The organism is Caballeronia sp. M1242, from assembly GCF_017220215.1.
Lineage (GTDB): Bacteria > Pseudomonadota > Gammaproteobacteria > Burkholderiales > Burkholderiaceae > Caballeronia.
The window spans coordinates 742866-858208 of the sequence record NZ_CP071131.1; the positions used below are offsets into that span (position 1 = coordinate 742866).

Genomic DNA, 115343 nt, shown 5'->3' on the forward strand with positions numbered 1-115343 from the left:
ACGAAGCGTTTCGGCGCGACGGTCGCACTCGACGGTGCGTCGTTCCGCGTGAAGCGCGGCGCGGTGCACGCGCTGCTCGGCGAAAACGGCGCCGGCAAATCCACCACGGTCAAGCTGCTGTCCGGGTTGATGCAGCCGGACGAAGGCAACATCCGCGTGATGGGCGCGGAGGTGGCCATGCGCGGACCGAAGGACGCACATCGGGCGGGCGTGCAGACCGCGTTTCAGGAAATGACGCTGGTGCGCGATCTCACGGTCGCGCAAAATCTTCTGATGTCGTACGAGCCGACGGGACTCTTCGGGCGCATCAAGAAGCGCGAAGCGCAGCGGCAGGCGTCGGAGTGGCTGGAAAAGCTCGAACTCTCCGACGTGCGTCCCGGCGCGTATATCCGCGACCTGTCCTTGCCGGTGCGACAGAAGATCGAGATCGCGAAGGCGATCGTGCGCGGACCGCAAGTGCTGCTGCTCGACGAGCCCACGTCCGCGCTTTCCGGGCGGGACGTCGCGTGGTTGTCGCGCCGCATCGATGAACTGAAGGCGAAGGGCGTGACCTTCGTGTTCATCTCGCATCGCATGCAGGAAGTGCGCGAGTTCTGCGACAGCCTTACCGTGTATCGGAACGGTCGCGACGTCGGCGAGTTCGATGCGGCGGATATTACGGATGACGAAGTAATCAAGCTCGTCATCGGCAGGTCGCTGGAAGCGAAGTATCCGCCGAAGATCGAGCCGCCCGCGCTGCGCGAAGCGGCGCCGAAGCCGCCTGCGATGGAGGCGCGCGGCGTGCGCGTCGACGGCGTGGTGACCGACTTCGATCTCGTGCTCAAGCCTGGCGAGGTGCACGGCATTGCCGCGTTGCAGGGAATGGGGCAGCGCGAGCTGTTCGAAGCGCTGTTCGGCGCGACGTATGTCGACGACGGGCAAATCCTCATCGACGGCAAGCCGGTCACGCTCACCTCCACCGCCGATTCGCTCAAGGCGGGCGTTTCGACGAGCTTTCTGCCGGAGGATCGCAAGACCGAAGGCTTGTTCCTTCGGCTGGCGGGCGGCGACAACGTGTCCCTGCCGGTCATCGGGCGTTATGCGCGCTTCGGCCTCATCGACCGCAAGCGCGAGCAGGCCGCCATCCGCACGTCGCTCGCGCAGATGGAAGTCAATCCGCGCGCGCTCTATAAGCCGTGTCTGTCGTTCTCGGGCGGCAACCAGCAGAAGATCGCGATGGCGAAATGGCTGCTCACGCAAAGCCGCGTGTGGCTGATGTTCGATCCGACGCGCGGCATCGACGTCGGCACCAAGCATCAGATCTTCGTGCTGATGCGCGCTTTCGCGGCGGCGGGCGGTTCCGTGCTGTTCTATTCCACCGATGTCCCTGAGCTCGTCAACGTCTGCGACCGCGTGTCAGTGATGTATCGCGGCCGCAATGTCGGCGAGCTTTCCGGCGACGCGCTCACGGAAGAAAACGTGATGCGCAAGATGCTTTCGACTTGAGAGGTGCTTCCATGAAGGTAGCCATTGCGTCGCCCGACAGCGAGACCGTCAAGCCGGGCACGGGAACGGGATGGGGCGCGCGTCTGGACCATCATCGCGGGCTGATCATTGCGGTCGGCGCTTTGTGCGCCATGCTGGCCGCTTGGGTTGCGCTGTCCGCGACGCCGGTGGGCATGTACGACCTCGGCTCGGTCATTTCCAGCGCGACGACGCTCGCGCTCGCGGCCATCGGACAGACCATCGTCGTGCTGACCGGAGGCTTCGACTTGTCGGCCTCCGCGGTCGTCTCGCTCGCGAATGTGCTTGCAGTGCGATTCGTACAGGGCACGCCGCTCGAACAATGGATGGGCGCGGCGCTCATCATCGCGATCGGCGGCGGCATCGGGCTCGTCAACGGCGCGCTGATCGCCTGGTTCCGCCTGCAATCCATCGTCGTCACGCTCGCGACGATGTTCATGGTGCAGGGCATGACGCTCCTGATTCAAAACAAGCCGGGCGGCAGTGTCGGCGAGCAGTTCGGCGCATTCCTCACGTCCGATCTGATTCCCGAGAAATTGCCGATGTCGGCGGGCGTCCTGATCGTCGCGTTGTTGATCTGGGCATTCGTGAAGCGCACGCGCTTCGGCGTGGGCCTGTACGCGCTCGGCAGCGATCCCGACGGCGCGTTCGCCAACGGCATGCCGGTGACACGCTATCGCATGGCGACGTATGCGCTCGCCGGCATGTTCTACGCGGCGGCGGGGCTGTACGTGTCGGCGCAGACCGGTTCCGCCGATCCGCTCGTGGGCCGTCCGCTGCTGCTGTCGATGTTCACTGCCGTCGTGCTCGGCGGCACCTTGCTCGGCGGCGGGCGCGGCGGCTGCGTCGGCACCGTGTTCGCCGCGATGACGCTGATGATCACCGTGAATATCCTGCTGGTGCTGAACGTATCGGCGTTCTTCACGACGATCGCCGAGGCGGTCATCCTGATTCTCGCGGTGCTCGGTGCGTCGATCGGCAAGGAATCGGCGGCGCGTGAGTCCATGCGTCACGCGGCGCAGTGGCTGAAGGCGGTGCGAACAGGCACGCGCGTCACGAGCGACGGGCGGGCGCGGCGCGTGTCGTTCCAGGTGAACGACTTCCGCCCGATCGAGAACACGGAGCTCAAGGGCCGCGCGATCGGCGACTGGATCGAGCGCAATCGCGAATGGGCGAAGTATGTGCTGCCCGCCTATCTGCTTTTCATCGGCGTCGTCGCGGTCACGGGCGTCGTGTACGGGCCGGGCGTGCTCTTCAGCGCGAACTTCTACAGCAGCCTGCTCACGCTCACGCTGTTCCTCGCGATCCTCGGGCTCGGTCAGGGCGCGGTCATCCTGACCGGCGGCCTCGATCTGTCGATGCCGTGGCTCATCACGCTCTCCGGCGTGCTGCTGACGGGCCTCACGCACGGCGTCAATGGCGCGGCCGCGTGGGCCGTGCCGGTCGTGCTGGGCGTAGGCGTGCTCGTGGGGCTTTTCAACGGCATCGGCGTCGTCATGCTCGGGCTGCCGCCTATCGTGGTCACGCTCGCGGCCAACGGACTGCTGCAAGGCCTGACGCTCATCTACTGCAACGGCTCGCCGCAAGGCTGGGCGCCGTCGGCGGTCAGCGACTTCACCAATGGCCGGCTCGGGCCGCTGTCGCTCGCCGCGTGGAGCGTGCCGGTGTTTCTCGCGTTCGCGCTATTGCTTTTGCATCGCACGCCGTTCGGACGCCGCATCTATGCAGTCGGCAACTCGCAAATCGCGGCGAAGCTCTCGGGCGTGCGCGTGGGCGCGGTCCTGATTGCCGTGTACTGCGTCTCGGCCGTGTGCGCGGCGCTCGTCGGGCTGCTGCTCGCGGGCTTCAGTTCGCAGGCATTCCTCGGCATGGGCGATCCTTACCTACTGCCGTCCATCGCGGTCGTCGTGGTGGGCGGCGCGCTCATCACCGGCGGACGCGGCCATTATCTCGGCGTGTTCGGCGGCGCGCTGCTGCTGACGGCGCTGGGCACGCTGCTCGCCGGCACGACGGTTCCGCCTGCGGTGCGCGACATCATCAACGGAGTGGTCGTGCTGGCTGCCGTCATCACGCTGCGCGACAAACGCGCCTGACATAAGGAGAACGAAACATATGAGCATGAGAGAGATAGCGGTGATCGGTTCGGGGCGGATCGGCCGCGCATGGGCGATCGTGTTCGCCCGCAGCGGCTTTACCGTGAAAATCCACGATGCCTCGCGAGACATGCTGTCGGGCGCGATCCCCGCCATTCGCGAAAGCGTCGAGGATCTCGCTTCCTTCGGCCTGATCGACGAGAGCGTGGACCGTATCGTCGGGCGCATCGAGGCGTGCGATACGCTTGCCGAAGCGGTGGCCAACGCGGATCTGGTGCAGGAGAACATCGCTGAGGTCGTCGATGTGAAGCGCGCCATGTTCGCCGAACTCGACCGCCTCACGAAGCCCGAAGCGCTGCTCGCCAGTTCCACATCGGGGCTGCCCGCGTCGACGTTCACGGAAGGGCTGGAGGGTCGCGCGCGGTGCCTCGTCGCGCATCCTGTCAATCCGCCGTCGCTCGTGCCGCTCGTCGAACTTTGCGGCACGCCGTGGACGTCGCAAGAGACGCTGCAACGCGCGCGCGCGATCTACGAGGAAGCAGGACAGAGCCCCGTCACGGTGAACCGCGAAATCTCGGGCTTCCTGCTGAACCGCATTCAAGGAGCGGTACTGGACGAGGCGTTGAGCCTCTACGAGCAAGGCTACGCGAGCGCTGCCGATCTCGACACGGTTATGCGCGATGGGCTCGCCATGCGGTGGTCGTTCATGGGCCCGTTCGAAACGATCGACCTGAACGCGCCCGGCGGCGTGGCGGATTACGCGTCGCGTTACGGCGGCACCTATCGCAGCATCGCGGATACCCGCGTGCCGTTCTCGTGGTCCGAAGAAGCCATCGCGAGCCTGCACGCGCAGCGCCGCGAACAACTCCCGGCCGACCAGATCGAGGCGCGCAGCCGGTGGCGCGATCGCCGTCTGATGGCGCTGCTCGCGCACCGGCGCGCCGAGAAGAACAAGAACGACTGACAGAACGAACCCATCAAGGAGACGACGATGCCCGAAGTACGCTTGCTGGTCGATGCCAATAATCACCTGGGCGAAGGACCGCTCTGGGACGTGCGCGAAGATCGGCTCTACTGGATCGACAGCACGGCAGCCGAAATCTACAGTTGCCGTGCGGATGGAAGCGAGGTCACGCGTTACTTCGTGCCGCATCATATCGGCTCGATGGCGTTGCGCGAGAAGGGTGGCGCAGTCGTGGCGCTCGCCAACGGTCTGCATTTCTACGACTTCGAGTCGCAGACCGTCGAGTTCATCGCCGATCCCGAATCCGACGATCCCGAGACGCGCTTCAACGACGGCAAGGTGGATCGGCGCGGCCGCTTTATCGCGGGCACGATGGCTTACGACTTCGACCGCTATTTCGCGGATCGCGGCCAGCGTTCGACGCGCAGCGGCGCGTTGTACCGGCTTGACACCGATGGCCGCGTGACGCGGCTCGACAGTGGCATCACCTGTTCGAACGGTCCGTGCTGGAGTCCGGATAATCGCACGTTCTATTTCACGGACACTTACAGCAAGGAGATGTACGCCTACGACTACGACATCGAAACGGGCGGCATTTCGAACAAGCGGCTTTTTGCATCGGCCCGGAACATGGCGGGCACCTTCGATGGCGCGACTGTCGACGAGGAGGGTTATATCTGGTCGGCGCTGGTGTTCGGTGGGCGCATCCTGCGCTTCTCGCCGGATGGAAAGCTCGATCGCGTCGTGCCGTTTCCGGTGCGCAATCTGACGAGCGTGATGTTCGGCGGCGCGAATCTCGACACCCTGTACGTATCGACCATGGGCCGGCCCATGTGGGGCATTCCGCAGAAAGAGCAGGACAAAGGCGGATTGTTCGCGGTGACAGGACTCGGCGTGCGAGGGCTTCCCGAGCCGCGTTTCGCTGGATGAATGCTGCTATGCGGCGGAGCGCAACGCGATGACCCGCGCTCCGCTCCGCCGCTTGCGCCTTACTTCGCCACCTGCTCGCGCCACTTGTAAGCCTGTTGCCAGCCGAGCAAGCGCTTGAGCTTCTCGTTGCTGAGCAGGGTTTCGGATTCCGCCAACTGCTTCTTCACCGGCACGTTCGGATAGAAGCGCTTCAGCAATTCAGCGGTGGGCAGATCGGACGAGACGTCGTCGGCGGCGACGTTCATGACCTGGAATCCCAGACCGTCCTTCTCGATACCGAGGCGCGCGGCCGTCGCGAGGTCGCGTCCGTCGATGTAGCTCCATGCAATGCGCTTTCTCAACGCGGGATTCTCCAGCCACGCCGGGAATTTCTGGTAATCGGCGGGATCGAGCACGTTGCCGATCCGAAAGCAGTAGATATCCGCGCCCGTGCGGGCGTGAAACGCTTTCGCCGTGACTTCGTTAATGACCTTCGACGTGGCATAGCTGTCCATCGGATCCACGGGATACTCTTCGTCCAGCGGGAAGTACACGGGGTCGCGATGCCGGTGCGCGAACACCACGCCGTATGTCGTCTCGCTCGATGCGACGATCACCTTCTTGATGCCGAGTTTCGATGCCGCATCGAGCACGTTGTAGGTGCCCATGACGTTGATGCGAAAGACCTCATTGTCGGTCGTGACCAGAATGCGCGGAATCGCCGCGAAATGCACGATGGCGTCGATCGGCTTCGGCTCGATGTCGTCGTCGAATTCCTTCGGCGTCGTCGTGGATGCGAGCGCGTTGAAGACCTGTCCCGCGTCGGTGATGTCGGTAATGAGCGTGCGAGCGGTGCCCTTCGCCATAGGCACGCGGTCCACGTTCAGCACCTCGTAACCGTGCGCGACCAGATCCTCCACCACCCACTTGCCGGCCAGGCCGCTACCGCCGGTCACAATCACTCGCTTCGTCATGCTGCGCTCCTTTGAATTCGATAAGTGTGTGCGCGCATCGTAGCCGTTATTGGCGTTCCATTTCTGTGACGCGCGTCATAGCGGCGCGCGAGTTGTTCTACGGGTCATCCCCGATGCCCGACTATGACGCGCGTCACAGATTTGCCGTTTCCATCGCGCCTATGATCGGCCTCAGCCTGAACGGAGGAGCGATCGGTGAGCGCACTATCGTCGAACAAAGCATCGGATAAGCCGCAGCCGCAGTCATCACGCGGGGTGGCACTGCTGCGTGCCTGTATGCGCATCCGCGAGCTGAACGTACTCTCCGTGGTGTTGCTGGTCGGACTGCTGATCAGCGCGTTCTCGCCGTACTTTCTCACCACCAATAACCTGATGGGCGTGTTCCGCTCATTCTCGCTCGTGGCGCTCATGTCCATCGGCATGATGCTCGTCATCATCACGGGCGGCATCGATCTCTCGGTCGGCTCGGTCATGGGGCTGTCGTCGCTCGTGACGGCGCTCGCCTTTCAGCACGGCATGACGGCATTCGCCGCGGTTCTGTCGGGGCTCGCGGTCGGCGTGATCGTCGGCGGCTTCAACGGCCTGATGATCACGTGGATACAGTTGCCGCCCTTCATCGCGACGCTCGGCACCTTGTCGATCGGGCGAGGGCTCATGTACATCATCACCAAGGGCGTGCCGGTCACGCCAGACGTGCCGGATGCGTTCACGTTCATCGGGCAGGGGTATATCGGCTTCGTGCCGTTTCCGGTCGTCATCCTGCTCGCGATGACCGGCGTGTTCTCCGTCGTCATGCGTCAGACGCGCTTCGGCCGTCACGTCTACGCGACGGGCGGCAACGAAGTGGCCGCGAGATTGTCCGGCGTGCGCACCGCCCGCGTGAAATTCGCGGTGTACGTGCTGTCCGGACTGATCGCGTCGATGGCGGGCGTCATCGCGTTCTCGCGCTTCGTGTCGGCGGAACCGGCCTCGGGATTCGGCGCGGAACTGGACGTGATCGCGGCGGCGGCCATCGGCGGCGCGAGCCTTTCGGGCGGCGCGGGCAGCGTCGAAGGCGCGATCATCGGCGCGGCGCTCGCCGGCATCATCACGAACGGCGTGGTGCTTCTCAACATCGATACCTATGCGCAGCAGGCCATTACTGGCTGCGTGATCCTGATTGCGGTGAGCATCGACATATGGCGCGTGCGCCGCAAAGGGCCCTGATTCGAGCCTGATCGACAGAAACCATAACGGGAGACGAAGCATGAAGACCACGCCAAGAATCATCGCGGGCTTGACGCTCGCGCTTTGCGCCACGCTCGGCAGCGCTGCGCACGCAAAGGAGGGAAAGGACATATCGGTCGCCGTGATTCCCAAGGTCGCGGTGCCGTTCTTCGACGACTGCAACAAGGGCGCTCAGTCCGCCGCGGACAAGGCCGGCGTCAAATATCAATGGGTCGTGCCGCAGAACACGCAGGGCTCGACGCAAGTGCAGATCATCGAAGACCTCATCTCGCGTCACGTGGATGGCATCGCCATTTCCGTGAACGAGCCCAAATCGGTCGAAGGCGTCATCAAGCGGGCCGCGCAAAGCGGCGTTAAGGTCCTGACCTATGATTCGGATTCGCCGAAGAGCGGCCGCTCGATGTACATCGGCACGAACAACGTGCAGGCAGGCGAGACGATGGCCGACACGATGGGCCGTGCGCTGAACGGCAAGGGCGAGGTCGCGATCGTGACGGGGCAGCTCGGCGCGGTGAATCTCAACGAGCGCATCGCCGGCATCAAGAAGGGCCTCGCGAAGTACCCCGGTATCAAGATCGTCGAGACGCAGGGCACGGACGACGACCTCGCGCGTGGCGTGTCCGTTGTCGAGACGACGCTGCGCGCGCATCCGAACCTGAACGGTATCTTCGGCGTGAGTCAGGTCGGCGGCCCGGCGGTGGCGAAGGTGCTCAATACGAAGGAATTCGGCGCGATGAAAGGCAAGCTCGAAGTGCTCGCCTTCGACGATCTCCCGGATACGCTCAAGGGCCTGAGAGATGGCTATATTCAGGGCATCATGGTGCAGCGTCCGGTGACGATGGGCTCCCTCGCGGTTCAGCATCTGGTCGCGCAGATACAGGGCAAGGAAACGCAGGAGAAGGACATCGACACGGGCGTCACGGTGGTGACGAAGGACAACATCGGCAGCTACACCAAATGACACCCGCCGGCGACCGTACGAAGCCCTTTCTGGAGATGCGCGGCATCTCCAGAACGTTTCCCGGCGTGAAGGCGCTCGACCACGTCGATCTGGCAATCTACAGGGGCGAAGTGCTCGCGCTCGCCGGCGAAAACGGCGCAGGCAAGAGCACGCTCATGAAGGTGCTCACAGGCGTGTATGCGCCCGATCCCGGCGGCGTCATTCTCGTCGAAGGTCGCGAAGTGACGATCGCGGACAGCAATCATGCGCGCGCGCTCGGCGTCAATATCATCTATCAGGAACTGGCGGTCGTCGAGAATCTGACGGTCGGCGAGAACATCTTTCTGGCGAAGGAGCCGCTTACGCGCTTCGGCCTCATCGATCGCGCGCGCATGCATCGCGAAGCGCGCGAGGTGCTGCAGATGATCGACATGGACGTCGATCCGGCGACGCGCGTGAGCGAACTGAGCGTCGGGCAGCGGCAGATGATTGAGATCGCGAAGGCGCTGTCCGCGCAGTCGAAGGTCATCGTCATGGACGAGCCGACGGCGTCGCTCAGTCATCACGAAACAAGCGTGCTGCTGGGACTCGTCAAGCGCTTGCGCGAGCGGGGCATTGCCGTCGTCTACATATCGCATCGGCTCGAAGAGGTTTTCGAACTCGCGGATCGCGTGACCGTGCTGCGCGACGGCCGCACGGTCAGCACCATGCCGATCGACCGCGTGACCCGTGAAACGCTCGTGCGTCAGATGGTCGACCGCGAGTTGAGCGAGCTTTATGGCGAGCCGCAATCGCACGCGACCGGCCATCCTGTGCTCGAAGTGCGCGATCTGTCGCTCAGGCAAAGCAAGTCCGCCGATGCGCGCATACGCGATATCAGTTTCACGCTGCATCGCGGCGAAGTGCTCGGCATCGCGGGGCTCGTCGGCTCGGGACGCACCGAGATCATGGAGATGATCTTCGGCATGCGCCCGTCGACTGGCTCGATCCTGATGGAGGGCGAGCCGGTCGCGATCCGCAACCCTCACGATGCGATCCGCGCGGGCATCGGCTTCGTCACCGAGGACCGCAAGGCGCAAGGCCTCGTGCTTGGCATGAGCGTGCGCGAGAACTTCAGCCTTACGCATCTCTCGCGCTATTCGCCGTTCCAGTTTGTTCAGCACGCGCGCGAGCGGTCCAGTTGCGCGGAATACGTGCGCATGCTCGGCATCAAGACGCCGGGCGTCGAGCAGAAAGTGGTGAACCTGAGCGGCGGCAATCAGCAGAAGATCGTCATTGCGAAGTGGGTCGCGCGCCAGCCCAAGGTGCTGATCGTCGATGAGCCCACGCGCGGCATCGATATTGGCGCGAAGGCGGAAGTGCATGCGCTCATTGCGCGGCTCGCGTCGCAGGGCATCGGCGTGATCGTGATCTCGTCGGACCTGCTGGAGGTACTCGCCGTGAGCGATCGCATTCTGACCGTGCGCGAAGGGCGCATTAGCGGCGAATTGCGCCGCGAGGAAGCCACTCAAGAGAAGGTGATGGCGCTTGCCACTGCCTGACATTCACTCATTCAAACGTTAGAGCGAAGCATGGCAAAGATCGTCGTAGTGCATACCGGACCCGTTACCGTCGAGCCGCTCAAGGCGCAATTCGCAGAGCAGTTGCCGGGCGATCGCGTCATCAATATCGTGGACGACAGCCTGCTTACCGATGTGCGCGCAGCAGGACGCCTGACTCCCGAAGTGACCGCGCGTCTCTATGCGTACATGTCCAGCGCGCAGGGCATGGGCGCGGACATCATTCTGAACGCATGCTCATCGGTCGGCGAAGCGACGGATCTGCTTCGCGGCCTCATTCGCACGCCCATTGTCAAAGTGGACGAGTCGATGGCCGAAGAAGCGAGCGCGCTCGGCGCGCGCGTTGGCGTCGTCGCGACGGTGTCGACCACGCTCGAGCCCACCGTCCGTCTCATTCGCAGCAAGGCAGCCGAGCACGGACGGCAGGTCGACGTGACCGAATGCATCGCGCAAGGCGCATTCGAGGCGCTGCTCGCGGGGGACGCGGGCCGGCACGACGACATCGTGAAACGCGCGATCATCGAACTGGCCGATCGCGTCGACGTGATCGTGCTGGCGCAGGTGTCGATGGCGCGTCTCGTGCCCGCGCTCGGCTCGCTGGCGGTGCCGGTGCTTTCGAGCCCGCAAAGCGGCGTGGCCGCCGTCAAGCGGGCGCTTGCGAATGTCGCTTAAGCCGTCGCGAGCGCGTGCGTTCTGCCGATGAAGCGCGAGACGAACGCGGGCGTCAGCACGATCTTGCGTTCGCGCATGTCGACGAGACCTTCGGCCTTGAGATCGCTGATATGCCGGTTCACCGATTCGCGCGACGTCCCGATGAATTCCGCGAGCTTGTCCTGCGCGATCGGCAAGTCGATGAGAATCGCATCGCCCTGATCGGCGTAGTCGCACGCGATGCCCACTTGTCCCGAGAACATCACGAGGATGTTGGTGAGCCGCTTGCGCACGTCGTGCAGCGAAAGGTTCTCGATCAACTGCTGCGCTTCCTGCCAGCGCAGATAGTGATTGCGCAGCACGAACTGGTTGATGACGTCGTAGCGCGCGAGCAGGTCCTTGAAATCCTGCTTGCGGATGAAGCAGACCATGCTCGGCGCGAGTGTCTGTGCGTGATGCGAATAGTTCGCCTGATTCAGCACGTCGCCGTCGCCGAAGATCATGCCGGCCTTCACGAACGCCAGCGTGATTTCCTGACCGTCTTCGGTCAGCCGGTACAGCCGGACGCTGCCGCTCTTGAGCAGATAGACATGCTCGCTCGACTCATCGGGGCGATACACGATGGTGTTCTTGCGGAGCGTTCGGTGATCGCTGAATGCGGGCATTACCTCGTCGAGGCAATTGCGCTGGATGAGTGAAAGCAGTTCGCTCTTGCCGACAAACCACATTGCCGTCTCCTTGGGGTTGCCTTTCGATCGGCTCTCTTTCCGGGCGCTCGTTCGTAGGCGCATGCGGAGCCGTACTTCAGGACGGCTCATTCTACACACGCAAGCATCGCCGGGTGTCTCATGCCGCGTGCGTTGCACCGCATTTTTTTCCTCGCGAAGCGATGCGCGTTATTGCAATGCGACGAGCGCATGCGCCAGCGCGGGCGGGATTGCGTTACGAAAAATGCTGCAGGCGCGGAATGTCGCTCAGGTAGACGAACGCATGTGGCTAAGGGAAAATCCCGACAAAAACATCAGACGTCTGATGTATATTTGACTTCATGACACCTGCGGGAGCCCCATGCGTTTAAGCGTCGAACGTTCGATGAGCGACAAGATACAGGAGTCGCTTCTCACGATGATCCGCGAGCGCAAGCTCAAGCCCGGCGACCAGATTCCGACGGAAATCGAGCTATGCGAGCTGCTGGGCGTGGGGCGTTCGAGCCTGCGCGAAGCGGTCGCGCAAATGATCTCGCACGGACTGCTCGAACGCGTGCAAGGCAGAGGAACGTTCATCAGACAAATTTCGCTCAAGCTGCAAGGCGGGCTGGATGATCTGATGTCCGTGACCGACATGATCAAGAGTGTCGGCGCGGTACCGTCGACGAGCCGCATCCACATAGACATCATTGGGGCATCGGACAGTCTTGCGGAAAAGCTGGGTATCGAGGCAGGCGACGAATGCGTGCGCATCGAGCGGGTGCGCCGCGCGGACGACGCGATTGCCGCGTACTGCATCGACACCATCCCGAAGACGCTGTTCGATGCCGCGGACGGGGAACTGGGTGAGTCGCTGTTCGGCATGTTCGCGCGTACCGGGCGCCGTTTGTCCCACACGCATACGTCGATACAGCCGACCATCCTCACGCCGCGCGATCTGCCCGAACTGGGCGATGGCTTCGGTCTGTTTCTGCTGCTGGACGAAGTAGATTTCGATCAGAGCGGCGAGCCGCTTTGCTATAGCAACGACTACTACAACACGAGCATCTTCAAGTTCGACCTGGTGCGCAAACGTCGCTGAAGCGTTCCGCTGACCTGCGCGCTCAACACATCGGAGGAGACACCGATGGAGTTCGAAGCATTTACCGCAGCCGCACTTGCCGATTACCTCGGCGGCATCCCCGAAGTGCGCGCGCGGCTGGGCGATCCCGACGATCTCGAGATCGTCGAAGTGGGGGACGGCAATCTCAACTTCGTGTACTTCGTGACCAACGCGAAGGCGCGCGAGCGCAGCGTCGTCGTGAAGCAAGCGCCGCCGTTCCTGCGGCTCGTCGGCAAGAACTGGCCGCTGTCCTGCCAACGCATGGAGCATGAAGTCGCGGCGTTGCGACGCTTCGGCGCGTTGTGCCCGCAGCATGTGCCGCAGGTCTTTCACGCCGACAGCAAGCGCTTCCTGATGGTCATGCAGCATCTCTCGTCGCATCGCATCTTGCGGCACGGGCTCATGGACGGCGTGCGGTATCCGCTGATGGCCGAGCATCTGTCGACGTATCTCGCGCAGACGCTCTTCTTCGGCTCCGATCTCTATCTCGCGCCCGACATCAAGAAGCAGGCCGTGGGCGCCGCCGTGAACGCGGAGTTGTGCAAGATCACTGAAGACCTCGTGTTCACGTTTCCGTTCGAAGACCATCCGTCGAACGTCTACAGCGCGGCCTTGCCGAGGTCCGCGCTCGAACGCCTGCGCACCGACGATGCGTTGCGCCTGGCCGCCGCCGACATGAAATGGGCCTTCATGAATCATGCGGAAACGCTGCTGCACGGCGACCTGCACACCGGCTCGATCATGGTCAACGAGCGCGAGACCTATGTCATCGACCCGGAGTTCGCCTTCTACGGGCCGATGGGCTTCGACATCGGCGCGCTGATCGCCAACCTGCTGCTTGCGTATTTCTCGCGCGATTATCACGGCCGCGTCGATGGCGGCGAACCCGGCGCGTATCAGGAATGGCTGCTCGATCAGACGGCGCGGATCTGGAACGGCTTCAGCGCGAAGTTCCTCGCGCTCTGGCGCGATCACGAAAGCCGAAGCGGCCGGCCCTTTATCGGCGGATCGGCGGATAGCCGCGCGGCCGACGCATACCGCACGCACTTCATGCGGCGGCTTCTGGCGGACACGCTGGGCTTCGCGGGCTGCAAGATGATCCGGCGCATCGTCGGCATGGCGAAGGTCGCGGAGATCACGCGCATTCCCGACGCCCATGTCCGCGCGCAGATCGAAGTGCGCTGCCTGCGCTGCGCCGAAGCGCTGCTCGTGCAGCGCGCCGCTTTGACCGGCATCGAAGATGTCACCCTGCTCGCGCGCGACATGCAGCGCGAGGCCGTCGAACAACGCTGACTGGAGCATGAATGAATTCGCAGCCCTTGTTTCCTGCGCTCGCGCCCACCATCGAGTGGCGTGACGGCAAACTGCTGCTGCTGAACCAGACGCGGCTGCCGCACGAGATCGTGGTGGAGCATGTCGCCGATGCCGCCGCCGTGTGGCGGGCCATCCACGAACTGCGCGTGCGTGGGGCGCCTGCCATCGGCGTCGCGGCGGCATATGGGTTATGCGTCGCAATGCAGGATGCGCGCGCGTTGCCCGTGGCGCGATTTCGAGCGGAACTCGAACGGCGTGCCGCGTGGCTCGACAGCGCGCGTCCCACCGCGGTGAATCTGAGCTGGAGCCTGAGGCGCTTGTTGCGGCGCGCGCGCGAATGCGACGCGCAGGATGGCGCGGCGCTCTACGACGTGCTCGTCGACGAAGCGAAGCGCATCCACGAGGAAGACATCGCGCTATGCGAAGGCATCGGCCAGCATGGCATGTCCCTCATCCGGCCGGGCAGCGGCGTGCTCACGCACTGCAATGCAGGCGCGCTCGCGACCACCGGTCTCGGAACGGCGACGGCGCCGATTTACGCGGCGCATCGCGCGGGCGTCGCATTCAACGTCTTTGCCGATGAAACGCGGCCCCTGCTGCAAGGCGCCCGTCTCACGGCGTTCGAGTTGCAGCAGGCGGGCGTCGACGTGACGCTCATCATGGATGGCGCGGCGGCTTCCATCATGTCGCAGGGTCTCGTGGATCTCGTGATCGTCGGGACGGATCGCGTGGCCGCGAACGGCGACTTCGCGAACAAGATCGGCACGCTGGGGCTCGCGATCGCCGCGCGCCACTACGGCATACCGTTCTATGTCGCGTGTCCCTCTTCGACGCTGGATTTCTCGACGGCGACGGGCGAGCGCATCGAGATCGAGGAGCGCTCGGGAACCGAGGTCACGCATCTCGCCGGGCAACGGATTGCGCCGGAGAACATCAAGGCGCGCAATCCCGCATTCGACGTGACGCCACACGCCCTCGTCACCGGCTTCATCACGGAACGGGGCATCGTCGAGGCGCCGTTCGAGCGTTCGCTCAGAAACCTCTTTGCCGCCGAAGGCAACGCGGCATGAACGCGACGGATGAGGACACGCTGCGCCGGGGCATCGTGGAAACGGCGCTCGAGATGGAACGCCTCGGCATCAACCAGGGCACGTCGGGCAATATCAGCGCGCGTCTGCGCGACGGCTTGCTGATCACGCCGAGCGGCATTCCGGCACGTGAGCTGGACGCCGCGAGCATCGTGTATCTGCCGCTTCACGTGCGCGACGACGATGATGTCTTTCGCGTCGAACGGCCGTCGTCGGAATGGCGTATTCACCGCGACCTGCTGCGCGCGCGCCCGGACATGCATGCAGTCGTGCACACGCACTCGACGGCAGCAACGGCGCTCGCCATTCACGGCCGCGATATCCCGGCCGTGCACTACATGGTGGCGGCTGCGGGCGGCGCGTCGATACGCTGCGCGCCGTATGCGCTCTTCGGCACGCAGGCGCTATCGGATCACGCGCTCGCCGCGCTGGAAGGAAGACGCGCGTGTCTGCTCGCGCATCACGGTGTCGTCGCGCTCGGCGCGGATCTCGCGCGCGCCGTCTGGCTCGCGCATGAAGTGGAAGTGCTCGCGAGGCAATATCTGCTCGCGTTGCAACTCGGCACGCCGCCTGTCCTGAGCGACGAGCAGATGGACGACGTGCTGGAACGATTCAAGACGTACGGCAAGCGCAGCAAGGACGATTGAAACCCCGCGACACGACCTGAAGCTAACGGCAATGAACAACTCATACAAAGGAGACAGTGATGGCCTGGAGTTCTGCACGATTCGATAGTTGGGGAACGTTCGGCAAATCCACCGGGGCGCTGCTGCTTTGCGCCGCCGCGCTCGCGGGATGCAACAAGAGCGAAAACACATCGTCGGGCGGCAGTGCCGCCAAGAGCGCCAGCGAAAGCGCGAGCGCGCCGGCGACCTCACCGGCAAGCGCAGCGGCGAGCGCGCCGGCGGCGGCCGCCGCGAGCGGCGCGAAGCCCAAGATCGGATTCTCGATCGCGACGTTGAACAACGCGTTCTTCGTGGGCCTAAAGGCCGGCGTCGAGCGCGGCGCGAAGGATCAGAACTTCGACCTCGTGCAGACCAACGCGAACGGCGATGCGCAGCAACAAGTGAACGATGCGCTCAATCTGCTGAGTCAGGGCGTGACGGCGCTCGTGCTCAATCCGATCGATTCAAAGGCGATCATCCCGGCCGTCGAGAAAGCGAACCAGATGAACATTCCCGTCTTCACGCTCGATCGCGGATCGGATGGCGGCAAGGTGACGTCGTTCGTTGCGTCGGACAACGTCGCGCTCGGCCAGACGGCGGCGAAGTGGATCGCGGAGCAGCTCAAGAAGCGATACGGCTCGGAGAAGGGCAACGTCGTCGACCTGATCGGTCTCGTCGGCACCACGGCGGCGACCGATCGCGAGAAGGGCTTCAGCGACGAGATCGCGAAGTATCCGGACATCAAGGTCGTGGCTCGCCAGGAAGGCGCATTCGATCAGGAAAAGTCGCTCAACGCGATGACCAATATCTTGCAGAAGTATCCGCAGATCGACGCGGTATTCGGCGCGAACGACGACAACACCGTGGGCGCGGAAAAAGCCATCGACAACGCGGGGCGCTACAAGCCGCTCGACGACAAGGCGCACATCATGGTGATCGGCGCGGACGGAACCGCACAGGCCCTCTCCGCGATTCGCGCGGGCAAGCAGGACGCGACCATCTCGCAGAACCCCATCAAGATGGCGGCGAAGTCGTTGCAGTTCATCGCGGACTTCAACGCGAAGAAGGACGTCCCCGCGAATTATGCGTGGCCGACCATGCTCATCGACAAGTCGAACATCGACTCGGACGCGGTCAAGCAGTACGGTCTGTGGTCCGAAGAAGTGAAGCAGTAAGGCCAACCGGCGGCCGCGCTTGCTTCAGGGCGCGCGGCCGCGAGCGGAATGCGAACATGACAGTCGAAACCGAACCGCGCACGCGCGCGCCTTCCAGCACGAAGGCGCCGCTTCTGCGCATGCAGGGCATCGTCAAGAGCTTTCCCGGCGTGAAGGCGCTGCGCGGCGTGAGTCTGGAATTGCAGGCCGGACATGTGATGGCGATCGTCGGCGAGAACGGCGCGGGCAAGTCGTCGCTCGTGAAGACGCTTTCGGGCGCTTATGAGCCGGACGAAGGCGACATCGAGATCGACGGCAAGCCGCTTGCGCGCGGCACGAACGCCGCCATCGACGCCGGTGTTGCCGTCATCTATCAGGAGCTCTCGCTCATCAACGACATGACGGTCGCGGAGAATCTGTTTCTCGGCCGCATGCCCGCGAGCAAGGGCTTCGTGAGGCAACGCGAGGCGCATGCGATGGCGCGCGAGGCCCTCGCGCGCGTGGGCCTCGACGACGTAGCGCCGTGGATGCGCCTCGGCGATCTGCCGCTCAACAAGCGGCAACTCGTGGAAGTCGCCAAGGCTATCGCACGCGACGCGCGCATCCTCGTGATGGACGAACCGACCGCCGCGCTGCAAAGCCACGACATCGAGAACCTGTATGCGGTCGTGCGACGCCTGCGCGAAGAAGGACTCGGCATCATCTTCATCTCGCACCATCTCGAAGAAGTGTTCGAACTGGCGGATTCCGCAGTCGTGATGCGCGATGGCGCGACCGTGGGCGCGCGTCCCATGTCGCAATGGACCGAAGCCGAACTCGTGCAGGCGATGGTGGCGCGCAATCTCGAATCGTTCTATCCGTGGGAGCCGCGCGATTATGGCGAGGTCGTCCTCGAAGTGCGCAATCTCGCAAGCGCGCCTCTGCTGCGCAACGCGAGCTTCACGGTGCGCGCGGGCGAGATCGTCGGCATCGCGGGCATCGCGGGCGCGGGGCGCACGGAACTGCTGAAGACCATCTTCGGCGCGCTGCCCGCCACGCATGGCGAGATCTTCGTGAAGGGCAGGAAGGTCTCGAATCATTCGCCGACCGAAGGCGTTCGTCACGGGCTCGTCTATACGTCGGAAGATCGCAAGCTCGAAGGGCTCGTGCTGGACGCCAGCATCGAAGAGAACATTGCGCTGTCCAGTCTCAGGGCGCTCGCGAGTGGCGGCTTCGTGCGCGGCGCGAGAAAGCGCAAGCTCGCGCAGGACGCGAGCACGCGCTTCGGCGTGCGCGCCTCCTCGGTGCTGCAAATTACCGGCACGCTCTCGGGCGGCAATCAGCAGAAGGTCATTCTCGGACGCGCCACCGCGACGAATCCGGCGGTCATCATGCTCGACGAACCGACGCGCGGCATCGACGTGGGCGCGAAGACCGAGATCTACGCGCATATGGTGGCGATGGCCCGCGCGGGCGCGGCGGTCGTCATGGTCAGCTCGGAACTGCCGGAACTGCTCGGCATGTCGGATCGCGTGCTGGTGATGTATCGCGGCAGCATCGTGACCGAAATAGCCCGCGACAAGGCGGACTCCGAAACGGTGATTCAATGGGCAACGACAGGAGCAGGGGCATGACATCCACGGCAGCCAACCGGGCGGACACCGAAGCGCTGTCGCGCCGCGTGATCCGTCAACTGAGAAGCGGCATCGGGCCATTGTTCGCGGCGCTCGTCATCATCTGCGTCGCGTTGTCGATTGCATCGCCGGAATTCCTCACGACGAGCACGCTCACCAACATCATGGTGCAGGTGTCCGTCGTGGGCATCGCGGCGGTCGGCGGCACCTTCGTCATCATCACGTCGGGCATCGATCTCTCGGTCGGATCGCTCGTCGCGCTGAGCGGCATGGTCGCCGCGACCTTCATGGCGGGATCGAGCCCGGATGCGGTCGGGCTCGGCATAGGCGGCCTCTTCATCGCGCTGGCGACGGGCGCGGTGGTCGGGGCGATTAACGGCTTCGCCATCTCATGGCTGCGACTCGTGCCGTTCATCGTGACGCTCGCTGCGATGGCAATGGCACGCGGCCTCACGCTTGCCATTTCGGACGGTCGCACGAAGTTCGACTTTCCGAACGCGTTCACCGTGTTCGGCGCGAAGGCTATCGCGGGCCTGCCCATGCCGATGATCGTGATGCTGGTCGTGTTCGTCATCGGCCACGTATTGCTGCGCAAGACCACGTTTGGTCATCAAGTGTTCGCGGTCGGCGGCAATCAGGAGGCCGCGCGGCTCGCGGGCATTCCGGTGCGGCGCGTCGTGTTTCTCACGTACATGCTCGCGGGTGTCACGGCGGCGATCGCGGGCATCGTGCTCGCGGGACGGCTGAATTCCGCGCTGCCGTCGGCGGCGAACGGTCTGGAACTTCAGGTCATCGCGGCCATCGTGATCGGCGGCACGTCGCTCGCGGGAGGGCGCGGCTCGATCGTCGGCACGTTCATCGGCGTCGTGCTGATCGGCGTCATTAACGTCGGCCTGTCGCTGCTGGGCGTGAACCCGTTCTGGACGCAGTTCATTCAGGGCGGGGTGATCTTCGCCGCGGTCCTGCTGGATGCGCTGAGCCAGCGACGCAAGCTGTGAAACACGCGACGTCAACGAATAACGCAGGACATCGACAGGCAAACCAAGGAGACACGCGAAGATGAAGAAGATCATCAACAACCCGGAAACCTTCGTCGACGAGATCATCGACGCCCTCTTGCTTGCGCATCCGAGATGGATCAAGGCGGCGAACGCGGACAAGCGCGCGCTCGTTCGCGCCGATGCGCCCCGCGAAGGCCGCGTAGGCATCGTGACCGGCGGCGGATCGGGCCACATGCCGGGATTTCTCGGCTATGTGGGCGAAGGCTTGTGCGGCGGCGTGGCGGTGGGCAACGTGTTTTCGTCGCCATCGTCGGAACAGATTCTGGAGGCCACCAAAGGCGTGAATGGCGGGGCGGGCGTGCTTTACGTGTACGGCAATTATGGCGGCGACGTGCTCAACTTCGATCTCGCGTCGGACCTCGCGGATGCCGAAGGGATCGAAGTGAAGACCGTCGTGCTGACCGATGACGTCGCATCGGCGCCGAAGGAGCGCGCGTCCGACCGGCGCGGCGTCGCGGGCATGGTGTTCGCGTTCAAGTGCGCGGGCGCGGCGGCCGAACGCGGCGACTCGCTGGAAGAAGTGGCCCGCATCTGCGCGAAGGCCAATGCGAACTGCCGCACCATGGGCGTCGGGCTTTCGCCGACCATTCTGCCCGCGGCTGGCAAGCCCACGTTCACGCTGCCGGATGGCGAGATGGAGATCGGCATCGGCATCCACGGCGAACCGGGAACGCATCGCGGCGCGCTGCAGTCGGCCGATGCCATCGCAGAGAATCTGATGCGCCAGATTCTCGACGATCTCGCGGCGCCGAAGGGCTCGCGGCTCGCGCTGCTCGTCAACGGTCTGGGCGCGACGCCGCTCGAAGAACTGTATCTGCTGTATCGGCGCGCGTCGAAGATCGCCGAGGGCGATGGCCTGTCGATCGCGTGGTCGTACGTTGGCGAATACGTGACGAGTCTGGAAATGGCGGGGGCATCCATCACCGTCATGCTGCTCGACGATGAACTCGAAGCGCTGCTCGCCGCACCGGCGCATTCGCCGTTCTTTCGCGAAGGCACGCGCGCATAATCGGGAAACCTAAATGATTACGACGAGACAAATGCGGGATCTGTTGTCCCACGCATTGAGTGAGCTTCCGTCTCATGCCGACGAGCTACGCGATCTCGATGCCGCACTCGGCGACGGCGATCTCGGCATCACCGTGCGCGCGGGGGCGGAAGCGGTTGTCAAGGCAATCGGCGCGCTGCCCGACGAGGCCACGCTCGGCGACGTGCTGCTCGCCGCAGGGAAGGCGTTTTCGACGGCCAATCCGTCGACATTCGCGGCGTTGGTGGGCGGCGGCCTGCTTGCCGCCGCGAAGACCGTGCAGGGCAAGGACGCATTGGGACGCGACGAGGCGCTCGCCGTCGGACGGGCGGTGGCGTCACGCATTACCGAGCGTGGCAAGAGCAAGATCGGCGACAAGACCGTGCTCGATGCGCTGGCGCCGAGCCTCGACGTGCTGGAGGCATCGCAGGGGAGCGCGGCCGATACACTCGACGCGATGATCGCCACGGCGAGCGAACGCGTCGTGGAAACGGCGAAGATGCAGTCGCAGAAGGGCCGCGCGGCGTGGGTGCAGGAACGAAGCATCGGCCATCCCGATCCCGGCGCGACGGCCTATGTGCGGTTTCTGGAAGCGTTGCGCAGGGCGGTCGATCGAGGCGCGCCGGCGTGAGCGCGGGGCGTGCGTCCCGCGCCCCTGAACGCTATCTGTGAGAGAGCGCGCGCGCCGATTGCAGAAGGTCGTCGAGCATGGCCTGCCGGCGGTCCGGCGTCGTGTCGATCGCGAACGGGCGCGGCCATGCATAGGCGAAACGCGTTCGAGAGTCCCTCGGTGCAGCAGTAGCCCAAGTCGCGCGCAAGCTCTACGTCGCGCATGAATGCCTGGAAGTTGGTACGAACGCCGTTGATACATCTGACAGGTATCTGACTCTTTGCCATGTAGTTGAGTGTTGACCGAGCATTTCGCCGGCAAGCAGCCTAATTCCGGATTACGTTGGTGTTTCTGGTGGGCTCGATCGTTGCGGCCCTGCTTGTCTTTCCATACTCGGTGACAGAGATGAGCGTATCGACATCCGACATCGAAAATTGCGTGCTCCAACTGCTTGGCCAGCGCGCCGCAACGTCCTCGATTTGCCCGTCAGACGTTGCGCGCGCTTTAGCTGCCGATGAAGACGCATGGCGCGCGCTCATGCCTTTGGTGAGGCAAGTCGCCTCAGCGCTCGCGCATGATGGGCGCATTATCGTCACGCAAGGAAGCGGAACGTTGCATCCGGATGCGATCAGTCACGGGCCCATCCGCTTGCGACGCGGACCGACGTTCGAGCAACCAGAGTGACGCGCAGCGCGCGAGCGCAACGTTCCCGAAGCGAGAACCGCGCGACACTGACGGTCACCGGCCTCGTGTCCGCGTCGATGCGACGACGCCCATTCGTCTGTACAGGCTGGGCGTGACAACCATCGGCTACATTGCGTAAAGCAATAGCGCCATTACGGCCATTGCATTGCGAATATGACCGCACAGCCGTATCTTCATCTCCATATCAAGGAGACGCCAATGAAGATCGCTTTCCTCGGGGCGGGCGCACTCGGTTGTGCCATCGGCTCCGCGCTCACCGAAGGGGGCCACGAGACCTGGCTCGTCGATCGTTTCGCGGAACACGTCGAAGCCATGTCGCGCGACGGCCTGCAAGTCGACGACGAGCGCGGCACCCGCCGCGTCAAGGTCCGCGCGACGATCGATCCAGCCGAAGTCGGCGCCGTCGACCTGGTGATCGTGCTGGTCAAGTCGTTTCATACCGATTCGGCGATGCGCGGCGCGCTCGATCTGGTCGGGCCTGGAACGGTCGTGCTATCGCTGCAAAACGGCCTCGGTCACGAAGACGTGCTGAGCGAGATCGTCGGGCGCGAGCGCGTGCTTGCCGGCAAGACTTACGTTGGCGGTGTGCTGCGCGCGCCCGGCCATATCCAGTCCGGCGTCACCGGAAAACTCACGATCATCGGAGAGCTCGACGGACAGATCACGAGCCGCGCGAAGGCGATCGCAGACGCGTTCAATAGCGCGGGTCTTTCGACCACCGTCAGCGATAACATCGTCGGCACCATGTGGGACAAGCTGCTGATCAACGTCGCCACCGGCGCCATCACCGGCATCACCGGACTCACCTACGGACAGCTGTACGACGAGCCTGTTCTCAAGGCCACATCGCTTGCAGCCATCGAAGAAGCGATGGCTACGGCAAAAGCCGCGGGCGTTACGCTTTCCATTGCGACTGCGGAGGACGCGTGGAAGATGGCAGCAGAGGGCCTGTCGCCCACATTCAAGACCTCGATGCTGCAGAGCCTGGAGAAGTCATCGGTCACGGAGATCGACTTTATCAACGGAGCAGTGGTGCGTTGGGGCGAGCGCCTCAGCGTGGCCACGCCCGTCAACTCGACGCTCGTCGCTTGCATCAAAGGCATCGAGCGCGCGATGAAGGACCGCCAAGAGCAAGGAGCCGCAGCATGAGCGCGCCGAAAGCCTACCTCGAACATGTCGCGATCTGGGTGAAAGACATTCACTGGCATATCCGCTTCTTCGAGCAGGTGCTCGGCATGACCATGCGCGAAGTGGACGGCACCGTCGACGAGCCGCGTCAGTACTGGACGCTCGGCGGTCTGCAATTCATCAGCGAGCCTCGCTATGAAGGCCCGGAGGGCCGGCTCGCGCATCTCGGCGTGATGTGCGAAGACCTCGATGCCGCACTGCAAGCGGCGCAAGCGTTCGGTGTCAGCGAGATGCCGCAAGGCCGCAACTGGCTACGCCTGCCGGACGGACTCGCTGTCGAACTCATCCAGGCGAAACCGGTAGCGTGCGTCGCGCAGGCGCTGTCGATCAATCCACGCGCGGAGGCGTGACCATGAGCACCATCACTGAAAAGTACTGGGACGACGCGCGCGAAGGCGACGAATGCGTGAGCCCGACGTACACCGTCACGAAAGAGCGCATTCTGGCTTACGCCGATCTCACGGGCGACCATACGCCCGTGCATGTCGATGAAGACTACGCCAATGCGAGCCACTTCGGTTCGATCGTGGCGCATGGGCTCTTCGGCTTGTCGATAGCGGATGGCCTGAAGACGCAGAGTGACTATCGGTTCCTGCCGGGCATGTCGCTCGGCTGGACGTGGGACTTCCTGTTGCCGATCAAGGTCAACGACGTCTTGCATGTCAAGTTTCGCGTCGGCTCGATGCGCGCAAGCAAGAGCAAGCCGCAATGGGGCATCGTCGTATTGCCATCGGAATTGATCAATCAGGACGGTCACGTCGTCCAGCGCGGGGAGCATCGCCTGATGATTCCGCGCCGTCCGGGAGCGAACTGATGCAAGCACGTCCGTTGGAAGGTATCCGCGTCGTCGATTACAGCCATTTTCTCGCTGGCCCGTATGTTGGCCGATGTCTTGCCGCGCTCGGCGCCGAGGTCATCAAGGTGGAGCGTCCCGGTAGCGGCGACGCAGGACGTCAGCACGCCACAGTTCTGGACGATCAGCAAAGCGCCTATTTCCTGCAGCTCAACATGGGCAAGCGCGGCGTGAGCGTCAACATGAAGGACCCGCGCGGCAAGGCGTTCATGGAGCGTCTTTGCGATTCGGCCGACGTGTTCATCGAGAACTATCGGCCGGGTGCGCTCGACAAGCTCGGTCTCGGCTACGCTGCGCTGTCAGCGCGCAATCCGGGCCTCGTCTATTGCTCGATCTCCGCATATGGGCACACCGGGCCGGACGCGCATCGCGCAGGCTTCGGTCTCATCGCGGAAGCCAAGAGCGGCATCATGCAGATGATCGGCAATCCGGGCGAGCCGCCGCCGCTCATGCGCATCTCGCTCGGCGACATGTACACAGGCATCCACGCGGTCGCCGCGATCAACGCGGCGCTGCTCGGTCGTGTAAAAAGCGGACGCGGTCAGCACATCGACATGGCGCTGTACGACACGCTGTTTTCGATGCACGAGTACGCCGTGCAGTGTTACACCATGCAGGGCGTCGTTCCCGAGCAGACTGGTCACGATATGCCGACCTCGACGTTGTACGGCGTGTTCCGTGCAGCGGATGGCGACCTCGTGATTGCCGCCCAGGTCGATGATTCATGGAAGCGGTTCGCCGCGCTCGTCGAACGTCATGGCGGCCCCGACGGATTCGGCACGGATACGCGCTTTCACAGCCTGAACGGACGCAACGCAAATCGCGAAGCGATCCTTGCTGTCGTGAAGCCCTGGGTCGCATCCCGGCCTGTTGCCGACGTGCTGGCCTTGCTCGACAGCGTCGACGTTCCGTGCGCGAAGGTACAGCGTATCGATGAAGTCGTGGCCGATCCGCAGATCGTCGCGCGCGGCATGGTGGTGGAACAGGAGCACCCGCGTCTTGGCAAACTGCGTCTGCCGAATCTGCCGTTCCGTTTCTCCGATTGCGATACGTCGATCACCGAAGTGGGACCGGACCTCGGGCAACACAACGAGGAAGTGGCGCAATCGCTCGGCTTCAGTGCGGCCGAAATCGACGCCATGCAAACCGACGGCGTGTTGTTCTCAAAGCGGAGCGCGCAATGAGCGACCGATACGCCGTGATCGGCAACCCGATCGGACACACCAAGTCTCCGCTTATCCACGGTCTGTTCGCGCAAGAGACCGGGCAGGATATGACATACGTCGCTATCGAAGGTCCTCTTGAACCCGAGAACGCCTTCGTCGATACGGTGAGGGAGTTCATCGCTGCGGGCGGCAAGGGCATGAACGTGACCGCACCGTTCAAGCTACAGGCGTTCGCCATGTCAGACGAGCGTAGCGAACGGGCCACGCTTGCGGGCGCGATCAACGCAATGAAGTTCGAGGACGGACGCATCATCGCCGAGAACTTCGATGGCGTCGGCTTGGTGAGGGATATCGAAGAGAATCTGCATCAGCCGATGGCGGGCAAACGAGTACTGATTCTCGGAGCCGGCGGCGCAGTGCGCGGCGCATTGCTGCCGTTTATCGCCGCAAGGCCGGGCGAAATCGTCGTTGCCAACAGGGACGTGGAGAAAGCAGAGGGGCTGGTGGATCAGGTCATGGCACGCGACTTACTGCGCGCGTGCGGGTATCACGCGCTCGGATCGATGGGCCAGTTCGATCTGGTCGTCAATGCGACGTCGGCGAGTCTCACCGGGCAACTGCCGCCCGTGCCGTCGAGTGTCTTCAGTCCGACCGGAGGCGCTTATGAACTGGCCTATGGCAAGGGACTCACACCGTTCCTGCGCCTGGCCCGTGATGCCGGCGTTCGAACCGTCGCCGACGGCGTCGGCATGCTGATCGAGCAAGCGGCCGAGGCCTTTGCGTGGTGGCGTGGCGTTCGCCCGCAGACGCGCGCTGTCATCGATCGTTTGACTGTTCCGCTTACGTGATGCTTTTTAGGGGCTTGGCATATATTCGCAAGGATGCGGGCGATACACGCCGGCCCCGAAACCCACGGAGAGTGACATGGAGAAAACACGCATCGCCGTTGCCGGTGCCGGTTACATCGGTCTCGAACACATTCGCGTGATTCGGGAAAGTACTTCGTGCGTGCTGTCGGCGGTCGTCGATCCCTCGGCAGCCGCGGGCGAATTCGCGGCCACTGCGGGCGTTCCGCACTACCGGTCTCTTGACGAGCTTATCTCGAAGGACCGCCCCGATGGTGTCGTGCTAGCCACGCCGAATCAATTGCACGTCCCGCATGCGCTGCTGTGCATGCAAGCCGGCTTGCCGATGCTGCTGGAGAAGCCGATTGCTCCGACCGTCGACGAGGCCGAAGCACTCGTTGCCGCCGCCGACCGATACGACGCGTCGGTGCTCATCGGGCATCACCGCGCGCACAGCCCGATCATGAAGCGGGCCAAGGAGATCATCGAAAAGGGGACGCTCGGTCCGCTCGTTGCAGTGATGGGCAGCGCGTTATTCTTCAAGCCCGATCACTATTTCACGGACGCGCCGTGGCGCAAGGCGCCGGGTGGCGGCCCCATCTTGCTGAATCTGATTCACGAGATCCACAATCTTCGCATGCTCTGCGGCGACATCGTGGCCGTGCAGGCGTTCTCATCGAATGCGACGCGGGGGTTCGAGGTCGAAGATACCGCTGCCATCATCTTGCGTTTCGCGAGCGGCGCACTGGGCACGTTTTTGTTATCGGATACAGCGGCGAGCGCCCGAAGCTGGGAACAGACCTCGCAGGAAAACAAAGCGTATTCGTCGTGCTCGGATGAAGATTGCTATGCGATCGCAGGCACCTTCGGATCGTTGTCGATTCCGACCATGCGGCTCAAGACCTACGCGAAAGCGGAGGATCGCTCGTGGTGGAAGCCGTTCGATGTGAGCGTCGCCGACGTGACGCGCGACGATCCGCTCAAGCATCAGATGGAGCACTTCGGGCGAGTCATACGAGGCGAAGCGAGTCCTCTCGTCACCGCGCGCGACGGCTTGCAGAACCTTCGAATCACCGATGCGATCGTGACGGCCGCCAGGACGGGATGTGTTGTGGAGACGTCCGTCGCGGCTGCTAAAAACTAGGGCAAAACCATGAAGACGTTTCTGATGCTGCATGGCGTGAATCACAACATGTTCGGCAAGCGCGATCCCGTTCAGTACGGAACGGCCACGCTCGCTGACATCGATGCGCAGCTTCACGCGCTGGCCAAAGAACTGGGCGTTACGGTCGAGAGTTATCAGACCAACAACGAAGGTGACATGTGCGAGCGAATCCACAAGGCGTTCACCGATCAGGTCGACGGCGTGCTGATCAATGCGGGTGCATGGACGCACTCCAGCTACGGCATACGAGACGCGCTCGCGATACTGACCGTGCCTGTCGTCGAGATTCACATGTCGAACATCCATGCGCGGGAAGCGTTTCGCCATCACTCGGTGTTCGCCGAAATCGTGAAAGGGCAGATCTGCGGCTTCGGCATCGACAGCTATTCGCTCGGGCTCCGCGCGGTGGTGTCGGCGGCTGCTTGATCTTCGCGGGCATGACGCGCCGCGTTCACGGCGAGGTATCGGCAAGGCGCAATGCAATGGCTACAATGGCGTCATTGCGCTGGACAATACGCCGTGAGCCCATCCGAACTTCCTGATCTCAAACTGCTTCAGCTTTTCGACCTGCTGTATGACGTGCGTAGCGTCACGCGGGCAGCGGAGCAACTCGGCCAAAGCCAGCCGACCATCAGCATCTGGCTGGGGCGTCTGCGTGAGTATCTGCAAGACCCGCTCTTTGTTCGCACGCCGGGCGGCATGACGCCGACGCCTCAAGCCGACGCGCTCATCGGTCCGTGCCGAGAGATACTCGAATCGCTTCGACGCTTTGCCGCATGGGAAATTTCGTTCGACCCAAGCACCGCCAAGCGCCGCTTTCGCATCTGCATGACAGACGCGAGTCATATCACGCTTTTGCCGCGAATCCTGGCACGCGTGCGCGCCGAGGCGCCCGGTATTCGGCTTGAAGCCGCCCGGATTGACGGGAACACCGAGCGGGCGCTGGAGTCCGGTGAAGCCGATCTTGCCATCGGAAATGTTCCCTGGCTCGGCGGCGGCATGTATCAGCAACAGCTGTACATGCAGGATTGGGTGTGCTTGGTCAATCGAACTCACGCGCGGGTGCGCAGCAGGCTGACGCTGAAGCAGTACCGTAGCGAGGGGCATGTGGTCATCGCAGGCGGCACGGGAGCTCAGCAGCTCGAACAAGCCTTATTGCGCGAGAACATCGAACGGGACGTTGTGCTCGAGCTTCCGGGCATGCTCGGGCTGGGATCCATCATCGCATCGACGGATTTGATCGCCACGTTGCCGAGGAACATTGGCGAGACACTCGCCCGAGTCAATGGCATCGCGGTACATTCGTGCCCTCTACCGGTCGACCAGTTCGCCGTGCGACAGCACTGGCATGCGAAGTATCACCACGAGGCAGGCAACCGGTGGCTTCGTTCTATCGTGGCTGATCTCTTTCTCGATAGAAGCTAGTCGCTGGTTCATACCGGCGCACGCGCATTCTATGATTCTTAGCGATTGGTTTGCGATAAGCCATTCGAAGAATGGATCCGTTTGAGAATGGGACGGGCTGCTCAGCGTTTGTCACTGCCACGCGACGGCGATCATCGTACCTATTTCTAGTCGCCCCGCTGAAGCGGGCCGGCGTCTTGCAGCATCGAGCCGGTTCTTGCAAAGCGTTCATGCAGCGCGAAAGCCTTCTCCAGGCAATGCGGTGTGTGGCCGCCGCGTGCTTGTGCGTCGCGGTAATAGTCGCGCAGGAAATCGCGATACAGCGGGTGCGCGCACTTGTCGATCACCGTCAGCGCACGTTCACGAGGCGCAAGGCCGGTCAGGTTCGCGAGTCCGCGCTCGGTGACGATCACGTCCACATCGTGTTCGTTGTGATCGCAATGCGGCACCAGTGGAACGATGCTCGAAATGCAGCCGTCCTTCGCGATCGATTTCGTCGCGAAGACTGCATATGATGCATTGCGCGCGAAGTCGCCCGATCCGCCGATGCCGTTCATCATGTGCGTGCCGCCCACGTGCGTCGAATTCACGTTGCCGTAGATATCGGCTTCGAGCGCCGTGTTGATCGCAATGAGTCCAAGCCGGCGAATGACTTCGGGATGATTGCTTACTTCTTGCGGGCGCAGCACGAGCCGGTCGCGATAACGGTCAAGATTGCGCAGGACCTGTTCCTGGCGTTTGGCCGACAGCGTTATGGACGCGCCGGACGCGAAGGCGAGCTTGCCCGCATCGAAGAGATCGAAGGCCGAGTCTTGCAACACCTCGGAATAGAGCGTGAGTGCTTCGAAGGGCGACGCGGCGAACCCCGACAGCACCGCGTTAGCAATGGTGCCGATGCCCGCCTGCAATGGCGGCAAGGTCTTCGGCAGACGGCCGCGCGACACTTCATGCTGGAAGAACTCGATGAGATGACCGGCGATCATCGCGGTTTCTTCATCGGCGGGCAGCACCGTCGAAGGACTGTCAGGCTGATTCGTGATGACGATGGCCGCAATCTTTTCGATGGGAACGTCGATGCAAGTGCCACCGATACGATCGCTTGGGCTAACGAGCGGCAGCGGCGCGCGCGACGGGCGCGGCGCGGGCGACCAGATATCGTGCAAGCCTTCAAGCGTCAAAGGCTGCGCGAGATTGATCTCCACGATGACCTTCTGCGCAAGCGTCGCGAATGTCGCTGAATTGCCGACGGATGTGCTCGGAACGATGCCACCCGACTCAGTGATCGCAACCGCTTCGATGATCGCGATATCGAGTGCGCCGAGGCGCTGGTCGCGCAATAGCTCGACGGTCTCCGAGAGATGCTGATCGACGAACATGACGTCGCCGCGATTGATGGCGCGACGCAACGTGGCATCGACCTGAAACGGCAAGCGACGCTCCAGCGCGCCCGCTTCCGTGAGAATGCGGTCGATGTCGTTGCCGAGCGACGCGCCGGTCATGAGTGTGATGCGCAGCGGATCGCGTTCCTCGCGCGCGCGGCGCGCTATTTCGAGGGGTACCGCTTTCGCATCGCCAGCGCGGGTAAAGCCGCTTGCGCCCACGCGCATGCCATTGCGCACGAGCTGCGCTGCGTCAGCTGCGGATGTGATCTTTCCGCGTAGCGCGGCACAACGAATGCGGTCTTCGAACATCGGTATCTCCACCAACACTGCCTGATTCACGCGCTCGCATGCGCCTTCATCGTGACCGATCACTGCTGTCGGCGCGAATCTTGTTCGGGTGACCTGCGTATCGGCTGACAGAGACTTGCGAGCGACGCCGGGATTATAGGTATTGCCTGACGCTTTGATTGCCGCGCAACGCCGCACGGCAATGTGAAATGCGCTTCCTTTGCGCTTTGTCTAATTTCAGCGACGCCGCGCTTCAACTGCCGCCGAAGAAGACCGTGCAATAGCTGGCCGGACCAACGCACGATTGCGACTGATTCGACGGTTGGCTCGTCGACTGAATCGACGACTGATTGGCGTTACTGTCAGCAGCAGGCGCGGACGTTTGTGCCATCGCGAGCGATGCGCCCGATACCATGATTGCAGCGACTACGAACTTAAGCGACTTCATCGAACTCTCCTTGTTGATTTACCGCCGGCGTGAATTGCCTCGGCAATGAAGACACTATAGGCAGCCAGCTTCGGGCGATAAATCGTCGCGCACGAAAGGCACATTTCCATGCCGAGGAAAGATCGGTTCAGCGAGAAGCGCCAAAAGGCGCATCCGAATCGATCAGCGCGCCGCGTATGAGATGCAGGCACGCCAGAATGCGGCGCAGGTCGCGCATCCATTCGCCGCCATCCACACTCGACGCTTTCGCGCATTCGACGAGCGCTTCCGCGGCGAAGATTGAGCGCACGACCGAGTTGATCGCGCGCCGAAGCGACGCACTGGAGGGCATGCGAAAGAGCATGGCGACGTCACGAAGCATCAGCGCCACAGATGATGCCCATGTGAGACGAATGGGCGGTGGAATCCCATCGACGTCGAGCGCTGCTTTCAGCGTGCGCAGATCGATCATCGCCTGTCCTACTTCGAGCGTGACGAGCATCCACGCCAGTGCGCGACGATGTCCTCGCGAAGACTGAGCGGAAAGCGCCAACAGTTGAGACATCAGATCATGCGTGCCTGAATGAAAGCGTTCGCTCAGCGAAGCCAGAGGGCCTTCGCAGGCGAGCGCGGCTTGCGCACGCAATGCGGCAAGCGTCTTGCCGACGAGCCACGGCGTATGAGGCGGCACGAGAATGGCGCATGCCGCCGACGTGACGAGCATGGAGACAAGAATGGCAATGCCGTTGTTCAAGAGCGTGGCCGGGTCATAGACGATGACGTTATCGGGCGCGGCAAGCAGGCAGAAGAAGACGCAGAACCCCACGCCGTAGCCCGCTGTCGGCCGACGCATCGCAATGAAAGTGCCCAACGCGAGCGGTGGCGAAAGCATCGCGCAAAGCAGCGGGAAGCCATCAATCGCGGGATAGACGCGGCACAAGAAGATATATCCGATGATCATTGCGCCTGCCGTTCCCACAGCCATCTCCGCCACGAACCGCGCCGGTCGCGCCGATGCCGACGACAGTCCGCAAGCCAGCGTCGCGCCGATCAGCGCGAACCCGCCGCTCGGCCATGCAGTGGCGATCCAGAAGGCCGCGACGGCCGCCATCACCATCGCCGTGCGGGCGAATGTCGTGGCGACCACGAAGCCGTCCGTCTTCGCGACATAGTGCGCGAGCGGCATGTCATCGCGGTGACCTGCGGACAGTGCCGCGCGCAATCGCGCTATGCGGTCCATGTCGCTGATCAATCGTTCGAGGAGTTCCGCGCATGTGACGATGTCTATCGGCGATGCATCCGGCAGGCGGGACGATACCGACGTTCTGAAGTGCATGAGAGCGTGCCGGTCGCAATCGGTCGAATCGAGCAGATCTGCAAACTCACTCAGGCAGGCCGCGAGCGCGGGGCACGCCATATCGGCGCGCAGCCGCTTGAACGACTGGTCGAGCGCATGAAGCCGCGCGCACGCATTCATGAACGCGCTATTCAATTGCGAGAGCAGCATGCGTTGAGGACGCAACGCGGGATTCTCATACGCCGCGAGACGCCGAGTTGCTTCGAAGCCGACGATATCCGCGACCAGTCCGGCGTAATGGCGCTCGCGCGCGCTTCGCTTGAGGCGGCCGCGCAGTATCTCTCCGGTAAGCATCCTGAATGCGGCCTCGCGTTGCGCGAGCGTCGCAGTGAGTTTCGCGCTTGCATGCCGCGGTAGAAGCAACGCACTGACTAAGCCCGAGCACACGATGCCGAGCATGACTTCCGCGCCTCGCGTGAGCGTCGCGAGCAGAAGCTGACCGGGCGCCGTGACGAGCGGCGCGCCGATGAGCGCAGCCGTATAGCCCGCCAGCGCCCAGCCGTACCAGCGATACTGCCGATATCGCACCGCCAGCGCGGTGCAGGTCGCCACCCATATCGTCAAGCCGATGGCATATAACTCCGCTTGCTGCACGCATATGGCGCCAAGCACGAGCGCGGCGACCATGCCGAGCAGCGTGCCCGCGAAGCGATAGACGCTCTTGGCGAGCACCATGCCCGAGAATGGCTGCATCAGGACGAACGTCGTCGTCATCGCAATGCGCGGTTGCGGCAACTCGAGACGCATGGCGAGACCCATTGCGAGGAACGCCGCAATGAGTGTCTTGGACAGATGCAGCCACAGCGCGCCATCCGTTGCCAGCCAGTCGCGCAAGCCGTCGAATAAATCTCGCGCGAAGGGGGCGCGCTCGCCCGGCCGATCCATGAACGACATGCTGTTGCCCGCTGCCTTCTTCGTGAAGGCAGCGATTCTAGACAGCCCGCGTCAGCCGATTAATGAGGGAATCAGGGAACATTCTTTCCAGAAACAATAACAATAGGTCTAACTATTCAGCGGACAATAGTGACCTTCTGGCAATCGTGACGTTTTGATGGACACCCTACAGAACATGCGGGTATTCGCTCGCGTGATCCAGACCGGCAGCTTCACCGCCGCTGCGCAGTCGATGAACTCGACGACCGGCGCCATGTCGCGCGCCGTATCGGAACTCGAAGCGCATTTGCGCACGCGCTTGATGAATCGCTCGACGCGGCGTCTTGCGCTGACATCGGCAGGCGAGCGTTATCTGAAGCGCGTCGTGCAGATTCTCGCGGACATCGACGGGGCGGAAGAAGAAGCGAGCTGCGCGCACGAGCACCCGTCGGGCACGCTACGCATGTTCAGCTTCGCGAGCGTAGGGCAGCACTATATTCTTCCCGCCATCGCGCAATACCGCGCGTTGTATCCGGACGTGAAGGTCGAATTGACGCTGTCCCAGCGCATGCCCGATCTCTTCGAAGGCAGTAGCGACGTCGCGGTCGTCTCCGCAGCCGCGTTATCCGATTCCGAAGTGATTTCACATCGGCTCGGCAGCACGTTCAGCATTCTGTGCGCGTCGCCCGAGTACATTCGCGCGCGCGGCGCGCCGATGCAGCCCGCCGACCTCGCGGACCACGATTGCCTCACCTTGCAGACGCCGGCATTTCCCGCGCGCGAATGGACGCTCGAAGGACCGCAAGGCCGCGAGACCTTGCAGATCAGCGGGCCGGTGCAGGTGAATATCGCGGAGTCGCTTGTGGTGGCGATTCGCGAGGGCATGGGCATCGGCATGCTGCCGCTCTATGCCGCAATCGACGGCTTGCGCAACGGTTCGCTCGTGCGCGTGCTGCCGCAGCATACCCTTCAGTCCACGAATCTCTATGCGCTCTATGCGTCGCGCAAATTCATCGATGCAAAGACACGTACCTGGGTCGACTTCCTGCGTGCGCATCTTCCCGGCGTGATCGCCCGCGATGAAGCCGCGCTTGCCGAGATCATGCAACGCGATGCGTCAGGCGGCGTCGCGCTGCCGATGACTCAAGAGCACGCCGCGCAGGTGAGACACTAGGCGCTTCGGTCTCGCTCGCTTCGCCGCTTTCTCTCGCCAGATGACTTGCGCTCGCGTTCGAGCGAAGGCGAGCGCTCGGTCAGCAACGCCGCATCGTCGTTAAGAGCAGGCGCCGCTGCCGCGAACTGCCGACGATAGTCGGCCGGTGTCGTGTGCCTCGCGGCCTTGAACTGGCGATTGAAATTGGCGACGTTCGCGAAGCCCGAGCGGGCAGCAATGACGGCCACGGGCAGCGAAGTGTCGGCGAGCATGCGGCACGCGTGCCCGATGCGAACACGCGTGATATACCGTCCGACGCTCTCGCCAATATGCTGCACGAAGTACCGCGTGAGCGTGCGCTCCGACAAACTGGCCGCTGCGCAGAGTTCCGACAGCCGCAGCGGTTCCGCGAAACGCGCATCGATCATTGAAAGCACGCGGTTGATGCGCTCCGGTTCATGGCCGGACGGACCTGTCGTCGCCTGATCGAAGGCGCTCGGTGAAGCGAGGGGCTGGCCGGGCGCGTCGGCGAGCGTGCACAGGATATCGAGCGCCGCGCTCAGCCGTTCGCGTGCCACGTTCGAAAGCAACGCGTCCAGACGGCCGCGCATCCATTCACCGGCGGGCGGCTCGAACGCTAGTCCGCACGCGGCCCTGCGCAAGAGCCTGCGCAGCGGCTCGTATTCTCGACAGCAATCCGCCATGCGCCGCGCCCAGTCGCCGTCGAACCAGATAACGATGGCCACTTGCGGCGAAGACGGCTCGATAGAGCGATTGGACGCCCACGTATGCGGCAGATCGGGCGGGACGAGGACGAGATCTTCCGCGCCGTAGTCGTTGACCGCGTCCCCGATGTAGCGCTTGCCATGACTAATCATCGTCAGGGTCAACTCGTACTCGGGATGGTGATGCCACTCGAACGGAATACGCGGAAGCCGCCGATGGTAAACCCGGACCGAACTATCTTCGCCGAACTCGACATGCTCGTATGCAGGTTTCATGGCCGAAAGCGCAAATGAATCGACTGAATAGTATCACCCGGTTGCGGGCACGCGTCATATGCTTGTCTCCACGATGAACCACAAGGAGACAAGCATGGCGCTCATAATCGACGACGTGCCGGCCGCAATCCGGCAGGCCAAAAAGGAGCTTCGCGCGGCGTTGCCGAACTACCGGGAGGTCTTCGCCGAAGTCGAAGAATCGATCGGCGCAGCGGCAAAGCGAATCGCAGCGCAGCGCGATTGCGGAGAAAACGTCATTCCGGAGATTCAGTTCTCCGACATCATCGAACAGCGCGTGACGGCCGAACAGATCGCGCTCGTCAAATCGCGCGGCGCATGCGTGATACGTAGCGTTTTCCCGCGCGCGCAGGTGCAGCAATGGGATGACGATATCGCGCAATACGTCGAGCGGAATGATCTCGACAAGCGCCTCGAAAACCGCGCCGAGGACAAGTACTTCGGTCAACTGGCCTCGAGCAAGCCGCAGATCTACGGCGTGTACTGGTCGAAGCCGCAAGTGCTGGCCCGTCAGTCGGAATCGCTGACCGCGGCGCGCGTCTTCCTAAACAAACTCTGGCGAAACGAAAGCGACGGACGCGTTCACTTCGATCCGGAACATGTGCCCGTCTATGCGGACCGTCTGCGCCGGCGGCCGCCGGGTTCGGCATCGCTGGGCTTGTCGGCGCATTGCGACGGCGGCTCAGTCGAACGCTGGATCGAAAGGAATTTTCGCAAGGTGTATCGCCACGTCTTTTCCGGCAACTGGCGCGAGTACGACGCCTTCGACGCCGCTTTCCGCACGGATGTGCAGGAGATCGCGTCTCCCGCTGTCTGCTCGATGTTCCGCACGTTCCAGGGCTGGACGGCGCTGACGCCGCAAGGCCCGGGCGACGGCACGCTGCAACTCGTGCCCATTGCCAACTCGATGGTGTACATCCTGTTGCGCGCGCTTCAGGACGATGTCGCCGACGATGACCTGTGCGGCGCAATGCCCGGTCGCGCGCTTTCGATCAAGCCGGAGTTTCATGCGCCGCTGTTCGAGGCGTTGTCGTCCATTCCCAAGATGGAAGCGGGCGACACCGTGTTCTGGCACAGCGACGTGATTCATGCCGTCGAAGACGAGCATCGGGGCGCGGGCTATAGCAATGTGATGTATATCGCCTCGGCGCCGTCGTGCGCCAAAAACGACGCGTATCTGAAGCGTCAGTTGCCGAGCTTCCTGAAAGGCGAAAGCCCGCCTGACTTTCCGACAGATCATTTCGAAGTCGACTTTATCGGCCGGGCGACGGCCGACGATTTGACTGCACTCGGCAAGGCCCAACTCGGTTTCAATCTGTAGCTGTAGTACCGGCATGCATGCGCGGTCTCTCTAATCGCGCATGCGTCGCTCGATCCATAACGATAAATTCGGAGACTGCAATGAAACAACAACTGACGTCGGTTGCGACGGCTGTCGCGCTGCTTGTCTCGGGCACTCATGCTGCTCTCGCTGCAGAACAGGTTTCGGTGCTTCACTGGTGGACCTCGGGCGGTGAATCGAAAGCCATTCGGGTGCTCAAGGATGACATGAGCAAACAGGGCTACGAGTGGAAAGACTTCGCGATTGCGGGAGGGGCGGGCGCGGCGGCCATGACGGCGCTGAAGACGCAGGTGATCTCGGGCAATGCGCCTTCGGCCGCGCAGATTAAGGGGCCACTGATTCAGGACTGGGCCGAGCAAGGGATGCTCGTCACGGTGGATGCGCCTGCGGCGGACTGGAAAGCGCACACGCCCGCGCTAATCGATAGCGATATCAAGGCGGGCGGTCACTACGTGGCCGCGCCTTTCTCTGTCCACAGGATCAACTGGCTGTGGATCAACAAGGCGGACCTCGACAAGGTCGGCGGCACGCCGCCGAATACATGGCCGGAGTTCTTCGCGCTCGCCGACAAGTTCCGCGCCGCGGGTATCACGCCGGTCGCGCATGGCGGCCAGCCGTGGCAAGACATGACGATATGGGAGACGGTCGTGCTGTCACAGGGCGCAGACTTCTATCGAAAAGCCCTCGTCGATCTCGATCAGAAGACACTGACATCGCCGCAGATGATTCAGGTGTTCGAGACCGTCCAGAAGATCCGCTCTTACTTCGACAAGGGCTACCAGGGCCGCGACTGGAACCTCGCCACCGCGATGGTCATTTCCGGCTCGGGCGGCATGCAGTTCATGGGCGACTGGGCGAAGGGCGAATTCGCCAATGCCAACAAGAAGGCGGATGTCGATTATGTGTGCGCGGCTGCGCCTGGAACGTCGAACGCCTATACGTACACGGCGGATGCCTTCGTGTTCTTTCAGCAGAACGGCAAGAAGGACGCGACACCGGGACAGGTCGCGCTCGCGAAGACGATCATGTCGGTCGATTTTCAGCAGCAATTCAGCCTCTATAAAGGCTCCATTCCTGTCAGGCTGGACGTGCCGATGGACAAGTTCGACAGCTGCGCCAAGAAGTCTCGCGCGGACGAGCAGGCGACGATCAAGACCGGCGGGTTCTTACCGTCGCTCGCTTTCGGTGAACTGCAGTCGCCGGTCACGGCTGGCGCAATCACCGATGTGGTGACGAACTTCATGAACTCAAACGAGGATCCGAAAGAGGGCGTGCGCAAGCTCGCCGCAGCCGCGAAGGTCAAGTAAGCGACGCGCAATCTCACTCACAACAGGAGACAGACTTGGATCCAGTCGCCAAAAGAAAATGGCCGCGCTCAGGGCTCGAAACAACGGTGATGGGCTTCGGCGCCGCGCCGATCGGCAACATCTTCAGGCCGATCAGCGAAGAGGATTCGGCGGCTTTAATTAAGGCCGCATGGGACGCGGGCGTACGCTACTTCGACACTGCGCCGATGTACGGACACGGCTTGAGCGAAGCGCGCTGCGGACAGGCGCTGCGCTGGTATCCGCGTGACCAGTTCGTGCTGTCGACGAAGGTCGGCCGCCTGCTCAAGCCGGGCAAGCGCGCAAACATTCAATTCGCGCCGTGGGTCGACGGCCTGCCGTTCGAGATCACTTTCGACTACAGCTACGACGGCACGATGCGTTCTATCGAAGACAGTCTGCAACGTCTCGCGCTGGAGCACATCGATATTGCGTTGATTCACGACATCGATGTCTTCACGCACGGAGAGCGCCAGCCGGAGATGTTTGAAGCGGCGATGGCGGGCGCATCGAAAGCACTGCTCAAGCTACGCGACCAAGGCGTCGTGAAGGCGGTCGGGCTGGGCGTCAACGAATGGCAGGTCGCTCACGAAGCGATTCGCCGGCAGGACTTCGACTGCCTGCTGCTGGCTGGGCGTTACACACTGCTAGAGCAGGACGCGCTGGACGGCTTTCTGCCGCTGTGCGAAGCAAGACAGGTGTCGGTGGTTCTCGGTGGAGGGTTCAACAGCGGTATTCTCGCCACCGGCGCGATACCCGGCGCCAAATACAACTATGCGCCCGCGCCCGAAGCCATTCTGGAGCGCGTACGCCAGATGGAGCAGGTATGCCGGGATTTTTCGGTGCCGCTCAAAGCCGCTGCACTGCAATTCGTTCTTGGCCATCCTGCTATACCGACCAGCATCCCGGGCGTGCGTACTGTCGCGCAACTCGAAGACAATCTGCGGACCTTCCGCACACAGATACCCGCGGAATTCTGGGCCGAGCTTAAACGTCGCGAGTTGATTCGACACGACGCGCCGACGCCTGGATAGCAGTTGAGGTCAGAGCGCGCTCACGCTATAGCGGATTAGCCGGCAGGCTTCGATGAATAGCCATCGAAGCCATTGCAGCTTCGCCCACTGCGACGCAGATCTGATTGAGTGAATTCACTGCATCGCCCGCAGCGTAGAGTCCATCCAAACTCGTTCGCTGATGCTTGTCGGTCACGATCATTCCGTCGCTGTCTCGCTCCACATCCAGGCCACTCAACAGGTCGTTTTGAGTGAGGCAGCCGAGCACCGGATAGATGGCATCGAATGCATGTCGGTGACCATTCTCGCAGGCGACGTTCAGCGGCGCCTCGGTGCTGTTCGGTAGATCGAGCGCCACGGTCGCGATCAGATCGATGGCATGCTGTGACGCGAGGGCACGCTCGTCTTGTGTCAGCGCATCGAGGTCGGAGGCGATGACTGCTACCTGTTGACAGAACGTGCGAAAGAACACGGCATGCGATAGCGCGCGTGACGCCGGACCTAGCATTCCGATTCGCTTGCCTTGCGCTTCGAATCCGTCGCATATCGCGCAGAAACGGAGCAATCCACGTTGCGTCAGCCGCACGGCCTCGTCGACCGGCGGAAGTTTGTCGCGGATTCCACACGCGAGTAGTGCGCGTTGCGCGATCAGGGTGCGGGACGATGAATCGCCATTGCTGCCGTATTCGACGAGGAACCTGCCGTCTGCCTCTTTGATCGCCGTCACGCGTCCTTCGATGACTGGCACGTCGTAACACTCGATCTGACGACGCATCTTGGCGAGCAACTCGTTTCCGTTGATGCCGTTCTCGAAGCCAGCAAGGTTGCGCACGATGGGAATGAGAGACGCTCTGCTGTGACCCTCGTCGATCACGATCGTCGAGCGCCTGAATCGCGCGAGATACAGGGCAGCGGTGAGGCCAGCGGGCCCGCCACCGACAATAATGCAATCGATCGGATCGTTCATCGATGTCTTCGTTTTCGGTCGATAGACCTGCGTTTTGCGTATGGGAGTGCGCACGCCGTTCCCGGACATGCCGCTTGCGTTTCGAATGCGTGAGCAATAGCGATTCCCAGCATGAAGAACGGCGGGTCCACCCGAGGCTAGCGCCGGGTGGCGATGTCTCTATACGCGAGAAATAAAACGATCGGTGACTTCTCCAGGCGGGAAACCAGTAGGCGGAGATCCGGAAAGAATGACCGGCGAACGGCAAGTCGCTGATGTTTGTTCTTATCTACTCGTGCGCCGTATTCGAAGCAAGCCAAAACGACAATGCCCACTCAAGAGTGGGCATTGCGTTTTTTTCAAGGAACGCGGCTTTAGCGTTCTGCTCGCTCGACGTTGAGCATGTTCTTGGGAATCGCCAGAATCAGAACGCAACTGACGAGTAGGCAAGCCCCGAGTGCATACGTCCCGTTATTGATGTTCCCGGTCAAATCCTTGGCGACGCTCGTGATCATCGAGCCTGTAAAGCCCGACAGGTTGCCGACAGAGTTGATGAGCGCAATGCCTGCCGCTGCTGCCGTGCCGGACAGAATCTGTCCGGGAAAAGTCCAGTAGATCGGCATCAGGCCGAGGATCGCGCAAGTCGCAACGGTCAACAGAAAGATAGACAGCGGCACATTGTTCGCGAAGTGAGCGCTGAGAATAAGGCCCAATCCACCGATGCACGCCGGAATGGCTGCGTGCAGACGCCGCTCGCCTGTCTTGCGTGAATGTGCCCCGTTCCAGATCATCGCGACGACGGCGCACATGTACGGAATGGCCGTCAGTAATCCGATGTTGAACGTGCTTTTCACTCCCGAGGCTTTAATGATCGACGGAAGCCAGAATGCCAGACCATAAAAGCCCGTGTTGAACGTCAGGAGGATGAACGTCAGCAGCCAGACGCGCGGACTCTTGAGCGCCGCAGCGACGCTATGCGTCTTCTTCGCGCTTTCCTGTTGAAGGTTCTTGTGCAGCAGTGCCTTTTCCGCGTCCGTCAGCCAATTGGCGGACTGAATGCCGTCGCCCATGCGGAACAGCACAACGAATGCGACCAGTATCGACGGAATGCCTTCCAGCAACAGCATCCATTGCCAGCCACCCATGCCGAACAGCCCGTGCGTGTGCTCCATCAGCCAGCCTGACACCACGCCGCCGAGGGTAAGGCTTACCGGAATCGCGATCAGAAACCCGGACATGGCGACGCTTTGACGCCGGGCGGGGAACCAGTAGTTCATGTACAGGATGATGCCCGGGAAGAACCCCGCTTCGCACACGCCAAGCAGGAAACGAAGGATGTAGAACATCGTCCCGGTTCCGACATGGAAGAAACTGGCCAGCGGCGAAATGAAGGCAAGCGCCGAAGACACGATGCCCCACGTCACCATGATCCGGGCAATCCAGAAGCGCGCGCCGTACTTGTGGAGCAGCAGGTTGCTCGGCATCTCGAAGAGGAAATAGCCCCAGAAGAAGATGCTTGCGCCGACTGCGTAGACGCTGTCGCTGAGTCCGAGTGCATCCAGCATCTGCAGCTTCGCGAAGCCGACGTTGACTCGGTCCAGATAGGCGACCACGTAGCAAAGCAGCAGCAAGGGCAAAATGCGCTTCAGGACTTTCCGGTACAACTGGTCTTCGGCCTCGTCCCCGACGGCTGCCCTGGAGGCGGCAGCCTGAGTGATGGTTGGCATCGTATTTGTCTCCGTACTATGTGTAGTCAGCTAAGTCGTGGCTTGCGCCTGAAGGGGCGCATCCCTTGCATCTTCGAAACGGGCACCGATAGTTACCGGTAACATCAAAGCTGGCGGGGCTGGATCGGATGATATGTTATCGGTAACAAAGGTAACACGATCGCATCTTGTGCCGCAAGCTGCGGGAAGTGCCGAGTTGCGACAGGCGAAGTCCGCTCAACACGGCTATGCGATCGGCGCCCCTTAGGCTATGTCTTCCGCAGAACCGAGTCGGATCGCAAGCTGTCTTCGATGAACTGGATCAGCGCGCGCAACGCGCGGCCGTTATTCGCTGCCTCGCCATAGACGGCGATTTCGCATGCGGGTAGCGGCGGCAAGTGCGGGCTCAGGTCCCGCAAACCGGGGTTCCGTGCGAGCGATGACTGCCCCAGTATGGCAAGGCCCGACCCTGCGGCGATGGCCGCCTCGACTCCGAGCAGACTGGTGCACGCGTACACGACGTCGGCGGGACGTCCGACGGACGCGAGCGCATCGACGGCCATGCGCCGATAGGCACACTGCGGAGGCAGCGCCACCAGCGGCAGCGGCCCGCTGTCGCCGAGTTCGAAGTCATCGGCTGCGACCCATCTCAGTGGCTCGGTCCACACCACGCGTCCCCCGCGTTCATCTCCCTCGCGGTTAGCGACGACGACTTCCAGCGCTCCCGATCGCATGTGCTCCAGCAGATCGGCCGACAGTCCCACTTGCACCTCGAGTCGCACCTTGGGATGCGCTTGCCTGAAGCGCGTCAGCACGCGCGGCAGATGATCCGGCACGAACAGTTCGCCGATGCCGAGCCGTATCGTCCCCGTCGCCTCAGAGGCCCGCAAGTGCGCGAGCGCGGCGTCGCTGTCGCGAACGAGGCGCCGAGCGTAGCCCAGCAGCAGTTCGCCAGCGGGCGTGAGTGTCGTGCGGTGGGCGTTGCGCTCGAAGAGTTGCTTGTCTAGCGCTTCTTCGAGCTTCCGAATCTTGAGGCTGATGGCCGATTGCGTTCGTCCGACGCTGGCGGCCGCCGCCGTGAAACTCCCGCCGTCCGCGATCGCCAGAAAGGTTCGGAGGCTGTCGAGATCGAGCCGAGGCGTCGTCATTGCGATGTGCGCGGAAAAGAAAGGCCGGATCTTAGCATTAGCCTCGCTCATGCACGGGATTGGAATTAGTCGTTTTGCAAATGCTGCCGCGCGCGCTATCGTCCATCTTCCGGTCAAGAAGGTGCATCTATGAAAGCTTTTGTGTTGAACGAATTCGGCGTCGAAGGGCACGTGCTCGATACTTTCCCGATCCCCGAACCCCAAGCAGGCGAACTGCTCGTCGCCGTGCACGCCTCGGGTGTCAACCCGGCGGATCTCAAGATCAAGGCCGGCGAACTCGGCCCGGCCGCGCCCGCGCTCCCGGCGATCCTGGGCATGGACTTCGCCGGCATGGTCGCGAAGGTCGGGGCAGGCGTCGAAGGTTTCGACGTGGGCGACGCGGTGTACGGCTGTGCCGGCGGCGTCAAAGGCAGAGCCGGATCGCTCGCCGAATACATGGTGGTCGACGCGCGCCTCGTCGCGCCGAAACCGGCCCGCCTCTCGATGCGCGAAGCCGCTGCGCTCCCGCTCGTTGCGATCACGGCCTGGGAAGGTCTCGTGGATCGCGCGAAGGTCAGCCTCGATGAGAAGGTACTGGTCCACGCGGCGGCAGGCGGTGTCGGCCATATCGCCATTCAGCTTGCGAAGATCTTCGGCGCGCAGGTGTTCGCGACCGCATCGACGCCCGAAAAGCTCGCGCTGGCAGAACGCCTCGGCGCCGTCGCGATTCCCTATCGCGATATGCCGACCGAGGACTATGTCGCCCGATACACGGATGGCCGGGGCTTCGACATCGTGTATGACACGGTGGGCGGACCGACGCTCGAACAGTCCGCCGTGGCGACTCGCCTGTACGGGAGGCTCGTTACTTGCGCCGCGTGGGGGCAGCATAATCTCGCGCCGGTGCTCGGGCGCAGTCTGGACCTCATCGGCATATTCATGTTGTTGCCGATGCTGACGAGCCAGCGGCTCGAGGACCACGGCGTCATCTTGCGCAAGATTGCAGCGCTGGTGGATGAAGGCAAGCTGTCACCGGTGGTCGATCCCATCCGCTTCCAGCTTGCGGACACCGCAGCCGCTCACGCACGCCTGGACAAGGGCGAAGCGGTGGGCAAAGTCGTTATCGATATCGTCAATTGAAGAGGAGCAGGTCTCATGTCCGAAGAAGTCACTGTCGTTGCAACGGTTCAGGCGCGAGCCGGGATGGAAGCAGAAGTAGAAGGCATCATCAGAACGTGCGTTTCGGCCACGCGTCACGAATCCGGCTGCCGGCTTTACACCGCGCATACGGACCCGCAGCATGCCGGGCGGTTCGTGTTCATCGAAAGATGGGAGAGCCGCGAAGCGCTCGCCAAACACGAGCAGGAACCGCATTTTCTCGCCATGGCCGAAGCGTTCAAGACGCGCATTGAAGGGCCGATCGAAGTGCAACTGCTTCGCGAGCTGGTGTGATTCGCTAGATAGCGATGTGGCGCGTTGAATCGCTGGCGGCCCTTCGTATGCGGATCTCGATCACGTCGAGATCCAGCAAAGGCCAGTCGATCCTATCCGACGCAAATGCCCGGCACGGCGACCTTCTGAAAGAGATGCGGTGAAGTCATCGCGGACGAAGGGTAAGCGGCGAGGCTCGCGCTGAAATCCGGATGACCGAATGCCGCTCGAAAGTGCGCGTTCGACTCCCACACGGCATAGTTCAAGTACGTGGGACTGTCTCCGACGGCCCGGTGCAGTTGCGTCGAAATGAAACCCGGCTGCCGCTTCATGAATGCCGCGTCGTCCTGCCAGACTTTCAGGAAGGCCTGCTCGTCGGCCGGGTCCAGCATGAAGACATTCACCAGAACGACAGGGGCAGCGTCGATGCCAAGTTGACGCTCGATCGGGAAAGAAGGGTCAAGCGGTTTCAATTGCAGCATGGTCGGCTCCGTTGGTCGAAAGGACAATCACAGCGATGATCGAGTCGATGGCCGCGTGGTCGCTAGTGCAATCGCCACCCACGTCCGAAGGGCGCGACGTCGCCGCTCCGACATCGGACTGATCCCGCCGTGCCAAATCAGGCGTCGCTGAGCGCTGTGCTTGGCAAAGGACTTGCTTCAAAGGCCGCCACTCCCGTTCGCCGATGATCCTGTCATGCCGAGACCGTCGTTTTCCACGCAGCTTCTCACGCTCTGGGCTCTGATCGCGGTGCTGTGCGGTCTGCTGAGCGTCGCGGTATGGCTCATGTTGTCGTCGGCGCTCGGCGAGCGCGTCGTGGCCGCGAGGCAGCAAGCGGAGGCTGCGTGCACGGCGGTGGCGTCGCGCTACGACCTGTCGATGCAGCGTTCCGGCGAAACGAACGTCGACCTGATGCACGCGGTGCTCGATCTCGTGCTCGTGCAGACCGACGGCATCGAAGGCGGCTTCTGGACCAGCCAGCCGCCGTCGTACGCGTCCAACGGCTTCATCGCATACGCATTTCCTACCTATGGCGGCAGCGGCGTCAAGCGCGACATTCCCGAAGCCGAGACGCCGCTCATTCTTCGTACGCTCAAGAGCGCATCGAGCGCCGGAGCGCTGCACGCGGAAACCGTGTCGAGCGGAACGGACGCCGTGCTCGCGGTGGCCTGTCCCGTGCCGCGTCACGCGGCGCTGTTCGCATGGACGCTCACGCGCGCGCGCCCGCCGCTCGGACCGTACGGCGAACGCGCCACCGCCATTCTGGCGGGCGTGCTTGCCGTCATCGTCGTGCTCGCGTTGTTTCTCGCCTTGACGCTGAAGCGCTGGCGACAGAACCTCGCGCTGCTGGAACAGTCGCTCGCGCCCGGCGGCGAATTCGAACGCGGCAAAAGGCTGGAGCGCATCGGCGAGCGCGATCTCGATCAGATCGTCGACGCGCTCAATCGTTACGCCGACCGCGCCGAGCGGCTCAAGCGCGACGCCGACGCGCTGAACCGCAAGCTCGCGCAGGCCGAACGGTTCAGCATGCTGGGAAAGATGGCCGCGCAGATCGCGCATGAGATCCGCAACCCGGCGGGCGCGATGCGTCTCAAAGCGGAGAACGCGCTGGCCGGTGACGGCGCGCGCCGCGAAGCCGCGTTGAAGACGATCATCCAGCAAGTGGGACGCATCGAGTCGCAGGTGACGAGCCTGCTCGCGCTGACGCAATCGGTGACGGTGCACGCGCGCGAAGTCGATCTGCGAGCCTGGCTCGACGATATCGTTCATACGCATGAATCGCGCGCCGAAAGCAGGAACGTCGCGCTGAGTCTGGAGGTCGCAGCTAGCAAGACGCCGCCGGTCTTTGACCCGGCGCAACTCGCGCGCGCGCTCGACAATCTCCTCGTGAATGCGCTCAGGCACGCGCCGTCGGGCGGCAACGTGACGGTTCGCGCATACGGCGTCGAAGCGCAAGAGGGCGAAAGGCTCAGGCTGGAAGTCATCGATAATGGAGCCGGCGTGGCCCTGGCCGAGCGGGAGCGGATCTTCGAGCCGTTCGTGACCGGCCGGCCCGAAGGCTCGGGTCTCGGTCTCGCTGTCGTGCGTGAGATTGCATCGGCGCATGGCGGCCGCGCTTACCTTGCCGACGATTCCAACGTGACGCGCTTTATGATCGACTTGCCATGGCGACCATCCTGATCATCGACGACGACGACGCGTTTCGCGAAGGCCTCGCGGAAACCGTGCAGGACCTCGGCCACTCGACGGCCGAGGCGCGTTCCGGCGAAGAAGCGCTGGAGCTCTTGCGCGGGCGCGCGGCGCCTGCATGCATCTTTCTCGACTTCCGCTTGCCGGGCGCGGACGGAGTGGCCGTGCTGGAGACGCTGCGCGCGACGCCAGGCTTGCAGACCGTGCCGGTGGTGATGCTCACCGCGCACGCGACGAGCGACAACACGATCAGCGCCATGCGTCTCGGCGCGTTCGAGCATCTCGCCAAGCCGGTCGGACGCGACGAGATCGCCGCGCTGCTCGATCGCGTGCTGTCCGCGCAGATGGACGCGCCGGCCACGCGCGCGTTCGCGGACGAAGTCACGTCCGACGAGCCGCAATTGCTCGGCGTGAGCGAGGCCATGCGCGAGGTGCAGAAGCGCCTCGGCCGCGCCGCCGGCACGAACTCGACCGTGCTGATTACCGGCGAAACGGGAACCGGAAAGGAGATCGCCGCTCGCGTGCTGCATCGCGCGTCGGCTCGCGCAAGCGGTCCGTTCGTCGCCGTGAACTGCGCGGCCATTCCCGAAGATCTGCTCGAAAGCGAATTGTTCGGACACGGGAAGGGCGCTTTCACCGGCGCGCAGCGCGACAGGCGCGGGCGAGTCGAGGAGGCGCATGGCGGCACGCTCTTTCTCGACGAAGTCGGCGACATGCCGCTCTCCATGCAGGCCAAGCTGCTGCGCGTGCTGCAGGAAAGACAGGTCACGCCGCTCGGCACGAACCGCGTCGTCACGGTCGATGTACGCGTGGTCGCCGCCACGCATCGCGACCTCGCTTCGATGGTCGAGGCAGGCACGTTCCGGCAGGACTTGCTGTTTCGTCTGAACGTGATCCCGCTGCACATGCCGCCGCTGCGCGAGCGCGTGGCCGATATCCTGCCGCTCGCCGAACACTTCCTCGCGGCGGCATCGACCGATGTCGCGCGCAAGCATCTGTCAGCCGATGCTCAACGCCTGCTCGCCACGTTCGCCTGGCCGGGCAATGTGCGCGAGCTTGCCAATGCAATCGAGCGGGCGAGCGCGCTCGGCGCCGGACAGGTGCTGACGCGCGACGACTTCGCGTTTCTCACCGCGACCGCGACCGCGCGAAACAACGCGGACGACGCGATTCCGCAGGCTCTGCTGGAGCTTCCGCTGCCGCAAGCGGTCGCGCAACTGGAGCGGGCGCTGATCGTCCACGCGCTGTCGGCGTCGGGCGGCAATCGCGCCGAGGCGGCGAGGCGGCTCGGCATCAGCCGGCAGTCGCTCTATACGCGCATGTCGGCGCTCGGCATGTCCGAGGCTTCGGCTGGCGCCTGAAGTCGTCAAGGAACTGGACATGCGCTGTCGGGTTCCTTGACACATCGAGCCGCTTATTGGCCGCAGAGCATTGAGTTATCGGCGTTTCTCGATTGGCATAGGCCTTGCAGATCACTCTTCGTCAAGCGAAGGAGTGAATCATGCAATCGACTCGATACCCCAGCCCGGGAAGCGCCGTGCTCGCGGTCCTGCTCGCGGCGAGCGCCGGCTGCGCAGCCCAGGTTCCGCCGCCGTCCGCGGCAGCGCCGGCGTCGCGGCCGGCAGCGTCCGACGCTCCGCCGCCTGCCGTCGCCGGCGCGCCGATGCCTCCGCCTCCGCCTGCGCCGCCACGTCCGGGCGCAGCGCCGGTTCCGCTTGCCGACGCCGCTTCGATGGCGACCACGCAAGGCACCGTCGCGCGCTTCCTGACCAATCCTGACGGCGATGTCGACGGCTTCATGACCGACGACGGGACACTGGTGCGCTTTCCTCCGCATATGAGCACGCAACTGACTTCGGCCGTTCGCCGAGGCGATGCCGTACAGGTGACCGGCCGGCGCGACGAAGACGGCAGCTTCGCGGCGCAACGCATCGTCGCTACACAGAGCGGCCAGCAAGTGATCGACGAGCCGCCGATGCGCGGCACGCCGGCGTGGCCCCGCGACGCGCGCGCGGAAGGACTCTCGCGCCTGAGCGCGCAAGGACAAGTCGCGCGCGTCACGAGCGCGCCTCGCGGCGAACCGGATGGCGTGATCCTCTCCGACGGCACGGTCATCAAACTCACGCCACCCCTGGCTCAACGGTTCCCGGCGCTGGTCCGCGCCGGCGCGACGGTATCGGCACAAGGCTACGGCACGCGCAATCAATACGGCACCGCGCTTCAGGCGACGGCATTCGGCACGCCGGGCAATCTGACGCCGCTCTACGACCGCGCGTCGCCCATGCCTTAACGCGGGCTATCGCCAGCGCCTATCACTCATACACTTAAGGACAACGAACATGCATTGGATCGACCCTGCAAGCCTTCCCGAAACACGCGGTGAAGTCACGCACTTCCTCTTGAATGCTCACGGTGAAATCGACGGCCTCGTCATCGGCTCACGTCAGGTTCACTTTCCTCCGCACTTGTCGAAGCAACTCGCGCGGCATGTCGCGCTGGGCGATGAAGTGCGCGTGCGCGGCGTCAAGCCTCGCGATGCAGACATGATCGCCGCCGTTTCGCTGACGACGCGCCGCGGCGTGGTGATCCTCGACGACGGTCCGCATGCGGGCGGCGAGAAGCATCAGAAGCCGCACGTCGAACGCAAACCGATGGAAGCCTTCGGCGAAGTGGTGCTTTCCCTGTTCGGTCCGAAAGGCGAATTACGCGGGGCCTTGCTGGACGATGGCACGTCGCTGCGCATGCCGCCTCATGCCGCGGCCGAACTGGCGGCTTACCTGAGTCCGGGCGCGCACGTTCACGCCTGGGGACACGGCGTGAAGAACCGGCGCGGCCGCACGATCGAAGTCGATGAAATAGCCGAACTCATCGACGCGCCCGAAGCGGCCTGACGGACTGTCCATTCGTTCAAGGAGCACGTGTCATGTTGAGCTGGGTGCACTTCGGGGACCTTCATGCCTCGGGCGACGACCAGTACGAAAGTCTCGATCATCTGAAGTCGATGATCCGCCTCGTCAATCGCCACTTGTCCGACCGGGTGGACTTCGCGTTTCTTCCGGGCGACAACGCGAACAACGGCACGCCCGAGCAGTACGGCAAGATAGCCGATGAAGTGGCCCGCCTGACGCTGCCGCTTCATGCGATACCCGGCGATCACGATTACGAGCCCGGCCACCTCGACGCCTTCAACGCCTTTGCTAACGCCGCGTTGCCGATGTCGCGCATCGTGAAGGGCCACCGGTGCATCTTTCTGGACGTCGTATCCGCGGGACGGGGCGGGCCGGACTTCAGGCTGTCGGGTCCTGATTTTCAGTGGCTCGAGCAAGAGCTCGCGCTATCCGCTCGCGACCCGGAGCTGCCCGTCGTCTTCATGCACGCCTATCCCGGCGATATCGCCGATGGACACGCGCTCGCTTCGGCGTTCGCGCGCGCGAACGTCGCGATGGTCGACACCGGGCACACGCACTACAACGAGTTGCTCAACGACGGCTGGGTCGTCTACGCGGCGACCCGTTCGACCGGACAGATCGAAGAAGACGATGGTCGCCCGGGATTCTCAGTCGCGGCGGTGGATAGCGGTGTCGTGAGCTGGAAGTTCCACCCGCTCGATGCCTCGTGGCCCTTCGTCATGATCACGCGTCCGTCCGACAGGAGGCTGCATCGCAGCCGCTCGGCGCCGAGAAACGTGGACGCGACGCGCGTGCGCGTGCTGGTTTCCAATGACGATGTCGTGTCCGTCACCGGCCATCTCGACGGCATGCCGATCCCGTTCTCCCGCAGCGCCGACGAGACCGGCATCTGGCAAGCGGTTCTTCCGGCTGCCGCAACAGGTTATCGGGCGCGCTTGACGGTGACTGCCCGCACCGCTGACGGGCGAAGCGGCGAGGACTCGATCACGCTGCAACCGGCAGGGAATGCGGACAAGCACCTCAGGCACCACGCCGCGCTCGGCACGGATGCGCACGCCGTGGAACCCTGGCCCGAGCACGGCATCCTCGGCTCGCAGCTCGGCCCCAACAAGAACGGTCGTCATTGGTGAACCATGAATCCCCAGTACGCGCTCGAAGGACTGAACTTCTTCATGGCGGATGTGCAGGCGGGCATCGGGCCGTTTCTCGGCGTCTTTCTTCAGGCGCAGGGCTGGCACCCCGAGGCCATCGGCACGGTCATGACGCTCGGCGGCATCGCGGGGATGCTCGCGACCTCGCCAGCCGGCGCGCTCGTCGATGCCACGCATCACAAGCGCGGCATCATCGTGATCGCCGGGGTGATGACCACGCTCGCGTCGCTCGTGCTGTGGCTGTCGCATGGTTACTGGATCGTGGCGGCCTCGCAGATTTGCACGGCCGTGACGGGGGCCGCGCTCGGTCCGGCCGTGGCCGGCGTGACCTTGGGCATCGTGCGCGAGAAGGGCTTCGACCGGCAGTTCGGCCGCAATCAGGTGGCCAATCATGCGGGCAACGTGGTGGGCGCCGCGCTCTCGGGCTGGCTCGGATGGCGATACGGCTTCGGCGCGGTGTTCGTGCTTGCCGGCGTGTTCGGCATCCTGACGATCATCGCGACGCTGCTGATCCGGCGCGACGCGATCGATCACGACAGCGCGCGTGGTCTCGGCGGCGGGGCATCGAACGAGCATGCGCATCAGCATGAACATGCAAGCGGCTTTCGCGTCTTGTTGACCTGCCGGCCCTTGCTGCTGCTCGCGGCGGCGCTCGCCATGTTCCATCTGGGCAATGCGGCGATGCTGCCGCTCTACGGCCTCGCTGTCGTCGCAGCGCATCAGGGCGATCCGAGCGCGTTCACCGCCCAGACCATCGTCGTCGCTCAACTCGTGATGGTCGCCGCCGCGTATTTCGCGAACCGCCTGATCCAGCGGATCGGCTACTGGGGCGTGATGCTCGTCACGTTTCTCGCGCTGCCCGTGCGCGGCGTGGTCGCCGCGATGTTCATCACCGCGTGGGGCGTCTGGCCGGTGCAGGCGCTCGACGGCATCGGCGCGGGGCTGCAAAGCGTTGCGGTGCCCGCGCTGGTCGTGCGGCTCTTGCAAGGCACGGGACGGGTGAATGTCGGGCAGGGCGTCGTGATGACGCTGCAGGGTCTCGGCGCGGCGCTGAGTCCCGCGCTCGGCGGCGTGCTCGCGCAACACTTCGGCTACGCGAGCGCTTTTCTGGTGCTGGGCGCCGTATCGACGGGATCGCTCGCGCTGTGGCTTCTCTTCGGCAAAACGCTCAAGAAAGCGTGCGGCGTTCGCCGCGACGTCACTCACGAATCTCGTCTCGCCATATGAATCCGACCTTTCTCTCCTGGGGCATTGCGTTCGCCGCCACTGCCGGCGTCATCTTGCGGCCGTTTCGCTGGCCCGAGGCGATCTGGGCCGTGGCGGGCGCCGTCATGCTCGTCGCGCTCGGGCTGCTTCCTGCGCAGCTCGCGTGGCAAGCGGTCGGCAAGGGCACGGACGTTTATCTGTTTCTCATCGGCATGATGCTGCTGTCGGAACTCGGCCGTCGCGAAGGCCTTTTCGACTGGGTCGCGGTGCATGCCGTGAACTATGCCCACGGATCGCCTCGCAAGCTCTTCCTGCTCGTCTATCTCGTCGGTGTCGTGGTGACGACGTTCCTCTCGAACGACGCGGCCGCCGTCGTGCTCACGCCCGCCGTGTTCGCCGCCGCGAAGAAAGCACGAACGAAGCCGCTTCCGATGCTCTATGTCTGCGCGTTCATCGCCAATGCGGCGAGCTTCGTCTTGCCGATCTCGAATCCGGCCAATCTCGTGCTCTATGCGAACCACACGCCCGCGCTTGGTCTCTGGGTGGCGCGCTTCGCGTTGCCCTCGGTGATGTCGATCGTCGCCACGTTCGTCATGTTGCGCTGGACGCAGCGTAAGGCCCTCAACGGAGAATGCGCGCGCGACCTGCCTGTCGAAAGACTCAGCGCGAACGGCAAGGTCACGCTGGCGAGCATCGGCGTGACGGCGGTCGCGCTGCTCGTCGTCTCGGCGTTCGACCTGCAACTCGGTTTGCCGACGGCGATTCTCGGCATCCTGACGGCGCTCGTCGTGTTGATCAAAGAGCGCGAGTCACCGGTCAAGCTCGTCAGCGACATATCGTGGAGCGTGTTGCCGCTCGTCGCGGGCCTTTTCGTGCTGGTTGAAGTGCTCGATCACACGGGCGTCATACGCGAGATTTCGGGGCTGCTGAGACAGTCGACGCAAAACGATCAGTCGATGACAGCGGCGGTATCGGGACTCGTCATCGCCTTCGGCAGCAACGCGATCAACAACCTGCCCGCCGGGCTCATCGCAAGCGCGACGGCCTTGCAGGCGCACAGTCCGGAGCGCGTCATCGATGCCCTGCTGATCGGCGTGGACCTCGGCCCGAATCTCTCGATCACCGGCTCGCTGGCGACGATTCTCTGGCTATCGTCGATCCGGCGCGAAGGCGAAGAAGTGAGCTTCATGCAGTTCCTGAAGGTCGGCATCGTCGTCATGCCTCCCGCGCTCGTGCTGGCGCTGGGCTGCCGGCTGCTGACCGGGCATTGATCGTAACCGACGGAGGAAGAGAATGAGCAGCGCGTGGATTTATCCCTTCATCATCGTGGGCGGCGTTCTTCAGGCTGCGGGCGCGCCGATCAATGGCGAGCTCAAAGCCGCGCTCGTCAATCCGTGGCTTGCGTCGAGCGTGTCGTTCCTGCTCGTCACGTTCCTCGCCATCGCGTTGTTCTGCATACAACCGACGCCGTTGCCGACGCTCGACGCTTTGCGCGGCATGAAGTGGTGGGCGCCGCTCGGGGGCATCGTAGGCGCCGTCGCGGTGTTTGCCGGTCTGACGCTCGTGCAGAAAGTGGGCGTCGGCACGCTCAATGGCCTGACCATCTGCGCGAATCTGGTCGCATCGGTCGCGATCGACCACTTCGGATGGATCGGCGTGGCCGAGCATCCGCTGAGCGGGCTGCGTGCGCTCGGCACCGTGTTGATGATCGCGGGCGTCGCGCTCGTCATGCGATTCTGAGGCTTCTCGACTGGCCGCTTCCTGGATGGTGCCAGCGCGCGCGCTCGTACTGCGCATTCGCTTCATGAAGCGTTCGAAAGGCGACCGCCTGCGGCTCGCTCAGCGGGACCCGGCGGCGCGCACCTCCTCTCGTCTCACTAGGTTGCCAGAACGGCGCTCTCGATTGCGCGGTTGAGTTGCCCCACATCCACTGGTTTCGTGAAGTGGAAGTCGAATCCGGCGTCCGCGGTGCTTGCGCGGTCTTGCGGCTGACCCCATCCGGTGATGGCAATCAGCGTTACGTCCTTCGTAGAAGGCATGGCGCGGATGTGGCGAGCGACGTCGATTCCGCTGATGCCGGGCAATCCCAAGTCGAGCAGAATCACCTTCGGACTGTAGTGGCCGAGAAGCGCGACGGCCTCCTCGCCGGAATAGGCGGTCCGTACTTCGTGCCCCTCCATTTGCAGGAATGCCGTCATTGCGTCTGCTGCGTCGACATTGTCATCGACGACCAGAATGCGATGCGTCGCAACCGACGAACGATCGAGAGCCGGGACGCGCGGCGGAGCCGGCGGTGACAGTACGCGCGACGCGGCTGGCAGATGAATGGAGAAGCGGCTCCCCCGATCCTTGCCACCGCTGGACGCGGTCAGTCGGCCTCCATGCAGCTCGATCAGCGATTTTGACAGCGCCAGCCCGATGCCAAGACCACCCTGGCGGTGCTGATCGCGATTCACCTGCGAAAACATGGCGAAGATCGCGGACAACTTGTCCGGCTCGATGCCGATGCCGTTATCCTCGACCGACAGGACGATTTCCGCGTCATTTGCCGTCGCCGTGAGTTCGACGCGCCCGCCCGGCGGCGTGTATTTCGCGGCGTTCGTCAGCAGGTTGGCGAGCACCTGCGCGAGTCGAAGGCGATCCGCCTTGATATGCAATGGCCGGGCGGGAGGCTTGATAACGAGCTCGTGCCCTTTGCCTGCGAGGATCGGCCGCGCGACCTCGAGCGCTTCGTCGACCACCTCCCGCAGCGCAACCGTTTCTGGGCGCAACTCCAGCGCCCCGCGCGTGATGCGCGACACGTCCAGCAGGTCGTCGAGTAAAAGCGCCATGGCGGCCGACTGGCGGCGCAGCACGTCGATGCACCAGCTTCTTCGTTCTTCGCTCAAGCTCGGCTGTTCGAGTATCTCGGCAACCTGCCTGATCGGCGCCAATGGATTGCGCAACTCATGCGCGAGCGTCGCAAGAAACTCGTCCTTGCGGCGGTCGGCCTCCGAAAGTGCCCGTTCGGCGCGCACGCGCGGCGTCACGTCGACAAACCAGGCGACGACGGAGCCTTCCAGCGACGCCGCGACCACATGAAACCACTGCTCGCCGTTCTCACCCTCAACGCGGACGTCGAAGGCCTCGCGTCCCGGACGCTCGGCAAGCGGGGCGAGTCGCTCGAGCAGAACGTCTGCGTCCCAGCCAGCCGGACGCACAAACGAAGTCGAACTGCCGATCACCACCGCAGTGTTCTGATTGAATAGCGCTGCGGCCGCCTCGTTGAGGTAGTCCCATCGAAGCTCGGCGATACGGCGTTCGCGCACGACGGGCGTGAGGATGCAAAACGGCACGCCGGCGCTGTCCAGCGCCACGTCGAACCGGTGCCGGGCGTCGCGCTCGACTTGCAAGAGGCGATCGGCGGCATCGCGGGTCGCTGCTTCTGCTCTTCCTGCGCGCCGGGCCACCTTGGCCAATTGCTGTCCGGCCGTGACCAGAAATGCGCCGACCACCGAGTACGCGAGCAGCACGATCTGATCGTCCTGCTGCGGGACCGCGAAACTGCCGATAGGTTGCATCCAGAGCGCGCCGAACGCGATGCCGCTTACGAGAAGCAGCAGCCCCGACAACGCCCCGAACAGCACCGTGACGAGCGGAAGGGTGGCGCTGATGAAGAGGAAGGTCAGCCGTCCGTGCGCCACGAGCGTCAGCGCCTGCTGAGCCAGTAACACGACGGCAGTGGATGCCGCGCCGAACAACAAGCGCTGCTTCAGGGGATGCTGTGCGATGCGAACGATCATCGCTTCGACTCCGGTTGTTTCAAGGTCTTTCGTTTCATGCTGGATGTCGTCGTCATACCTGTCGGTATCGTGCTCAGCGATGCTGATCGCTACGTTCGGACTCCGTGGAGTTAGACCGATTGGTCATCCTCGCGGCAGACAAAAAAAAGCGCCGACTCCGTTTCGGGAGCAGCGCGGAAAGTTCGTCAAAAATCCGAGGGCCGTTGACGAACCTGAGAGAAATGCAATTGTAAGGACAACCCGGATTGCGGTCTAATACGGTGTGCTGATGCGGGCGATCACTGATTCTTATAGGCGGTTTTTTTTACTCCCCGCGTTCGATCCCGGTCTGTTGCCTATTCGCTCTGCGCATCCGACAAGACGATTCCGGCTTACCATGACGGGCATAAGTGAGCCAAGGCGGGACGGTCGGAAAGCAAGGATCACTCATCATGCAGACACGAAACGCGGGTCGAGGCCGGCGCAATTTTCTTCGCAAGTCTGCGGCGCTGCCGTCGACGTTCCTGCTGCTGGCGCTCGGCGATGCGTATGGACGGCCCGGCGAAGTCTCGGCGACGCCCGCCTGCGCGGGCGAAGACGAGCCGACGCGGCAGCAGACGGCAGGTCCGTTTTTCCTGCCGCACTCGCCGCAACGGGCATCGCTGCTCGAACCGGGCATCGATGGAACGAGGATCGTCCTGACTGGCCGGGTGGTTTCGACGCAGTGCAGGGCAGTTTCCGGGGCTTTGCTCGATTTCTGGCATGCCGACGACGCCGGCGAGTACGACGTCAAAGGGTTTCGGCTCCGCGGCCATCAATTCGCGGACAGCGAAGGGCGTTACCGGCTGGAGACGATTCTTCCCGGGCTATACCCCGGACGAACGAGACATATCCATGTGACGGTGCAGCCGCCGAACGGGGCGATTCTGACCACGCAACTGTATTTTCCCGGCGAGCAACGCAACGCTCAGGATTCACTGTTCGATCGACGGCTATTGGTTGCGATCGACAAGGCCGGCGAGCGAAAGGCGGCCCGCTTCGATTTCGTCCTCGCTTAAGTAACGCGTGGGATTTGCAAACGCGCGGCGGTCCGCGCATGCGCGTGTCACTGCGAGGTTTGGGAACGCTCGATGCGCCACAGTTGCGTCTGGAGGCGCGGGCCGTTTTCGGGCTTGAACCAGCTCATGTCCTGTATGTGGGAGCTCGTGATATAGACCGTGCCGTCGGGGCCTTCGGAAAACGTGTCGGGCCAGCGTAGCCGCTTGTCCTGAACGACGGTTGCGATGCGATCCCCGTCACGAACCTTGACCGCGTCCTGCTCGATAGCGCTCAAGTAGAGCCGCCCGTGCGCATCCATCCAGAGACCGTCCGTCGGCTCCGTCTGCGCGACAGCCTGCACGCGAGCTTCCAGGTCCTTCTCCGCGAGACGCGGGTTCTGCAATGCGTTCGTCGCGATCCGATAAAGCGTGCGGCCGGTCAATGCTTTCCAGTAGAGCGTGCCGCCATCGGGCGAAAGCGCAAGGCTGTCGGCGGCGAATTCGACGCCACGTCCGTCGGGCCGGCGCAGCTCGTGTCCATCGGTGCGTACCACGACGTCCTTCTCCGGCTGCGTGCTCGGGTGGCCGTCCAGAACGCGTCGAGCCTTGCCGCTTTGCAAGTCCACGACGACGAGCGCTCCCTTGGCCCCGGCATCGGTCAGATAGGCATACCGTCCGTCCGGCGAGAAACGCACATCGTTCAGATAGCTTCCCTGAGGCGCGACGGTCTCGTCGAAGCGAATCACCTGCGCGACCTTGTTCGCCTTCAGATCGACTTTCACCAGTTTGGGGCCGCCCTTCACGAGCGGTGCCGTCGCTGGCGCGGCCGGGTCGACGACCCAAAGATTCCCGCGCGCATCCGCCACGACGCTCTGAACGCACACGAAGTGATCTCCGGCAGACACCTGGTTCTTCTTGGCGTTGCGCCACGAATTCCATTCATCGTCCGGGTAAGGCTTGGTCTGGCCGTCGGGCGTCAGTTCGGCAACCGAGATCGGCGCATCTTCTGTCCAGCGCGGGAAATTGACGAAGATGCGCCCATCCTTTGAGACGGTCACGCCTGTGACCTGATGCTCGAAGCTGGCGACCTGTTGCAGTCGGCCCGTGTCTGGCGAAGCGCCAGATTGCTCCTGAGCGAAGGATGCGTTTGCAACAAGTGTTATCGCCAGAATGGCGGATGCGGCTGGGAATCGGGTCATGTTGTCTCTCCTCGGGCGGCACTAGCGACATGCGTCGAACTCACGGCGCGAACACGGCACGGACGCAGCCGTCGGTCTTGTGCTTGAACATGTCGTAGCCGCGTGGCGCCTCTTCCAGCGAGAAGCGGTGCGTGGCGAGATAAGCGGGATTCAATTCGCCCTTCTGTGCGTGCGAGAGCAGGCGATCCATATAGGCCTGCCCGTGCTGCTGGGCGCTGCGCACCGTCATGCCCTTGTTCATGATGGCGCCCATCGGGAACTTGTCGATCAATCCGTAGACGCCGAGCACCGACAGCGTGCCGCCTTTGCGGCAAGCCATCACGGCCTCGCGCAACGCCTGGCCACGGTCCGTTTCCAGACGCAGCGCCTGCTTGACGCGGTCATACGCGTATTGCGGCCCGGTGCCGTGCGCTTCCATCCCTACTGCGTCGATGCAGGCGTCGGGTCCGCGCCCGCCCGTCATTTCCATGAGCGTGTCGAGAACGCTGTCGACTTGCGTATAGTCGATCGTTTCCGAGCCGGCATGCTCGCGCGCCATCTGCAAGCGCTCGGGGAAGCGGTCGATTCCGATGACCCGCTCGGCGCCCATCAGACGCGCGCTTTGCTGCGCCATCAATCCGACGCCGCCGCAGCCCCACACGGCGACGGTGTCGCCCGGCTGGATGTTGCAGAAGTCGGCGCCCATGTAGCCGGTCGGGGCGGCATCCGAAAGAAACAGCGCGGTCTCGTCCGCGACGCCGTCGGGGATCTTGAAGCAGTCGTTGTCGGCAAACGGCACCCGCACGTATTGCGCGTGCGCGCCCGCATAGCCGCCGAAGGCGTGGGTGTAGCCGTAGATGCCGGCCGTCGTATGTCCGCCCAAAAGCGGTGCCTGCAGTTCGGGCTTCGGGTGTGTGTTGTCGCACAACGAGTAGAGCGAATGCTGGCAATACCAGCACTGTCCGCACACGATGAATGAAGGCACCACGACGCGGTCGCCCTTCGCGAGGCGCTTCACCTCGGGACCGATGTCCTCGATGACGCCCATGAACTCGTGGCCGATGACATCGCCGGACTTCATCGTCGGGATATAGCCATCGATGAAGTGGAGATCCGAGCCGCAGGTGGTCGACAAGCTGACGCGCAGGATCGCGTCATGAGGGTTGATGATCTCCGGGTCCTTGACAGTCCCGACGCGCAAGTCATTGACCCCGTTCCAGTACAGTGCTCGCATGCTCGTTCTCCTTAGCGCTTCGTTGCGCGAGCAGCGGGCTGCCGCTCAGTGGTGGGAATCTCGCCGGTTTCGACGAGGCTCTTGAAGCGCCGCAGCGCGTTGTCGGCGATCATGTTCAGCGGCGTGTCGCCCAACAGTTGGACCAGGCCTTGGCCGAGCGCGCCGCCGGGCGGATCGAATCGAAAGTGCAGTGTCGCCACCGTGCCGCGGTCGTTCGGGGCGGCGTCGAAGCGGATGGAGCCCTCGTTCGCAATGGCGGCGCCGGGCAGCGAGCGCCAGCCGACGCTCCCGCCGGGTTCATCGACGATCTCCGATTCCCATTCGTAGAGGCGACCGAGGGGCGTCTTCATCTCCCAGCGCATGCGGTTTTCGCCGATCGGGCGTAACGTCGCGAAGCCTGCCATGAGTTGCGGGAGCGTGCGGGGGTCGACCCAGCGTTGACGGAGCGCGTCCGCCGGCTTGCCGATGGTGATGGCACGCTTGGCCTCTGGCTCGGCGCGCGCGCGTCCACTGTGCGCCTTGTCATTTGCTCTGCCGCGTTGGAGCGGGGCACCGCGCCCCGCGCTCCACACGGCCGTGCCCGCGCAAGCCGTGAGCGCGAGAGCCACGGCACTGTTCTTCCGGCCTGCGAGTCCTGAAACGATGAGCGCCGCGCTTAGCGCCACCGGAATCCAACCCATGCGTTGCATGAGCTCACCGGGCGAGACGCCCGACGGAATGTGGCCGCGCCCCAACGATCCGTGCGATCGGATAGCAACGATGTTGCTTGCCATGACTAATGCTCCTGGGAGTTCACTGCCTCGCTACGCGGAAGGGCTCCGTGCAGCGAGATCGCTGACATGTAGCGCGACGTGCGTGCTCACGCCACGCGTGGCCATGAATCGCGGAACTGCGCCGTGGGCTGCTTCGCCCAAAGTGTGGCTGGCCGGTTCGCGGTTCCATGGACCTCGACAAGTGCTTTTTACTCCGTCGCCGCTACCATCGCGGCGGCGCTTGGCTAGCCTCCGGGATGCAGGACAACCTTGGTCCAGCCATGCTCGCGCACGTCGAAGTGTTGATAGGCGTCGGGCGCCTGGTCGAGCTTCAACTCATGAGAAACGATGAACGACGGCTTCGCGCGTCCCACCGAAATGAGATCGCGCAACTGCCGGTTGTACGCCTTGACGTTGCACTGACCCGTGGCAATGTGCTGGCCTTTGAACCAGCACTTGCCCCAGTCGAACGCAATCTTTCCCTGCTTCGCCAGTTCGTCCTGCGCGCCCGGATCCTGCGGAACGAACACGCCGACCACGCCGATCCCGCCAGTGAACTTGACCGACGACACCAGATTGTTGATCGTCAGATTGGGATGCTCATGGCGTTGCGGAGCCGGATCGTGACACTGGTAACCGACGCATTCGCAGCCCACGTCCGCGCCTATTCCGTGTGTCAGGTCCATCACTCGCTGCACCGGGTCGTCCTTGGAATAATCGATCGCAATGGCGCCGATCGACTCGGCCAGCTTCAGCCGGTCGGGATGGCAGTCCACCACCATGACGCTGCGTGCGCCCTTGATCATGGCCGAGTGCGCGGCCATGAGACCCACTGGTCCCGAGCCATAGATCACGACCGAATCACCGGGCCGCATGCCGGCTAGTTCTGTGGCGTGCCAACCGGTGGGGAAGATGTCGGCGCACATCACGTAGTCGGTCTGTTTCTCCTCGGCGCCCGGCGGCAGCTTCAGAGACATGAAATCCGCCCAGGGCACTCTGAGATACTCGGCCTGGCCGCCCGGCCACGGTCCCATGTCCGCAAAGCCGAACGCACCGCCCGCGATACCCGGCCCGTTCGCGTGCAGGCAGAACGCGGTGAGGCCGCGCTCGCAGTTCACGCAGTGGCCGCAACTCACATTGAATGGCAGGCACACCCAGTCGCCGGGCTTGATGCGCTCCACGGCCGGTCCTACTTCTTCGACGACGCCCAGATTCTCGTGACCGAAGATGCGCCCTTGCTCGAAGTCGGTTCGGCCTTCGTACATGTGCAGGTCGGACCCGCAGATGTTGGTACTGGTGATTCTGACGATGGCATCAGTCGGGCGCTCGATCTTCGGGTCAGGCACGTCTTCTACGGCGACCTGGCGAGGACCGCGATATACGACTGCTTTCATAGTTATCTCCTGAAAAGGCGACTGCAAAGAGCCTGAGCCGCACAGAACTTGTGCGGCTACCGGCGTCGAACACCCGCAGGCGTACCTGTCGGACGGTGGGTATCCTGATCTATCGGCACGTTGCTTTCGGCGCTAACGTCCCCGTGGGCGGGCATATGAAGAAGTCTTCTAGACAGTACGGCAGCTCCATTTAAACTGTTCAATAGGAGTACTAAGTGCATAACGAAGCGCTATCTGATCGATGTCGCCCGTGCGAATAGGGCAGCGATCCGCGTGCCCGCCGGCTATCCGTGCCTTATTGACTCACTAGTTCGGTACCGTTGACTTCGGCAACTTACATCGAAGTTAGGCCTTGCCGCAGAATTACTGCGTGGGCCAATTGACGTCGTCGCGCGTGGTTAGAGTTTCCGTTACGGACCCGCCATGCACGGCTTGCCTTTAAGCGCGTGACGAAGCGTCGTGCCGCGTGGAGAATTGATTTGCCGGTCGCTTTGCAGGTTTTGCAAGACGGCTTGAAGGAAGTGGTTCCCGGACACGCCGTGCTTGCGTGGTGCGCGACCATTCACGGCAATGGGGGGCAGATCGTCTCTAAGTACTACCGAAAAACGGAAGCGTGGGATGTCGACGGCGGCCCGGCTTGCTTGCCCCGCGGGCTGCCGCTGATGGCGCCAGTAGCGGTTCGGCGCATGACCGTCGCTGCGCTATGGGCGCTTGCAAGCGACTCGTGAACGAGGGTTCTAATCAATCGCCAACCGGTCGCGCTTCGCCAGCGTCGCAGTGCATGACGCAGCGCCGGTCGTCAGTGAACCCGAAATCTCGATCGAAAAATGTATTGGCTGTGCAGTGCTTCCCTCGATCGCTTCAATGCGATGAGGCTGGATTGATAAATGGACAGCAGTTTCTGGGAGTGTGTCGGGTCGTTGCCGGCCTCTATCTGTTTCAACAAGCGGTCCGCTTGCAATCGAACTTGTTCTTCGCAGTGTGCGATCGCCTTCTCGATTGCGCTGAGGCCAGGGGTTTCGCTATGTTGCAAGTCCGGCGCGTGCGCTTCGTTCTGTTCGTCGTTCGCTTCGCGGGCCGTTGGCGTGGCGCCGAGTTCGTTGATGGTTGGCTTTGCATCGAGTTCGGACGTCGCTTCGCCGTGAAAGTCGATCATGGCAATCTCTCAGGTATGCACGGACCAGCGCTCATGGGCGCCAGCCTTATTGGTAGTCGTCACGCCTCCGCCACGCGAAAAGCGAATGGCGAGAGAGGGCGCCGATCAGTTCTTCGTCTGATATCGAGCCGCCGCTTACATTTGAATGATGTTAGCCGCCGAACTTTTGTCTGCGCAGACATTTAACATCTTTTACAAATCTTCAGGAGGTGCTTAAGCGCGGACGGCCTGGTTAAGGTTGCGTGCACCATCGCATGCATTCGACGAGTGGCGAGCACTCGCACTGTCGCGTGCCGGTGGTTGATCGAAACGGTCGGCCTCGTTCACGGCATGCTGTCTGTCTATGCACGCCCGCGCCGCAAACCGCGAACGCAATGGCCACGGAATGCAACTAGTGTTCGCCACGTTCGCCACCTCTCCCGAAGGGCGAACGATCATGCGGCGTCGACAGGACGTGCAGCCGACGCATGACGTTTGCGCGCGAGCGTCCGTTCCGATGCCGGGTCGTCGGCTTCGCAGATCGATACGCGCACCGACGCGCGGCTGACCTGCGCTTGCAGCTTTCAATAGCGGCCAACATCGGATTGCTGGCGAACGCCGTCAACGTCCCTTCCACGGCACGAGCCGCCGTTCCAGCGCACGCATGCCGTAGTCGAAGATCCACGCGATGGCCCCGATCAGCATGATGCCCATGACGACCACGTCCGTGCGCAGAAAGCTCGACGCATTGAGCACCATCTGGCCGAGGCCGGCCGTGGCGGCGACCATCTCGGCCGCGACGAGCGTCGTCCAGCCGAAGCCCACGGCGATGCGCAAGCCCGTCAGTATCTCAGGCAGCGCCGCGGGCAATACGACGTGCCACACCACCTGCCGGAAGTTGGCGCCGAGCGACCACGCCGCGTTCACCTGCTCGGCGCTCGCGCTGCGCACGCCGGCACGCGCGGCCATCGCGATGGGCGCGAAGCACGCGAGCCAGATGACGACGATCTTCGCGGTCTCGTCGATGCCGAACCAGATGACGACGAGCGGCAGATACGCGAGCGGCGGCAGCGGCCGATAAAACTCCAGCGGCGGGTCCAGCAGCCCGCGCGCAATGCGGCTCACGCCCATCGCGATGCCGACGGGCACGGCCGTGACGACCGCTAGCGCGAACGCGCCGAACACGCGGATCGCGCTCCACAGCAGATGGTCGGAGAGCGGCAGGCCGCCCTGAAGACGCCCATGCCAGGCGTCGACGAATGCGCGCCATACCGCTTCCGGGGAAGGCAAAAAGAGCGGCGGCAACCACCCGAAATGCGTGGCGAACCACCAGAGCAGCGCGAGAGCCGCGACGCACAGCGCGCTCGGCACCGCTGTCGGTCCCGCGCCGGGCATGCCGCGATAGCGCGCGCGGCGTCTTGCGCGGGCGGCGCGCCGCGCCGGGTGCGACGCGGCCGTTGCGCCGGAGAACGACGCATCCGAAGCGGGCCGGTTCACGCCGCCTCCTTTTCCGTTCGATGCAAACGGCGCGTCAGCCGCTCCCGCCATTCGATGAACGCGGGCGACGACTTCACCGCGCGCGCATCGCGACTGCGAACGTACTCGCGCGCGAAAGGCAGCTCGTGCACCTCTTCGATGCGTCCCGGGCCGGGCGTCATCAGCACGAGCCGCGTCGCAAGAAAGAGCGCCTCTTCCACGCTATGCGTGATGAAGAACACGGTCTTGCTGGTGCGCGCCCACACGTCGAGTATCAGCTCCTGCACGCTTTCGCGCGTGAGCGCGTCGAGCGCGCCCATCGGTTCATCCATCAGCAGCACTTCAGGGTCGCTTGCCAGCGCGCGCGCAATGCCGACGCGTTGCTGCATGCCGCCCGACAGCGCATACACCTTCGCGTGTTCATGCTGCGCGAGGCCGACGAGCGCGAGCGTGCGCCGCGCGATCTCGTGGCGCTCGGCGCGCTTCATGCCGCGAAAACGCAGGCCGAGCGCCACGTTGTCGAGCACGTCGAGCCACGGCATCAACGCATGTTTCTGGAACACCACGCCACGGTCCGCGCCCGGTCCGGTGATCGGCTCGCCATTGAGCGATGCCTCGCCCTCGGTCGGATCGAGAAAGCCGGCCAGGCAGTTGAGCAGCGTGGTCTTGCCGCAGCCTGATGCGCCGAGCGCCACGACGAACTCGCCGCTGCCGATGTGCAGATCGACGCCCATGAGCGCCGGCGTGCTCGCGCCTTCGTAAGTGACGCCGAGATTGCGGATGGCGAGCGCCGTCATTTCGCGGCCTGCTGCGCGTAGCGTGGATCGACGCCGGCAGAGTAGTCGGCCAGTACGTTCTGGATGGTGCCCTGCTGCTTGAGGAACTGCGCGGTCGCGGCGAGCGACTTCGCCGCGCCGGACTGTTGCCCGCCGCCGAGCCAGGTCGGCGACGCCTGCTCGCTCGCGGTCGGGAACGCGTAGAGCGCGAGACTCGCGGGCACGTCCGCCGCGTTCGCGCCGGACTCCTCGGCCACGGCCTTCACCTGTGCGGAGCCCGCGCTCCAGTCCGCTTTGTGATCGCGATACTGCGCGTCGGTATCGGCGAGCACCTTGACGAGGCCGGTCATGAACGCGGCGTTGTCCTGCGCGAACTTGCGCGACGCGACGAAGCCGTCGAAGGTCGCCTTGCCGGTTTCCTTCGCCACTTCGCCCGACGTGACGAGCACCGTGCCGTTCTGCTTGACGCGCGCGAGCACCGGATCCCAGATGTAGGTTGCGTCGATGTTGCCGCGCTCCCACGCGGCCGCCACTTCGGGCGGACGCAGGTTGACGATCTTCACCGCCGACGGATCGACGCCCGCCTGCTGCAATGCGACGAGCGCATGGAAATGCGAGGTCGACACGTACGGCACGCCGAGCGTCTTGCCCTTGAGATCGGCAAGCTTGCTCACGCCCGAGCCGTTGCGCGCGACGAGGGCTTCGGCGTCGTTGATGTTGTCGAGAATCCAGAAGAGCGACAGGTCGACGCCTTGCGACAGCCCGGCCGCGATGGGACTCGATCCCGCCTCGCCGAGCTGTATGGAACCCGAAGCCAGCGCGCGGATGACGTCCGCGCCGCTGCCGAGCTTGCGATAGGCCACTTTGTAGCCCGTCGCCTTTTCGACGGCGCCGCTTGCCTGCGCATAGCGCCACGGCACGACCATATCCTGATAGCCGATCACGACTTCGCGTGTCTCGGCTCGCGTCGAAAGGGGCGAGAGCGCGGCAGCGGCGAGCAGGAAGGAAACGGCGGTCGCGATCAATCGGCGGCGATGGAACGTGTGTGTCATGGAGCGGACGAAGTGAAGTGATGTGATGGAGCCATCGACTATAGGCACTTCGCGTTCCAAGGCTACGAATCTTTCCTGCATAGCATGCGAGCGCCAACGGCATAAGCGTTGCGCCGTTTTCCTGCTAGCCATATTCGTTGCGGTGTGAAGAGGAAAGTGTCGGGCGATTCGAGCACGTCTTCGCGAGTTGCAATACCGTCGCGCGACTCCACTTCCGCCTCATCATGCGATCGAGCGGTAGAGGACGACTCGTCAAGAGGCGTTTGAGCGGACGAGGCGTAGCAAAAGGGCGTCGAGCGCGATGAGGCCGCACAAGAGTGAAGGAAACGGCGGTGTTCGGGGCAGCGGTCGTCGGGCCGCTGTCCGATCAGGCGACATTCCGATGCCGTCGATTCAAACCACAGGGCCCTGGCTCGTCTACCTGAGGGAGCACACGAACGAACAAACGAACATCATCCGGAGGAGAAGACGTCATGGGCTTTTTCGATCTGAGCGTGCGGGAGGAGGGTTCGTTTCTTCCCGCTATCCGACACACCGTTCTGGAAGGGCCGCTCACACTGGTGCGCTTCTCGGACTCGAGCCGCCACGAGCAAGGCGCATACGGCAAGTACTGGATGTACGGCTCGGAGATACTCGAGGCCCTGGCGCAGCGGACGATCGATCGCTTGATCCGCGACGTCCGTCGGCGCTGGGCCATCTCGAACGACTGGGGCGACTTGCGCAACTGCTGGGTGCTGCGCCTGCCCGAAGGCGCGTCGCTCAATGCTTATTGGGGCTTCACGAAGCCGCAGCCGCGCGTTTCCAAGGAGGCGGCGGCGAACCTCGTTCAGCCGACCACGAAGTTCTATGCCGGCGGCTCGATTCAATTGATCCTGTCCATCGGACCGCGCGAGCGCGGATACATCAGCGGACCTTTCGTCACGCTCAGCCTGACGCCGTCGATGATCGAAGGCCGCTAATGCGCTTGCGTCACTCGCGAGCAGACGGCGCACACTGCCCCGACTCCAGCGCGAGCAGATTCAGCACGAGCAGAATGGCGGGCTGATTCTCCGCGCTGATTTCGATACCGAGCGTGCCGCCGATCCATCGACCGATCTTGGTCGCCGCGAAGTCCTCGCTTTGCGCGCGCTTTTTGAGGGTGACGCCGAGCTTCAGCGCCCGGTAGTGATACGACGGAATGTGATGCCGTGACGCGATTCCGCAGAGGCCGCCCTTGTCGCGCGAACGCCAGCCGAACGTACCCGCGAGCACCAGTTGCTCGTACTGGTCCAGGCCGTCGATGAACTCGCGCGCCAGATCACGCACACGTGCTTCATCGAGTCCATGCTGAATCAGGACGGAGCGGACCGGATCGTCCAGCGCGTGAGCGTGTTCGTCTACCTGCTCTTCGATGCCTTCCACTTCCATCGACACGTCCCGCTGGTGACTCGCGCTGCGCAAGTGGTCAACAAGAAATCGCCTGAAATACGCACACACGGCGTAGCCGCTCGAAGGCGCGCTGTGCTCACCCGCGTGCGAGCGGCCGTGGCCGGGTTCCAGGCGCAAGACCTTGGCGTAGATGAACTGGGCGATCAGCTCTTCCTTGTCCTCGCCTAGCGCGTGCAGTTCGGGCGGATGATACGCGCGCAACGCGCCTTGCACGAGCTGGTAAATTGAGATCATTTCGTCATGCGAAAGGTTCGTCCGGCGCCGCCACAGATCGGTGAGCATCGGAAGCGCGCCTGCCTGCGCGACGTCCATGGTCAGGGTGTCCATCTCGTCATCCCCCCATTCAGGTGGCCACGAATCGAGTATGGTTTTCTAGAGGCAGGCGACCAATATACCGTTGGTAATAGCCGTCGTCTAAACGCCTGGATACACCGGCAAGGGGCTGACAGAATGCATGACGACCGACGAAAGCGCGAGGTCGATGCCGACATCGATCACGATGTGGCAAGCGTGCTCTATGCGGCGGATCCGGCCTCCTTTCCCGCGCATGCCTGTGCGATCGCGCTGCTCGCCGTCGTTTATGTCGCGTACGAGGGCGATGGGCCGCTGCCGCTTTTCTGTGTGCTGCTTCACGGCGTGGCAATCTGCCTGGCGATCGGCTTGTGGTCGTGGCGGTGGCGTCGGCCGTCGCGGTTCGGCGCGCGGCGCTGGATCGGGCTGCATGCGCTGCGCAATGTCGCGCTTTACGGCGCACCGGGCTTGTCGGCGTGGTTCGCGTTTCAACATGCATCCGCGGCGCTCGCGGCAGCGCATATCGTGCTGCTCGTCGCGCTCACCACGCTTGCTTATGCCGCGAACGCGCTGAACGCGCTCAACCTGCGCAGCGCGATGGTGCCGCTGCTTTTGCCCGCCGCTACGCTGCACGTTCTGCAGGCTGACAACGGGCGGCTCGCACTGGGCGTCGCGCTTCTCATCATCATCGTCGCGGTCGATCTGCTGGCATCGCAGTATCGCGACGTTCATCGCGACCTCGCCGTGGCGCGCGCCGAACAGCAGCGACTCGCGCAAATCATCGCGCGGCAAAAGGGCGTGATCAAGGAAGCGAGCATCGCGAGGACGCGTTTCTTCGCCGCGGCGAGTCACGATCTGCGTCAGCCGCTGCATGCCATCGGTCTGCTCGCGCATTCGCTCGCCGATCGCCGCGCGAGCGAGGCGGAGCGCGAGGCCACCGCGCAGCACATCGTCGACAATGTCGAAGCGTTGAATCATCTGTTCAACCAAGTGCTCGACCTGGCGCGCCTGGAAAGCGGCGTGACGCAGGCGATGCCGCAGCACTTCCATCTGTCCGACGTGCTCGCGCGCATCGAACAGCAGTTTCGTCCTGCGGCCGCCGCCAAGGGGCTGGCGCTGCGCATCGCGCCGACGTCGTGTGTCGCGTTCACTGATCCGGTGCTGCTCGAACGCGTGGTGGCGAACTTGGTGTCGAACGCGGTGCGCTACACCGAGCGCGGCGCAGTGTGGATCGGCGTGCGCCGGTCCGCGAGCCCGGAACGCTGCTTCGTCGAAGTGAGGGACTCCGGCATCGGCATTGCGCCGCAGGAGCACGAACTCGTCTTCGAAGAGTTCTATCAAGCGCCGCTCGCCGGCCGCGACCGGCGCGAAGGCCATGGTCTCGGCCTCTCGACGGTGCGGCGTCTCACGCGTCTGCTGGGCGGCGAGCCGATGCTGCGCTCGGCGCCCGGCCGCGGCACGACGATGCGCGTGCCGGTCCGAACCGGCGATCCGAGTCTCGTGACCGCGAGCCTCGTCGCGGCGCCGGTGATGAGCGCGTTCATCGACGGCCGCCGCGTGTTGTGCGTCGACGAAGACCCGGCGAACCTGGAAGCGCTCGGCGCGCTGCTCACGCGCTGGGGCTGCGTCGTGCGAGGCTGCCCCGACGAGCTCGCAGCCGTGCGCGCGATCTCCGAAGGCTTCGTGCCGGACGTGCTGCTTTGCGACTATCGGATCGACAGTCATCAGACGGGCATCGAAGCGATGCAGGCGGTGCGCGAGGCGCTGCGCCGACGCGGCCACCACGGTCTTGCGCGCGTGTTGATCACGGGCGACATGGCGTCGCCCGAACTCGCGGCGCTCGTGGCCGAAGGCGTGCCGGTGCTGCACAAGCCGGTCACGCCAACGCGCCTGCGCCGCACGCTCGACGTCCTGCTCCAGCCGCGCAGCGAGGGGCACGAGGCGGCCTGATGCGCCGGGCTCGAACTGGATGCGTCAGGCGACGTTGCCGCGCATGCGCAACGCGCGCAGATACTGTCCCGCCACTTCCGATGCGCCGTAGTGCACGACGGTCTCGTCGACGAGCGCCCAGACTTGCGCGCCGCCGAGTTGCACGCGCCGGCAGAACGACAGATCTTCGGACAGGTAATGGCTCTGTTGCTCGATGGTGTCGAAAAAGCCGTAGAACCGGCCGTCCGGCAGCGCGTCGCGATACTGCTCGGGCGGCGCATAGCACTGCGTGAACGGAAGCGTGACTTCGAACGCATCGCGGCGCGCGAGAAAGATGCCGGTGCCGACGTGCTCCGCTTCGACGAAGCCGTCTATGACGCGCGCGCGGCCATCGCCGGAAGTCTTGAGCCGCACCGTGTAGTCCGTGTGCTTTTCGAGCCACTCGCGCAGCGTCAGCCCCTGATCGGAATCACCGATGCGCCGTTCCAGATTCATGCGCCGGTATGGATACGCGACGCCGGCCACGCACTTGTCGGCGGCGAGCAGCTTCATCACCGCTTGCGGCGCGAAGCGCATGTCCGTGTCGAGAAAGAGCAGATGCGAGAACTCGCGATGCGCGACGAAGTAGCTCGCGAAGAAATTGCGGGCGCGAATGACGTGCGACGAGCCGACATGCATCGTCTGGAAACCGCAGCCCGCGTCGGCGAGGGCGCGCGCCGTCTCCATCAGAGAGAACGCGAATTGGATGTGCACGTCGTCGTGATGCGTCGGCAGACAGACGAGCACGTTCGGCGCGCTCATAGTTCGCGTCCCGTGCGCAGCCAGTCGTTGATCACGGCGATCGCCGCCGAGCGGCTGTGCACGCCGAGCGCGCCGAAGATCACCGACAGGTGAACCTTCACCGTGCCTTCCGCGATCCGCAGCTCGCGCGCGATCATCTTGTTCGTGCAGCCACGATGAACGAGCCGCATGATCTCGCGCTGACGCGGCGACAAGTTTTCCATCAGATGCCGGTGATGCGACGGGAGCGGCGCGGCGCGCGCGTTTCCGAGCGGTTGCGTCGCGTCGGTGAGGCGTAGCGCCTCGACCGGCACGTAGGCGCCGCCTGAAAGCACCAGTTCAAAAGCCTTCTGCATCACGTTGGCGGGCTCTCGCTTGGGCACGAAGCCGAGCGCGCCGGCGGCGAGCACGGCGCGCATTTCGTCGACCGATTCTTCCGCCGACAGCACGACGAGCGGCAACGCGGGATTGGCCTTCAGCAGCGCCGCCAGCGACGACGCGCTCTCCATGCCCGACATGTGCAGGTCGACGATGGCGAGGTCGTGATTCGCGCCGGGGTGCGCGGCGGCGGCGAGCGTGTCCCAGCTGTCCGCTTCGTCGAACTGCGCGTCGTGATCGAGGCCGCGCAACAGCGTTTTGACGGCCTGGCGGATCAGTTCATGGTCGTCGGCGACGAGAAATTTCATGTTCGATCCATTCACGGCGCGGTCGATGGCATATCGTCGACGCACAGGTCGGGGTCGCTCACGACGCAATCGGCGCCCGGCATCGCGGGGCCGCCGCGCACGCGCACTGCGGATTCCCTGGCCGAGATGCGCAGGCCCTTGGGCAGCAGCACCCACATCTGCGCCGGCTGCTTCATGCGGCTCGCCTTCTGCTGCGCCTGCTCGCCGGTGCCGAAGAAATAGTCGGCACGCAGCGCGCCCCGAATAGCGCCGCCGGCGTCCTGCGCCATCAAGAGCCGAGCGACCTGAGAGCCGTTTCCCGCTTCGCTCGCGTTGACGAACACGGGCGCGCCGAGCGGCGTCGTGCGCGGATCGACCGCCGCCGAGCGTTCCGCCGACAGCGCCACGCCGAGCGCGCCGATCGGCCCGGCGGCGGAATCGGGGATGGTCCGAAAGAAGACATAGCTCGGGTCCGAGGAAGCGAACGCATAGCCGAGCGGCGGCGTCGGCGCGCCGGACGAACCGGTGGCTTCAGCGGTGGCGGACGCCACGGGCCGAGGTGCCGGGTAAGCCGCCGCCGATGTGCTCACGCGCGCCGGCCGCACGGCGGGCGTCGCGCCTTTCGCGAGCGTGAAGCCGCGCAAGAGCGGGGATTCGGGCGGGCCATCGGGTTGCGCTGACGTGTCGGCGGGCGGATCGGCGTTCTGCGCGCCGCGCAATAGCGCGGACTTCGGCGTGTCGTCGGAGGTGGAAGCGTCCGCTTGCGTGCTGACATCGCCTTCGTCGAGATCGATCTCGACGCCGCGCACCAGCACCTTGCGGCCCTTGCTCGACGCCGTTGCGACCGGCGGATTGAAGGCGAGCCCGTTCTGCTCGGCGTACGCGAGGCGGATCACGCCCGCGCCATCCGGCAGCACGATCTTGCCCGCGCCCTGCAGCTGCATCGCGTAGAGCATCGCGGGGTCGGCTACCCAGGCGAGCACCGGCGCGTCGATGCGTCCACGCTCGATCTGCGCGCGCGAGTAGTACGGCACGATGCGATTGCCCTCACGTCGCAGCCGCACCTTCTTGTCGCGGATATCGGGCGCGCTGTTGCCGAGTTCGAGCGCGTAGACGCCCTTGGCGTTGCCGGTCGCGATCGCCGCGAGCGGAATCACCGTGCGTCCTTCGACGCGCGCCATGACCGGTTCGTTGCGCGCGTTCGGCGGCAGGCGGCGCGCATCGAGGAAAAGCATGTCGCGCGGCACGCCGTAGACCGGATAGACGTAGGGCGCGCCGTAGGTTCGGCTGCCGCGCAGGACGGGTTCGTAGTAGCCGGTCAGTACGCCGCGCGAAGTCTTGTCGACGTTGCGGATCTGGTAGACCGTGAAGTTCTCCTCGAAGAAGCGTCGCACCGCGGCGTTGTCGTTCGCGGCGATGCGGCGCGCCGCCGCGCACGGCGCCGCCCAAGCCGCTTTACCGGCGAGCACGGAGCAGCCGCGCCGGAACGCGTCCCACGACTGCGCAACGTCGTCGCCGGACCAGCCTGGCACACTGGAAAACGGCACGGGCGTGTAGAGCGCGTTCTTCGTGGCGAAGGGCGTCGCGGTGGCGGAAAGCGCGGCCGCGGGGCTGGCGGGAAGCGGATTGAGAATCCCGGGCTCGCGCCCCGACGCCGCCGCGCTGACGATCGGCGCCTCTGCGGCGAGTTCGTCGGCGGTGGCGCCCGTGGAAGCCGTTTCGCGCGCCTGTGCGACTTGCGGCGCGGGCGGCGTCGGCGAGTTCGCGCATGCGGCGAGCGCGCCCGCGAGCATCGTGCAAAGCAACTTCAGCGTGACCTTCCCGCATGCGAACGGTGCTGCGCGAAAAGTGCCGGCGGCCTGGCCGCGCATACGTGGTGCCATGATGTCCTCGTCCAGCTTCAGGGGCTTTCTGTGTCACGCGCCGAAGGCCATGACGCGCGCTTCGCTATCTGGACGAATGGACGACGTCGATTTTGAAAGCGGCCGCACCGAATGCGACCGGGCACGAGGGCGCCGCGCTGCCGCACGACGGTACGCCCGCGAACGGCGACGCCGTGAGCGTGCGCCGCGCCGCAGCCGCGTGCTGGCCCTCGGGCGAGAGACTCGCGAAGACGGAATCGTGCGTCATGTCGAGCGTGGCGAAGTCGCGCGGCGCGCTGGACACGATCGCGATGAAATTGTTCGCGCCAGCGGGCTCGCCGGCTTGCATCGGCCAGGCCGGGCGCGGCAGCACGAGACGTTTGTTCGCGCCGATGCGGTTGTCCTCGTCGAGCTCGTTCGGGAACAGTTGCAGGTACTGATTCGCCGGATCGACGACGAACACGTAGACATACCCATCGCGATTGCTCGTGATCGAGAAGCGCAGCCGGTCATGCCCGATGACCGCGCGCGGCTGCGGCACCTCCGCCTTCACGACGATGGACGGGTCCGCGAGCGACACGATGCGCGCGAATTCATCGGCGGGCGTAAATGGCGCGAGCGCGGGCGCAGCCTGCGCCTCGGAGGCCGCCGCAATGACCGCGGACGATGCCGAAGCAGGCGCGGCGACAGCAGGAACCGGCGCGCTCGCAATCTTCGCGGCGCGATCGACAGCGGCGGAAGGCGCGTGCGACAGCAACTTCGGCACGAAAAAGCCGAGCGCCGCGGCCGCCGTGAGTCCGCATGCCGCGCCGGATATCCAGCCGATGCCCCGTCGCGGCGCCGCCGTCGCGCCATGCTTGCCGGCGCTTGCTGCATCCTCGTCTAGTGCAATGCCGAGTTCGGCGGCGAACTGCCGGTCGGTCTGCGGCCGGTTCGCGGGCTGCACGGCGAGCGCGTGATCGATCGCCTTCAGGAAGCGGTCCGAGTAACGCCCGGCGGCGAGCTTGGCGAGCGGCTGATAGCTGTCCTTCACCATTCGCCCGACGGACGGCGGCGGCGTTCTCCCGACGATCGCGAAGTAGACGAGCGCGGCGAGCGCGTAGTGATCGGTCCACGGTCCTTGTCTAAGCGACGGCACTTCGGCGTACTGTTCGATCGGCGCATACCCCGGCTTGAGGATCACGGTGAGCGCCTGCGTCATGTCGCCGATCACGCGCCGCGCCGCGCCGAAATCCAGCAGCACCGGCCGGTGACTCTCTTCCAGGAGGATGATGTTGTCCGGCGCGACATCGCGATGAAAGCAGTTGGCCGCATGCAGGACGGCGAGCGCGTCGACGAGCGGCGTGAGCAGCGCGCGCAGCCAGGCTTCGTCGGGCGGCTTCTGCATGCTCTTGAGCGCGTCCCGGAGCGTCACGCCCTTGTAGTACGGCATCACCATGTAGGCGGTGCCGTTGGCTTCCCAGAAGCGATACACCTTCACGAGCGACTGATGATCGAAGCGCGCGAGCAGCCTCGCTTCGTCGTTGATGAAGCTCTTGAGCCCGGCGCGGAACGTGCTCTCGTAGCGCGCCGAACGGACCTGCACCTGCGTCGTGCCGACGCGCGCGGCAAGCGCCGACGGCATGTATTCCTTGAGCGCGACATGGCGGTCGAGCGAGGTATCGAAAGCCAGATAGACGATTCCGAAGCCGCCTTCGCCGATCAGCCCGACGATCTCGAACTCGCCGAGCCGCGTGCCCGGCGGCAGAACGTTGTGCGCGGCGGCTCGTTCGGGCGCAACCGGCGCGCCCTGCGTCCCGAAACCGCTGACGATCACCGTCCGGTCGGCTTCGCCGTGGTCTTGGGTCGGGCCATCTTCGCGGTCGTCGTCGCTCGCGTTCATGATCCGCAATCCCGCAACAAGGTGGTGAAGAGCGCCGTGTCCGGCAGACCGTACACGGGCCACAGGATGAACGGGCGCGGCGCGCGCTCCAGCCCATCGGCGGCGCTCGCGGCCTGCGCCGAGGTCCATATGCTCATGCCGTAGACCTCGCTTTGCCACGCCGGCGCAAAGCTGCGCGCGATGGTTTCGGGCAGCGCCTCGGGCGATGGCACGACCCACGGCGCGTCGAGCACGGCGGCGCGCGTCGCGGCGCACGGCGACGACGGCGCCGGCACGGGCAGCGCGGCGAGTTGCTCGTCGAGGCGCTCGATGCTGTGGTCGCAATCCAGCGCGACGAGCGCGACGCTCTCGATCGCGGAGAGCCATCGCCACAAAGCGGCGATCTCGTTTCCCGTGGCTGGCGCGCACGGCAACGCCGCCGCGATAGTCAGCGGAAAATGCCGTCCGACGCGGTCCACCGACGCCATCACGACGCCCGTCCAGCACGAGGCGAGCGTCGGCGCGATCGCACCGGGCATCGCGAAGAAGCGCCAGACGGGGCACGTGAGATAGAGCGAAAGCCAGTCCGCGCCGAGCGCGTGCTGCGTTTCGGCGACGCGCTGCGCGAGCCATGCGTCCCACGGCGCGACGAAGGCGTCGGAGAGCCGCCGCGCGGCGAAGTCGCCGAGGGAGGGCAACTTGCCGTACCAGCCGGCGATAGCTGCGCCCCCGTCGCCCGGCGTGACGCCGTGATCGTCGCTCATAGGCGTTCCGGACAGGAGAACTTGCGCAGATCCGCGAGCCGGAACGGATTCTCGACGCTGCTTGCTGTCACTTCGAAGCGCGCCTTGCGGCCCTCCACGTCGAAGGTCACGATGAAGCGCTCGGGCTGACTGGTCGGCTCTACGTCGAGCCGGTCGAACATGCGAAAGAGCGCCCACGGGCCTTCGAACACCACGTTGCTCGCGCTGCTCGAGGGCGGCGGCGTCAGTTGCAGGCTCACGCGTTGGGAGCCGCGCGCGCCGGGCCACTGGATCGTCGTCGCGATCTGCGGGCCGTGCGCGTAGGTGAGCACCTGCCCGTCGACATCGAGCGTGAAGGAGAGAATCGTCGGGTCCATGTCGAGCGGCTTGAACTTCAGCGTGAGCGCGGGCGTCTTGCCCCCCGCGGCGAAGAACACGCCGCGGATGGTCGCGGCGCGCTCGAACTGCGCAAGCCCGGCAGGGCTGATCTGCGTCGCCGACGAATCCGATTTCTTGAACGCCCAAGGCTTCGCGGAGACATCGACTTCCGGCGCCAGGTTCTTCTGGAAGAAGTCGTCGAACTTGCCGCCCGGCGCGAACAGCGTGCCGAAATCTTCAGGCAGCACGTCGCGCGCAGAAGCGGGGTTGAACGGATAACGCCCGCCCACCGCCCGCACGCAGTACGCCGAGATCGACTCCTTGAGGTCGTCCGTCATGTTGGCGCGCCGCACCCGCTGCGTTTGCGCGGCGCCCTGGCTGCCGAGGTCGAGCAGCGCGGTGCGGATCGGCTCGGGCATGCGCGCCGCCTGCGTGCGCAGCTTCGCCGGCGCGTCCGAGGGCGGCGGCGCGGTTTTTTGCTGCAGGGCTTCGTCGGTCGCGCTCAGGTACGTGTACATGTCGTTGATCGACGCGAGCATCTGCGCGACGGGCGCGGGCTGACCCGCGCCGGGGCTCGTCACCAACGCGCGCAGTCCGCTGAAACGATCGTCGACGATGCTCTCCAGACGCGTGCCCGGCGCGACCGGCGCGATGCGCGTCGGGTCCGGCCCGCCGATGACCTTCAGCAGTTGCTCGCGCGCCGCGCTGATCTTGTCGGTGGCTCGGTCGACGACCGTCGTTTCGCTGTCCGGTTTAGCAGCGAGCGTGGTCTCGCGCGACGCGGCCTTGACGAGCATCGCGAGCGGCGAATCCGGTGCGGACAGGATACGTGCGATCTGCACCGACTGAGTCAGGTTGTCCGCACGCACGATCCGCACGTCGTTCAGGAAGTCGGTCCACGCGCGCGCATAGTCCTGCAGATAGAGCAGCCGCACGTCTTCCGTCAGACGCTGCATCGCCGCGGGATCGCCACGCGGCAGGCCCGTCTGGTCGCGAATGCCGAGCACCCACGGCTCTTCGGCGGCGAGTTGCGCCGACACCTGATCGACGGCCTTGAGAAACGCCTTGTGATAGCCGTCGAACGAATACAGGCCGGGCACTCCGCTCGTCAACGGCTTGCCGCTCGCGCGCACGAACACGAGGGACGCGTTCGGGCCGCCCGCGCGCGCCACGGTGAATTCCGGGAAGTCCGCGCCGACGCCTTGCTGTTTCACGCGCCCGTACACGCGCTGCGCGAGCGTGCTGGTGGCGAGCATCGCCCGGACGTGGGCGACGAGGCGGTCGTCGAATGGCAAGTTCGGATGCACCACGCCGCGCGCGAACAGCGTGTCCAGATGCGCGGCGAGCGCGACGCGCTCCTCATTGCTGACTTCGCGCGGCAAGCCGCTGTCCCAGTCGGTGACGATCCATGTCTTGAGCGCGTCGGCATCCTGATGATCGGGCTGGTTCATCATCAGATACGCCTTGAGCGATTCGTACGCGTAACCCGCATTCGACGCATTCGCCCCGCGCGCCTGTTCCTCGATGCGCGCCGCGAGCTTCGGCAGGAACAGATCGTCGAGCAGGCGCCGATAGGCGTCGTTCGCGGCGGCGTCGAGCTTGGCGCCTTGCCACAGGCCGAGGCGCATCGCGAGCGGCGGATGAGCGGCATCGACCTGCGGAGTCGACGCGAGATTGCGCACGGCCGAGAGCAGCGGCAGCAGGGCGACGACACTCGCGTTCGCCGCGGTCGTGCCCGCCGCCGCCTGTTTCGCGAGCTGCGCGGTCTGCTCCACGCCCGCCACGTAGGAACGGTTGCGCAGATAGCTCGTGCCCCACAGCACGAGCATGCACGCGCTCACCGCCGCGATCGACGCGTAGGCTGAAAGCCTCCGCAGATGCCGCCGCCGCGCCCATTGCAGGTTCGACCCGGCGAGGCCCTGCTCCGCGAACACGACCTGCGTCAGCAGCCGTTCGAGAAAGAAGCTGCGCCCGCTCGCGGTTCGCGCCGGCGGCACGCTGCGGTCAATGCCGAACGCGCGCGAGAGCGATCCCATCACGCGGTCGATGGGCGTGCCTTCTTGTGTGCCGCTCGTGAAATAGACCCCGCGCACGAGCGGAATGTCGTCGTGCTTCGACTGCACGAAGGTCGCGCGCAATGCCTCCGCGAGCAGCGGCTTCAACGCGGCGAACTGCTGCGGAAATCCGATGATGGCGGCGCGCTGCGCAAGGCCGGTCTCGGCGTTCATGCGCTCGGGCAGGCGCGCGACGAGCCGTGCTTCGAGCGCGTCGAGCTCGGCGTCCACGCGCGCGGCGAATTCGGCTTCGCTTAGCGGGCGCTTCGGATCGTACGGAAAGGTGAAGCCGAAGACCTGCGCGCGCTCCTCTTTCGACATGTCCGCGAAAAATTCGCTGAAGCCCGCGAGCAGGTCCGTCTTGGTGACGAGCACGTAGACCGGAAAGCGCGTGCGGAACGCCTGCATCAGCTCGCGCATGCGCGCGCGCAGCGTCGCCGCCGCTTCTTCGATGCCCGCCGGCGACGCGCCAAGCAGGTCGGGCACGGCGAGCGTCAGCAGCACGCCGTTGATCGGCTGGCGCGGACGCGTCTTGCGCAAGAGCGCGAGGAAGCCTTGCCACGCGGCCTGATCCGTTTCGCGGTCGCCTTCGTGCGTGGTGTAGCGGCCGGCGGTGTCGATCAATACGGCGTCGTCGGTGAACCACCAGTCGCAATTTCGCGTGCCGCCGACGCCGCGAATCTTGTCGGTGCCGAAGCGTTCGGCGAGCGGAAAGCGCAGGCCCGAATGCACGAGCGCCGTGGTCTTGCCCGCGCCCGGCGCGCCGATGAACATGTACCACGGCAACTGGTACAGATACTGTTTGCCCGAGAGCGTGATCAGGTCGCGCCAGCCCGGTTTTCTCCCCGACGCGGCGATGCGGGCGTCGCGCAGCGCGGCGATCGCTTCGTCGAAGCGTTTTGCGAGTGTCGCGACTTCCGCTTCGCCGGGCGTGGGCGCGGCGGCGGCTCGCGCCATGTTAGGAGGCGCGGCCAGTCCGGCGCACAAGGCAGCCTGCGTGCGCCGCGCGCGCCACGCGACCCACGCATGCCGCAAGACGAGCAGCAGGACGACGCAGCCCATCGCGATGAAGCGCGCCTCGCGGGCTTCGAGCGGATATTTGCCGGCAATCGACACGAGCGGCCCGGCGATCCATATCACGCTCGAAACGAACAACAATCCGACGACGAGCAGCAGGAGCGGATGAAAGATGATCTTGAGCAGCGTTTTCATGTTCAGGACCCGGGCTTCGCGAACAGGGTGATTTCCACGCGCCGGTTGCGCGCGCGGCCGGCGGGCGAGTCGTTCGGCGCGACGGGATCGGCTTCGCCCTTGCCCTCGGCCTTCAGGCGCGCGGCGGGCACCGTGGCCGCGATCAGGTCGCGCACGTTCGCGGCGCGCTCCTGCGACAGTTCCCAGTTCGATGGATAACGCGCCGAGCGAATCGGCCGGTCGTCGGTGTGGCCGGTGACGAGCACGTTGCCCGGCACTGCCGCGAGCGCCGCCGCGATCCGCGCGATGAGCGGACGCACTTGTTCCGACACTTCTGCGCTGCCGGCCCTGAAGACGTTGTCGCCGTGCAGCGTGATGACCGAGCGGTCGACGCGGTCATCGACGGCGAGCTGGCCGTCGCGAATTTCCTGCGCGAGAAATTCGGCGAGACGCGGCCGCGCCGCCGGCGCGACGACGAGCGGCCGTTGCGCGCCCGCGCGGATCGACGCGAGCGTGTCGAACACGGGATCGGACAATTGCCCGAGGCGGAAGCTCATTGTCAGAAAGGCGAGCGTGAGCACCAGCAGCGCCAACGCGCCGACGACCCACACCGGCAGCACGTCGGTGGTGCGCCGCCGAGTCATCGCCACGCCTTGCCAGTGCGGCGAGAGCGCGCGCTCCGGCTCGCCGCGCTCCTTGCGGATCAGTTGATGAAGCCGTGCGCGGATCGCATCGAGCGCCTGCCGGCCTTGCGCCGCGACGCGGTAGCGGCCCTCGAAGCCGAGCGCGAGCACCATGCTCGCCAGTTCGAGCAGATGCAGATGCTGCCGGGGATTTTGTGCGATCCGCGCGAGCAACTGGAACACCTTCTCGCCGCCCCACGCCTCGTTGTGGAACGTGACCAGCAGGCTTTGACGCGCCCACACGCCCGCGCCCCACGGCGTGCACGACGCGGCTTCGTCGAGCATGGTACAGACGATGTAGCGCGCCGCCGTGACCTGTTCCTGCGCGATGCCGTTCACGCGCGCCTGCGCTTCGAAGCGGCGCACGCACGCCGCGAGCGAATCTCGCAGGGCGGCGGGATCGGCGCAGGCGCTCATCGCGCGAATGCGCGGCGCGAGCTGCAAGAGCGGCGCGCACGCGGCGACCAGCGGATTGACCGCGCCACCCTGCGCAAAGGCGGTATCCAAGGCAAGCGCGTTAGCATCGGGCGACGCCGCGCCGGACGTGAACGGTCCCTGCGTGCTCCCGGTGCGGCGGCGCGCGCCGGGATTGGGCTTGATCATCGTCTGCTCGGATTCGAATCCGGCGAAGGGATTGTCGTTCGTCATGTCGTCGAGATGCCTGAATGATCAGTGGCGGATGGCCCAGCACTCCAGTTCGAGCGCCGGAAACTCGCCCGCGATGTACATCGCGAGGTTGCCGGTTTGCTCCAGCTCCTTCCACAGCTCGCCGCCGCGATCCAGTTCGAAGTACGAATAACCCGCGTGAAATGGAATCTGGCGCGGCGCGACGGGCATCGCACGCAATTCGATGCCCGGCAGCGCGAGATTCACGAGATCGCGCAGCTTTTCGGCGGGCGCCACCTTGACCTGGGTCGGGAACCGCGTGCGCAGCGCTTCGCCCGGCATCTGCGCGCTCGCGGCGAGTACGAATGCGGCGCTGCGCACCAGTTCGAGATCATTGATGACGGCGACGCGCACGCCCGGCTTCCTGCTCTGCAAGTCGATTGCGATGGCGTTCGGCTCCGGCACTTGCGCGAGCAGTTGCCGCACGTCGCGCATGAGCGGTTCGAAGGAACTGGCGAGATCATCGTGCCGATACGGCGGATAGGCGAGCACGCGGCGGCGTTCGTCGAACGCGGCGAGATCGCCTGCGAGCGCGAGCGTGATCTCATACAGGCGCTCGGGATGCAGGAGCGGCACCTGCAGCAGATGCGCGAACTGCGGCTCGAAGCGGTTCAGCGTCTGCAGCAAGAGGAAGTCTGCGATTTCAGAGACGCCGCCGCGCCCCGGGTTCGCAATATGCCGCGCGAGCCGGTCCGCATGCTGATGCAAAAGGCCCGCGATTTCCTGCGCGTGGCTCAGCAGGCGCGCGTCGGCGAGCGCGTGGAGCATCGGCGGGACATAGTTCGCGTCGAGCATCACGCGGTTGTCCGCGCGACGCTCCAGCACGCGCGCGATGCCGATGGTCGCGAAGGCGTCCGTCGCGTCGCGCGCGAGCATGAGCCGCAGGTTCGGCGCGCCGACGCGCATCTCGGCGACGCGGTCGGTGCTCGTCGTGACATCGGCGACGGCGGTGTCGGTCGTGCGGTAGCGAAGCGCGCCGGCGTAACCGTCGGTCGCGGGCGCTGCGCCGTCCGGGTCGAACGCCTTCGCGCCGGCGCGCTCCAGCGGCAGCGCGAGCAGCACGGTTTCGTCGCGCGTGCCGGCGGGGATGTCGAGCGGCGGCGGCGCGGGGAAGTCGTCGGGAAAGGAGAACGCCGTGCCGTCGGGGAGGACGCCGAACCCCTGCGCGAGCGCGATCTTGCCGAGCCCGAGCGCGATGTCGTCGAGCATGAGCGACGCCCAGCCCCACGACCATGCTTCGGTCGCGCGCGCGTGCGAGCGCACGAGGTGCTCGATGAAGCGGTCGTGCTGCTGGAAATGCTGCGGTTCGAGAAACAGCCCCTCGGACCAGATCGTGCGTTGGTGCCAGGTCATGGTGGCCTTGTGCGCTCTGCTTGTTTGCCTGACGCTCGCGCATTGCCGACGACGATGCGAGCGCTCCGCTCATAGAACGATCTGGCGCCCGGATTTTTGGAAAGCGCCGCGCCGACGCATTCACTTCGCCTTCTTCTTCGATGCCGGCGGCGCGGGAGCGGGCTGCGCCGTGATCGACACGTCGGCGGTGTCGATGCGCACGCTCATGATCGTCGTCTGGTTCGGTGGCACCGGCGCGGTGGCCCGCCAGCGCGCGCGTTCGATATCGCGATAGGCGGCCACCACCGCGATGAACTTCGTGCCCGGCTGCGCGAGCTGCTCGACGCTCTGCTTCTCGCCGGGCTTTAGCAGGAACTCGTTCTTGGCATTGAGATCCGCGCCGAGGGTCGCCTGATCCTTGCCGTAGAGCGTGAAGAAGTCGGCGCTGTCGAAGGAGGAGGTCGCTTTCAGTTCGTACACCCGAACGAGAACGGGCGACGGACGCCCGCTGTGATCCGGATTGACCTTGTCGATGGCGTTTACGTCGATGTGCACGATCGTCGGCGGCGGGGGCGCGGGCGGCGGCGACTTGCAGGCCGCGACGGCAAGCGTTCCCGTCACGACCACGAGCGCGGCAGCGAAGCGCATGAAGGAAGATTTCGGCTCGATGTTTTGCATGATGCGCCCGTATGCCCGCCAACACAGCAGCAGACGAACCACGTCCGTGCATTTTTCAAACCGGCCGAGGTGGTTCGTCTACTCGTGACACCGCCGCGAACGTCTGATCGCGGCGAATTTCGCCGGGGTCCATCGAGGAGCGCATCTGTGAAACCGATCGAGCGGATCGCGTCGGCCCGTGTCGTGGCCGATGCACGCGCGCCCATGAGCGGCGCGATCAAGCGCGCCGAAGTGCTGCTGGCGCTGATGGCCATGCTGGCGCTCGTTCCGCGCGCCCTCCATGCGCAGGCCGCGGCGCATTCGGCTTGCGCGCCGCAAGAGGCGAGCATGCAACTCGCGCAGATCGATGTGCGTTCTTCTGAGCGAGGCGCCCGCAACGCACCGGAAGCGCAGGAAACGCACGAAACGCACGAAACGCAGGAAGCGCAGGAAACGCACGCGCCGTCTTCATCGCCAGACGCGCCGCTCACGAGCGCCGCACGCGATGCAGAAGCCCGCGTGCGCGACGCCGAAACCATCGCGGCGCTCTCGAAGGAGGGACAACTGCTGCTCGCACGCGATCAGGTCAAGCTCGACGGTTATGCGTACTGCAGCATGTCGGTGGCGGCGGCGGAGCGCGGCGATTTCCGCGAAAGCATCGAGGCGGCGGCGCGTGCGCTGGTCGTCGCCACGAAGACGGACAACGCCGGTCTCGCCGCGTTGTCGCGCCGCGATCTTGCAATCGCCTACAGCTACGCCGGCGATCTCGACGACGCCGGGCGCTACGCGAAGGAAGCCATCGCCGCGGGCCAGAACAATCCGCAACAGGTGCTCGCGCCCGCGCACAAGGTGCTCGGCGACATCGCGGCGCGGCGCAGCGACCCGGCGGCGGCGCTTGCCGAATATCGCGCGGCGCTCGACTCGGCGTCGCCGCGTTATCGGCCGCTGGTGCTCCTGTCGATCGTGAACGCGCAGATCGCGAGCGGCGATGCGGCCGGCGCGCGCGCGACCTTCGCACAGACGAAAGACGTCGACGGCACCCTGCTCGCGCCGCTCGGCAAGCGCATAGAAGGCAATCTGCTGCTCGCGGAGCACAAACCCGAGCAGGCGCTCGCCGCGTTCTCCGCGAGCGCCGCGAAGGGTGGGACCGACGCGAGTTACGACGATCTGTGGGCGCACGAGGGTATGGGCCGCGCTTATCTCGCGCTCGGAGATCGAAAGCAGGCCCGCGCCGCCTGGCTTGCCGCGCTCGACGATTCCGAATCCATCCGCGCGCGCTTTCGCAGCGACGAGTTCAAGACTGGCCTCTTCTCCGACGTTCAGACGGTCTTCGAGGAAACCATCGCGCTCGTCGTCGAGGATGGCGACTATCGGCTCGCGTGGACGCTGTCCGAACGCAGCCGCAGCCGCGCGCTGCTCGACGTGGTGCGCAACCGGCTCGACAAGAACGTCGACGAAACGCAGCTCAACGGCCGCACGCTTGCGCTCGACGACGTGCGCGGCGCGCTCGCGCCCGGCGAGGCGATCGTCCAATATCACGGCCTGCCCGATCGCATGATCGCGTGGGTGCTGCGCGCCGACGGCATCGCGGGCTTTACGCTGCCGATCGCGCGCCACGACATGACCCTCGCCGTGAGCGACTTCCGCAACGCGATCATTCGCGGCAAGCCGCAGGCGATCACTTACGGCACCCGGCTCGATGCGTTGCTGATCGAGCCGCTCGGCCTGCGTGACGGTGAGCGGCTCATCGTCGTGCCGAACGGCGCGCTGCACTATATGCCGTTCCAGGCGCTCAAGAACGCCCGAGGCTTCCTGATCCAGCGTCATGCGATCTCCCTCGCGCCTTCGGCGAGCGTCGCGGTGCAGCTCGTGCGCCGCCAGCAGCATATCGCGAGCGATCTCGTCGCGTTCGGCAATCCGCGTATCGGTCCGGATTACGAACTGCCGTCGGCGGAGTCGGAAGTGCGCGCCATCGGTCCGCTGTTCGCGCGCAACGCAACCTTCGTGCGCGGCGACGTGACGCGCAAGGCGTTCGACGACAACGCGCCGGCCGGCCGGATCGTGCATGTGGCGACACACGCGCAGGCGGACACCATCGACCCGCTGCATTCGCGCGTGCTGCTCGCGCCTTCCAGCCAGCCCGCCGATGGGCCCGACCCGCTGCTTGCCGCCGACATCTACAACCTGAAGCTCGACGCCGTCGCGCTCGTCACGCTGTCCGCCTGCGAGACGGCGCTCGGGCGCGTCGGGCGCGGCGACGAAATCATGGGCTTCACGCGCGCCTTCTTCTATGCGGGCGCATCGGCGCTGCTGGTGTCGATGTGGCCGGTCGCCGACGAATCGACCGAACTCACGATGCGCACCTTCTACGGCTCGCTTACCAAAGGCGAGCAGGCGATCGACGCGATGCGCGATGCCCAACTCGCCGTGCTCGCCAACAGCCGCTTCGCCCACCCGTTCTACTGGGCGCCCTTCGATCTGATGGGCAACTGGCGGCTTTCTGTCGCCCGCTGAGTTTCGTCCGATGCCGCCGCGCGGTCCCGATTGAGGATGTCGCCGTGAACCATGCCATGAAAACCGAACATACCGCCCGGCGCTTGCCCGTGCGTTTGCGTCCGCGCCGCCTCCCGCGCACGGCGGCAGTGGGCCTCGCCTGCGCGAGCGCGATCACGGCGTGGGCGCAGCAGGTGCCGTTGCCCGGCACGGCGCAAGTGCCGAGCGCGGGCACGCTGCTCAACGAGCAGCCGCGCCCGCCCGTCACCGCGCCGCCGCCCGGCGTCGGGGCGAACGCGCTGCCCGCGCCGATCGCGCCGCCCGCGCCCGTGCCCGAGGGCCGAAAATTCGTGCTGAAGGGCATCCGGCTCGCGGGCAACGAAACCTTGTCTGCCGATACGCTGCTCGCGCCCGTCGCCGACAGGATCGGACAGGAAGTGTCGATCAACGACCTGAACGCGATGGCCGCGCGCATTGCGCAGGTGTACCGCGATCGAGGCTATCCGCTCGCGCAGGTCGTAGTCCCGCCGCAGGACGTGACCGAAGGCGACGTCACGCTCACCGTGCTCGAAGGCAAGATCGGGCGCGTGCGGCTGACGATCGCGCCGGGGGCGCCCATCAAGGAGTCGCTCGTGCGCGGGCGGCTCGCCGCGATCGAGCCGGGCAAGCCGCTCCGGCAGGGCGAGCTCGAACGCACGATGTTGCTGCTATCGGACGTGCCCGGCATCAAGGTGAGCTCCGCGCTCGAGTCGGGCAGCGCGCCCGGCACCGTCGATCTGAACGTGACCGTCGAGGCAGCGCGCCGCTACGACTTCGCGCTCGCCGGCGACAACTACGGTTCCGCGCCTGCCGGACGCTGGCGCCTCGGCGCGGTCGGCCGGCTGGCGTCGCCGTTCGGCATCGGCGACAACCTGGACGTGAACCTGCTCGGCGCCGAGCGCGCCGATACGCTCTATGGCCGGGTGGGCTACGACGCGCCGATCGACGCCAACGGCACGCGCATGGGGATCGCCTACTCGCATCTCTATTACTACCTCGGGCAGAACTTCTCGTCGCTGCAGGCGCACGGCGACGCTGACGTTGTCACGGCGTCGGTCACGCATCCGCTGATTCGCTCGCGCAGCCAGAACCTGGTTGTTCGCGGCGCGCTGGAGTATCGCTCGCTCACGGACAAGATCGACGCCGTCGGCGTCGACAATCCGCAGAAGCTCTACGTGGCGAGCGTCGGGCTTTCGTACGAGAGTCGCGACAGCTTTCTCGGCGGCGGCTTCAACAGCGCGGATCTGCAGCTGGCCTTCGCGCACCTGAACATCGATTCGGCGGCCGCGCAGCAGATCGACCAGGGGCCGAACGGACGCGACACGGCGGGCAACAGCGTGCGTCTGATCATGCAGGCCAACCGCCTCAACGCGATCACGCCGAAGACGAGCTTCTTCGTGGGCGTGTCGGGGCAATGGGCGAACCGGAACCTCGACAACTCGTCGCGCTTCGCCCTCGGCGGCCCTAAGGCGGTGCGTGCGTACTCGCCGTCGGAGGCAATCGTCGACGAAGGGCTCGTTGCGACCGCCTCGCTGCGTTACGCCGTGATTCCGACGCTGACGCTCTCCGCGTTCTTCGATATCGGCGTTGGCCGCTACAACGCGCGCTCGATTCCGGCACAGGGCGCCAACACCGTGACGCGCAGCGGGGCGGGGCTCGGCCTCTTCTGGAACGCGCCGTACGGCATCACGGTGGACGCGAGCATGGCGTGGCGCACCACCCGCGCCGACAGCACCGGCGACGACAAGGTGCCGCGCGTGTACGTGCAGGTTTCCAAATCGTTTTAGCCGATCGACGGCCCATCGGAGCGGTCACACAGGAGTTCGACATGAGCGACGACATCAGCCTTCGGACCCGCCGGCATCGCCGGGAGTGGGAGCGTGCAATCCGGCGACTCGCCCGGCGCGCCGCACGGCACGCGGGCATCGACCTCAAACCGGCCTCATTGTTGCCGCTCCTCGCGCTCGTGATCGCGCCGGGCGCGTTCGCGTTGCCGGCGGGCGGGCAGGTCGTGAGCGGCGGCGTGAACATCAGCACGCCCAACCCGAAGACCATGGCGATCACGCAGGGCTCGCAGAAGGGCATCGTCAACTGGAACTCGTTTTCGATCGGCGGGGGCGAGACCGTGAACATCTCGCAGCCCTCGCCGCAGGCGGTGCTGCTTAATCGCGTGACGGGCGGCGAGGCGAGCCAGATCGCCGGGCATCTCAACGCCAATGGACGCGTGTTTCTCGTCAACCCGGCGGGCGTGCTGTTCGCGCCCGGGGCGTCGGTGAACGTCGGCTCGATCGTCGCCTCGACGCTCGGCATTTCGGACAGCGATTTCCTCGCGGGCAAGTATCGCTTCACGAGTGGGCGCAACGCAGGCGGCCTCGTGCGCAATGAAGGCACGATCACGACGGCCGAGCGCGGCACGGTCGCGCTGCTCGGCGCTCAGGTGGACAACCGCGGCACGGTGAGCGCGAAGCTCGGCACCATCGCGATGGGCGCGGGCAGCGACATGACGCTCGATTTCGCGGGCGACGGCCTCACCATGCTCAAGATCGACGGCCCGGCGGCGCAGGCGCTCGCGAGCAACTCGGGCGTCCTTCAGGCCGACGGCGGTCAGGTGCTCATGTCGGTGCAGACCGCCGACGCGCTCGCGTCGACCGTGCTGAACCAGACGGGCACGGTGCGCGCGCAGAGCGTGGCCGAGCGCAACGGGCGTATCGTGCTCGACGGCGGCAATGCAGGACTGACGGAAGTGGCGGGCAGCGTCGACGCGACCGGCGGCGCCGGTTTCACGGGCGGCGCGATCGACGTGACGGGCCAGCACGTCGCGGTGAACGACGGCGCGAATATCGACGCGAGCGGCGGCCCGGGCGGCGGGCGCGTGCGCGTGGGCGGCGGCGCGGCGGGCAAAGAGACCGATATGCGCAACGCCGATGCCGTCTGGATGGGGCCGGGCGCGCAGATCCACGCGGATGCCCTCGGCCGCGGCGACGGCGGCAACGTCGTGATCGACGGCACGAACGCGGCCCGCGTGTACGGCACGCTCACGGCGCGCGGCGGGAACGTGGCGGGCAACGGCGGTCTGATCGAGACGTCGGCACGTTTCCTGGACGTGGCGGGCGCGAACATCGATGCATCGGCGCTGCACGGCATCGGCGGGACGTGGCTGCTCGATCCCTACGACGTGACGATCACGTCCTCGAGCAGCGTCGACAGCACGGGCGGGCCGAATTTCTCCGCTTCGTCGGATGCCTCGACGATCTCGGTCGGGACCATCAACAGCCGGCTGAACGCGGGCACGTCGGTGACCGTCGATACCGGCACGGGCGGTCCGGCAACTGGCGGCAACATCACGCTGGACGGTCTGATCGAGAAGCGCGCGGGCAACGCGGCGACGCTCACGCTGCTCGCCGCGCGTTCGATTCTGATGGATCGGACGAGCGATGGAAGCGGCAACGCGGGGATCGTGGCGTCGCAGTCGAGCATCAGCGACACGGCGAGCCCGCTGTCGGTCGTGCTGACCGCGAACACCGCCGGGTACAAGGACGGCTCGGCCGAGATCCTGCTGCGTGGATCGGCGAGGACCGAGGCGTTTCAGCTATTCACCAATGGCGGCGATGTCGTCATCGGCGGGCCGCAGGGTGGCGTCTCGCCGCGCGTCACGCTCGACCACGTCGACGTGGACACGCGCACGCGCACGAGCGTGTTCGGAGCCGAACTGCCGGACTACCGGATCGGCACGGATGCGCCGAGCGGGCGGATCGCGATTGACGGTTACGGGCCGGTGGACGCGATCGGCGACGCGCGCGCACTCGGCTATGGCGTGAACGTCGAAGGCGGATCCACGCTGCGAACGACGACGGGCGCGATCTCGGTGACGGGCACAGGTGGTACCGGCGGCCTCACGCTTTCCGCGACGGAGCTGCGCTCTGCGACCGGCAACGTGACCATCGACGGCACGTCGGCGGATGGCGTCGGCGTCGCGCTCGATCAAGCGACGCTCGCCTCGGGCGGCGGCGCGTTCTCGCTGACGGGACACGGCGGCGCGGGCGGCGTGCGCGCGAACTACGGCAGCATCGAGGCCGGCTCCGGCAACGTCACTATCGACGGCACCGCGCTTACCTCCGGGTCGGTCGCACGCGCGGACGGCGTCTCGCTCCTCGCCATGCCGATTACCACGACGGGCGGCATCACCATCCGCGGCCATGCCGCGCTCGATGGTCCGCTCGGCGGCGGCGTGACCCTAGCCGCAGCGGGCGAGGGCGGCACGGTCACGCTAAGCGCGGGGTTGCCCGGCATTCGCGTCTATGGCAGCGGCAACGGCTACGAAGGCGTCTACGTGAGCGCGGGCCCGTCCCGCACTCCGATCTATGACTACGGCTACGGAGGCCTCTACCTCGTGGGGAACGGCGCGGACAGTGGACGAGCCGTCTCGTTCGTCGCATCGGACGGCAAGGGCACCGGCGGCCCGATCGACATTCGCGGCGTGACCAACGGCGCGATCGTCACCGCGTCGGGCGCCGATAGCGCCTATCACTCCGGCGCGAAGCTCGTCAACGCGAGCCTCGACGGTTCGGACATCACGCTCGCCGGCTCCGTCGCGAGCGGCGGCACGGTGGAGCAGGCAGGACTGCAGATCATCGATTCCAGCGTGGGCTCGACGGCGACGAAGACGCTGACGCTGCGCGCTTCGAATAACGCCGCGAGTACGTCGTCGATCGCGTTCGATGCCGGCTCGACGTCACTCGATGCGCGCACGACGCTCGCCGCGCCTCACGGCACGCTGGTGCTCGCCCCGGGCAGCGTGTCCGCGACCACGTTCGACATCGCCGTCGACGATGCCGCGCGCGTCAGCATCGGCGTGGCGGGAGCGACCGGACCTGGCTTCACCATCGACAGTTCGCTGGGTACGCGCTTCCTGACGAGCGTGGACAACGTCTATATCGGCTCGGCGTCGCACATCGGGCACATCGCGGTCGGGGCGACCTGCGCCGCGCCGCCGTGCGCGGGCCTGCCGACCTTCGGTAATCTGTCGGTCGCCAACGAAGGCGCGGGGAGCGAGGGCATTGCCTTGCTCTCCCGCGTTTCGCTGGGCGGCCAACTCATTCTCGATTCCGCCGGACCCGTGTCGCAGAGCGCGTCGATCGGCGCTGGCGGGCTGCTGCTCGGCGGGCCGGGCACGTTCACGCTGACGAACCCCGACAACGATTTCGGCGGGGTCGCGCTCGTCGGCGTGGGCAATACGACGCTCGCGGGCACGAAGCTTTACGTCTCGAGCGGAAGCGGCACCGTGTTCGACGCGGGTACCAACGCCTTCCGGACGATCGACGGCAGCACGCGCTCGACGCTCGCAGGCGACCTGACGCTGACATCGACGCGCGAGGGGGTCGACATCGGTATGCCGCTCGAGATCGTGTCGGGTCACGACGTTACCGTCGATCTGCGCAGCGCCGATTTCCTCCGTATCGCTGCGGACATCACGTCGACGGCGGGCGCGCTCGATCTCGTCGCCACCGCGGCGAACGAAGTGTTCGTCGGCGGCTTTCCCAACGATGACGGAGCGGCTTCGCGCGTTTCCATCAAGAGCAACGGCGGCAACGTGACGCTGACGGGCAAGGGCGCCACCGTGAACACGTCAGACGAGCCCTCGTACAGCACCGGCGCGGGTGTCGTGCTGCGTCTCGCCGACATCGACACGCGCGCGGGCGCGGCGAGCGGCACGCCGTCGTCGACGGGCGGCGCGGTGACGATCCGCGGCACCATGCCCGCGCCGAGCGGCAACGACGGCTCGTTTCAGGACACGCGCGCGGGCGTCGAAGTCAACGACGCGACCATCACCACCGGCAGCGGCGATGTCACGCTCATCGGGCAAAGCCTGAATCCGGGCGTCGATCCGGGCGGCGGCGTGGTTCTGGGCAGCGCCGCGCAGTTCCGCAGCGGCGTGAGCGGCCCCGCGGACATCATGACGGGCACCGGAGCGATACGCATCTACGGCGCCGGTAGCGGCCCGGGCTTTGCCGGCGTGACGGTGGGGAACGGTTCGTCGATCACGAGCGCGGGCGGCGCCATCGACATACGCGGCAGCACCGCGAGCGCCTACGACATCACCGGCTCGGGCAGGTCTTCGCCCACATACGGCGTGCTGCTGCTGAACGGCTCCATCGCCGCGAACGCGCCGTCCGGCGCGGTATCCATCGCCGGTTCGACGTCCACCGCCGATGCGGGCATCGCCTACGGCGCCGTGCCGCTTGCCAGCTTCCCGCCGCTGAGCGCCGGACCGTTCTCGATCACCACGGGTCAGGGCGGCGTGATCTCGCTGCGCGCGTCGAACAACGGCACGGCCACGAGCCTCCTCGGCCGCGGCGGCGCGGGCTCGATCGATCCGCAACGCGGCCTGCTCGCGGTTTCGGCTGCATCGGTCGACCCGTCGAGCTTCAAAGTCAGCGCGCGCGACGGCGTGCCGATCACGCTGTTCGGCACCAGCGCGGCGCCGGGGCTGACCATCGACAATGCGACCTACCAGACCTTCTCGACCCAGCTGCAAACCCTCGTGCTCGGCTCGCCCACGCAGACGGGGCGCATCACCGTGGCGGGTCCGTGCGCGGGCGGCGCGGGTTGCGCGACGCGTCCGGTGGTGGCGACGAGTCTCACGCTCGAAAGCACCGGCGAGGGCAGTCAGGGCATCGACCTGCCTTCGGGCATCGCGCTGCCGGCGAACGCCACGCTCGCGCTCGACACGGCCGGCACGGTCAACGATCCTGGCGGCATTCAGGCGAGCACGCTGCTGCTCGCGGGCGGCGGCGTCTTCAATCTGCTCGATCCGAACGATGTGGATACGCTCGTCGTCGCGGGCGCGGGGACGGTGAACTTCAGGAACGCCGGCAGCTTCACGATCGGCGCCGGCAACGCGAACGGCGTCGATGAGAACGGCCGCGTCGTGCAGATCGGCGGTCAGCAAGGCACGCTCACGGGCGATCTCCTCGCAATCTCAGACAACGGAAAGATCACGCTCGGCGCCCAGAACGCGCCGCTCAACCTGCGGGCGGGCGGCAGCATCGACCTCGTGATGGACCACGCAGTGTTCGACAACCCGTTCGGCAGCACGCTGGGCGCAGCCAACGCATGGCGCGTGTGGGCGACGAACTGGCAAGGGGAAAACCGCAACGGCATCGATCCGGGCGGAGCGCTGCCGAACTTCTATGGCTGCGTGTACGGCGGGCTGTGCTGGAACGGCCGGCAGTCGATGGATGTCGTGTCGCGCAACGGCAACCACTTCGTGTACACAGAGCGGCCGAAGGTCACCGTCGAGATCGGCAGTCAGGAACGTTACGCCGGAGAAGACAATCAGCCCTTCGCATACTCGCTCGGGCAGCGCTTGCCCAACGGCGACAAGCAGACCAGCGTGTTGACCGGATCCATGAGCTCACTGGCGGACCGCAATTCGCCGCCTGGACGCTATGCGATCGACGGCACGTTTTCGTCGGCTGTCGGCTACGACGTGACCGTCGTTCCAGGCACGTTGACGGTGAAGCCCATCGATCCGGTCAAGCCGGTCCGGCCGGTCAAGCCCATGAGGCAGACGCCCGCGATCACGCAGACGGACCCCCTCGTGCCAATACAAGGCGCGGTCTTCGATCGCACTGGCCTGCAGCCACTCTTCACCGCGCAGGAACAGAGCTTCGTCTACGAGAGCAACCTCGGCGGGGTCAACGTCTGCGTGGGCACGAGCGAGCCGATCCTCGCGCTGCAGCAGTCAGAAGGACCGACGGATTCGCTCGCCTCCGAATGGAAGCGCGTTCGCTCGCGGCCGAATCTGAACAACTGTCTCGTCGTGAACGGCCAGCACGGCTGCGGCGAATTCTGAACACGGAGCCGTGATGATCGACATAGAACCGCTGCTCGCGCCCGCCGCGACGATGCCGCCGGCCGGCGTCGATCTCGAATACGATCCGGCGTTCCTCGCTCTCGAAGCGCTCGCGCGCGGCAATCCCGAGCGCCAGTTCGAAGCGCTCGCCGAGCCGACCGCGTGGCCCGAGGTGCTCGAAGAGTCGCAGGCACTGTTGGCGAGGTCGAAGGATCTACGCATCGCCGTGGTCTACACGCGGGCAGCGGCGCGCGTGCATGGCCTCGTGGGTTTTCATGCGGGCCTGCGACTCTTGACCGGCCTGTTCCAGCGCTACTGGGACAGCCTCTATCCGCCGCTCGACGCTGAAGACAACGACGATCCCGTGCTGCGGATCAACGCCCTCGCGCCGCTTGCCGACGCCTATACGCCCTTCGCGGAAGCCGAAACGCTGCTGCACGACCTGCGCGAAACGGAAGTATGTCGCGCGCGCGGCGAGCGGTTGACGGTGCGCGACATGCTGCTCGCACAGGGCAGGCTCGCGGCAGGCGCAGGCGCGAGCGCGGCGACGCCCGCGCGGGTCGAAGGCATGCTCGCCGATGCGTTCGCGCAAAATCGCGAGGTGTTCGACGCGGGCATCGACCTGCCGCGCGCGGTTCAGGCGCTCGGCGCCGTCATGACGGAGCGGCTCGGCGCGGAACGCGCGCCGCTGCTCGACAAGATGATGGACACGGCGCGCTTCGTGGCCACGCAGTTTCGCGCGGTCGCGCAAAAGGAAACGCAGATGCCCGACGACACGACACAAGCCAGCCCGACGATCGTCGCGACGATGAGAACACGTCCCGGCGAAATCGCGACGCGAGAAGACGCCATCGCGCTGCTCGACGCGGTCTGCGCGTTTCTCGAACGCACCGAGCCGGCGCATCCCGCGCCGCTATTGATTCGCCGCGCGCGCGGCTGGCTCGGCAAAGACTTTCTCTCCGTGATGCAGGATCTCGCGCCCGACAGCCTCTCGCACATTCGCCTGATCGCGGGCACCAAGCCGCAGTGACGCTTTCAAACGAGCCGCGCGCGAATCGTCTTTCAGGCGTGGCTCATGCTCACGCAAAGGAGGCCTCATGGCTACCAGCAGTCAGAAATTCATCGCCCGCAATCGCGCGCCGCGCGTGCAGATCGAGTACGACGTCGAGACCTACGGAAGCGAGAAGAAAGTCCAGCTTCCGTTCGTGATGGGCGTCATGGCCGACCTCTCCGGCAAGCCCGCCCAACCGCTTCCGCCCGTCGATCAGCGCAAGTTCCAGGAGATCGACATCGACAATTTCGACAGCCGCATGAAGGCGATGCATCCGCGCGTCGCGTTTCAGGTGCCCAACAAGCTGACGGGCGAAGGCAATCTGAGCGTCGACATCACCTTCGATACGCTCGACGATTTTTCTCCCGCCGCCGTCGCGCGCAAGGTCGACTCGCTCGCGAAGCTGCTGGAGGCGCGCACGCAACTTGCCAATCTCGTCATCTTCATGGACGGCAAGAACGGCGCCGAGGAACTGATCGCGCGCGTGCTCGACGACCCCGCGCTGCTCAAGACGCTCGCCACGGTCACGCCGGACGCCGCCGCTGCCGCCGCCGAATCTTCGACCCCCGCCGCCGAGTGAGAAACCACCATGTCCGACATACCTCAAACGCTGGAAGCCAAACACGAGCTGCAGGGCGCGATGCTGGAAGGCGACGACCTTGCCGCGCTGCTGAACCGCGAGTTCCGCCCCAAGAGCGACGAAGCGAAGACCGCGGTGCAGGCGGCGGTGCAGACGCTCGCGCAGCAGGCGCTCTCGCAGACGAAGATCATCTCCGGCGACGCCATCCGCTCGATTCAGGCGATGATCGCCGAGATCGACAAGAAACTCACCGACCAGGTCAACGAAGTGATGCATCATCCCGACTTCCAGAAGCTGGAAGGCTCGTGGCGCGGCCTTTACTACCTCGTCAACAACACCGAAACCGACGAGATGCTGAAGATTCGCGTGATGAACATCTCGAAGAAGGACCTTGGCAAGACGCTCAAGCGGTTCAAGGGCGTCGCGTGGGACCAGAGCCCGCTGTTCAAGCAGATCTACGAGCATGAATACGGGCAGCTCGGCGGCGAGCCGTTCGGCGCGTTCATCGGCGATTACTACTTTAATCAGACGCCGCCGGACGTCGAGCTGCTCGGCGAGATGTCGAAGATCGCGGCTGCGGCGCATTCGCCTTTCATCGCCGCAGCCGACCCGAGTCTGCTTCAGATGGATTCGTGGCAGGAGCTTGCCAACCCGCGCGACCTCACGAAGATATTCGGCACACCGGAATATGCGAGCTGGCGTTCACTGCGCGCGTCCGAAGACTCGCGCTATATCGGGCTTGCAATGCCTCGGTTTCTGGCTCGCGTGCCGTATGGCGCGAAGACGCAGCCCGTCGACGAATTCGACTTCGAGGAAGAAACCGGCTCCGCCGATCATTCCAAGTACACGTGGGCCAATTCCGCCTACGCGATGGGCGTGAACATCACGCGCTCGTTCAAGCTCTATAGCTGGTGCTCGCGCATTCGCGGCGTGGAGTCGGGCGGCGCGGTCGAAGGCTTGCCCGTGCACAGTTTCCCGACCGACGACGGCGGCGTCGACATGAAGTGCCCGACGGAGATCGCCATCTCGGACCGCCGTGAGGCCGAACTGGCGAAGAACGGCTTCATGCCGCTGATTCATCGCAAAAACTCGGATTTCGCGGCGTTCATCGGCGCCCAGTCGCTGCAAAAGCCCTTCGAATACGAAGACCCCGACGCCACGGCCAACGCCGCGCTCGCCGCGCGCCTGCCGTATCTGTTCGCGTGCAACCGCTTCGCGCATTATCTGAAGTGCATCGTGCGCGACAAGGTAGGCAGCTTCAAGGAACGCTCCGACATGGAGACGTGGCTCAACAAGTGGATCACGCAGTATGTGGACGGCGATCCGGCCAATTCATCCGAGCACACGAAAGCGCAGAAGCCGCTCGCCGCCGCCGAGGTGAAAGTGCAGGAAGTGCCGGGCGCGCCGGGCTACTACACGTCGCAGTTCTATCTGCGTCCGCATTATCAGCTCGAAGGGCTGACGGTGTCGCTGCGGCTCGTGTCGCGTTTGCCGTCGCAGAAGGAAGCGGCCTGACTTTGGGCTGTGCCGGTCGATGCCCGCCTCACACGGCGGGCATCTGCAATACCGTGGTTGCCGACGCATCGCCCACCCACACCGCGCTTGCGGTGAAATTGTCGTGTCCGGGCCGCGCGCTTTCGCGCAGATGCTCGACCATCAGATCGAGCCACGCGGCGGGAGTCGGCACCCGTCCGATCGAGTCGATCATCACGGATTCGTCGAGATACTCCCAAAAGCCGTCGGTGCAGAGCAGGAACGCGTCGCCATCGGCGATCGGAAAGGGCTCGGTCGACACCGCGATGTCGAGATCATCCGCCGTGCCGAGCGCCGAGAACAGCACGTTGCGGCGCGGGTAGCTGCGCACGTCGCGCGCTTCGAGGAGATTCGCGTCGATCATGCTTTGCACGAGGCTGTGATCCTGCGTCTGCACGACGGTCGCGCCGCGCCGGAAACAATAGAGCCGTGTGTCGCCGCAATGCGCCCACGACGCATGCCCCGCCGCCTCGTCGATGCCGAGCAGCGCCGCCGTGGAACGCATCTGCGCGAGTTTGCCGTCGTGTTCCTGAGCGTCGATGATGGCGTCGTTCGCGCGCAGCAGCACGCGCAACAGGTTTGGCCCGGTGAGCGCGACGCCCGCCTGCGCGATCCGCGCGAGTTCGGCGAGCACGGTCTCGACCGCGATGCGCGAGGCGGTGTCGCCGCCGCCATGACCGCCCGCGCCGTCCGCGACCACGCACGCGAACAGCGCCGCGTGCCGCCATTGTCCGTGAGCGTCTTCGTTGCGCGAGCGACCGCCGGCATCGCTCACGCTCGCGGTTTGCAGTTGCATGTCGGTTCTCCGGCGCGCGTTATCGGCGCGCGCGGCGTTTCAGTTCGCCGATTTGCGCTTCGTAAGCGGCGACGAATGCGCGGCCGAACAGCATGTGGAAATCCTCGGTCGCCTCGCTCGAGAGCTGGCCGTACAGTTCCGTGAAGAGAACCCAGCAGCGCGCGCGGCGCTTGTTGCCGGACATGAGATCGTCGAACCGCGAGCGAGCGGGCAGGCGCGCCTCGATGCGCTGCGGCTCGAAGCGCTCGAACACGCCGTCGAGTGCCGCGCGCATGCCCGCGACCATGCCGACCTGATGCGCGCGCAGGTCGGCGCAGGCATCGGCGAGGGCGGCGGCGGGCGGCATGAAGCCGCGCACCGGCGGACTCAGCAGATGCGTAAGCGCCGCGTCCACGTTCGGCGAGAACTTCAGCGGATTGTTGTCCGCCGCCGCGATGATCGTCGCGTCCGTGCGCATCTCGCGTTTGAACGCGGCGCGCGCGCAAAGCAGATCGAGCGTCCCCTGGATCGATTCTCGCAGTAACACGCCGATGAGCTGCATCAGCGCGGGCGTGAGCGCTTCGATGCGCAAGCCGGGGGCGGCGAGGCCTTGCAGCAGTGCATCCAAGAGCGCGCGCTGATCGTCCTGCACGACTGGCGCTGGCGAAGGGGAAGGCGAAGGCGCGGCGCGCGCGCCCGGCGGCGTGAATGCGCTGTGCAGCTCAGCGCCGGCGTCGGACTGCGTGGCGGGCGGCGCGACCGGCCGCGCCGCGCCGGTCAGACTCGCGAAAGGGTCGTCGTCATGGGCGGTGTTCGGCTGCGTGATCGGTTCGATGAGGGGACTCACCGCCGAGGACCCACACGGAGCAAGCGAGAACAGTTCGTCGATGGAGCGCCTGGATGCGGGATCGTCGAACTCGAAGTCGAAACGGTCCTCGGGCGATGCCAGCGGTTCAGCCGCGGCGGGCACATCGAACAGGCCCGCGAACGGATCGTCCGGCGCCGCGGCGCTCGCGTGCGATGCCTCGAACGCCGTCTCCGTGCACTCTTCGGCGGAAACTTCGGCGCGCAGCTGATAGCCGCCGATCTGCACCTCGTCTCCATGCGCGAGCGGCACTTCCTGGCCGGGGTCGAGCGGCACGCCGTTGACGAGCGCGGGATTGCTGCCGCGATCCGTGAGCCGGTAGGCGCCGTCGCGCCACGCAATTTGCGCGTGCATGCGCGACACGGTGCGCTCGGCGTCGTCGAGCACGAGGCGGTTCGTCAGCGCGCGCCCGATCGTGCCGCCCTCGGCATCGAAACTTGCCGCGAGCGGTGTGCGCGGCGGCTGCCCATTGTGACGAGTGACCGTGAGTGTCAGCATGGTTCAGTCGAACGCGTAAATAAAGTCGCCCGCGCTCGCCGACAGACGAATACGCCCGAGCGCGCCGCCTTCGGTGAGCCGCGTCAGATACTCCGTGGAAATGCGCGGCAGCACGGTGTTGGTGAGCAGCGCATCGATCACGCGCCCGCCCGACTCCGCCTCCGTGCAGCGCGACACGATCAGCCGCACGGCGTCGTCGTCGTATTCGAACGGAATGCCGTGATTGTCCGCCACGCGCCTCTGAATGCGCTTCAGTTGCAGCCGCACGATGTCGGCCATCATCGCGTCGGAGAGCGGGTAGTACGGCACCGTGACGAGCCGTCCGAGCAGCGCGGCGGGAAAGACGTCGAGCAACGGTCCGCGCAGCGCGGCCGTGAGCGCTTCGGGCGACGGCGCGGCCGCAGAGTCGCGGCACATCGACATGATGACATCCGAGCCGACGTTCGAAGTCAGCAGAATGATCGTGTTCTTGAAGTCGATGTAGCGTCCCTCGCCGTCCTCCATCCAGCCCTTGTCGAAGACCTGGAAGAAGATCTCGTGCACGTCGGGATGCGCCTTTTCCACTTCATCGAGCAGCACCACGCTGTACGGCCGGCGGCGCACCGCCTCCGTGAGGATGCCGCCCTCGCCGTAGCCCACATAGCCGGGCGGCGCGCCCTTGAGCGTGGAAACGGTATGCGCTTCCTGGAACTCGCTCATGTTGATGGTGATGACGTTCTGCTCGCCGCCATACAGCGTTTCCGCGAGCGCGAGCGCGGTTTCCGTCTTGCCGACGCCCGAGGTGCCCGCGAGCAGGAACACGCCAATCGGCTTGTCGGGATTGTCGAGGCGCGCGCGCGACGTCTGGATGCGCTTGGCGATCATGTCGAGCGCATGGCGCTGGCCGATCACGCGGCGCTCCAGCGAGTCGGCGAGCCCGAGCACGGCGGCCAGTTCGTTTCTCATCATCTTGCCGACGGGAATGCCGGTCCAGTCCGCGACCACGCCCGCGACCACGCCCGCATCGACGCTCGGCAGAATGAGCGGCGCGTCGCCTTGCAGTTCGGCGAGACGCGCGTTGAGTTGCGAAAGACGCGTGAGGCGATCGCTGCGTGTCGACGGCGGCGTATCGACGGCTTCGCCTTCTTCGCGCAACGACGCCCGCAGCGCGAGTACTTCATCGACGACGCGCTTCTCTTCGTTCCAGCGCGCCTCCAGTCCGCCGAGCGCATCGCGTTCGCGGGCGAGCGCCGCCTCGACATCCGCCGCGCGCGTGCCGACGTCCACGCCGACAGTCGCCTCGCGCGCGATGATCTGCGCCTCCACGTCCAGCGCTTCGATGCGGCGGCGGCAATCGTCCACTTGCGGCGGCGTCGCGTGCTGGCTGACCGCGACGCGCGCGCACGCGGTGTCGAGCAGCGACACGGCCTTGTCGGGCAACTGGCGCGCCGGAATATAGCGATGCGACAGCCGCACGGCCGCCTCGATGGCCTCGTCGAGCAACTGCACGCGATGATGCCCTTCGAGCACGGCCGCCACGCCGCGCAGCATGCGCACGGCTTTGTGCTCGTCGGGTTCGAGCACCTGCACGACCTGAAAGCGCCGCGTGAGCGCCGGATCTTTCTCGATGTGCTTCTTGTACTCCGCCCACGTCGTCGCGCCGATGGTGCGCAAGTCGCCGCGCGCGAGCGCCGGTTTGAGCAGGTTGGCCGCGTCGCCGGTGCCGGCCGCGCCGCCCGCGCCGACGATCGTATGCACTTCGTCGATGAAGAGAATCACCGGCTTTGGACTCGCCTGCACGTCCTCGACGACCTGGCGCAGCCGCTGCTCGAACTCGCCCCTCATGCTCGCGCCCGCCTGCAAGAGACCGAGATCGAGCGACCAGAGCGCGACCTCGCGCAAGGGCGGCGGCACGTCGCCGCGCGCGAGGCGTTGCGCGAAGCCTTCCACCACGGCGGTCTTGCCCACGCCGGCCTCGCCGGTGAGAAGCGGATTGTTCTGCCGCCGTCGCATCAGGATATCGACGAGCTGGCGGATTTCCTCGTCGCGGCCGGTGACCGGATCGAGCTCGCCCTGACGCGCCTTCGCGGTGAGATCGGTGGCGTACTTGTGCAAGGCTTCCTGGCGGCCCCTGCTCGCGGGCGCGGTCTCGTCGCCGGCTGCGGGCGCCTGCGCATGCGGCTCGTCTTCCGCTTCCTCGACCGAATCCGCGACGATGCGCGCGAAGTTGTCCGACAGATCTTCCGGCTTGATGCGCTCGAACTGCCGCGAGATGCCGATGAGCACATTGCGCAACCGCTGTGTCTTCAGCATGCCGACGAGCAGATGGCCCGTGCGCACTTTCGTCGCGCCGTAGAGCAGCGTGCCGTACACCCAGCCGCGCTCGATCGCGTCGGTGATGTGCTCGGAGAGATCGGAGATCGCGGTGGCGCCGCGCGGCAGTCGATCCAGCGACGCGGTGAGATCGCGCGCGAGCGTGGCCGCGTCCACGCCGTAATGCGCGACGATGCGCTCCATGTCCGAGCGCGGCGTTTCCAGTATCTGCATGAGCCAGTGCGAAAGCTCGACATACGGGTTGCCACGCATCTTGCAGTAGACCGTCGCGCTTTCCACGGTCTTGTAGCCGAGCCTGTCCAGCTTGCCGAACAGCGCCACACGACTGATTTCCGCCATCGTCCGACTCCTTTGAACGCCCGCGAGCCGACCGGAGGCGCGGCTTTCCGATAAGACGGCGCTCATGCCGCGTTTTTGCAAAGCGCATCGGCGTCGAGCGCGAGATCGGCGCGATCGCTCGTGCGCTCGGCGGTGCCGAGCCACGCCGAGTAGCCGAGGCGTCCGTGGCGGCCCGGCCGCGCGGTAGGCACTTCCTTCGCGGCAAGCACGAGCTGCGCATCCCACGCAAGTTCCCCGTTCAGATGGCGTCTGACCAGCGCCACGAGCGTCGGCAGCGCGCCGCCGCCCGGCAGAAACGCCTCGTATTGCGCGAGCGTGAGGGGCCCGAGCACGAGCCGGAACGCATGCTGGCGGTCCCACACATGAGCGCCGAGGACCGCGCCCTGGCCGAGCGACGCAGATCGTCCCGCGCGCGAACGCAGCGCGGTGCGCTCGTCGCGCGGCAGCGTCATCCAGTGCCCGCGGTACGGCTCGACTTGCACCGGCACGCGCAGCAGCGCGGAGGCCATGCCTTCGAGCACGTCGGCCGGCCGCGTCTGCATGTTCAGCAGGCCCGCGAAGTGCAGCTTCGCGTGGTCGGAGATGGCGTCGCGCCCCTGCGTCGCCGGATCGGCGTGGCCGATCAGCGCGCCCGCATAGAACGCGAAGCGATCCTGCGCCGGACGATCGAGCCCGTTGACCGGACGGCCTTGCGCCCACGCGCGATAGAACAGCAGCAGGAAGCGATGCAGCAGCATATCGAGCAGCCGCGCGAAGGCCGTGTCGCCATGATGCAGCGCGCGCTCGCGGGCGAAATCGGTCAGATGCAGCGGCAGCGGCCCGTTGGGGCCGAGCAAGCCGAAGAAGCGCTGCGCGAGGCGCGGCGCATGTCCGTCGCCATCGCGTGACAGCCCGGCGAGCGGCGCGGGCGCGAACGCGAGCGAGACGTCCTGCGCGAGCCGCAACGGTTCGTCCGCGGGACGCGCGCCTGTGCCGAGGCGCGGCAGGTCCGGAGTGAGCGCCTCGACGTGCCGCATTAGCCGGTAGAAGTCGTGTCGATGCGGCTCGGCGGCGACGGCGTCGAACAGTTCCAGAAGCGCGCGCGTGTGCGCGGGCGCTTCGGAGGGCGTGGGCCGCACCGCGGCTAGAGGATCGCTCGCGTGCCGCATCGCGCGGGCAGGCTCAGGATTTCGCCGCGCGCGCCCGTGCGCAACGTCGTCTGAACGAACGAATTGATCGACACGTAACGCGCGAAAAAGCGGTCCAGCACGCAGCCGAAGAGCCACGCGCTGCCGCCCTGAAACGCGAGGTCGTCGACGAGAACGTCGATCGCGAGGCCGCGCCCGAAAGCGATCGGGCCGGGCATCGGCAGGCGGCGCACCACAGGCTTCGCATCGACCGCGACGACGCCCGCCACCTGATTTCGGCCGGTGTGGTCGGCGGGCGCGACGTGCAGCATCAGCAGCGCGCGCAGCGCCGCCGCCGCTTCGCGCGGACCGTTGCAGAGCGACAGATAGTGCAGCGACAACTGGTCGATCAGACGCCACGTCCGCCCGGCATCGAGCGGCGCCGGCGCGGGCCGCGACGGGCCGCTCACGCAGGTCACGGCTGCGACCGGCGCGGCGATGTCGAGCGAGAAGTCGCTGCCTGGACCGCTTCGCGACATCATCAGCGGCAGATCGCGGTTGGTGCAAAGCGTGGCGAACGACAGTTGCCGCAGCGAGCCGCCATACGGCGCAGCGCGCGGATCGACGATCGACACATATGTTTCGCTGCCGACATAGTCCGTGCGCGCGCCGCTTTTTTGCCGCGCGGCCGGCACGAGGCGCGGCTCGCGCTCGGTGGTGAAGTACGCGGCGTCCGCGGGGCGGTCGGCGAGATAGTCCGCGTAGAGCGGATGGAAGGTCTGCTCGCTGTCGTCGTGCGCGCCGTAGCCGGACACGCCCGTGACCGAATGCACCTCGAAATCGAGCGGATGCGTGCGGTCGGGCACCACGTGAAACCGCGCGCTGGAATCGGTGACGAGCGCGCGATCCGCGTGTCGCGCGAAGAGATTGATGGCGGGCACGCAATCGAGCAGCACGTTTTCCTTCGTGACGATGCGTTCGAGCGTGGCATCGCCCGCGCCGAACAGCAACGTGAGTTCGATCTCGCGCGCGGTGAAGCGGGGCAGCACGGTCGCGAGGCCTTCGATGCGCGCGAAGCGCAGGCGCTGCGGCAGCGCGAAGTATTCGTGCAGCAGTCGGTAACCCTGAAACGCATTCGGCGTGACCGGCAAGAGCGCTTCGTCGTCGGCGAATCCGGCGGGCGCGACCGCCTCGCCCGGCAGCACCGCGAGCGTGCGCGTCGGCCGTTCCGGCGTCGACACGACGATTGCCAACGTGTGCCCCAGCACGAGCTCGTGGAGCCGGAATGCGATGTCGTCGCCGCCTGCGAAGTAGAGGCAAAGCGTATCGAGACGCAGCGCGTCGAACGACAAGCCTTCCGGCGTCGCGAGCCGGATGCGCAGCGCGCCCTTCACCTGCGTCGCGAGCGTGCGCGTCGCGGGCACGGTGGCGAGCGGCAGATCGGGCGTCTGGGCGAGATAGCGGGCGTCGGTCACCTCGACCGGCCAGAGCGTGAGCGCGGCGCCGGTGCGGAACTCGCATGGCGTCGTCTGCGCGGGCCCGCGCAACGAAAAGAGCGCAGTGTGACGCGGCACCGTGAAGCCATCGCCGAGATTGGGATTCGCGAGATCGGGCGAGAGACGCGCGATCAGCATCGAGGGCGTGGGGCACGCGGCCTGCGGCAGCACGACATGCGTGAGCTGCTGAGTGAAGCGCGGAAACTCTTCTTCGAGCTTCAGCTGAACGCGCGCGGCAAGAAACGCCGTGCCTTCGAGCAGCCGCTCGACATACGGATCGGCCACGTCGATGCCGTTCATGCCAAGACGCGCCGCGATCTTCGGGAACTGCTCGGCGAACTCCGCGCCCATCTCGCGCAGATGCGCGAGCTCGGTGTTGTAGTGACGCAAGAGGCGCGGGTCCATTTTTTTTCCGTATGCGATGTCAGTGCGGCAGTTCCATCACCGTGATGCCGCCTTCCTCCAGATCGATCTGCGTGCGCAGCGCGAATTCGAGCGGCACCGGCTGCGCCCACAACAGGCCGCGGATCACGAGCGCGATCTGGTTGTGCATGTCGAGCACGGAGCGGTCGAGGACCGGCTCGATTTCCAGCGTCGACGGATCGATGCGCGGCTCAAAACGCTCGATCGCCGTGCGGATCGCCTGTTCGAGCACGACGGTATCGACCGTCGATGCGAAGCGTCCCGATAGGCACGGCAGGCCGTAGTTGAGCACCGACGCGAACGCATGCGCGAACTGGTCCTCGTCGATTTCTCCGCCGAGATTCGTCGTGTTGAAGAGCCAGGAGACGTCGCGCAGCACCGCCGCGCGCAGGCCGCGATGGGAGAGAAAGCGCTCGCCGGCGGGGTCGGTGCGCGACGCGGGATCGTCGTCGATCAGGCGATCGAGCAGCGTGGGCTGGAGGCGCTCGGTGTTCATCGACATGAGCGTTCAGCCAATGCGACGCGTGGACACGTCGAGCGCGAAGGTCACTTCCGCGCCGCGCGCGCCGCTTTCGGTTTGCGGCGCGCAGGTCATGGTGAGTTGCTGCGCCGACAGTTCGAAGATCTCGCACGGACGGCAAAAACGCGGACTCGTGAAAATCTGATAGTTGCGCAGATACGCCTGTTCGAGCTTCATCGACAGAAATTCGATCTGCACGCCGTGATCGGTGCCCGCCGACTTGAAGCAGCGGATATGCGCGAGCGCGAGCAGTTCCGCCTGCGCGCACAGCTTCGCGATGACGGGCGACGCCGAATCCACCGTGCGGATCACGCCGAGCGCGGCGACGCGCATGTCGCTCGCATTGAGCGCGGCGCTGTGCTGGACCGCGTCGTAGCCCTGCGCCCAGCGCCAGCCGTGAATCTGCATCGGCGTGTCCCAGTCGCCGCGCTTGCTCGCTTCGCCCTTCACGGGCGTGTTGCTGCGCCTGGGCACGATCTGCAGCAGCATGTCGTTGGGCTCCGGCAGGGCGAGCAGATCGAACTGTCGCACCATGTCGGGCGAAAGGCAGTCGTGCGGGCGCGGCTCGCGCGGATCGGATGGCATCGCTTGGGTCCGGAGAATCGTTCGTCGAACATAAGACGGCGGCCGCCGCGCGATTTTGAAAATCGGCGGACTACGTTCGTTCTGACTGCAAGCGCGAACTCGCGCGGACGCGAAGCCGGACCACCACGGAGGACCACATGGCTACCATCGACTGCTATCTCAAGATTGACGGAATCGAAGGGGAATCGAAGCACAAAGGCGCGGAGAACCAGATCGAGGTGCAGTCCTTCGACTGGGACGTGACCAACGCGGGCAGTCCGGCGGTCGGCGGCGGCAGCGGACAGGGCAAGGCGAAGCCAGGCATGTTCACGTTCTCGCATTTCTACGACAAGGCCTCGCCCACGCTCGCGAAAAGCTGCGTCAGCGGCAAGCACCTCGCGAACGCGAAGCTCACCGTCAGCAAGTCGGGAGATGGCCAAAAGGAATTCCTGACCGTCACGATGAAGCAGGTGACCGTGACGCACGTCGGCTTAGGCGGCGGCATGGGCGGCGAATTGCACGAGAACGTCAGCCTGCTTTATGCGGACATCGAGTTCGAGTACAAGCCGCAGGACGACAAGGGCGCGCTAGGCGGCGCCGTCAAGTTCGGGTACGACGCCTGTACCACCGAAGTGCGCTGACCTTTGAGAGGCGGGTGTGCCGATGTCCACTACCGATGTCGCAACAGCGCCGCCGCTCGCAAGCGTGGAGACGCCGCTCGCAGACGAACTGCGTTTTCTGTCGCTGCGGGCGAGCGCGGAGCTCGGGCGCATGCCGCGCTGCGAACTCACGCTCGTGTCAAAGCGCGCGGATATCGACTTCAGCAGGATTCTCGGCAAACACGTGAAGGTCTCGCTGCGCGTGGATGGCGCCAAGCCGCGCGTGTTCGGCGGCTACGTGGTGAGCTTCCGGCAGACCGGCATGCGCGGACGCCTGTACGCGTATGAAGCGGCGGTGCGTCCGTGGCTGTGGCTGCTCACGCGGCGCAGCAACTGCCGCATCTTCCAGAACAAGACGGTCGAAGAGATCGTGAAGGCGATCTTCGCCGATCCGGTCTACAAGCAGCTCGAACTGGGCGAGATCAAGTGGAAGGCCAACTCGCGCGCGCATCGGCCGCGCGAGTATTGCGTGCAGTATCGCGAGTCGGATTTCAACTTCGTGAGCCGCCTGCTGGAAGACGAAGGCATCTACTACTGGTTTCAGGACAAGGACGGCCGCGAGTCGCTCGTTCTTACGGACACGCTCGCCGCGCATGAGAGCGTGGAAGGTTGCGAAGCGCTGCCGTACGGCGCGGTAATGAGCGCCGCGCCCGGCACCGAATACGTGAGCGAGTGGCGCGTGAATCACATGATAGAGACGCGGAACTGGATACTCACCGATTACGATTTCAAGCATCCGTCGCGGCCCTTGCAGAAACAGGCCGTCAAGCAGATGCCAGGCTTCGACGCGTTCGCCGGGCTCGAACACTTCGATTATCCCGGCGGTTATGTCGAGGCCGATCACGGCGAGAGCCGGGCGAAGTCGCGCGCGGACGAGGGATTCGTCGAGGCGAGCGTAACCGACGATCCCGCCATCAACTGGCATCAGGTCGATGCGCGCAGCAACTCGAAGAGCGTGCGCGCCGGCACGCTGCTGAAGCTCACGCGGCACCCGCGCGCGGATCAGAACGCGCAGTATCTCGTCACGCGCACGCTGTACGAGATCGATCTTGCCGATCACGAAGCCTTCGACGGCGCGCAGTCCAACCGCTGCGAGTGCTGGTTTTCCGCGATCGACGCGAAGCAGCCATTCACTCCCGCGCGCGTGACGCGCCGGCCCTTCGTGCAGGGGCCGCAGACGGCGGTCGTGGTCGGACCCGGCGGCGATGAGATCCATACGGACCAGTACGGGCGCGTAAAGGTGCAGTTCTTCTGGGACCGGCAAGGCAAGCGCGACGAGAACAGCTCGTGCTGGATTCGCGTGTCGCAGCCGTGGGCGGGAAAGGGCTTCGGCGCGGTCGCGATACCGCGCATGGGGCAGGAGGTGATCGTCGATTTTCTGGAAGGCGATCCGGACCGGCCCATCATTACCGGGCGTGTCTACAACGCCGAACAGATGCCGCCGTACGACCTGCCCGGCAACATGACGCAGTCGGGCATCAAGAGCCGCTCGAGCAAGGGCGGGAGCGCCGCCAACTGCAACGAGCTGCGCTTCGAGGACAAAAAGGGCGCGGAGCAGGTGCTGCTACATGCGGAGCGCAATCAGGATATCGAAGTCGAGAAGGACGAGACGCATTGGGTCGGTCATGATCGCAAGAAGAACATCGACCATGACGAGACGACCGTCGTAAAGCACGATCGCACGGAGACGGTGGGAAACAACGAGAAGATCGACGTGACGATGAACCGCACGGAGACGGTGGGCGTGAACGAGAGCATCACGATCGGGGCCAACCGGACCAAGACCGTGAAGGCGAGCGAGACCGCGACGGTGTATCTCCAGCGCACGCATAGCGTGGGTATCAACGAAACGATCACGGTGGGCGCCGCGCAGGAAGTGACGATCGGCGCGTTTCAGGCGGTGACCGTCGGGGCTTATCGGGCGGTGACGGTGGGGGCTTATCACACGGAGACCGTCGGGGCGAGTCAGACGGTGAGTGTCGGGTCGAAACAGAGCGTGAGCGTGGGTTCGGATCAGACCGTGAATGTCGGCGGGAAGCAGTCGACGACGGTCGGCGGGGACCGGGCGGTGAGTGTGAGCGGCGGGCAGACGTTGTCGGTCGCCAAGGACGCAAGCGAGTCGATCGACGGTGCACAGGCGAACAAGGTGGGGAAGGGGCGCACCACGAAAGTGGGCCAGGACGATGTGCTCAAGGTGGGTAAGAATCTCGTCATCGAGGCGGAGGAGTCGGTGGTCATCAAGACCGGAGACGCGAGCTTCAGCATGAAGAAGGACGGGACGATCCAGATCAAGGGGAAGGATATCTCGGTCATCGGGAGCGGAAAGGTCAACTGCACGGCGGACGGCGATGTCGTCATCAAGGGCAGCAAGATTCTGCAGAACTGATCATCGCGTTCAAAGAGGCGCGCGTTGTCTCGTCTTATCGAGAGAGAAGCAAGGGCGAAAGCGGAGGACACGATGGGCAGTCGGGATGAACTTGCAGTAGCGCTTGTCGGCGGTGACATCGATGAGTCCACTCACTCTCTGCGAGCATCGAGCCCGACGCTGGCGTTTGCCGCTACCGGTCCGGCGGCGGGCATGGTCATCGTCGGCGAGCTCATCGGAATCATCGCGGACGGCGCGGTGCCGCTCATCCGCGCTGCCGCTCTCGGCGATGCCGTTCTGCCCGCACGCACCATCGTGGATCTTCACGCCGCGCATGTCGGTCGCGAGGTGGTGCTGGCATTCGAAGCGGCGGACACGAGTCGTCCCATCGTCATGGGCGTGTTGCGCGGCAAATGCGGATGGCCGTTCGACCAGCGAGCCGGACACCTGGACGTGCACGGAGAGGGCGAACGCCTGATTGTCGGTGCCAGCGAGCAGCTCGTCCTGCAATGCGGCAAGTCGAGCCTCGTCATGAGCAAGGACGGCCACATCGAGTTGACCGGCGAAACCATCGTAAGCGAGGCGGCGGGTCCCAACCGCGTTCGCGGCGGGTCGGTTCACCTCAACTGACATGAACGCGCATCCGCATCCGCGGTCGTCGCGGGTCATCATTGGCTTCGCGCCCGGCGAGATCTCGTCGCTGGTCAACCGAAGCGTCGTGGAAGAACACGCGACAGAAGCAGCGTTTCTATGGCGACTGCGCGAAAAGGCAGTGCGGGCGCCTCAGTACAGGCTCAGGCATCTGGCCAAGCTCGACATGCGGCTTCTCGCCCATCTGCGCGGGCTGCAGGTAGCCGGGCGACATGGTTGGCGCGCGGCGCAGACGCTGCTCGGCGACGTCAGCCCGGGCGCCATGTTCGTCGCGACGTTCGTCGCATATTCGCGGTCCGATGGTGAGGAAATGCACAAGCTGCTATTGCTCGCGCTCGCTGAACCAGCTCTCGAACCAGCCCTGCGTGCGGGGCTCGCATGGCTGGATGAGGCAGTGCTGACGCCTGTACTCATCAGGCTGACGCGCGCGGCGCAAGCATCGCATCGACGCATCGCGCTGGCGGTGGCGTCCGCTCGGCGAAACATGGTTGCCGTGCAAATCGCGCAAGCGGCGGGCGACGCCGATCCGGCGCTGCGCGCGCGCGCCATGCGCAGCGTCGGCGAGATGGGCGATCGGAGTGGACTGACCCTTGTGCGAGCGGGCCTGCGGGATGCCGATCCCGCGTGCCGATTCTGGGCCGCCTGGTCGATGGCGCTCCTCGGTGATCCGGCGGGCGCGCCCGCCCTGATCGACGTGATCATGACGGACATCGACCGCCGCGCCGCCGCGCTGGAAACAGCAGTGCGGTGCAGCGAACAGGGCTGCGCGCGTGACGTGATCCGTGAACTGGCGGCGTCGCGAGACGGACTTCGCGACGCGATCAGGGCCGCCGGCGCACTGGGCGATCCGGCAGTCGTGCCGTGGCTGCTCGATCATCTCGACGATGCGCTCCATGCGCGCGCAGCGGGCGAGGCTTTTTCGACGCTGACCGGCGCGGACCTCGAATACCTGGACCTCGACCGCGACCCGCCACCGAACGCCGAAACCTCTGAGCCCGAAGAAGATTCGCTCCGCTGGCCCGATCCGGCGGCGACGCGAGCGTGGTGGATGCAGCAGCGCGAGCGCTTCGTTGCGGGCCGGCGCTACCTGTGCGGCGAGCTCATTTCGGCCGATGCCACACGAACAGTCCTGCGCGACGGCTTCCAGCGCCAGCGCGCGGCCGCATCGATCGAACTGGTCCGGGCCGCGGGCGCCTCGCCCATGTTCCCTGTGCACGAGCGCGCGGACTGGCAGCGCAGGAGGCTCGCGGCATGAGATTCACCAACGAGACCGGCTTGCCCGCGAGCTGGACCCTAGGCTTCGAGCGCAGCGGGCGCGAGCGGCTGATCGTGATCGTCAAGGCGACTTATGTACTGCCGACGGCGGGCGAGCAAGCCGTATTGGCCGACATCCAACTGCCTCTCATCAAGGCCGATTGTTTCAGCGGCGCGCCCGGCCTGACCGCGCCGACCTACGAGACGGACTACGCGCATTGCAAGCCGGCCTGCGACGTGCTCTTGCTCGGAAGCGCGTATGCGCCGCGTGGACGCCCGGTGAAGCGACTCGCCGTCGGCATGCAGGTGGGCGGCATGGTCAAGCAGTTTACTGTTGTCGGTCCGCGTTGCTGGCAGAAGCGCTTCGGCGTGGCCAGTCCTTCGGAGCCACAGTACTTCGATCGTTTGCCGATCAGCTACGACACCGCCTACGGCGGCGTCGACTCCACGGAAGCAGCGCAAGGGCGCGCCCATACGTACGAGCGCAATCCAGTCGGGAAGGGGTATTGGCGCAACAGCCGCGACCTGGAGGGACAGCCGTTGCCGTTCACCGAGCAATCCGGCCGAGCGATCACCGATCCGTCCGGCGACTATCTGCCGATGGCGTTTTCTCCCGTCGGCCGCAATTGGCTGCCGCGCCGCCTCTACGCGGGCACCTACGATGAGCAGTGGATGCAAACCACCGCTCCGCTGTGGCCCGCCGATTTCGACGAACGATACTTCCAGGCTGCGCCGCCGGACCAGATCATGCCGTTTCCGTCTAGCGATCTAACTATGCGGCTCTTGAATCTCACACCCGATGGCGATCGACGTTTTCGGTTGCCGGTGCGACGCATTCCGGTGACGTTTGTCCCGTATCAGGGGCGCGATGCGCAGCGCGATGCATCCCTCGACACGATCCTGCTCGAACCCGACGAAGGGCGCTTCACGCTGACTTGGCGTGTCGTTCTGCCGCTCGGAAAAAGTGTGTTCGATGTCAAGGAAACCGTCGTGGGTGAGATGCCGCGGGCGTGGCACATGGCTCGCCGGTTCCCCGGCAAGACGTGGTACAGAAATCTCGACGAAGCGGTGCGGGCGCGCAAAGGCCGGCCCCGGACATCATGAAGCGCGAGCTCGCCATTCTGGCAAGCGGCATGGTCACGGCGGTCGGTTTCAACGCGCCCGCCACGCTGGCCGCCCTGCGCGCCGGCATCAGCGGCGTGCGCAGAACGCCGTGGGTCGACTTCGCCTCCGGTGGATTCCTATGTGGCGCGAAAGTCCCGCTGCCGCAATGGTGGGAAGGTCTCGGCAAACTTGCCGACCTGATCGCTCCCGCCATCGACGAATGTCTGAAAGCGGCATCGCCTGTCTGTTCGTCAGATATTCCGCTGCTGATCGGCGTGGCGTCGCCCGAACGTGCCGCGCGAACGCCGCGACTCGATGAAGACCTGCTCTTGGAGATCGAGGCTCGGCTCGGCTGTGCACTGCATCCACGCTCGCAACTGTTTCCGCTCGATCAGGCCGGATGCGCGCAGGCTCTGCTGGTCGCCCAGGCGATGCTCGGCGAGCGAGGTGTGCCGCGGGTCATCGTCGCCGGTGTCGACAGCTTTCTACATAAGCCGATGCTCAACAGTTATATCGAACGTCGCCGCCTCATGACGCCGGATAACTCCAACGGCTTCTTTCCCGGCGAGGCGGGCTGTGCCGTGCTTGTCGGCGCAGCCGATACGTGCGACGGCGAAGCGCTCGTCATTCGCGGCTTCGGCATGTCAAGCGAGAGCGGCTGCATCGACGGCACGGAACCTTCGCGCGCACAGGGTCTGACGACGGCGGTCAGGCAGGCGCTCGATGGCGCGGGTATCAGGCTTAAGGACGTGGCTTACCGCCTGACGGATATTTCAGGTGAGCACTACAAGTTCAAGGAGGCGGCTTTCGCGGCAGGGCGCCTCAATGGTGGCGAGCGCGAAGACGGGCTCAAGCTCTGGCATCCGATCGAATACCTCGGTGAGATCGGCGCGGCGATTCTGCCGTGTCTGCTTGCGCAGGCGATGCACGCCGCCGTGGAAGGATACGCCCCCGGACGATGGGCGCTGTGCCACGTCGGCAGCGACGCGGGACTGCGCGCGGCGATGGTCGTCGAGATGAGAGGACGGAACCGATGAGCAAGAACGTCTTCGCCAACGGGCGGGAAGTATCGGCGGGTAAGGATGCGAACGAGTCGCTGAGCGCGATGCCGGACGTGTGTCTGTCGCCGCCGAGCCCGCCGGCGGGCCCGATCCCGATTCCGTATCCGAACTTCTCGGAAGCATCCGATACCAGCGAGGGTACGCGTTCGGTTCAGATCGGCGGAGGCCAGGTGGGCATCAAAGACAGTTCGAACTACAAGAAAAGCAAGGGAAACGAAGCCGCGACCAAATCGCTCGGCATGGGAGTCATGAGCCATCAGATCACCAACACGGCTTATTTCGCCGCGTGGTCATTCAACGTCAAGTTCGAAGGTGAGAACGCCGTGCGCCACCTCGACCTCACGACGGCGAACAACATGCAATGACGGAGGCGGAATGACGACGACGGGAAATACGGTGGCGGTCGCGCTCAGCAAGGCCAGTCAGGAGCCCGATTCCAGGGAGTCGCAGTGCAAGGAGATGGCCAAGCGGAACGAAGAGAACCGGAAAAATGCGCCCGGAAAGCTCGAAGCAACGAAGCAGAACGAGCACCGGAAAAGCTACGTGGACAAAATCGACGAATCGCTAGACAAACTCGACGGCGGCGGTATGACCTTCGCCTCCGCGTTCGTCGACGTGGGAATTGGTGGCGGCGAGCGGCTCAGGGGCATGATGAGTGCGTGCAGCGACGCGAAAACGCAGGAATGCCTGCAAGACGCGCTCGTCCCGGGCGGAACCGACGAGATGAGGGCCGGTACGCAAACCATTTTGTGCGAGGACGCCGCTTACGCACATCCTGGCGGTGGATTCGGTTCCCACGCCGAGGCCAAGATACTGAACGAAGTGACGTCGATGGCGAAGGGCCGCAATCTCGCGGGGGGCTCCATCATGTTCAGAACCGACTGGCACTATGACAGCCCGAAAGGGGGCACCTACTCATCAGGCATGCCGTGCGCGGTCTGCTACCGTGCGATGTGCGCGGCAACCGATTGCGGGATCGACATCTACCTTTGCAACGCAAAATCGGAGCCGGTTCGCTTCAACCCCGACGGAGACTGCAAGAAGGAAAAGAAGAAAAGCGATCCTCGCGACGACTCCTGGGACAGGCTGGACAGGGCCATGGGCGAGGACCCTTTGACGGGAAGGGGCGTGGTGCTTTGAACCGAATTGACTGCCGGAGCTAACGATGAACATTCTCCAACCGATTCGCGATGCGGCCATTGCCGGCGCGCCCATGACTTACGAATGGGATCTCTTCGTTTCGCGCTCGATCCACCATCCGCTGTTCGAGGAGCATCCGCGCCTCATGAAGGCGTTCATGAAGCTCAGCGTGCGCGCTGCATTTGCCCTCACACTGGCGCAAGCCGAGTGGGTGGCATGGCGCTTTGAAGGCATCGTCGATATCAGCGATATCCTCCATCGCATCGAGGCAGGCTATGCCGCGCTCGTCGATCCACGGTACGCCGTTTTGCCGACGCCGGACGAGCCTTTCCCCGACGATCTGCAGAACGCGCACGGTCCCGTGATGCTTGCTCGGATGTTGCTCACGAGCGGATTCGAGTACTACCGACAGTGCGACGCGATGGACCGCGCCCAGGGCATTTCGATGGCGCTTCTGGCACGTCACGTCTGTCCGGACAACGCGAAGTTCGATAAATGGCTGTCGGAGGCATGCAAGCGCTGCCATGCGCAGTCGCCTGCGATGGACGTGCCCCTCGTTCAGCAGCCTGCGGTTCCGCGCGAACTGTTCGAACTGGCCGACGACTGGGATCCCGCGACTGCTTCGGCGTTGCAGGACGCCTTCGTCAAAGGACTCGATCCCGATACCAATCCGTATCTCGTGAGCGTCGCGCGCCTTCGCCAGCTCGGCGTCATGAGCACACCCTATTCACGGCCATGATTGAAGGAACCTGCCCGAGCTACGTCAAGCTAGAGCCGCATCTGCTCGTGCCGCTTCGGTACGTCTGGGACGACACGCGTGCTTCCAGGGACTTTCGCACTCGAGCCGACTGGGTGCCGCAAGCCGCCGCGCGAATGTCGACTCGCGCGCAGATGGTTCTGTGCATGGGACTGTACGAATGGGTGCTATGGCGCTTTGCGCCGCTGCACGACGATCCGGTGCCCGGGCAGGTGGCGCAGGCCGCATGGTGCGGGACGATCGATCCGCGCATGTTGAGATTCTTCGAACTCACCCGGCCCGACTGGACAGGCCCTGTCCGCGGTCCGTTGTGGTGCGCGATGACCTGGCTGCGTCCGGCGATCGCCGCCGGGGACGACTATCCGCTCGAGATCGACGACGCCTTGCAGTACCTGACGCGGCTTGCCATGCATGTGCTGCCGGAACCGGCGCGTTTCGAACGATGGCTGCGCGCGGTGTTACTGCGGCTTGCCGCTTTGTTTCCGGCGGTGCCCAACGATCCATTCGATGATCTGTTCGGAGAAGAGGTCCGCCGTCGGCGCGGCCCGCCGATCGCACGCGATGCGCTGGATCCGGATGTCACCTACGACCTCGGGTCGGGCGCGCCATGGTCGGCCGCGTTGCTCGCGCAAGCCGATCCGTCGGCGAACCCATACCTGGCGTCGCGTCCTTGAACGCTGGCGTCAATGAGTCCTACATCACCCGCCTCTCCGACGCCAGGCTCACGCTCGATCCCCTCGTCTTCTCGCTGCCCGTCGGCTACCGGTTCTGACACCGCACGGAATTCCGGTTTTCAAACCGGCTCAGTGCGCTTCGTTTTCTCGCCATGACCGGTCCGAAATAGCACGGACGGATGGCGTAGCATTCCTAACGTCTGTCGGGAGGACGTGCTGCGCCTATCACATATTCAATCGGTGCAAACGCCGTAAAACGCGTGCCTGCCCAATCGACGGGAGCTCGGCGATGACCAATATCGTGGTTCTTTCTGACGGTACCGGCAACAGTTCTGCCAAGGCGCAGCGCACTAACGTGTGGCGCATGTTCCAGGCGCTCGACCAGTCGGCCAGCGATCAGATCGCGTTCTACGACGACGGCGTCGGCACGTCGAGCAACAAGTATCTCGCGCTCGTCGGCGGTGCATTCGGCTACGGCCTCAAGCGCAACGTCATCGATCTCTATAAGTTCGTCTGCCGCAACTATCGGCCCGGCGACGACATCAGCGGGTTCGGCTTCAGCCGCGGCGCCTTCACGATCCGCGTGCTGGTCGGGCTGATCGATTCTGAAGGGTTGCTCGAGGCGACGTCCGAGGAGGACCTCGATCGCGACGCCCGCCGGGCTTATCGGCACTACCGGTCGGCTCGCTTCCCGTCGAAAAGTCCGATCGTCCGGGGCTTGCGGGCGCTGCGCGACGGCGTGCTGTGGGCGTCTGACCGCGTACAGCGGCGGCCGCACTATGCGCAGGTCGAGAAGCGCAGAAACATTCCGATCCGCTTCCTCGGCCTGTGGGACACCGTCTCCGCGTACGGCGTGCCGATCCTGCCGCTCAAACGCGCGATCGACGCGACCATCTGGCCGATGATGTTCGGGGATCTCAAGCTGTCGCCGCATGTGAAGCGCGCGTGCCACGCACTGTCGCTCGACGACGAACGCTCGACATTCCATCCGCTGCTGTGGGATGAAACCGACGAGCCGCAGATCGGCGCCGCCCACGGCCGAATCGAGCCGGGACGCATTACGCAGGCATGGTTCCCCGGCGTGCACTGCAACGTCGGCGGCGGCTATCCCGAGGATCAGCTTTCGCTCGTTTCCCTGCACTGGATTCTCACCGAGGCCATCGCGGTGGGCATTCGCGTGCTGCCGTCGGCGCTGGCCGATGTCGTCGCGAATCAGTCGCCGTTCGCGCGTATCTACGATTCGCGCAAGGGGCTCGCGGGCGGCTATCCGTACCTGCCGCGGCTGGCGTTGCCCTGCGTGGCAAAGGGCGGCAAGCCGGTCTGGCCGATCGTGCACTGGAGCGTGCCGGTGCGCGTCGCGTTCGGCACCGACCGTTACGCACCCGTCGCGCTGCCCGAGAGTTTTCAGGTGCTGAGGCCCGACGGCACGCTCGAACCGGTCCCGGCGAATCCGGGCGTCGCCGCGCCGCCACTGCTGCGCCCGGCGCAGGCCGCCGCGAAGCCAGCGAGCGAAGCGGCGCCGCGTCTCGAGGAGAATCAGGCGGCGCTTCGCCAGGCGCTCGACGTGCTCGAGGAGCGCGA

95 protein-coding genes and 1 pseudogene (2 of these 96 cut by a window edge) are annotated in these 115343 nt (G+C 65.1%); 60 read left to right on the plus strand and 36 right to left on the minus strand.

Annotated features, from left to right (window positions below):
* The 4 genes in view from JYK05_RS22895 to JYK05_RS22910 are tightly spaced (at most 27 nt apart) and all read left to right on the plus strand, a layout consistent with a single transcriptional unit that may run on beyond the window.
* Nucleotides 1-1485 carry the 3' portion of a sugar ABC transporter ATP-binding protein gene (locus JYK05_RS22895; RefSeq protein ID WP_206469989.1) on the plus strand. Its footprint begins 39 nt before the window's first position, so the window shows 1485 of its 1524 coding nt (coding positions 40-1524); the start codon falls outside the window, past its left edge; its stop codon occupies nt 1483-1485.
* Nucleotides 1486-1496: 11 nt separating this feature from the next.
* A complete protein-coding gene (locus tag JYK05_RS22900) occupies nt 1497-3596 on the plus strand; it encodes an ABC transporter permease (protein ID WP_206469991.1) in 2100 nt (699 codons plus the stop codon).
* 19 nt (nt 3597-3615) lie between these two features.
* A complete protein-coding gene (locus tag JYK05_RS22905) occupies nt 3616-4560 on the plus strand; it encodes a 3-hydroxyacyl-CoA dehydrogenase (RefSeq protein WP_206469993.1) in 945 nt (314 codons plus the stop codon).
* 27 nt (nt 4561-4587) lie between these two features.
* A complete protein-coding gene (locus JYK05_RS22910; RefSeq protein ID WP_175942659.1) occupies nt 4588-5490 on the plus strand; it encodes an SMP-30/gluconolactonase/LRE family protein in 903 nt (300 codons plus the stop codon).
* A gap of 59 nt (nt 5491-5549) precedes the next feature.
* Here the strand turns inward: JYK05_RS22910 and JYK05_RS22915 are convergent, their stop codons facing one another.
* Nucleotides 5550-6443 carry an NAD(P)-dependent oxidoreductase gene (locus JYK05_RS22915; protein ID WP_206469995.1) on the minus strand — a complete coding sequence of 298 codons (894 nt, stop codon included), beginning with the start codon at nt 6441-6443 and terminating at the stop codon, nt 5550-5552.
* A 276-nt stretch (nt 6444-6719) separates the two neighbouring features.
* Here JYK05_RS22915 and JYK05_RS22920 point away from each other — a divergent pair, with 276 nt between their 5' ends.
* Genes JYK05_RS22920 through JYK05_RS22935 form a run of 4 tightly spaced genes read left to right on the plus strand, consistent with a single transcriptional unit; the run spans nt 6720 to nt 10841 of the window.
* Nucleotides 6720-7649: an ABC transporter permease gene (locus JYK05_RS22920; RefSeq protein ID WP_241270089.1), complete on the plus strand. Its 930-nt coding sequence runs from the start codon at nt 6720-6722 to the stop codon at nt 7647-7649.
* 40 nt (nt 7650-7689) lie between these two features.
* A complete protein-coding gene (locus JYK05_RS22925) occupies nt 7690-8631 on the plus strand; it encodes a sugar-binding protein (RefSeq protein WP_175942662.1) in 942 nt (313 codons plus the stop codon).
* Nucleotides 8628-10151 carry a sugar ABC transporter ATP-binding protein gene (locus JYK05_RS22930; RefSeq protein ID WP_206469997.1) on the plus strand — a complete coding sequence of 508 codons (1524 nt, stop codon included), beginning with the start codon at nt 8628-8630 and terminating at the stop codon, nt 10149-10151. The genes JYK05_RS22925 and JYK05_RS22930 overlap by 4 nt, the downstream gene beginning before the upstream one ends.
* Before the next feature lie 30 nt (nt 10152-10181).
* Nucleotides 10182-10841, plus strand: a complete 660-nt coding sequence (locus JYK05_RS22935) for an aspartate/glutamate racemase family protein (RefSeq protein WP_206469999.1) — start codon at nt 10182-10184, stop codon at nt 10839-10841.
* Here the strand turns inward: JYK05_RS22935 and JYK05_RS22940 are convergent.
* Nucleotides 10838-11548 (minus strand): Crp/Fnr family transcriptional regulator, encoded by a 711-nt coding sequence (locus JYK05_RS22940; protein WP_206470001.1) that lies wholly within the window; start codon nt 11546-11548, stop codon nt 10838-10840. The genes JYK05_RS22935 and JYK05_RS22940 overlap by 4 nt on opposite strands.
* A 364-nt stretch (nt 11549-11912) precedes the next feature.
* Between JYK05_RS22940 and JYK05_RS22945 the strand changes: the two genes are divergently transcribed.
* The 9 genes from JYK05_RS22945 (at nt 11913) to JYK05_RS22985 (ending at nt 21182) form a co-directional block, all read left to right on the plus strand.
* A complete protein-coding gene (locus JYK05_RS22945) occupies nt 11913-12608 on the plus strand; it encodes a GntR family transcriptional regulator (protein ID WP_241270047.1) in 696 nt (231 codons plus the stop codon).
* A 45-nt stretch (nt 12609-12653) separates the two neighbouring features.
* Nucleotides 12654-13922, plus strand: coding sequence for an S-methyl-5-thioribose kinase (gene mtnK, locus JYK05_RS22950; protein ID WP_206470004.1), 1269 nt, complete (start codon nt 12654-12656; stop codon nt 13920-13922).
* Nucleotides 13923-13933: 11 nt separating this feature from the next.
* Entirely contained in the window at nt 13934-15013 is a 1080-nt protein-coding gene (gene mtnA / locus JYK05_RS22955) for an S-methyl-5-thioribose-1-phosphate isomerase (RefSeq protein WP_206470005.1), read from the plus strand.
* Nucleotides 15010-15678, plus strand: coding sequence for a class II aldolase/adducin family protein (locus JYK05_RS22960; protein ID WP_206470006.1), 669 nt, complete (start codon nt 15010-15012; stop codon nt 15676-15678). Before mtnA ends, JYK05_RS22960 begins: the two co-directional genes overlap by 4 nt.
* Nucleotides 15679-15737: 59 nt before the next feature.
* Nucleotides 15738-16871: a sugar ABC transporter substrate-binding protein gene (locus JYK05_RS22965; RefSeq protein WP_206470007.1), complete on the plus strand. Its 1134-nt coding sequence runs from the start codon at nt 15738-15740 to the stop codon at nt 16869-16871.
* A 56-nt stretch (nt 16872-16927) separates the two neighbouring features.
* Entirely contained in the window at nt 16928-18463 is a 1536-nt protein-coding gene (locus JYK05_RS22970) for a sugar ABC transporter ATP-binding protein (RefSeq protein WP_206470008.1), read from the plus strand.
* A complete protein-coding gene (locus JYK05_RS22975; protein ID WP_206470009.1) occupies nt 18460-19461 on the plus strand; it encodes an ABC transporter permease in 1002 nt (333 codons plus the stop codon). The genes JYK05_RS22970 and JYK05_RS22975 overlap by 4 nt, the downstream gene beginning before the upstream one ends.
* Before the next feature lie 61 nt (nt 19462-19522).
* Nucleotides 19523-20533 (plus strand): dihydroxyacetone kinase subunit DhaK, encoded by a 1011-nt coding sequence (locus JYK05_RS22980; RefSeq protein ID WP_206470010.1) that lies wholly within the window; start codon nt 19523-19525, stop codon nt 20531-20533.
* Between the two features lie 13 nt (nt 20534-20546).
* Nucleotides 20547-21182, plus strand: a complete 636-nt coding sequence (locus JYK05_RS22985) for a DAK2 domain-containing protein (RefSeq protein ID WP_206470013.1) — start codon at nt 20547-20549, stop codon at nt 21180-21182.
* A 31-nt stretch (nt 21183-21213) separates the two neighbouring features.
* Here JYK05_RS22985 and JYK05_RS26475 read toward each other — a convergent pair.
* Nucleotides 21214-21415 (minus strand): annotated as a pseudogene (locus JYK05_RS26475) (IclR family transcriptional regulator); the annotation flags it as partial.
* Between the two features lie 151 nt (nt 21416-21566).
* On the opposite strand from JYK05_RS26475, the gene JYK05_RS22990 reads away from it, so the two are divergent.
* From JYK05_RS22990 to JYK05_RS23030, 9 genes are all read left to right on the plus strand, one after another.
* Complete coding sequence (locus JYK05_RS22990) at nt 21567-21845, plus strand: DUF3253 domain-containing protein (protein ID WP_206470533.1); 279 nt, start codon at nt 21567-21569, stop codon at nt 21843-21845.
* 219 nt (nt 21846-22064) lie between these two features.
* Nucleotides 22065-23015, plus strand: a complete 951-nt coding sequence (locus JYK05_RS22995) for a ketopantoate reductase family protein (protein ID WP_206470014.1) — start codon at nt 22065-22067, stop codon at nt 23013-23015.
* Nucleotides 23012-23404, plus strand: a complete 393-nt coding sequence (locus tag JYK05_RS23000) for a VOC family protein (protein ID WP_206470016.1) — start codon at nt 23012-23014, stop codon at nt 23402-23404. Before JYK05_RS22995 ends, JYK05_RS23000 begins: the two co-directional genes overlap by 4 nt.
* Nucleotides 23405-23406: 2 nt before the next feature.
* Nucleotides 23407-23868 (plus strand): MaoC family dehydratase, encoded by a 462-nt coding sequence (locus tag JYK05_RS23005; RefSeq protein WP_206470018.1) that lies wholly within the window; start codon nt 23407-23409, stop codon nt 23866-23868.
* Nucleotides 23868-25091: a CaiB/BaiF CoA-transferase family protein gene (locus JYK05_RS23010; protein ID WP_206470020.1), complete on the plus strand. Its 1224-nt coding sequence runs from the start codon at nt 23868-23870 to the stop codon at nt 25089-25091. The genes JYK05_RS23005 and JYK05_RS23010 overlap by 1 nt, the downstream gene beginning before the upstream one ends.
* Nucleotides 25088-25921 carry a shikimate dehydrogenase gene (gene aroE, locus JYK05_RS23015; protein WP_206470022.1) on the plus strand — a complete coding sequence of 278 codons (834 nt, stop codon included), beginning with the start codon at nt 25088-25090 and terminating at the stop codon, nt 25919-25921. The genes JYK05_RS23010 and aroE overlap by 4 nt, the downstream gene beginning before the upstream one ends.
* 76 nt (nt 25922-25997) lie before the next feature.
* Complete coding sequence (locus tag JYK05_RS23020; protein WP_206470024.1) at nt 25998-27062, plus strand: Gfo/Idh/MocA family protein; 1065 nt, start codon at nt 25998-26000, stop codon at nt 27060-27062.
* A gap of 9 nt (nt 27063-27071) precedes the next feature.
* Nucleotides 27072-27509: a type II 3-dehydroquinate dehydratase gene (gene aroQ / locus JYK05_RS23025; RefSeq protein ID WP_206470025.1), complete on the plus strand. Its 438-nt coding sequence runs from the start codon at nt 27072-27074 to the stop codon at nt 27507-27509.
* A 93-nt stretch (nt 27510-27602) separates the two neighbouring features.
* Nucleotides 27603-28508 (plus strand): LysR family transcriptional regulator, encoded by a 906-nt coding sequence (locus JYK05_RS23030; RefSeq protein WP_206470026.1) that lies wholly within the window; start codon nt 27603-27605, stop codon nt 28506-28508.
* Between the two features lie 146 nt (nt 28509-28654).
* Here JYK05_RS23030 and JYK05_RS23035 read toward each other — a convergent pair whose 3' ends face one another.
* Together JYK05_RS23035 and JYK05_RS23040 are read right to left on the minus strand one after the other, a co-directional pair.
* Nucleotides 28655-30178 (minus strand): acetyl-CoA hydrolase/transferase family protein, encoded by a 1524-nt coding sequence (locus tag JYK05_RS23035; protein ID WP_206470027.1) that lies wholly within the window; start codon nt 30176-30178, stop codon nt 28655-28657.
* Between the two features lie 554 nt (nt 30179-30732).
* Entirely contained in the window at nt 30733-32835 is a 2103-nt protein-coding gene (locus JYK05_RS23040) for an FUSC family protein (protein WP_241270048.1), read from the minus strand.
* Nucleotides 32836-32992: 157 nt separating this feature from the next.
* Here JYK05_RS23040 and JYK05_RS23045 point away from each other — a divergent pair, with 157 nt between their 5' ends.
* Nucleotides 32993-33988: a LysR family transcriptional regulator gene (locus tag JYK05_RS23045; protein WP_175942703.1), complete on the plus strand. Its 996-nt coding sequence runs from the start codon at nt 32993-32995 to the stop codon at nt 33986-33988.
* On the opposite strand, the gene JYK05_RS23050 is transcribed toward JYK05_RS23045, so the two are convergent.
* The gene (locus JYK05_RS23050; protein WP_206470028.1) at nt 33985-34968 is read right to left on the minus strand and encodes a helix-turn-helix domain-containing protein; all 984 of its coding nucleotides are present in this window, start codon (nt 34966-34968) and stop codon (nt 33985-33987) included. The genes JYK05_RS23045 and JYK05_RS23050 overlap by 4 nt on opposite strands.
* 94 nt (nt 34969-35062) lie before the next feature.
* Here JYK05_RS23050 and JYK05_RS23055 point away from each other — a divergent pair, with 94 nt between their 5' ends.
* The 3 genes from JYK05_RS23055 to JYK05_RS23065 all read left to right on the plus strand — a co-directional run bounded on the left by JYK05_RS23055 (nt 35063) and on the right by JYK05_RS23065 (nt 38687).
* Nucleotides 35063-36307 (plus strand): DUF1479 domain-containing protein, encoded by a 1245-nt coding sequence (locus tag JYK05_RS23055; protein WP_206470029.1) that lies wholly within the window; start codon nt 35063-35065, stop codon nt 36305-36307.
* Nucleotides 36308-36387: 80 nt separating this feature from the next.
* A complete protein-coding gene (locus JYK05_RS23060; RefSeq protein WP_175942708.1) occupies nt 36388-37635 on the plus strand; it encodes an ABC transporter substrate-binding protein in 1248 nt (415 codons plus the stop codon).
* Nucleotides 37636-37670: 35 nt separating this feature from the next.
* Entirely contained in the window at nt 37671-38687 is a 1017-nt protein-coding gene (locus tag JYK05_RS23065; RefSeq protein ID WP_206470031.1) for an aldo/keto reductase, read from the plus strand.
* Nucleotides 38688-38712: 25 nt separating this feature from the next.
* Here the strand turns inward: JYK05_RS23065 and JYK05_RS23070 are convergent, their stop codons facing one another.
* The 3 genes from JYK05_RS23070 to JYK05_RS23080 all read right to left on the minus strand — a co-directional run bounded on the left by JYK05_RS23070 (nt 38713) and on the right by JYK05_RS23080 (nt 42637).
* The gene (locus JYK05_RS23070) at nt 38713-39633 is read right to left on the minus strand and encodes an NAD(P)/FAD-dependent oxidoreductase (RefSeq protein WP_206470033.1); all 921 of its coding nucleotides are present in this window, start codon (nt 39631-39633) and stop codon (nt 38713-38715) included.
* Between the two features lie 353 nt (nt 39634-39986).
* On the minus strand, nt 39987-41339 hold the full coding sequence (locus JYK05_RS23075; RefSeq protein WP_206470035.1) for an MFS transporter: 1353 nt from the start codon (nt 41337-41339) through the stop codon (nt 39987-39989).
* A 248-nt stretch (nt 41340-41587) separates the two neighbouring features.
* Nucleotides 41588-42637, minus strand: coding sequence for a LysR substrate-binding domain-containing protein (locus JYK05_RS23080; protein ID WP_206470037.1), 1050 nt, complete (start codon nt 42635-42637; stop codon nt 41588-41590).
* On the opposite strand from JYK05_RS23080, the gene JYK05_RS23085 reads away from it, so the two are divergent.
* Together JYK05_RS23085 and JYK05_RS23090 are read left to right on the plus strand one after the other, a co-directional pair.
* On the plus strand, nt 42596-43585 hold the full coding sequence (locus JYK05_RS23085) for a zinc-dependent alcohol dehydrogenase family protein (RefSeq protein ID WP_206470039.1): 990 nt from the start codon (nt 42596-42598) through the stop codon (nt 43583-43585). The genes JYK05_RS23080 and JYK05_RS23085 overlap by 42 nt on opposite strands.
* Before the next feature lie 15 nt (nt 43586-43600).
* Nucleotides 43601-43897, plus strand: coding sequence for a putative quinol monooxygenase (locus tag JYK05_RS23090; protein ID WP_206470041.1), 297 nt, complete (start codon nt 43601-43603; stop codon nt 43895-43897).
* A gap of 92 nt (nt 43898-43989) precedes the next feature.
* Here the strand turns inward: JYK05_RS23090 and JYK05_RS23095 are convergent, their stop codons facing one another.
* Complete coding sequence (locus tag JYK05_RS23095; RefSeq protein WP_206470043.1) at nt 43990-44358, minus strand: antibiotic biosynthesis monooxygenase; 369 nt, start codon at nt 44356-44358, stop codon at nt 43990-43992.
* Between the two features lie 214 nt (nt 44359-44572).
* On the opposite strand from JYK05_RS23095, the gene JYK05_RS23100 reads away from it, so the two are divergent.
* From JYK05_RS23100 to JYK05_RS23135, 8 genes are all read left to right on the plus strand, one after another.
* On the plus strand, nt 44573-46057 hold the full coding sequence (locus JYK05_RS23100; RefSeq protein ID WP_206470045.1) for a HAMP domain-containing sensor histidine kinase: 1485 nt from the start codon (nt 44573-44575) through the stop codon (nt 46055-46057).
* Entirely contained in the window at nt 46042-47427 is a 1386-nt protein-coding gene (locus JYK05_RS23105) for a sigma-54 dependent transcriptional regulator (protein WP_206470047.1), read from the plus strand. Before JYK05_RS23100 ends, JYK05_RS23105 begins: the two co-directional genes overlap by 16 nt.
* A 140-nt stretch (nt 47428-47567) precedes the next feature.
* Nucleotides 47568-48356 (plus strand): hypothetical protein, encoded by a 789-nt coding sequence (locus tag JYK05_RS23110; protein WP_206470048.1) that lies wholly within the window; start codon nt 47568-47570, stop codon nt 48354-48356.
* Nucleotides 48357-48405: 49 nt separating this feature from the next.
* Nucleotides 48406-48957, plus strand: coding sequence for a hypothetical protein (locus JYK05_RS23115; protein ID WP_206470049.1), 552 nt, complete (start codon nt 48406-48408; stop codon nt 48955-48957).
* Nucleotides 48958-48989: 32 nt separating this feature from the next.
* The gene (locus tag JYK05_RS23120; RefSeq protein ID WP_206470050.1) at nt 48990-50105 is read left to right on the plus strand and encodes a metallophosphoesterase; all 1116 of its coding nucleotides are present in this window, start codon (nt 48990-48992) and stop codon (nt 50103-50105) included.
* 3 nt (nt 50106-50108) lie between these two features.
* On the plus strand, nt 50109-51353 hold the full coding sequence (locus JYK05_RS23125) for an MFS transporter (RefSeq protein ID WP_206470051.1): 1245 nt from the start codon (nt 50109-50111) through the stop codon (nt 51351-51353).
* Nucleotides 51350-52603 (plus strand): arsenic transporter, encoded by a 1254-nt coding sequence (locus JYK05_RS23130; RefSeq protein WP_206470052.1) that lies wholly within the window; start codon nt 51350-51352, stop codon nt 52601-52603. The genes JYK05_RS23125 and JYK05_RS23130 overlap by 4 nt, the downstream gene beginning before the upstream one ends.
* Before the next feature lie 22 nt (nt 52604-52625).
* The gene (locus tag JYK05_RS23135; protein WP_175942739.1) at nt 52626-53072 is read left to right on the plus strand and encodes a DMT family transporter; all 447 of its coding nucleotides are present in this window, start codon (nt 52626-52628) and stop codon (nt 53070-53072) included.
* 137 nt (nt 53073-53209) lie between these two features.
* Here the strand turns inward: JYK05_RS23135 and JYK05_RS23140 are convergent, their stop codons facing one another.
* Nucleotides 53210-55114, minus strand: coding sequence for an ATP-binding protein (locus tag JYK05_RS23140; RefSeq protein ID WP_206470053.1), 1905 nt, complete (start codon nt 55112-55114; stop codon nt 53210-53212).
* Nucleotides 55115-55545: 431 nt separating this feature from the next.
* Here JYK05_RS23140 and JYK05_RS23145 point away from each other — a divergent pair, with 431 nt between their 5' ends.
* Entirely contained in the window at nt 55546-56151 is a 606-nt protein-coding gene (locus JYK05_RS23145) for an intradiol ring-cleavage dioxygenase (RefSeq protein WP_206470535.1), read from the plus strand.
* A gap of 47 nt (nt 56152-56198) precedes the next feature.
* On the opposite strand, the gene JYK05_RS23150 is transcribed toward JYK05_RS23145, so the two are convergent.
* From JYK05_RS23150 to tauA, 8 genes are all read right to left on the minus strand, one after another.
* Nucleotides 56199-57329, minus strand: a complete 1131-nt coding sequence (locus JYK05_RS23150; protein ID WP_206470054.1) for an SMP-30/gluconolactonase/LRE family protein — start codon at nt 57327-57329, stop codon at nt 56199-56201.
* Nucleotides 57330-57369: 40 nt separating this feature from the next.
* Nucleotides 57370-58542 carry a zinc-dependent alcohol dehydrogenase gene (locus tag JYK05_RS23155; protein WP_206470055.1) on the minus strand — a complete coding sequence of 391 codons (1173 nt, stop codon included), beginning with the start codon at nt 58540-58542 and terminating at the stop codon, nt 57370-57372.
* Between the two features lie 11 nt (nt 58543-58553).
* Nucleotides 58554-59315, minus strand: a complete 762-nt coding sequence (locus JYK05_RS23160) for an SRPBCC family protein (protein ID WP_206470056.1) — start codon at nt 59313-59315, stop codon at nt 58554-58556.
* 224 nt (nt 59316-59539) lie between these two features.
* On the minus strand, nt 59540-60688 hold the full coding sequence (locus JYK05_RS23165; RefSeq protein WP_206470057.1) for a glutathione-independent formaldehyde dehydrogenase: 1149 nt from the start codon (nt 60686-60688) through the stop codon (nt 59540-59542).
* A gap of 799 nt (nt 60689-61487) precedes the next feature.
* A complete protein-coding gene (locus JYK05_RS23170) occupies nt 61488-61844 on the minus strand; it encodes a hypothetical protein (protein ID WP_175942748.1) in 357 nt (118 codons plus the stop codon).
* Nucleotides 61845-62444: 600 nt separating this feature from the next.
* Nucleotides 62445-63320, minus strand: coding sequence for an ABC transporter permease subunit (locus tag JYK05_RS23175; RefSeq protein WP_206470058.1), 876 nt, complete (start codon nt 63318-63320; stop codon nt 62445-62447).
* A complete protein-coding gene (locus tag JYK05_RS23180; protein WP_206470059.1) occupies nt 63317-64096 on the minus strand; it encodes a taurine ABC transporter ATP-binding protein in 780 nt (259 codons plus the stop codon). The genes JYK05_RS23175 and JYK05_RS23180 overlap by 4 nt, the downstream gene beginning before the upstream one ends.
* The gene (gene tauA, locus JYK05_RS23185) at nt 64093-65127 is read right to left on the minus strand and encodes a taurine ABC transporter substrate-binding protein (protein ID WP_206470061.1); all 1035 of its coding nucleotides are present in this window, start codon (nt 65125-65127) and stop codon (nt 64093-64095) included. Before tauA ends, JYK05_RS23180 begins: the two co-directional genes overlap by 4 nt.
* Before the next feature lie 473 nt (nt 65128-65600).
* On the opposite strand from tauA, the gene JYK05_RS23190 reads away from it, so the two are divergent.
* Complete coding sequence (locus JYK05_RS23190; RefSeq protein ID WP_206470062.1) at nt 65601-66086, plus strand: hypothetical protein; 486 nt, start codon at nt 65601-65603, stop codon at nt 66084-66086.
* A 10-nt stretch (nt 66087-66096) separates the two neighbouring features.
* On the opposite strand, the gene JYK05_RS23195 is transcribed toward JYK05_RS23190, so the two are convergent.
* Nucleotides 66097-66882, minus strand: a complete 786-nt coding sequence (locus JYK05_RS23195; protein ID WP_206470064.1) for a hypothetical protein — start codon at nt 66880-66882, stop codon at nt 66097-66099.
* A gap of 123 nt (nt 66883-67005) precedes the next feature.
* Between JYK05_RS23195 and JYK05_RS23200 the strand changes: the two genes are divergently transcribed.
* Entirely contained in the window at nt 67006-68796 is a 1791-nt protein-coding gene (locus JYK05_RS23200; RefSeq protein WP_206470066.1) for a hybrid sensor histidine kinase/response regulator, read from the plus strand.
* Between the two features lie 24 nt (nt 68797-68820).
* On the opposite strand, the gene JYK05_RS23205 is transcribed toward JYK05_RS23200, so the two are convergent.
* The 9 genes from JYK05_RS23205 to tssJ all read right to left on the minus strand — a co-directional run bounded on the left by JYK05_RS23205 (nt 68821) and on the right by tssJ (nt 81668).
* The gene (locus JYK05_RS23205) at nt 68821-69576 is read right to left on the minus strand and encodes a hypothetical protein (RefSeq protein WP_206470068.1); all 756 of its coding nucleotides are present in this window, start codon (nt 69574-69576) and stop codon (nt 68821-68823) included.
* Entirely contained in the window at nt 69573-70241 is a 669-nt protein-coding gene (locus JYK05_RS23210; RefSeq protein ID WP_206470070.1) for a response regulator transcription factor, read from the minus strand. Before JYK05_RS23210 ends, JYK05_RS23205 begins: the two co-directional genes overlap by 4 nt.
* A gap of 11 nt (nt 70242-70252) precedes the next feature.
* Nucleotides 70253-72103, minus strand: coding sequence for an MltA domain-containing protein (locus tag JYK05_RS23215; protein WP_241270049.1), 1851 nt, complete (start codon nt 72101-72103; stop codon nt 70253-70255).
* A gap of 64 nt (nt 72104-72167) precedes the next feature.
* On the minus strand, nt 72168-73964 hold the full coding sequence (locus JYK05_RS23220; RefSeq protein WP_206470072.1) for a serine/threonine-protein kinase: 1797 nt from the start codon (nt 73962-73964) through the stop codon (nt 72168-72170).
* Nucleotides 73961-74707, minus strand: coding sequence for a type VI secretion system-associated protein TagF (tagF, locus tag JYK05_RS23225; RefSeq protein ID WP_206470074.1), 747 nt, complete (start codon nt 74705-74707; stop codon nt 73961-73963). The genes JYK05_RS23220 and tagF overlap by 4 nt, the downstream gene beginning before the upstream one ends.
* Nucleotides 74704-78330: a type VI secretion system membrane subunit TssM gene (gene tssM / locus JYK05_RS23230; protein WP_206470076.1), complete on the minus strand. Its 3627-nt coding sequence runs from the start codon at nt 78328-78330 to the stop codon at nt 74704-74706. Before tssM ends, tagF begins: the two co-directional genes overlap by 4 nt.
* Before the next feature lie 2 nt (nt 78331-78332).
* Complete coding sequence (locus JYK05_RS23235; RefSeq protein ID WP_206470078.1) at nt 78333-79640, minus strand: DotU family type VI secretion system protein; 1308 nt, start codon at nt 79638-79640, stop codon at nt 78333-78335.
* A gap of 21 nt (nt 79641-79661) precedes the next feature.
* Complete coding sequence (tssK, locus tag JYK05_RS23240) at nt 79662-81011, minus strand: type VI secretion system baseplate subunit TssK (RefSeq protein ID WP_175942773.1); 1350 nt, start codon at nt 81009-81011, stop codon at nt 79662-79664.
* Between the two features lie 120 nt (nt 81012-81131).
* Complete coding sequence (tssJ, locus tag JYK05_RS23245) at nt 81132-81668, minus strand: type VI secretion system lipoprotein TssJ (protein ID WP_175942775.1); 537 nt, start codon at nt 81666-81668, stop codon at nt 81132-81134.
* A 147-nt stretch (nt 81669-81815) separates the two neighbouring features.
* On the opposite strand from tssJ, the gene JYK05_RS23250 reads away from it, so the two are divergent.
* From JYK05_RS23250 to tssC, 6 genes are all read left to right on the plus strand, one after another.
* On the plus strand, nt 81816-84161 hold the full coding sequence (locus JYK05_RS23250; protein ID WP_241270050.1) for a CHAT domain-containing protein: 2346 nt from the start codon (nt 81816-81818) through the stop codon (nt 84159-84161).
* Nucleotides 84162-84217: 56 nt separating this feature from the next.
* Nucleotides 84218-85966 carry a ShlB/FhaC/HecB family hemolysin secretion/activation protein gene (locus JYK05_RS23255; protein ID WP_206470080.1) on the plus strand — a complete coding sequence of 583 codons (1749 nt, stop codon included), beginning with the start codon at nt 84218-84220 and terminating at the stop codon, nt 85964-85966.
* A gap of 41 nt (nt 85967-86007) precedes the next feature.
* Complete coding sequence (locus JYK05_RS23260; protein WP_206470082.1) at nt 86008-92034, plus strand: filamentous hemagglutinin N-terminal domain-containing protein; 6027 nt, start codon at nt 86008-86010, stop codon at nt 92032-92034.
* Between the two features lie 13 nt (nt 92035-92047).
* A complete protein-coding gene (gene tssA / locus JYK05_RS23265; RefSeq protein ID WP_206470084.1) occupies nt 92048-93064 on the plus strand; it encodes a type VI secretion system protein TssA in 1017 nt (338 codons plus the stop codon).
* A gap of 67 nt (nt 93065-93131) precedes the next feature.
* Entirely contained in the window at nt 93132-93665 is a 534-nt protein-coding gene (tssB, locus tag JYK05_RS23270; protein WP_206470085.1) for a type VI secretion system contractile sheath small subunit, read from the plus strand.
* Nucleotides 93666-93674: 9 nt separating this feature from the next.
* The gene (tssC, locus tag JYK05_RS23275; protein WP_206470088.1) at nt 93675-95180 is read left to right on the plus strand and encodes a type VI secretion system contractile sheath large subunit; all 1506 of its coding nucleotides are present in this window, start codon (nt 93675-93677) and stop codon (nt 95178-95180) included.
* Nucleotides 95181-95208: 28 nt separating this feature from the next.
* Here the strand turns inward: tssC and JYK05_RS23280 are convergent, their stop codons facing one another.
* The 7 genes from JYK05_RS23280 to JYK05_RS23310 all read right to left on the minus strand — a co-directional run bounded on the left by JYK05_RS23280 (nt 95209) and on the right by JYK05_RS23310 (nt 104118).
* A complete protein-coding gene (locus JYK05_RS23280) occupies nt 95209-95994 on the minus strand; it encodes a PP2C family serine/threonine-protein phosphatase (RefSeq protein WP_175942787.1) in 786 nt (261 codons plus the stop codon).
* Between the two features lie 19 nt (nt 95995-96013).
* Entirely contained in the window at nt 96014-97336 is a 1323-nt protein-coding gene (gene tagH, locus JYK05_RS23285; RefSeq protein ID WP_206470089.1) for a type VI secretion system-associated FHA domain protein TagH, read from the minus strand.
* A gap of 3 nt (nt 97337-97339) precedes the next feature.
* Nucleotides 97340-99988, minus strand: a complete 2649-nt coding sequence (gene tssH / locus JYK05_RS23290; protein WP_206470091.1) for a type VI secretion system ATPase TssH — start codon at nt 99986-99988, stop codon at nt 97340-97342.
* A gap of 62 nt (nt 99989-100050) precedes the next feature.
* Nucleotides 100051-101136 carry a type VI secretion system baseplate subunit TssG gene (tssG, locus tag JYK05_RS23295; protein WP_206470092.1) on the minus strand — a complete coding sequence of 362 codons (1086 nt, stop codon included), beginning with the start codon at nt 101134-101136 and terminating at the stop codon, nt 100051-100053.
* Nucleotides 101112-102995, minus strand: a complete 1884-nt coding sequence (tssF, locus tag JYK05_RS23300) for a type VI secretion system baseplate subunit TssF (RefSeq protein WP_206470093.1) — start codon at nt 102993-102995, stop codon at nt 101112-101114. Before tssF ends, tssG begins: the two co-directional genes overlap by 25 nt.
* 19 nt (nt 102996-103014) lie before the next feature.
* Entirely contained in the window at nt 103015-103509 is a 495-nt protein-coding gene (tssE, locus tag JYK05_RS23305; protein ID WP_371826466.1) for a type VI secretion system baseplate subunit TssE, read from the minus strand.
* A 12-nt stretch (nt 103510-103521) separates the two neighbouring features.
* Nucleotides 103522-104118 carry a type VI secretion system tube protein Hcp gene (locus JYK05_RS23310; RefSeq protein WP_206470099.1) on the minus strand — a complete coding sequence of 199 codons (597 nt, stop codon included), beginning with the start codon at nt 104116-104118 and terminating at the stop codon, nt 103522-103524.
* A 137-nt stretch (nt 104119-104255) separates the two neighbouring features.
* Here JYK05_RS23310 and JYK05_RS23315 point away from each other — a divergent pair, with 137 nt between their 5' ends.
* From JYK05_RS23315 to JYK05_RS23365, 11 genes are all read left to right on the plus strand, one after another.
* Nucleotides 104256-104738, plus strand: a complete 483-nt coding sequence (locus JYK05_RS23315; protein WP_175942799.1) for a type VI secretion system tube protein Hcp — start codon at nt 104256-104258, stop codon at nt 104736-104738.
* Between the two features lie 22 nt (nt 104739-104760).
* Nucleotides 104761-107142, plus strand: coding sequence for a type VI secretion system Vgr family protein (locus JYK05_RS23320; protein ID WP_206470101.1), 2382 nt, complete (start codon nt 104761-104763; stop codon nt 107140-107142).
* A 192-nt stretch (nt 107143-107334) separates the two neighbouring features.
* Nucleotides 107335-107751 (plus strand): DUF6484 domain-containing protein, encoded by a 417-nt coding sequence (locus tag JYK05_RS23325; RefSeq protein ID WP_206470102.1) that lies wholly within the window; start codon nt 107335-107337, stop codon nt 107749-107751.
* Nucleotide 107752: 1 nt separating this feature from the next.
* Nucleotides 107753-109027, plus strand: coding sequence for a TIGR02270 family protein (locus JYK05_RS23330; RefSeq protein ID WP_206470103.1), 1275 nt, complete (start codon nt 107753-107755; stop codon nt 109025-109027).
* On the plus strand, nt 109024-110130 hold the full coding sequence (locus JYK05_RS23335; protein WP_206470104.1) for a DUF2169 domain-containing protein: 1107 nt from the start codon (nt 109024-109026) through the stop codon (nt 110128-110130). Before JYK05_RS23330 ends, JYK05_RS23335 begins: the two co-directional genes overlap by 4 nt.
* Nucleotides 110127-111167, plus strand: a complete 1041-nt coding sequence (locus JYK05_RS23340) for a hypothetical protein (protein WP_206470105.1) — start codon at nt 110127-110129, stop codon at nt 111165-111167. Before JYK05_RS23335 ends, JYK05_RS23340 begins: the two co-directional genes overlap by 4 nt.
* Nucleotides 111164-111556, plus strand: a complete 393-nt coding sequence (locus JYK05_RS23345) for a PAAR-like domain-containing protein (protein WP_206470106.1) — start codon at nt 111164-111166, stop codon at nt 111554-111556. The genes JYK05_RS23340 and JYK05_RS23345 overlap by 4 nt, the downstream gene beginning before the upstream one ends.
* Before the next feature lie 10 nt (nt 111557-111566).
* Entirely contained in the window at nt 111567-112331 is a 765-nt protein-coding gene (locus JYK05_RS23350) for a hypothetical protein (protein ID WP_206470107.1), read from the plus strand.
* A gap of 25 nt (nt 112332-112356) precedes the next feature.
* Complete coding sequence (locus JYK05_RS23355) at nt 112357-113070, plus strand: hypothetical protein (RefSeq protein WP_206470108.1); 714 nt, start codon at nt 112357-112359, stop codon at nt 113068-113070.
* 164 nt (nt 113071-113234) lie between these two features.
* Complete coding sequence (locus JYK05_RS23360) at nt 113235-113762, plus strand: hypothetical protein (RefSeq protein WP_241270051.1); 528 nt, start codon at nt 113235-113237, stop codon at nt 113760-113762.
* Between the two features lie 289 nt (nt 113763-114051).
* A protein-coding gene (locus tag JYK05_RS23365) for a DUF2235 domain-containing protein (RefSeq protein WP_206470112.1) crosses the window boundary here: on the plus strand, nt 114052-115343 show its start. The gene runs 1534 nt beyond the window's last position; the window shows 1292 of its 2826 coding nt (coding positions 1-1292); it begins with the start codon at nt 114052-114054; its stop codon lies off the right edge, out of view.

What these genes read in the sequence shown, in the direction of transcription:
- JYK05_RS22900 (WP_206469991.1), top strand. Translation starts at nt 1,497, where the DNA reads ATGAAGGTAGCCATTGCGTCGCCCGACAGCGAGACCGTCAAGCCGGGC.
- JYK05_RS22905 (WP_206469993.1), top strand. Translation starts at nt 3,616, where the DNA reads ATGAGCATGAGAGAGATAGCGGTGATCGGTTCGGGGCGGATCGGCCGC.
- JYK05_RS22910 (WP_175942659.1), top strand. Translation starts at nt 4,588, where the DNA reads ATGCCCGAAGTACGCTTGCTGGTCGATGCCAATAATCACCTGGGCGAA.
- JYK05_RS22915 (WP_206469995.1), bottom strand. Translation starts at nt 6,443, where the DNA reads ATGACGAAGCGAGTGATTGTGACCGGCGGTAGCGGCCTGGCCGGCAAG.
- JYK05_RS22920 (WP_241270089.1), top strand. Translation starts at nt 6,720, where the DNA reads ATGCGCATCCGCGAGCTGAACGTACTCTCCGTGGTGTTGCTGGTCGGA.
- JYK05_RS22925 (WP_175942662.1), top strand. Translation starts at nt 7,690, where the DNA reads ATGAAGACCACGCCAAGAATCATCGCGGGCTTGACGCTCGCGCTTTGC.
- JYK05_RS22930 (WP_206469997.1), top strand. Translation starts at nt 8,628, where the DNA reads ATGACACCCGCCGGCGACCGTACGAAGCCCTTTCTGGAGATGCGCGGC.
- JYK05_RS22935 (WP_206469999.1), top strand. Translation starts at nt 10,182, where the DNA reads ATGGCAAAGATCGTCGTAGTGCATACCGGACCCGTTACCGTCGAGCCG.
- JYK05_RS22940 (WP_206470001.1), bottom strand. Translation starts at nt 11,548, where the DNA reads ATGTGGTTTGTCGGCAAGAGCGAACTGCTTTCACTCATCCAGCGCAAT.
- JYK05_RS22945 (WP_241270047.1), top strand. Translation starts at nt 11,913, where the DNA reads ATGAGCGACAAGATACAGGAGTCGCTTCTCACGATGATCCGCGAGCGC.
- mtnK (WP_206470004.1), top strand. Translation starts at nt 12,654, where the DNA reads ATGGAGTTCGAAGCATTTACCGCAGCCGCACTTGCCGATTACCTCGGC.
- mtnA (WP_206470005.1), top strand. Translation starts at nt 13,934, where the DNA reads ATGAATTCGCAGCCCTTGTTTCCTGCGCTCGCGCCCACCATCGAGTGG.
- JYK05_RS22960 (WP_206470006.1), top strand. Translation starts at nt 15,010, where the DNA reads ATGAACGCGACGGATGAGGACACGCTGCGCCGGGGCATCGTGGAAACG.
- JYK05_RS22965 (WP_206470007.1), top strand. Translation starts at nt 15,738, where the DNA reads ATGGCCTGGAGTTCTGCACGATTCGATAGTTGGGGAACGTTCGGCAAA.
- JYK05_RS22970 (WP_206470008.1), top strand. Translation starts at nt 16,928, where the DNA reads ATGACAGTCGAAACCGAACCGCGCACGCGCGCGCCTTCCAGCACGAAG.
- JYK05_RS22975 (WP_206470009.1), top strand. Translation starts at nt 18,460, where the DNA reads ATGACATCCACGGCAGCCAACCGGGCGGACACCGAAGCGCTGTCGCGC.
- JYK05_RS22980 (WP_206470010.1), top strand. Translation starts at nt 19,523, where the DNA reads ATGAAGAAGATCATCAACAACCCGGAAACCTTCGTCGACGAGATCATC.
- JYK05_RS22985 (WP_206470013.1), top strand. Translation starts at nt 20,547, where the DNA reads ATGATTACGACGAGACAAATGCGGGATCTGTTGTCCCACGCATTGAGT.
- JYK05_RS22990 (WP_206470533.1), top strand. Translation starts at nt 21,567, where the DNA reads ATGAGCGTATCGACATCCGACATCGAAAATTGCGTGCTCCAACTGCTT.
- JYK05_RS22995 (WP_206470014.1), top strand. Translation starts at nt 22,065, where the DNA reads ATGAAGATCGCTTTCCTCGGGGCGGGCGCACTCGGTTGTGCCATCGGC.
- JYK05_RS23000 (WP_206470016.1), top strand. Translation starts at nt 23,012, where the DNA reads ATGAGCGCGCCGAAAGCCTACCTCGAACATGTCGCGATCTGGGTGAAA.
- JYK05_RS23005 (WP_206470018.1), top strand. Translation starts at nt 23,407, where the DNA reads ATGAGCACCATCACTGAAAAGTACTGGGACGACGCGCGCGAAGGCGAC.
- JYK05_RS23010 (WP_206470020.1), top strand. Translation starts at nt 23,868, where the DNA reads ATGCAAGCACGTCCGTTGGAAGGTATCCGCGTCGTCGATTACAGCCAT.
- aroE (WP_206470022.1), top strand. Translation starts at nt 25,088, where the DNA reads ATGAGCGACCGATACGCCGTGATCGGCAACCCGATCGGACACACCAAG.
- JYK05_RS23020 (WP_206470024.1), top strand. Translation starts at nt 25,998, where the DNA reads ATGGAGAAAACACGCATCGCCGTTGCCGGTGCCGGTTACATCGGTCTC.
- aroQ (WP_206470025.1), top strand. Translation starts at nt 27,072, where the DNA reads ATGAAGACGTTTCTGATGCTGCATGGCGTGAATCACAACATGTTCGGC.
- JYK05_RS23035 (WP_206470027.1), bottom strand. Translation starts at nt 30,178, where the DNA reads ATGTTCGAAGACCGCATTCGTTGTGCCGCGCTACGCGGAAAGATCACA.
- JYK05_RS23040 (WP_241270048.1), bottom strand. Translation starts at nt 32,835, where the DNA reads ATGTCGTTCATGGATCGGCCGGGCGAGCGCGCCCCCTTCGCGCGAGAT.
- JYK05_RS23045 (WP_175942703.1), top strand. Translation starts at nt 32,993, where the DNA reads ATGGACACCCTACAGAACATGCGGGTATTCGCTCGCGTGATCCAGACC.
- JYK05_RS23050 (WP_206470028.1), bottom strand. Translation starts at nt 34,968, where the DNA reads ATGAAACCTGCATACGAGCATGTCGAGTTCGGCGAAGATAGTTCGGTC.
- JYK05_RS23055 (WP_206470029.1), top strand. Translation starts at nt 35,063, where the DNA reads ATGGCGCTCATAATCGACGACGTGCCGGCCGCAATCCGGCAGGCCAAA.
- JYK05_RS23060 (WP_175942708.1), top strand. Translation starts at nt 36,388, where the DNA reads ATGAAACAACAACTGACGTCGGTTGCGACGGCTGTCGCGCTGCTTGTC.
- JYK05_RS23070 (WP_206470033.1), bottom strand. Translation starts at nt 39,633, where the DNA reads ATGAACGATCCGATCGATTGCATTATTGTCGGTGGCGGGCCCGCTGGC.
- JYK05_RS23075 (WP_206470035.1), bottom strand. Translation starts at nt 41,339, where the DNA reads ATGCCAACCATCACTCAGGCTGCCGCCTCCAGGGCAGCCGTCGGGGAC.
- JYK05_RS23085 (WP_206470039.1), top strand. Translation starts at nt 42,596, where the DNA reads ATGAAAGCTTTTGTGTTGAACGAATTCGGCGTCGAAGGGCACGTGCTC.
- JYK05_RS23090 (WP_206470041.1), top strand. Translation starts at nt 43,601, where the DNA reads ATGTCCGAAGAAGTCACTGTCGTTGCAACGGTTCAGGCGCGAGCCGGG.
- JYK05_RS23095 (WP_206470043.1), bottom strand. Translation starts at nt 44,358, where the DNA reads ATGCTGCAATTGAAACCGCTTGACCCTTCTTTCCCGATCGAGCGTCAA.
- JYK05_RS23100 (WP_206470045.1), top strand. Translation starts at nt 44,573, where the DNA reads ATGCCGAGACCGTCGTTTTCCACGCAGCTTCTCACGCTCTGGGCTCTG.
- JYK05_RS23105 (WP_206470047.1), top strand. Translation starts at nt 46,042, where the DNA reads ATGGCGACCATCCTGATCATCGACGACGACGACGCGTTTCGCGAAGGC.
- JYK05_RS23110 (WP_206470048.1), top strand. Translation starts at nt 47,568, where the DNA reads ATGCAATCGACTCGATACCCCAGCCCGGGAAGCGCCGTGCTCGCGGTC.
- JYK05_RS23115 (WP_206470049.1), top strand. Translation starts at nt 48,406, where the DNA reads ATGCATTGGATCGACCCTGCAAGCCTTCCCGAAACACGCGGTGAAGTC.
- JYK05_RS23120 (WP_206470050.1), top strand. Translation starts at nt 48,990, where the DNA reads ATGTTGAGCTGGGTGCACTTCGGGGACCTTCATGCCTCGGGCGACGAC.
- JYK05_RS23125 (WP_206470051.1), top strand. Translation starts at nt 50,109, where the DNA reads ATGAATCCCCAGTACGCGCTCGAAGGACTGAACTTCTTCATGGCGGAT.
- JYK05_RS23130 (WP_206470052.1), top strand. Translation starts at nt 51,350, where the DNA reads ATGAATCCGACCTTTCTCTCCTGGGGCATTGCGTTCGCCGCCACTGCC.
- JYK05_RS23135 (WP_175942739.1), top strand. Translation starts at nt 52,626, where the DNA reads ATGAGCAGCGCGTGGATTTATCCCTTCATCATCGTGGGCGGCGTTCTT.
- JYK05_RS23140 (WP_206470053.1), bottom strand. Translation starts at nt 55,114, where the DNA reads ATGATCGTTCGCATCGCACAGCATCCCCTGAAGCAGCGCTTGTTGTTC.
- JYK05_RS23145 (WP_206470535.1), top strand. Translation starts at nt 55,546, where the DNA reads ATGCAGACACGAAACGCGGGTCGAGGCCGGCGCAATTTTCTTCGCAAG.
- JYK05_RS23150 (WP_206470054.1), bottom strand. Translation starts at nt 57,329, where the DNA reads ATGACCCGATTCCCAGCCGCATCCGCCATTCTGGCGATAACACTTGTT.
- JYK05_RS23155 (WP_206470055.1), bottom strand. Translation starts at nt 58,542, where the DNA reads ATGCGAGCACTGTACTGGAACGGGGTCAATGACTTGCGCGTCGGGACT.
- JYK05_RS23160 (WP_206470056.1), bottom strand. Translation starts at nt 59,315, where the DNA reads ATGGCAAGCAACATCGTTGCTATCCGATCGCACGGATCGTTGGGGCGC.
- JYK05_RS23165 (WP_206470057.1), bottom strand. Translation starts at nt 60,688, where the DNA reads ATGAAAGCAGTCGTATATCGCGGTCCTCGCCAGGTCGCCGTAGAAGAC.
- JYK05_RS23170 (WP_175942748.1), bottom strand. Translation starts at nt 61,844, where the DNA reads ATGATCGACTTTCACGGCGAAGCGACGTCCGAACTCGATGCAAAGCCA.
- JYK05_RS23180 (WP_206470059.1), bottom strand. Translation starts at nt 64,096, where the DNA reads ATGACGGCGCTCGCCATCCGCAATCTCGGCGTCACTTACGAAGGCGCG.
- tauA (WP_206470061.1), bottom strand. Translation starts at nt 65,127, where the DNA reads ATGACACACACGTTCCATCGCCGCCGATTGATCGCGACCGCCGTTTCC.
- JYK05_RS23190 (WP_206470062.1), top strand. Translation starts at nt 65,601, where the DNA reads ATGGGCTTTTTCGATCTGAGCGTGCGGGAGGAGGGTTCGTTTCTTCCC.
- JYK05_RS23195 (WP_206470064.1), bottom strand. Translation starts at nt 66,882, where the DNA reads ATGGACACCCTGACCATGGACGTCGCGCAGGCAGGCGCGCTTCCGATG.
- JYK05_RS23200 (WP_206470066.1), top strand. Translation starts at nt 67,006, where the DNA reads ATGCATGACGACCGACGAAAGCGCGAGGTCGATGCCGACATCGATCAC.
- JYK05_RS23205 (WP_206470068.1), bottom strand. Translation starts at nt 69,576, where the DNA reads ATGAGCGCGCCGAACGTGCTCGTCTGTCTGCCGACGCATCACGACGAC.
- JYK05_RS23210 (WP_206470070.1), bottom strand. Translation starts at nt 70,241, where the DNA reads ATGAAATTTCTCGTCGCCGACGACCATGAACTGATCCGCCAGGCCGTC.
- JYK05_RS23215 (WP_241270049.1), bottom strand. Translation starts at nt 72,103, where the DNA reads ATGGCACCACGTATGCGCGGCCAGGCCGCCGGCACTTTTCGCGCAGCA.
- JYK05_RS23220 (WP_206470072.1), bottom strand. Translation starts at nt 73,964, where the DNA reads ATGAACGCGAGCGACGACGACCGCGAAGATGGCCCGACCCAAGACCAC.
- tagF (WP_206470074.1), bottom strand. Translation starts at nt 74,707, where the DNA reads ATGAGCGACGATCACGGCGTCACGCCGGGCGACGGGGGCGCAGCTATC.
- tssM (WP_206470076.1), bottom strand. Translation starts at nt 78,330, where the DNA reads ATGAAAACGCTGCTCAAGATCATCTTTCATCCGCTCCTGCTGCTCGTC.
- JYK05_RS23235 (WP_206470078.1), bottom strand. Translation starts at nt 79,640, where the DNA reads ATGACGAACGACAATCCCTTCGCCGGATTCGAATCCGAGCAGACGATG.
- tssK (WP_175942773.1), bottom strand. Translation starts at nt 81,011, where the DNA reads ATGACCTGGCACCAACGCACGATCTGGTCCGAGGGGCTGTTTCTCGAA.
- tssJ (WP_175942775.1), bottom strand. Translation starts at nt 81,668, where the DNA reads ATGCAAAACATCGAGCCGAAATCTTCCTTCATGCGCTTCGCTGCCGCG.
- JYK05_RS23255 (WP_206470080.1), top strand. Translation starts at nt 84,218, where the DNA reads ATGAAAACCGAACATACCGCCCGGCGCTTGCCCGTGCGTTTGCGTCCG.
- JYK05_RS23260 (WP_206470082.1), top strand. Translation starts at nt 86,008, where the DNA reads ATGAGCGACGACATCAGCCTTCGGACCCGCCGGCATCGCCGGGAGTGG.
- tssA (WP_206470084.1), top strand. Translation starts at nt 92,048, where the DNA reads ATGATCGACATAGAACCGCTGCTCGCGCCCGCCGCGACGATGCCGCCG.
- tssB (WP_206470085.1), top strand. Translation starts at nt 93,132, where the DNA reads ATGGCTACCAGCAGTCAGAAATTCATCGCCCGCAATCGCGCGCCGCGC.
- tssC (WP_206470088.1), top strand. Translation starts at nt 93,675, where the DNA reads ATGTCCGACATACCTCAAACGCTGGAAGCCAAACACGAGCTGCAGGGC.
- JYK05_RS23280 (WP_175942787.1), bottom strand. Translation starts at nt 95,994, where the DNA reads ATGCAACTGCAAACCGCGAGCGTGAGCGATGCCGGCGGTCGCTCGCGC.
- tagH (WP_206470089.1), bottom strand. Translation starts at nt 97,336, where the DNA reads ATGCTGACACTCACGGTCACTCGTCACAATGGGCAGCCGCCGCGCACA.
- tssH (WP_206470091.1), bottom strand. Translation starts at nt 99,988, where the DNA reads ATGGCGGAAATCAGTCGTGTGGCGCTGTTCGGCAAGCTGGACAGGCTC.
- tssG (WP_206470092.1), bottom strand. Translation starts at nt 101,136, where the DNA reads ATGCGGCACGCGAGCGATCCTCTAGCCGCGGTGCGGCCCACGCCCTCC.
- tssF (WP_206470093.1), bottom strand. Translation starts at nt 102,995, where the DNA reads ATGGACCCGCGCCTCTTGCGTCACTACAACACCGAGCTCGCGCATCTG.
- tssE (WP_371826466.1), bottom strand. Translation starts at nt 103,509, where the DNA reads ATGAACACCGAGCGCCTCCAGCCCACGCTGCTCGATCGCCTGATCGAC.
- JYK05_RS23310 (WP_206470099.1), bottom strand. Translation starts at nt 104,118, where the DNA reads ATGCCATCCGATCCGCGCGAGCCGCGCCCGCACGACTGCCTTTCGCCC.
- JYK05_RS23315 (WP_175942799.1), top strand. Translation starts at nt 104,256, where the DNA reads ATGGCTACCATCGACTGCTATCTCAAGATTGACGGAATCGAAGGGGAA.
- JYK05_RS23320 (WP_206470101.1), top strand. Translation starts at nt 104,761, where the DNA reads ATGTCCACTACCGATGTCGCAACAGCGCCGCCGCTCGCAAGCGTGGAG.
- JYK05_RS23325 (WP_206470102.1), top strand. Translation starts at nt 107,335, where the DNA reads ATGGTCATCGTCGGCGAGCTCATCGGAATCATCGCGGACGGCGCGGTG.
- JYK05_RS23330 (WP_206470103.1), top strand. Translation starts at nt 107,753, where the DNA reads ATGAACGCGCATCCGCATCCGCGGTCGTCGCGGGTCATCATTGGCTTC.
- JYK05_RS23335 (WP_206470104.1), top strand. Translation starts at nt 109,024, where the DNA reads ATGAGATTCACCAACGAGACCGGCTTGCCCGCGAGCTGGACCCTAGGC.
- JYK05_RS23340 (WP_206470105.1), top strand. Translation starts at nt 110,127, where the DNA reads ATGAAGCGCGAGCTCGCCATTCTGGCAAGCGGCATGGTCACGGCGGTC.
- JYK05_RS23345 (WP_206470106.1), top strand. Translation starts at nt 111,164, where the DNA reads ATGAGCAAGAACGTCTTCGCCAACGGGCGGGAAGTATCGGCGGGTAAG.
- JYK05_RS23350 (WP_206470107.1), top strand. Translation starts at nt 111,567, where the DNA reads ATGACGACGACGGGAAATACGGTGGCGGTCGCGCTCAGCAAGGCCAGT.
- JYK05_RS23355 (WP_206470108.1), top strand. Translation starts at nt 112,357, where the DNA reads ATGAACATTCTCCAACCGATTCGCGATGCGGCCATTGCCGGCGCGCCC.
- JYK05_RS23360 (WP_241270051.1), top strand. Translation starts at nt 113,235, where the DNA reads ATGGGACTGTACGAATGGGTGCTATGGCGCTTTGCGCCGCTGCACGAC.